Source organism: Pseudomonas sp. GW821-FHT01E10 (assembly GCF_059422365.1).
This window is the reverse complement of record NZ_JBWKWT010000007.1, coordinates 1-113,344: the sequence shown is the minus strand read 5'-3', so window position 1 is coordinate 113,344 and position 113,344 is coordinate 1. Positions and strand designations below refer to the sequence as shown.

At 59.9% G+C, this 113,344-nt stretch carries 104 protein-coding genes and 2 tRNA genes (1 of these 106 cut by a window edge); 63 read left to right on the top strand and 43 right to left on the bottom strand.

Annotated elements, in window-relative coordinates; all coding sequences use genetic code 11:
* The 4 genes from AC07V0_RS15065 to AC07V0_RS15050 form a co-directional block, all read left to right on the top strand.
* Positions 1-1,470 carry the 3' portion of a hybrid sensor histidine kinase/response regulator gene (locus AC07V0_RS15065; RefSeq protein ID WP_086945933.1) on the top strand. The gene continues 912 nt to the left of window position 1, outside the view, so the window shows 1,470 of its 2,382 coding nt (coding positions 913-2,382); the start codon falls outside the window, past its left edge; its stop codon occupies positions 1,468-1,470.
* Between the two features lie 73 nt (positions 1,471-1,543).
* Positions 1,544-3,193 (top strand): acyl-CoA dehydrogenase family protein, encoded by a 1,650-nt coding sequence (locus AC07V0_RS15060; protein WP_086945932.1) that lies wholly within the window; start codon positions 1,544-1,546, stop codon positions 3,191-3,193.
* 118 nt (positions 3,194-3,311) lie between these two features.
* Positions 3,312-4,811: an AMP nucleosidase gene (gene amn, locus AC07V0_RS15055; RefSeq protein WP_168206186.1), complete on the top strand. Its 1,500-nt coding sequence runs from the start codon at positions 3,312-3,314 to the stop codon at positions 4,809-4,811.
* Positions 4,812-4,957: 146 nt separating this feature from the next.
* Entirely contained in the window at positions 4,958-5,524 is a 567-nt protein-coding gene (locus tag AC07V0_RS15050) for a pseudouridine synthase (RefSeq protein ID WP_173861150.1), read from the top strand.
* Here the strand turns inward: AC07V0_RS15050 and AC07V0_RS15045 are convergent.
* Both AC07V0_RS15045 and AC07V0_RS15040 read right to left on the bottom strand, forming a co-directional pair.
* A complete protein-coding gene (locus tag AC07V0_RS15045) occupies positions 5,519-5,728 on the bottom strand; it encodes a DUF2788 domain-containing protein (RefSeq protein ID WP_007937369.1) in 210 nt (69 codons plus the stop codon). The two genes, AC07V0_RS15050 and AC07V0_RS15045, sit on opposite strands and share 6 nt — an antisense overlap.
* Before the next feature lie 226 nt (positions 5,729-5,954).
* Complete coding sequence (locus AC07V0_RS15040; RefSeq protein WP_007937367.1) at positions 5,955-6,434, bottom strand: Lrp/AsnC family transcriptional regulator; 480 nt, start codon at positions 6,432-6,434, stop codon at positions 5,955-5,957.
* 448 nt (positions 6,435-6,882) lie between these two features.
* On the opposite strand from AC07V0_RS15040, the gene AC07V0_RS15035 reads away from it, so the two are divergent.
* Entirely contained in the window at positions 6,883-7,980 is a 1,098-nt protein-coding gene (locus AC07V0_RS15035; RefSeq protein ID WP_086945931.1) for a DUF6515 family protein, read from the top strand.
* Here AC07V0_RS15035 and AC07V0_RS15030 read toward each other — a convergent pair.
* Positions 7,974-8,870 (bottom strand): cation diffusion facilitator family transporter, encoded by an 897-nt coding sequence (locus AC07V0_RS15030; protein ID WP_018925777.1) that lies wholly within the window; start codon positions 8,868-8,870, stop codon positions 7,974-7,976. The two genes, AC07V0_RS15035 and AC07V0_RS15030, sit on opposite strands and share 7 nt — an antisense overlap.
* Positions 8,871-8,899: 29 nt before the next feature.
* Positions 8,900-9,319 (bottom strand): periplasmic Zn2+ metallochaperone PmcY, encoded by a 420-nt coding sequence (gene pmcY / locus AC07V0_RS15025; protein WP_018925778.1) that lies wholly within the window; start codon positions 9,317-9,319, stop codon positions 8,900-8,902.
* 97 nt (positions 9,320-9,416) lie between these two features.
* On the opposite strand from pmcY, the gene hrpB reads away from it, so the two are divergent.
* A complete protein-coding gene (gene hrpB / locus AC07V0_RS15020; RefSeq protein WP_086945930.1) occupies positions 9,417-11,933 on the top strand; it encodes an ATP-dependent helicase HrpB in 2,517 nt (838 codons plus the stop codon).
* A 149-nt stretch (positions 11,934-12,082) separates the two neighbouring features.
* Here hrpB and AC07V0_RS15015 read toward each other — a convergent pair whose 3' ends face one another.
* Together AC07V0_RS15015 and AC07V0_RS15010 are read right to left on the bottom strand one after the other, a co-directional pair.
* Positions 12,083-13,162 carry an endonuclease/exonuclease/phosphatase family protein gene (locus tag AC07V0_RS15015; RefSeq protein ID WP_086945929.1) on the bottom strand — a complete coding sequence of 360 codons (1,080 nt, stop codon included), beginning with the start codon at positions 13,160-13,162 and terminating at the stop codon, positions 12,083-12,085.
* Between the two features lie 74 nt (positions 13,163-13,236).
* Complete coding sequence (locus tag AC07V0_RS15010) at positions 13,237-13,911, bottom strand: YciC family protein (RefSeq protein WP_064620561.1); 675 nt, start codon at positions 13,909-13,911, stop codon at positions 13,237-13,239.
* Positions 13,912-14,088: 177 nt separating this feature from the next.
* On the opposite strand from AC07V0_RS15010, the gene AC07V0_RS15005 reads away from it, so the two are divergent.
* The 3 genes from AC07V0_RS15005 to AC07V0_RS14995 all read left to right on the top strand — a co-directional run bounded on the left by AC07V0_RS15005 (position 14,089) and on the right by AC07V0_RS14995 (position 16,228).
* On the top strand, positions 14,089-14,862 hold the full coding sequence (locus tag AC07V0_RS15005; protein WP_028938848.1) for a DUF2076 domain-containing protein: 774 nt from the start codon (positions 14,089-14,091) through the stop codon (positions 14,860-14,862).
* 252 nt (positions 14,863-15,114) lie between these two features.
* Positions 15,115-15,594, top strand: coding sequence for a LabA-like NYN domain-containing protein (locus AC07V0_RS15000; RefSeq protein ID WP_018925783.1), 480 nt, complete (start codon positions 15,115-15,117; stop codon positions 15,592-15,594).
* Between the two features lie 22 nt (positions 15,595-15,616).
* Entirely contained in the window at positions 15,617-16,228 is a 612-nt protein-coding gene (locus tag AC07V0_RS14995; RefSeq protein ID WP_018925784.1) for a 3'-5' exonuclease, read from the top strand.
* Between the two features lie 131 nt (positions 16,229-16,359).
* On the opposite strand, the gene AC07V0_RS14990 is transcribed toward AC07V0_RS14995, so the two are convergent.
* Positions 16,360-16,806: an Lrp/AsnC family transcriptional regulator gene (locus AC07V0_RS14990; protein WP_018925785.1), complete on the bottom strand. Its 447-nt coding sequence runs from the start codon at positions 16,804-16,806 to the stop codon at positions 16,360-16,362.
* A gap of 164 nt (positions 16,807-16,970) precedes the next feature.
* Here AC07V0_RS14990 and yedA point away from each other — a divergent pair, with 164 nt between their 5' ends.
* Both yedA and rhlE1 read left to right on the top strand, forming a co-directional pair.
* Complete coding sequence (yedA, locus tag AC07V0_RS14985; RefSeq protein ID WP_086945928.1) at positions 16,971-17,903, top strand: drug/metabolite exporter YedA; 933 nt, start codon at positions 16,971-16,973, stop codon at positions 17,901-17,903.
* A 65-nt stretch (positions 17,904-17,968) separates the two neighbouring features.
* Positions 17,969-19,303, top strand: a complete 1,335-nt coding sequence (gene rhlE1, locus AC07V0_RS14980; RefSeq protein WP_086945927.1) for an RNA helicase RhlE1 — start codon at positions 17,969-17,971, stop codon at positions 19,301-19,303.
* A 36-nt stretch (positions 19,304-19,339) separates the two neighbouring features.
* On the opposite strand, the gene AC07V0_RS14975 is transcribed toward rhlE1, so the two are convergent.
* Complete coding sequence (locus tag AC07V0_RS14975; protein ID WP_176393362.1) at positions 19,340-20,581, bottom strand: TIGR03862 family flavoprotein; 1,242 nt, start codon at positions 20,579-20,581, stop codon at positions 19,340-19,342.
* Between the two features lie 185 nt (positions 20,582-20,766).
* The gene (locus tag AC07V0_RS14970; RefSeq protein WP_018925789.1) at positions 20,767-21,687 is read right to left on the bottom strand and encodes a histone deacetylase family protein; all 921 of its coding nucleotides are present in this window, start codon (positions 21,685-21,687) and stop codon (positions 20,767-20,769) included.
* A 90-nt stretch (positions 21,688-21,777) separates the two neighbouring features.
* On the opposite strand from AC07V0_RS14970, the gene AC07V0_RS14965 reads away from it, so the two are divergent.
* From AC07V0_RS14965 to AC07V0_RS14955, 3 genes are all read left to right on the top strand, one after another.
* Entirely contained in the window at positions 21,778-22,347 is a 570-nt protein-coding gene (locus AC07V0_RS14965) for a GNAT family N-acetyltransferase (protein WP_019581317.1), read from the top strand.
* A gap of 109 nt (positions 22,348-22,456) precedes the next feature.
* Entirely contained in the window at positions 22,457-23,326 is an 870-nt protein-coding gene (gene tesB, locus AC07V0_RS14960; RefSeq protein ID WP_086945925.1) for an acyl-CoA thioesterase II, read from the top strand.
* Positions 23,323-23,916 carry an HAD family hydrolase gene (locus AC07V0_RS14955; protein ID WP_086945924.1) on the top strand — a complete coding sequence of 198 codons (594 nt, stop codon included), beginning with the start codon at positions 23,323-23,325 and terminating at the stop codon, positions 23,914-23,916. Before tesB ends, AC07V0_RS14955 begins: the two co-directional genes overlap by 4 nt.
* Before the next feature lie 32 nt (positions 23,917-23,948).
* On the opposite strand, the gene AC07V0_RS14950 is transcribed toward AC07V0_RS14955, so the two are convergent.
* The 3 genes from AC07V0_RS14950 to AC07V0_RS14940 all read right to left on the bottom strand — a co-directional run bounded on the left by AC07V0_RS14950 (position 23,949) and on the right by AC07V0_RS14940 (position 27,712).
* Entirely contained in the window at positions 23,949-24,911 is a 963-nt protein-coding gene (locus AC07V0_RS14950; protein ID WP_086945923.1) for an alpha/beta fold hydrolase, read from the bottom strand.
* On the bottom strand, positions 24,911-25,804 hold the full coding sequence (gene ypfJ, locus AC07V0_RS14945; RefSeq protein WP_018925794.1) for a KPN_02809 family neutral zinc metallopeptidase: 894 nt from the start codon (positions 25,802-25,804) through the stop codon (positions 24,911-24,913). The genes AC07V0_RS14950 and ypfJ overlap by 1 nt, the downstream gene beginning before the upstream one ends.
* A gap of 195 nt (positions 25,805-25,999) precedes the next feature.
* A complete protein-coding gene (locus tag AC07V0_RS14940; RefSeq protein WP_086945922.1) occupies positions 26,000-27,712 on the bottom strand; it encodes an FAD-dependent oxidoreductase in 1,713 nt (570 codons plus the stop codon).
* Positions 27,713-27,884: 172 nt separating this feature from the next.
* On the opposite strand from AC07V0_RS14940, the gene AC07V0_RS14935 reads away from it, so the two are divergent.
* The 4 genes from AC07V0_RS14935 (at position 27,885) to AC07V0_RS14920 (ending at position 31,733) form a co-directional block, all read left to right on the top strand.
* A complete protein-coding gene (locus AC07V0_RS14935) occupies positions 27,885-28,661 on the top strand; it encodes an IclR family transcriptional regulator (protein WP_018925796.1) in 777 nt (258 codons plus the stop codon).
* A 145-nt stretch (positions 28,662-28,806) separates the two neighbouring features.
* On the top strand, positions 28,807-29,862 hold the full coding sequence (locus tag AC07V0_RS14930; protein ID WP_064620539.1) for a Gfo/Idh/MocA family protein: 1,056 nt from the start codon (positions 28,807-28,809) through the stop codon (positions 29,860-29,862).
* Positions 29,863-29,864: 2 nt separating this feature from the next.
* Complete coding sequence (locus AC07V0_RS14925; protein ID WP_064620536.1) at positions 29,865-30,680, top strand: sugar phosphate isomerase/epimerase family protein; 816 nt, start codon at positions 29,865-29,867, stop codon at positions 30,678-30,680.
* Positions 30,681-30,854: 174 nt separating this feature from the next.
* Positions 30,855-31,733: a DMT family transporter gene (locus AC07V0_RS14920; RefSeq protein WP_018925799.1), complete on the top strand. Its 879-nt coding sequence runs from the start codon at positions 30,855-30,857 to the stop codon at positions 31,731-31,733.
* Between the two features lie 6 nt (positions 31,734-31,739).
* Here AC07V0_RS14920 and AC07V0_RS14915 read toward each other — a convergent pair whose 3' ends face one another.
* Positions 31,740-33,362, bottom strand: coding sequence for a methyl-accepting chemotaxis protein (locus tag AC07V0_RS14915; RefSeq protein WP_086945921.1), 1,623 nt, complete (start codon positions 33,360-33,362; stop codon positions 31,740-31,742).
* Positions 33,363-33,459: 97 nt separating this feature from the next.
* The gene (locus AC07V0_RS14910) at positions 33,460-34,797 is read right to left on the bottom strand and encodes an MFS transporter (RefSeq protein WP_018925801.1); all 1,338 of its coding nucleotides are present in this window, start codon (positions 34,795-34,797) and stop codon (positions 33,460-33,462) included.
* A gap of 490 nt (positions 34,798-35,287) precedes the next feature.
* On the opposite strand from AC07V0_RS14910, the gene quiC reads away from it, so the two are divergent.
* On the top strand, positions 35,288-37,189 hold the full coding sequence (gene quiC / locus AC07V0_RS14905) for a 3-dehydroshikimate dehydratase QuiC (protein WP_064620527.1): 1,902 nt from the start codon (positions 35,288-35,290) through the stop codon (positions 37,187-37,189).
* A 103-nt stretch (positions 37,190-37,292) separates the two neighbouring features.
* Positions 37,293-37,970: a TetR/AcrR family transcriptional regulator gene (locus AC07V0_RS14900; RefSeq protein ID WP_018925803.1), complete on the top strand. Its 678-nt coding sequence runs from the start codon at positions 37,293-37,295 to the stop codon at positions 37,968-37,970.
* A gap of 109 nt (positions 37,971-38,079) precedes the next feature.
* On the opposite strand, the gene AC07V0_RS14895 is transcribed toward AC07V0_RS14900, so the two are convergent.
* From AC07V0_RS14895 to AC07V0_RS14885, 3 genes are all read right to left on the bottom strand, one after another.
* Entirely contained in the window at positions 38,080-38,934 is an 855-nt protein-coding gene (locus AC07V0_RS14895) for a shikimate dehydrogenase (RefSeq protein WP_019581304.1), read from the bottom strand.
* A 5-nt stretch (positions 38,935-38,939) separates the two neighbouring features.
* Entirely contained in the window at positions 38,940-39,380 is a 441-nt protein-coding gene (gene aroQ / locus AC07V0_RS14890; RefSeq protein WP_086945920.1) for a type II 3-dehydroquinate dehydratase, read from the bottom strand.
* A gap of 130 nt (positions 39,381-39,510) precedes the next feature.
* A complete protein-coding gene (locus tag AC07V0_RS14885) occupies positions 39,511-40,422 on the bottom strand; it encodes a LysR family transcriptional regulator (RefSeq protein WP_018925805.1) in 912 nt (303 codons plus the stop codon).
* 285 nt (positions 40,423-40,707) lie between these two features.
* On the opposite strand from AC07V0_RS14885, the gene AC07V0_RS14880 reads away from it, so the two are divergent.
* Both AC07V0_RS14880 and AC07V0_RS14875 read left to right on the top strand, forming a co-directional pair.
* Positions 40,708-41,136 carry a hypothetical protein gene (locus tag AC07V0_RS14880; RefSeq protein WP_026346000.1) on the top strand — a complete coding sequence of 143 codons (429 nt, stop codon included), beginning with the start codon at positions 40,708-40,710 and terminating at the stop codon, positions 41,134-41,136.
* Positions 41,133-41,579, top strand: a complete 447-nt coding sequence (locus tag AC07V0_RS14875) for a DUF2442 domain-containing protein (protein ID WP_086945919.1) — start codon at positions 41,133-41,135, stop codon at positions 41,577-41,579. Before AC07V0_RS14880 ends, AC07V0_RS14875 begins: the two co-directional genes overlap by 4 nt.
* Before the next feature lie 51 nt (positions 41,580-41,630).
* On the opposite strand, the gene trmA is transcribed toward AC07V0_RS14875, so the two are convergent.
* Positions 41,631-42,710: a tRNA (uridine(54)-C5)-methyltransferase TrmA gene (trmA, locus tag AC07V0_RS14870; protein WP_064620515.1), complete on the bottom strand. Its 1,080-nt coding sequence runs from the start codon at positions 42,708-42,710 to the stop codon at positions 41,631-41,633.
* On the bottom strand, positions 42,707-44,002 hold the full coding sequence (locus AC07V0_RS14865) for an NCS2 family permease (RefSeq protein ID WP_018925809.1): 1,296 nt from the start codon (positions 44,000-44,002) through the stop codon (positions 42,707-42,709). The genes trmA and AC07V0_RS14865 overlap by 4 nt, the downstream gene beginning before the upstream one ends.
* Positions 44,003-44,228: 226 nt before the next feature.
* On the opposite strand from AC07V0_RS14865, the gene AC07V0_RS14860 reads away from it, so the two are divergent.
* Positions 44,229-44,684, top strand: a complete 456-nt coding sequence (locus tag AC07V0_RS14860) for a DUF4879 domain-containing protein (protein WP_086945918.1) — start codon at positions 44,229-44,231, stop codon at positions 44,682-44,684.
* A 67-nt stretch (positions 44,685-44,751) separates the two neighbouring features.
* Positions 44,752-45,303 carry a DJ-1 family glyoxalase III gene (locus AC07V0_RS14855; protein ID WP_086945917.1) on the top strand — a complete coding sequence of 184 codons (552 nt, stop codon included), beginning with the start codon at positions 44,752-44,754 and terminating at the stop codon, positions 45,301-45,303.
* A gap of 9 nt (positions 45,304-45,312) precedes the next feature.
* Here AC07V0_RS14855 and AC07V0_RS14850 read toward each other — a convergent pair whose 3' ends face one another.
* Positions 45,313-46,551, bottom strand: coding sequence for an MFS transporter (locus AC07V0_RS14850; protein WP_019650936.1), 1,239 nt, complete (start codon positions 46,549-46,551; stop codon positions 45,313-45,315).
* Between the two features lie 526 nt (positions 46,552-47,077).
* On the opposite strand from AC07V0_RS14850, the gene AC07V0_RS14845 reads away from it, so the two are divergent.
* Genes AC07V0_RS14845 through AC07V0_RS14835 form a run of 3 tightly spaced genes read left to right on the top strand, consistent with a single transcriptional unit; the run spans position 47,078 to position 49,753 of the window.
* Positions 47,078-48,517, top strand: coding sequence for a cytochrome ubiquinol oxidase subunit I (locus AC07V0_RS14845; protein ID WP_018925813.1), 1,440 nt, complete (start codon positions 47,078-47,080; stop codon positions 48,515-48,517).
* Positions 48,518-48,520: 3 nt separating this feature from the next.
* Positions 48,521-49,528: a cytochrome d ubiquinol oxidase subunit II gene (cydB, locus tag AC07V0_RS14840; protein WP_018925814.1), complete on the top strand. Its 1,008-nt coding sequence runs from the start codon at positions 48,521-48,523 to the stop codon at positions 49,526-49,528.
* Between the two features lie 57 nt (positions 49,529-49,585).
* Positions 49,586-49,753: a DUF2474 domain-containing protein gene (locus AC07V0_RS14835; protein ID WP_081625770.1), complete on the top strand. Its 168-nt coding sequence runs from the start codon at positions 49,586-49,588 to the stop codon at positions 49,751-49,753.
* Positions 49,754-49,823: 70 nt separating this feature from the next.
* Here AC07V0_RS14835 and AC07V0_RS14830 read toward each other — a convergent pair whose 3' ends face one another.
* Complete coding sequence (locus AC07V0_RS14830; RefSeq protein WP_086945916.1) at positions 49,824-50,948, bottom strand: methyltransferase; 1,125 nt, start codon at positions 50,946-50,948, stop codon at positions 49,824-49,826.
* 184 nt (positions 50,949-51,132) lie between these two features.
* A complete protein-coding gene (locus tag AC07V0_RS14825) occupies positions 51,133-51,843 on the bottom strand; it encodes an autoinducer binding domain-containing protein (protein ID WP_064620506.1) in 711 nt (236 codons plus the stop codon).
* A gap of 291 nt (positions 51,844-52,134) precedes the next feature.
* Here AC07V0_RS14825 and AC07V0_RS14820 point away from each other — a divergent pair, with 291 nt between their 5' ends.
* On the top strand, positions 52,135-52,911 hold the full coding sequence (locus AC07V0_RS14820) for a ferredoxin--NADP reductase (RefSeq protein ID WP_086945915.1): 777 nt from the start codon (positions 52,135-52,137) through the stop codon (positions 52,909-52,911).
* Between the two features lie 44 nt (positions 52,912-52,955).
* On the opposite strand, the gene mscL is transcribed toward AC07V0_RS14820, so the two are convergent.
* Complete coding sequence (gene mscL / locus AC07V0_RS14815; RefSeq protein WP_018925819.1) at positions 52,956-53,369, bottom strand: large-conductance mechanosensitive channel protein MscL; 414 nt, start codon at positions 53,367-53,369, stop codon at positions 52,956-52,958.
* A gap of 285 nt (positions 53,370-53,654) precedes the next feature.
* On the opposite strand from mscL, the gene katB reads away from it, so the two are divergent.
* Genes katB through radA form a run of 3 tightly spaced genes read left to right on the top strand, consistent with a single transcriptional unit; the run spans position 53,655 to position 57,221 of the window.
* Entirely contained in the window at positions 53,655-55,196 is a 1,542-nt protein-coding gene (gene katB / locus AC07V0_RS14810; RefSeq protein WP_018925820.1) for a catalase KatB, read from the top strand.
* Between the two features lie 57 nt (positions 55,197-55,253).
* Entirely contained in the window at positions 55,254-55,808 is a 555-nt protein-coding gene (locus tag AC07V0_RS14805; protein ID WP_018925821.1) for an ankyrin repeat domain-containing protein, read from the top strand.
* 45 nt (positions 55,809-55,853) lie between these two features.
* Positions 55,854-57,221 (top strand): DNA repair protein RadA, encoded by a 1,368-nt coding sequence (radA, locus tag AC07V0_RS14800; protein WP_019581287.1) that lies wholly within the window; start codon positions 55,854-55,856, stop codon positions 57,219-57,221.
* Positions 57,222-57,284: 63 nt separating this feature from the next.
* On the opposite strand, the gene AC07V0_RS14795 is transcribed toward radA, so the two are convergent.
* On the bottom strand, positions 57,285-57,653 hold the full coding sequence (locus AC07V0_RS14795; protein ID WP_064620492.1) for a PilZ domain-containing protein: 369 nt from the start codon (positions 57,651-57,653) through the stop codon (positions 57,285-57,287).
* A 160-nt stretch (positions 57,654-57,813) separates the two neighbouring features.
* On the opposite strand from AC07V0_RS14795, the gene AC07V0_RS14790 reads away from it, so the two are divergent.
* The 3 genes from AC07V0_RS14790 (at position 57,814) to yjiA (ending at position 61,186) form a co-directional block, all read left to right on the top strand.
* A complete protein-coding gene (locus AC07V0_RS14790) occupies positions 57,814-59,880 on the top strand; it encodes a carbon starvation CstA family protein (RefSeq protein WP_086945914.1) in 2,067 nt (688 codons plus the stop codon).
* A 15-nt stretch (positions 59,881-59,895) separates the two neighbouring features.
* Positions 59,896-60,093, top strand: a complete 198-nt coding sequence (locus AC07V0_RS14785; protein WP_007937254.1) for a YbdD/YjiX family protein — start codon at positions 59,896-59,898, stop codon at positions 60,091-60,093.
* 121 nt (positions 60,094-60,214) lie between these two features.
* The gene (gene yjiA, locus AC07V0_RS14780; RefSeq protein WP_026286390.1) at positions 60,215-61,186 is read left to right on the top strand and encodes a GTPase; all 972 of its coding nucleotides are present in this window, start codon (positions 60,215-60,217) and stop codon (positions 61,184-61,186) included.
* 118 nt (positions 61,187-61,304) lie between these two features.
* Here the strand turns inward: yjiA and AC07V0_RS14775 are convergent, their stop codons facing one another.
* The 5 genes from AC07V0_RS14775 to AC07V0_RS14755 form a co-directional block, all read right to left on the bottom strand.
* On the bottom strand, positions 61,305-61,994 hold the full coding sequence (locus AC07V0_RS14775) for a GntR family transcriptional regulator (protein WP_086945913.1): 690 nt from the start codon (positions 61,992-61,994) through the stop codon (positions 61,305-61,307).
* Between the two features lie 26 nt (positions 61,995-62,020).
* Entirely contained in the window at positions 62,021-62,725 is a 705-nt protein-coding gene (locus AC07V0_RS14770; protein WP_018925864.1) for a FadR/GntR family transcriptional regulator, read from the bottom strand.
* 53 nt (positions 62,726-62,778) lie between these two features.
* Positions 62,779-64,092: a C4-dicarboxylate transporter DctA gene (locus AC07V0_RS14765; protein ID WP_018925865.1), complete on the bottom strand. Its 1,314-nt coding sequence runs from the start codon at positions 64,090-64,092 to the stop codon at positions 62,779-62,781.
* A gap of 255 nt (positions 64,093-64,347) precedes the next feature.
* Entirely contained in the window at positions 64,348-65,601 is a 1,254-nt protein-coding gene (glyA, locus tag AC07V0_RS14760; RefSeq protein WP_018925867.1) for a serine hydroxymethyltransferase, read from the bottom strand.
* A gap of 265 nt (positions 65,602-65,866) precedes the next feature.
* Positions 65,867-69,715: a sensor domain-containing protein gene (locus AC07V0_RS14755; protein ID WP_064620477.1), complete on the bottom strand. Its 3,849-nt coding sequence runs from the start codon at positions 69,713-69,715 to the stop codon at positions 65,867-65,869.
* Positions 69,716-70,001: 286 nt separating this feature from the next.
* Here AC07V0_RS14755 and ettA point away from each other — a divergent pair, with 286 nt between their 5' ends.
* Positions 70,002-71,666: an energy-dependent translational throttle protein EttA gene (gene ettA, locus AC07V0_RS14750; RefSeq protein WP_018925869.1), complete on the top strand. Its 1,665-nt coding sequence runs from the start codon at positions 70,002-70,004 to the stop codon at positions 71,664-71,666.
* Positions 71,667-71,795: 129 nt separating this feature from the next.
* Here ettA and AC07V0_RS14745 read toward each other — a convergent pair whose 3' ends face one another.
* From AC07V0_RS14745 to AC07V0_RS14730, 4 genes are all read right to left on the bottom strand, one after another.
* Complete coding sequence (locus AC07V0_RS14745) at positions 71,796-72,290, bottom strand: GreA/GreB family elongation factor (protein ID WP_018925870.1); 495 nt, start codon at positions 72,288-72,290, stop codon at positions 71,796-71,798.
* Positions 72,291-72,360: 70 nt separating this feature from the next.
* A complete protein-coding gene (locus AC07V0_RS14740; RefSeq protein ID WP_018925871.1) occupies positions 72,361-72,717 on the bottom strand; it encodes a hypothetical protein in 357 nt (118 codons plus the stop codon).
* Positions 72,718-72,801: 84 nt separating this feature from the next.
* Positions 72,802-74,655, bottom strand: a complete 1,854-nt coding sequence (locus AC07V0_RS14735) for an Lnb N-terminal periplasmic domain-containing protein (RefSeq protein WP_086945912.1) — start codon at positions 74,653-74,655, stop codon at positions 72,802-72,804.
* Positions 74,656-74,760: 105 nt separating this feature from the next.
* Positions 74,761-75,249, bottom strand: a complete 489-nt coding sequence (locus AC07V0_RS14730) for a DUF3015 domain-containing protein (RefSeq protein ID WP_018925873.1) — start codon at positions 75,247-75,249, stop codon at positions 74,761-74,763.
* 275 nt (positions 75,250-75,524) lie between these two features.
* Here AC07V0_RS14730 and AC07V0_RS14725 point away from each other — a divergent pair, with 275 nt between their 5' ends.
* Together AC07V0_RS14725 and AC07V0_RS14720 are read left to right on the top strand one after the other, a co-directional pair.
* Positions 75,525-77,963: a Lon protease family protein gene (locus AC07V0_RS14725; RefSeq protein ID WP_018925874.1), complete on the top strand. Its 2,439-nt coding sequence runs from the start codon at positions 75,525-75,527 to the stop codon at positions 77,961-77,963.
* 328 nt (positions 77,964-78,291) lie between these two features.
* Complete coding sequence (locus tag AC07V0_RS14720) at positions 78,292-78,633, top strand: PA4575 family protein (protein ID WP_019581273.1); 342 nt, start codon at positions 78,292-78,294, stop codon at positions 78,631-78,633.
* A gap of 6 nt (positions 78,634-78,639) precedes the next feature.
* Here the strand turns inward: AC07V0_RS14720 and AC07V0_RS14715 are convergent, their stop codons facing one another.
* Positions 78,640-80,469 (bottom strand): hypothetical protein, encoded by a 1,830-nt coding sequence (locus tag AC07V0_RS14715; protein ID WP_086945911.1) that lies wholly within the window; start codon positions 80,467-80,469, stop codon positions 78,640-78,642.
* 160 nt (positions 80,470-80,629) lie between these two features.
* Between AC07V0_RS14715 and AC07V0_RS14710 the strand changes: the two genes are divergently transcribed.
* The 3 genes from AC07V0_RS14710 to bamJ all read left to right on the top strand — a co-directional run bounded on the left by AC07V0_RS14710 (position 80,630) and on the right by bamJ (position 82,294).
* Positions 80,630-81,118: a TIGR00645 family protein gene (locus AC07V0_RS14710; protein WP_007938436.1), complete on the top strand. Its 489-nt coding sequence runs from the start codon at positions 80,630-80,632 to the stop codon at positions 81,116-81,118.
* A gap of 134 nt (positions 81,119-81,252) precedes the next feature.
* On the top strand, positions 81,253-81,546 hold the full coding sequence (locus tag AC07V0_RS14705; protein WP_018925878.1) for a DUF6482 family protein: 294 nt from the start codon (positions 81,253-81,255) through the stop codon (positions 81,544-81,546).
* A 130-nt stretch (positions 81,547-81,676) separates the two neighbouring features.
* Entirely contained in the window at positions 81,677-82,294 is a 618-nt protein-coding gene (bamJ, locus tag AC07V0_RS14700) for a BamJ family beta-barrel-assembly machinery protein (RefSeq protein ID WP_007938433.1), read from the top strand.
* Between the two features lie 61 nt (positions 82,295-82,355).
* Here bamJ and AC07V0_RS14695 read toward each other — a convergent pair whose 3' ends face one another.
* From AC07V0_RS14695 to AC07V0_RS14685, 3 genes are all read right to left on the bottom strand, one after another.
* Positions 82,356-82,613: a PA4570 family protein gene (locus tag AC07V0_RS14695; protein ID WP_018925879.1), complete on the bottom strand. Its 258-nt coding sequence runs from the start codon at positions 82,611-82,613 to the stop codon at positions 82,356-82,358.
* A gap of 204 nt (positions 82,614-82,817) precedes the next feature.
* Positions 82,818-83,159, bottom strand: a complete 342-nt coding sequence (locus tag AC07V0_RS14690) for a zinc ribbon domain-containing protein YjdM (protein ID WP_018925880.1) — start codon at positions 83,157-83,159, stop codon at positions 82,818-82,820.
* A 157-nt stretch (positions 83,160-83,316) separates the two neighbouring features.
* Positions 83,317-84,285, bottom strand: coding sequence for a polyprenyl synthetase family protein (locus tag AC07V0_RS14685; protein ID WP_018925881.1), 969 nt, complete (start codon positions 84,283-84,285; stop codon positions 83,317-83,319).
* A 240-nt stretch (positions 84,286-84,525) separates the two neighbouring features.
* Here AC07V0_RS14685 and rplU point away from each other — a divergent pair, with 240 nt between their 5' ends.
* The 5 genes from rplU to AC07V0_RS14660 all read left to right on the top strand — a co-directional run bounded on the left by rplU (position 84,526) and on the right by AC07V0_RS14660 (position 88,283).
* Positions 84,526-84,840, top strand: a complete 315-nt coding sequence (gene rplU, locus AC07V0_RS14680) for a 50S ribosomal protein L21 (RefSeq protein ID WP_007901869.1) — start codon at positions 84,526-84,528, stop codon at positions 84,838-84,840.
* A gap of 33 nt (positions 84,841-84,873) precedes the next feature.
* The gene (gene rpmA / locus AC07V0_RS14675) at positions 84,874-85,131 is read left to right on the top strand and encodes a 50S ribosomal protein L27 (protein ID WP_003228360.1); all 258 of its coding nucleotides are present in this window, start codon (positions 84,874-84,876) and stop codon (positions 85,129-85,131) included.
* A 195-nt stretch (positions 85,132-85,326) separates the two neighbouring features.
* Entirely contained in the window at positions 85,327-86,550 is a 1,224-nt protein-coding gene (gene cgtA / locus AC07V0_RS14670; RefSeq protein WP_018925882.1) for an Obg family GTPase CgtA, read from the top strand.
* Between the two features lie 137 nt (positions 86,551-86,687).
* Complete coding sequence (gene proB / locus AC07V0_RS14665) at positions 86,688-87,806, top strand: glutamate 5-kinase (RefSeq protein WP_007938428.1); 1,119 nt, start codon at positions 86,688-86,690, stop codon at positions 87,804-87,806.
* 12 nt (positions 87,807-87,818) lie between these two features.
* Positions 87,819-88,283 (top strand): CreA family protein, encoded by a 465-nt coding sequence (locus AC07V0_RS14660; protein WP_018925883.1) that lies wholly within the window; start codon positions 87,819-87,821, stop codon positions 88,281-88,283.
* A 123-nt stretch (positions 88,284-88,406) separates the two neighbouring features.
* Here the strand turns inward: AC07V0_RS14660 and rpsT are convergent, their stop codons facing one another.
* The gene (gene rpsT, locus AC07V0_RS14655; RefSeq protein WP_007901883.1) at positions 88,407-88,685 is read right to left on the bottom strand and encodes a 30S ribosomal protein S20; all 279 of its coding nucleotides are present in this window, start codon (positions 88,683-88,685) and stop codon (positions 88,407-88,409) included.
* A 387-nt stretch (positions 88,686-89,072) separates the two neighbouring features.
* Between rpsT and murJ the strand changes: the two genes are divergently transcribed.
* From murJ to ispH, 6 genes are all read left to right on the top strand, one after another.
* Positions 89,073-90,611: a murein biosynthesis integral membrane protein MurJ gene (gene murJ, locus AC07V0_RS14650; RefSeq protein WP_086945910.1), complete on the top strand. Its 1,539-nt coding sequence runs from the start codon at positions 89,073-89,075 to the stop codon at positions 90,609-90,611.
* Positions 90,612-90,740: 129 nt separating this feature from the next.
* Positions 90,741-91,691 (top strand): bifunctional riboflavin kinase/FAD synthetase, encoded by a 951-nt coding sequence (gene ribF / locus AC07V0_RS14645; RefSeq protein ID WP_018925885.1) that lies wholly within the window; start codon positions 90,741-90,743, stop codon positions 91,689-91,691.
* Positions 91,692-94,523, top strand: coding sequence for an isoleucine--tRNA ligase (ileS, locus tag AC07V0_RS14640; protein ID WP_086945908.1), 2,832 nt, complete (start codon positions 91,692-91,694; stop codon positions 94,521-94,523).
* Positions 94,516-95,028: a signal peptidase II gene (gene lspA / locus AC07V0_RS14635; RefSeq protein WP_019581266.1), complete on the top strand. Its 513-nt coding sequence runs from the start codon at positions 94,516-94,518 to the stop codon at positions 95,026-95,028. Before ileS ends, lspA begins: the two co-directional genes overlap by 8 nt.
* Before the next feature lie 7 nt (positions 95,029-95,035).
* A complete protein-coding gene (gene fkpB, locus AC07V0_RS14630; RefSeq protein WP_173861149.1) occupies positions 95,036-95,473 on the top strand; it encodes an FKBP-type peptidyl-prolyl cis-trans isomerase in 438 nt (145 codons plus the stop codon).
* Between the two features lie 149 nt (positions 95,474-95,622).
* Complete coding sequence (ispH, locus tag AC07V0_RS14625; protein WP_064620456.1) at positions 95,623-96,570, top strand: 4-hydroxy-3-methylbut-2-enyl diphosphate reductase; 948 nt, start codon at positions 95,623-95,625, stop codon at positions 96,568-96,570.
* Here the strand turns inward: ispH and AC07V0_RS14620 are convergent.
* Positions 96,539-97,096 (bottom strand): GspH/FimT family pseudopilin, encoded by a 558-nt coding sequence (locus AC07V0_RS14620; protein ID WP_064620453.1) that lies wholly within the window; start codon positions 97,094-97,096, stop codon positions 96,539-96,541. The two genes, ispH and AC07V0_RS14620, sit on opposite strands and share 32 nt — an antisense overlap.
* Before the next feature lie 131 nt (positions 97,097-97,227).
* Here AC07V0_RS14620 and AC07V0_RS14615 point away from each other — a divergent pair, with 131 nt between their 5' ends.
* Genes AC07V0_RS14615 through thiO form a run of 7 tightly spaced genes read left to right on the top strand, consistent with a single transcriptional unit; the run spans position 97,228 to position 104,029 of the window.
* Positions 97,228-97,701: a GspH/FimT family pseudopilin gene (locus tag AC07V0_RS14615; RefSeq protein WP_064620450.1), complete on the top strand. Its 474-nt coding sequence runs from the start codon at positions 97,228-97,230 to the stop codon at positions 97,699-97,701.
* Positions 97,698-98,147, top strand: a complete 450-nt coding sequence (gene pilV / locus AC07V0_RS14610) for a type IV pilus modification protein PilV (protein WP_086945906.1) — start codon at positions 97,698-97,700, stop codon at positions 98,145-98,147. The genes AC07V0_RS14615 and pilV overlap by 4 nt, the downstream gene beginning before the upstream one ends.
* Positions 98,144-98,857 carry a PilW family protein gene (locus tag AC07V0_RS14605; protein ID WP_019650968.1) on the top strand — a complete coding sequence of 238 codons (714 nt, stop codon included), beginning with the start codon at positions 98,144-98,146 and terminating at the stop codon, positions 98,855-98,857. The genes pilV and AC07V0_RS14605 overlap by 4 nt, the downstream gene beginning before the upstream one ends.
* A gap of 11 nt (positions 98,858-98,868) precedes the next feature.
* Positions 98,869-99,348 carry a pilus assembly PilX family protein gene (locus tag AC07V0_RS14600; RefSeq protein ID WP_086945905.1) on the top strand — a complete coding sequence of 160 codons (480 nt, stop codon included), beginning with the start codon at positions 98,869-98,871 and terminating at the stop codon, positions 99,346-99,348.
* Positions 99,335-102,457 (top strand): pilus assembly protein, encoded by a 3,123-nt coding sequence (locus AC07V0_RS14595; RefSeq protein ID WP_086945904.1) that lies wholly within the window; start codon positions 99,335-99,337, stop codon positions 102,455-102,457. Before AC07V0_RS14600 ends, AC07V0_RS14595 begins: the two co-directional genes overlap by 14 nt.
* 13 nt (positions 102,458-102,470) lie before the next feature.
* Entirely contained in the window at positions 102,471-102,872 is a 402-nt protein-coding gene (locus AC07V0_RS14590; RefSeq protein WP_018925895.1) for a type IV pilin protein, read from the top strand.
* Between the two features lie 56 nt (positions 102,873-102,928).
* Complete coding sequence (thiO, locus tag AC07V0_RS14585) at positions 102,929-104,029, top strand: glycine oxidase ThiO (protein ID WP_064620442.1); 1,101 nt, start codon at positions 102,929-102,931, stop codon at positions 104,027-104,029.
* A gap of 19 nt (positions 104,030-104,048) precedes the next feature.
* On the opposite strand, the gene AC07V0_RS14580 is transcribed toward thiO, so the two are convergent.
* From AC07V0_RS14580 to AC07V0_RS14565, 4 genes are all read right to left on the bottom strand, one after another.
* A complete protein-coding gene (locus tag AC07V0_RS14580) occupies positions 104,049-105,395 on the bottom strand; it encodes a sigma-54-dependent transcriptional regulator (RefSeq protein WP_018925897.1) in 1,347 nt (448 codons plus the stop codon).
* A complete protein-coding gene (locus AC07V0_RS14575) occupies positions 105,392-106,981 on the bottom strand; it encodes a sensor histidine kinase (protein WP_064620435.1) in 1,590 nt (529 codons plus the stop codon). Before AC07V0_RS14575 ends, AC07V0_RS14580 begins: the two co-directional genes overlap by 4 nt.
* Positions 106,971-107,204: a PP0621 family protein gene (locus AC07V0_RS14570; protein ID WP_064620433.1), complete on the bottom strand. Its 234-nt coding sequence runs from the start codon at positions 107,202-107,204 to the stop codon at positions 106,971-106,973. The genes AC07V0_RS14575 and AC07V0_RS14570 overlap by 11 nt, the downstream gene beginning before the upstream one ends.
* A 136-nt stretch (positions 107,205-107,340) precedes the next feature.
* Positions 107,341-108,357 carry an outer membrane protein assembly factor BamD gene (locus AC07V0_RS14565; protein WP_086945903.1) on the bottom strand — a complete coding sequence of 339 codons (1,017 nt, stop codon included), beginning with the start codon at positions 108,355-108,357 and terminating at the stop codon, positions 107,341-107,343.
* Between the two features lie 151 nt (positions 108,358-108,508).
* Between AC07V0_RS14565 and rluD the strand changes: the two genes are divergently transcribed.
* The 5 genes from rluD to AC07V0_RS14540 all read left to right on the top strand — a co-directional run bounded on the left by rluD (position 108,509) and on the right by AC07V0_RS14540 (position 113,343).
* Positions 108,509-109,471 carry a 23S rRNA pseudouridine(1911/1915/1917) synthase RluD gene (gene rluD / locus AC07V0_RS14560; protein WP_007901932.1) on the top strand — a complete coding sequence of 321 codons (963 nt, stop codon included), beginning with the start codon at positions 108,509-108,511 and terminating at the stop codon, positions 109,469-109,471.
* Positions 109,468-110,190: a peptidoglycan editing factor PgeF gene (pgeF, locus tag AC07V0_RS14555; RefSeq protein WP_086945902.1), complete on the top strand. Its 723-nt coding sequence runs from the start codon at positions 109,468-109,470 to the stop codon at positions 110,188-110,190. The genes rluD and pgeF overlap by 4 nt, the downstream gene beginning before the upstream one ends.
* 130 nt (positions 110,191-110,320) lie before the next feature.
* A complete protein-coding gene (gene clpB, locus AC07V0_RS14550; RefSeq protein ID WP_086945901.1) occupies positions 110,321-112,885 on the top strand; it encodes an ATP-dependent chaperone ClpB in 2,565 nt (854 codons plus the stop codon).
* Between the two features lie 299 nt (positions 112,886-113,184).
* Positions 113,185-113,260: transfer RNA gene (locus tag AC07V0_RS14545), tRNA-Asn, on the top strand.
* 9 nt (positions 113,261-113,269) lie between these two features.
* A tRNA-Pro gene (locus AC07V0_RS14540) sits at positions 113,270-113,343 on the top strand.
* Position 113,344 lies beyond the last annotated feature (1 nt).

The following is a 113,344-nucleotide window of genomic DNA, read 5'->3' as shown; positions in this document are numbered from 1 at the left end:
CTGGCGACGGCGTTGGCACTGGTCTTTACCGTAGCGATTTTCGCTGCCGGGGTTTTCGCCTGGTGGCGTGGCTTGAGGGTGGCGCGCTACTTCATCATTGCCTGGTCGGCATTTTTGCTCGGTGGCGTCGTCAACACGATGATGGTGTTGGGGTATTTGCCCAACGTGTTCCTCACCATGTACGCCAGCCAGATCGGCTCGGCGCTTGAAGTGGCGTTGCTGTCCCTGGCCCTGGCTGATCGTATCAACGCCATGCGCGAGCATCAGGCACAGACGTTGTTCGACGCCGGCCAGAAGCTTGAGGTGCTGAACCAGCAACTGGCTCACAGCAATAGGCTCAAGGACGAATTCCTCGCCACGTTGACCCACGAACTGCGCACGCCCATGAACGGTGTGATCGGTTCGCTGGAGCTGATGCAGACCGTCGAGATGAACCCAGAGCTGGAGCAGTATCAGCAAACGGCGGCAGGTTCGGCGCGGGACATGATGCGCATGGTCAACGGCATCCTCACCCTGACCGAATTGCAGGCCGGCAAGCTCAAGGTCTATCCGGACACGTTCAGCTTGCGCAGTATGGTCGAGTCTTTGCGCGGGCAGTTCGATGGCAATGCGTCGAGCAAGTCGCTGGACTTCAAGGTCGAGGTAGCACCCGGGTTGCCGGATCGTTTGTTCGGCGACAGCGGCAAGCTGGTGCAATGCCTGGAATGCTTGCTGGACAACGCAATCAAATTCACCCGAGTCGGTGGTCTGGCGCTGCGGGTGACGGGTAAACCGGCGGCGGAGCCCGGTCGGCTGGCGCTGTCTTTTGCGGTGATCGACACCGGCATCGGTTTTACCGATCTGGGGGAGGCGACGCTGTACCAGCGCTTCTTCCAGCTCGACGGCTCGATGACCCGTGAATATGGCGGTCTTGGCGTTGGCCTGGCGATCTGTCGGCAGTTGGTCGAATTGCTCGGGGGGCGCCTGAGCCACCGTTCCGAACCAGGCCGTGGAAGCCGCTTCCAGCTGGACGTCGAATTCGAGCTGTCGTTGGTGGAGCCTGCTCCCTCGATCACCCGGCAGACCACCGGCCTGCGCTTGCCCCAGGAGTGCACGGTATTGCTGGTCGATGACAACAGCATCAATCAATTGGTGATGCGCGGCATGTTGCTCAAGCTCGGGTTCCGGGTACGCACCGCTGACAATGGCCTTGCTGCGCTCGATCAATTGCAATGTGAAGCCGTTGACGCTGTATTGCTCGATTGCCAGTTGCCGCCAGTGGACAGCGCCTCCATCTGCCGCCGGATCCGTGCGTTGCCGGGTTGCGCCGAATTACCCGTGTTCATGATTGCCCTGAGTGCGGACCGAGTGCACTGCCCGAGCGACACCGTGGTCGACTACCTGAACAAACCGGTGAAATTCGAGGACTTGCAGGCCGCGCTCTATCGACGGGTGCTCTGTTCTGGACAAGGCGAAAGCGCCGACATTTAGGCAGATATGCCACTTTGTTCAGCCTCGGGGCGGTGCTTAACTGAAGCCCTTGGCTGACCAAAGGAGTCCCGTCATGAACCTGCATCAGTTCGCCGAAACCCACGAAGTCACCAACCAGCCACCGTCGCTGGATGGCATCAACCTCTATCGCATCGACCTGCCTTTGCAGGAATGGTCGCGACGGTTCGATGCCGGTTGGGCCGAGTCGCGGATCGACGCTTACGGCGCATTGGCCGGCGGGCCGCTGATGGAGGCCGGGTTTGCGGCCAATCAAAACAAACCCGTGTTCGTCAGCCATGACCGTTACGGCCATCGCATCGACCTGGTGGAGTTTCACCCGGCTTATCACCAGTTGATGCACACGGCGGTGGAGCATGGCCTGACAGGGTTGCCCTGGACCGATCCGCAACCGGGCGCTCATGTGGCTCGCGCGTCCATGACGTATTTGCACAGTCAGGCAGAGGCCGGTAGCGGTTGCCCGTTGACCATGACTTTCGCCAGCGTCCCGGCGATGCGCCTGCAACCGGATCTGGCCCGGCAATGGCTGCCGAAAATCCTCGCCACCGAGTACGACCCGCGCAATGTCGGTATGGCCCATAAGGCCGGAGTCACCATCGGCATGGCGATGACCGAGAAACAGGGCGGCACCGATGTGCGGGCCAACACCACCAAGGCGTTTCCGGTGGGGGGCGGTGGGCCGGGCCAGGCGTATGAACTGGTGGGCCACAAGTGGTTCTGCTCGGCGCCAATGTGTGACGCCTTCCTGACCCTGGCCCAGACCGACAAAGGGCTGACCTGTTTCCTGCTGCCGCGTCATCGTCCGGATGACACGCGCAATCAGTTCTACATACAGCGGCTGAAAAACAAACTCGGCAACTGGTCCAACGCCTCCAGCGAGGTGGAGTTCCGTGGCGCCCTGGCCTGGATGGTCGGCGAAGAGGGCCGGGGCGTTCCGACCATTATCGAAATGGTCGCCATGACCCGTTTCGATTGCATGGTCGGCTCCAGCGCGCTGATGCGCCAGGCCCTGACCCAGGCCAGCCATCACTGCGCCCACCGCCAGGTCGGTGGCAAGTTGCTCAGCGAACAACCCTTGATGCAAAACGTGCTGGCCGACCTGGCCCTGGAAAGCGAAGCCGCCCTGGCGTTGAGCCTGCGCATGGGGCGAGCGCTGGATCATCTGGATGACGACCACGAAGCGAAATTCGCTCGATTGGTGACGGCAGTGGGCAAGTACTGGATCTGCAAACGCGCGCCCGCGATGATCAACGAAGCGGCCGAATGCATGGGCGGCGCCGGTTACGTCGAAGAAAGCATCTTGCCGCGACTGTACCGTGAGGCACCGGTCAACTCGACGTGGGAAGGTTCCGGCAACGTGCAATGTCTCGACGTGTTGCGCGCGTTGTCGAAAGAACCGGGCGTGCTCGATGTGCTGTTCAACGAGTTGGGCGATGGCCATGGCGACAAACGCCTGGCCACACACATCGGCCAGTTGCAGAAGGCGTTCAAGGACACCGACGACATTCAATACCGCGCCCGCCAGCTCACCGAAGACATCGCCTTGGGGCTTCAGGCCAGGCTGTTGCTGGAGGCGGGTAATGCGGCGGTCAGTGATGCGTTCATCGCCAGCCGCCTCGGTTCGGCCGGTCGGGTGTATGGAACGTTGCCGCGAGGGCTGGATGTGGAAGCGATTGTGGCCCGCTCGACACCGCAGGGCTTCTGAAGGGCGAAAAGATCGCAGCCTTCGGCAGCCTCTTACAGGTGTACGACGACCCTCTGTAGGAGTTGCCGAAGGCTACGATCTTTTTTCACTGTTCCCGTGAAGCGATGATGCAGGCAAGATGAAGGTCTGCAAGCCAGAACACAGGAAGCTGATCGTGACCGAAGCGTTTATTGTCGTTCAAACCGCCGAGCAAGCCGTTGATCGGCTTGCTGTCTTGCACGAGCGTGCAACCACAGCGCTGAATCAAGCGCTCAAGCGTTATCTCAAGGATCGCGTCGAGCCGGACGCTGAACAGCGTGCCCTGTTTCGTTATCCCGAGTTGCGTCTGACCTACCTCTGCCAGGGCGAAGTCCCACAGACCACTCGCGCCTATGCCAAGGTTCAATTGCCGGGGACCTACAGCGTCACCGTCACTCATCCGGCAGCCTTTCGCAAATACCTGCTGGAGCAACTCGTTCCGTTGATGCACGACTTCACCGTGACCGTGGAAGTCGGCGTCAGCCAGCAAAACATTCCTTATCCGTATGTGGTCGAGCAGGGCGATGAACTGGCCGGCTCTGGCGTTACGGCGGCGGTACTGGCGCGGGTGTTCCCGAGTACGGATCTGTCGGCCGCCACCGATGGCATCGCTGATGGCTTGTACGATTGGGAAAACACCGATCCGCTGCCATTGGCCCTGTTCGATGCCGCGCGGGTGGACTTCTCCCTGCGCCGACTGGTGCACTACACCGGCAGCGACTGGCGGCATGTGCAGCCGTGGATTCTGCTGACCAACTACCACCGTTACGTCGACCAGTTCATCGTTCATGGCCTGGAACAACTGCGCAAAGACCCGCGTTTTGTACGCATGGTGTTGCCGGGCAACGTGATCATCGAAAAGGGCATGGACCACGGCGAAGCCTCGGCGATTGCCGCTGGCGTGGTCTGGCATCGTTACCAGATGCCGGCCTATCACCTGATCGCCAGCGACGGCCATGGCGTGACCTTGGTGAACATCGGCGTCGGCCCGTCCAACGCCAAGAACATCACCGACCATTTGGCCGTGCTGCGTCCGCATTGCTGGCTGATGATCGGCCACTGCGGCGGCTTGCGTCAGTCGCAGACCATTGGCGATTACGTGCTGGCACACGCTTACATGCGTCGCGACGGGATTCTCGACCGGGTGGTGCCACCGAACATTCCGATTCCGGCCTTGGCCGAAGTGCAGTTGGCGTTGCAGCAAGCGGCGGCCAACATCACCGGTGAGAAGGGCGACGAACTGAAGAAACGCCTGCGTACCGGCACCGTGTTGACCTACGACGACCGTAACTGGGAGCTGCGCTGGGCGCAGGAGCGTCCGCTGATCAACCTGTCCCGCGCCGTGGCGGTGGACATGGAAAGCGGCACGATTGCGGCCCAGGGTTATCGCTTGCGGGTGCCCTATGGCACGTTGCTCTGTGTGTCGGATAAACCGCTGCACAGCGAAATTAAACTGCCGGGGTCGGCCAACGCGTTCTATGAGCGCGCGGTCAGCCAGCACTTGAAGATCGGCATCGAGGCGGTGGATCTGTTGCGCACCGAGCTCAACTCGCTGCACTCACGCAAACTGCGCAGCTTCGACGAGCCGCCGTTCCGCTGATTGTTCTCATGGTCATTTGACGGTTGGGGCACTAGCATTAGCAGCCCTGACCGTTAGATGTTCTTCTCGCCATGTCCCGTCCTCAACGTCCCGTTTCCCGCCGCCCTGGCGTGAAGCCTGTGTCATCTTCTTCCGCCCCGCGCCGTATCGCCAAAGCGCCCCCGGCCGAGCCGAAGCTGATTCTGTTCAACAAACCTTTCGATGTGCTGACGCAATTCAGCGACGGCGAAGGGCGGGCGACGCTCAAGGACTTTATCGAGATTCCGGGGATTTACCCGGCAGGACGGCTGGACCGCGACAGCGAAGGCTTGTTGCTGCTGACCAACGACGGCCAGCTGCAGGCGCGGATTGCCGACCCGAAACACAAATTGGCCAAGACTTACTGGGTGCAAGTGGAAGGCGAGCCAACCGCCGAGCAGTTGCAGCGCTTGCGCGAGGGCGTCGAGCTGAACGATGGTATGACCTTGCCGGCCGAAGCGCGACAACTGGATGAGCCGCAACTGTGGCCACGCAACCCGCCGGTGCGCTTTCGCAAAAGCGTGCCGACGAGTTGGCTGGAATTGGTGATTCGCGAGGGGCGCAACCGTCAGGTGCGGCGCATGACCGCGGCGGTCGGCTTGCCGACGTTGCGCCTGGTGCGGGTCAAAATCGGTGACTGGTCGATCGAAGGGCTCGATCAGGGACAGTGGAAGGAAGTGCCGGCGCGTTTATAGCGTGCCGGATTCGATCAGGCCGATGACCACGCTTTTGATCACGAATGCGGCCACACCCAACCCCAGCACAAAGAACAGAATGAACGAGCCGAAGCGTCCGGCTTTGGATTTTTTTGCCAGATCCCAGACGATGAAACCCATGAAAATGATCAGGATGCTGACCAGGCCAGTCATCATCCACTCTTCGAAAACAGCAGGATCCATTGAACATCTCCAGCGCGGGCGGGGCTAAAAAGGCGGGAGGAGTATACGCCAAGGGGGATTGGCGGGGTATTGACCTGCGTCGGATTGTGGCGAGGGAGCTTGCTCCCGCTGGGGCGCGAAGCGGCTCCAAAATCAGCGACCGGGTTTAATCTGGCACACTGCGTTCACTGGTTTTGCGACTGCTTCGCAGCCGAGCGGGAGCAAGCTCCCTCGCCACAAAGCATTCTCAGCTGCGCAAATGAGTTAAAGGCAACTCCGTGCTGTTAAGCACCTGGTTCAACACGAAACTCGACCGTACACTCGTCACCCCTTCAATCCGGGTCAGATGCCCCAGCAGCAGCTTCTGATAGTGATCCATGTCCGGCACCACCACCTTGAGCTGATAATCCGCATCCATCCCGGTCACCAGGCTGCATTCCAGCACTTGCGGTAATGTGCGAATGGCGGCTTCGAAGTTCTCGAAACGCTCGGGTGTATGGCGGTCCATGCCGATCAGCACGTAGGCGGTCAGGCTCAGGCCGAGCATCTTGCGGTCCAGCAAGGCGACCTGGCGGGAGATGTAGCCGTCGTCTTCCAGTTGCTTGACCCGTCGCGAGCAAGGCGAAGGCGACAGGCCGATGCGTTCGGCCAGCTCCTGATTGGAGATGCGCGCGTCGCGCTGTAATTCCGCCAAAATACTCAGGTCGTATCGGTCGAGTTTGCTCATCAATCAGGCCTTTGTCATAACTATTGCGGCAGATTATCTATCCTGAGTTAAAAATTGCGCAAGTGATGTTTATTTGAGCAATCTTCGCAATCCTCTGTCGGTGCTCCGGGCCTATTCTTATCACCAGAATCACTGCTCGGACAAACAGTCCAGTGCGGCTCGCCCAATCAGGCCAGCTGCGGTCGCCACCCCCACCGGGGATGCGTCGGCCCCCGAGCTACACACTGTCCAGAAGACGGCGTGAGGTGAGCCGACGTCATAAGCGTCGAGCACGGACGAAGTTCTCAAAGGGAGGCCGACGGGTCTCCCTTTTTTCTTGCCCGCAATTTGGCATGCCCTTAATAAAAAGCCGCTCAATAAAAAAGTTACGTGACTGATAACCTGTTGCAGAACCGGCCTGCGCTTTCCCAGTCTTACGTACAGGCCCTAACCCGCCGTGAGGAAAAGCATGAAATCGCGCATCTGGCGTTTGGCCGGTGTTGGTTTGCTGTGTGTAAGTGTCACTGCACAATCGCTTGCCGATGAACCACAGAACCGCGGCCCCGATGGCGGGCAGCGTGGGCCTGATCATCGGGGCAATGAACAGGGCCAGGGCCGTGGCGGCAGCAATCAGCCACACCCGCAGAACACCGAAATCATTCGTGGCGACAACAGCCGCCAATTTGAGCGCCACGACCAGAATCAGGGTGGCCAGTGGCAGAACCGGGCGCCGCACGAGTCCAACAATCAGGGCGGCCAGTGGCAGAACCGTACGCCGCACGACTCCAGCGTTCAGGGTGGCCAGTGGCAGAACCGTCCGCTACACGATCCAAACGTTCAGGAGCGAGCGCCGCAACAACCGAGTAATAATCTGCCAATCCAGAGTCGGCCCGATACCGTGCGCCAGACCCAGGAACCGCGGCGTGGCTACTATCAGGACGAACCGTGGCGTAACAATCACAACCAGCCATGGCAGACCGGGGGGCGGGAGCCGCGTCACGATGACCGTCGCTGGCCCGGTCGTCCGGAGGGGCACGGCACAGGCTGGGGCCCCGGCCCGCAGTATCGTCCTGGGTACGTGATCGACCGCTTCCCGGAGGAGCGTCACTTCCGCGTGCCGTATCGTGGCCAGGATTATTTCTATTCCGGTGGCTACTGGTATCGCCCGCAAGGCCCGCGTTATGTGGTGGTTCAGCCGCCTCGCGGGATTCGCGTCAGCTACTTGCCCGATTACGCCCGTGAAGTGTGGATCGGCGGCACGCTGTTGTTCCTGGCGGCCGGCGCATATTACGCCTATCAGGAGAACACTCAGGATTACGTCGTGGTCGACCCTCCTGTGCAGCCGCCACCGGTGAGCAATGGTTATGACGTGGTGGCGTATCCGGCCAACGGCCAGTCGCCGGAGGAAGTCAGCCGGGACGCTTATGAATGTTATCGCTGGGCCGTGCAACAGAGCGGTTTCGATCCACGTACTGCCACCTACCGACCGGATCCGTCGGTGGTGCAAGTTTACCGACAGGCCCAGGGCAACTGCCTGAGCAGTCGCGGTTATCAGGTGAGTTACTGAGCCTTGGCGGTCTTTACCACTTCCTGCGGGTCGGCGTGCACCAGCACTTCGGCTCGCGGGTAGACGGCATGAATCGCATCGGCGGCTTGATCGCTGATGCCGTGGGCGACTGACAGGGTCAAGTCCCCCGGCAATTCCAGATGCAATTGCACGAACCACTGGTTGCCGGAAATCCGCGTGCGCAAGTCGTGGGCACCCAGAACGCCGGGTACGCTGCAGGCCAGTTCGAGCATGTGCTGGCTGACATCGGTCGGCAATTCTTCATCCATCAGCACTGCAAAACTATCCCGGGCGATTTGAATCGCGCTCCAGAGGATGTAAGCAGCGATCCCCAGGCCGAACCACGGGTCGACTTGCTGCCAGCCAAACCCTGCCAGCACCAGCGCTACGAGAATGCCGCCGTTGAGCAGCAGGTCCGAGCGGTAATGCAAGGAGTCGGCGCTCACCGCGTTGGAGCCGGTAGCCTTGATTACCCGGTGCTGCAACATCAGCAGGGCCACGGTCAGGACGAGGGAGAACACAATCACCCCGATACTGAGCCACGCTGCGCCTATCGGTTCCGGATGTTTCAACCGTTCGATCGCCTGCAGGGAAATCAGCACGGCACTGCCACCAATGAACAGCGCCTGAGCCATGCCCGCCAGTGATTCGGCCTTGCCGTGCCCATATCGATGATCATCGTCGGCCGGGCGCAAGGCGTAATGCACGGCCATCAGGTTGAGCAGCGAGCTAATGCCGTCGAGTGCCGAGTCGGTTAACCCGGCGAGCATGCTCACCGAGCCGCTCAGCCACCAGGCGATGGCTTTGGCGATGATCAATATGCACGCGACCGCCACCGAGGCGCGCGTCGCCAGCCGCAGCAGGCGGGCGTGGTCGGTAGGGGTCGTCATCAGTGCTGTGGTTCCTTCAAATGCACGAATTATGCAGCCGGTTGCAGGCCGAACATAGCCAGTTGCTGGGCGCTGCCCTTGTGCTGGATCAGACGCGGATCGTCCAGCGGGAAGCTGCGGCCCAGTTCACTTTCGAGAATAGTCTGCAACTTGTGGTTATCGACCTTGCCGTCGGCGCCGATGGCTTCCTTGAGTTTTTCCGGCGCCACCTGGGCGGTCCGGCCGGGCTCGAAGTAAATGGCACCCGTGGTGAAGTCCACTGCAAAGGCGATCAGGCCGGGGATGATATAGAACAGCAGGCCCACTGCATCCAGCGCGGCAATGGCCGGGTCAATCTTGCCGTCAATCTGGCCGCGACGATCCGGGTAGAAAATCGAACCGCAGGCGGTCATTTGGGTCAGCAAGGACGCGATCAATACACCGCCGATCAAGCGAAAGGGAGCACGCATTTGAAATCTCCTGGGTTATCTGGAAACGAAGCATCGTCGATATGAATTAGGACCGCGCTGAACGCCGTTATACTCGGCCCTCTGTTTGGGAGCCAGCATGATTTCTTTGCCAATTGATGAAGTTTTACCCGCCCTGCGTGAAGCCCTCGCTACACGCCACGAAGCCGTGCTCGAAGCACCGCCCGGTGCCGGTAAAACCACCCGGGTGCCGTTGGCCTTGCTCGATGAGCCGTGGCTGGCCGGGCAGACCATTCTAATGCTCGAACCGCGCCGGTTGGCAGCGCGGGCGGCGGCGGAGCGCTTGGCCAGTGAATTGGGCGAGAAGGTCGGCGAAACCGTGGGTTATCGCATTCGTCTTGACAGCAAGGTCGGCCCCAATACCCGCATCGAAGTGGTCACCGAAGGCATCCTCACCCGGCGCCTGCAGGATGACCCGGCGCTGGAAGGCGTGGGGTTGCTGATTTTCGATGAATTCCACGAGCGCAGCCTCGATGCCGACCTGGCGCTGGCCCTGAGCCTGAATGGCCGGGAGCTGTTCCGCGACGATCAACCGCTGAAGATCCTCTTGATGTCGGCAACCCTGGAAGGCGAACGCCTGGCCGGGTTACTGGATGACGCGCCAATCCTGCGCAGCGAAGGTCGCATGTACCCGGTGGCGATGCGCTGGGGCCGGCCGTTTCAGCCCGGTGAGTTCATCGAGCCAAAGGTGGTGCAGACCATCCTCGACGCGCTGAACGATGAAGCCGGCAGCCTGCTGGTGTTCCTGCCGGGGCAGGCGGAAATTCGGCGGGTGCATCAACAATTGGCCGATGCCTTGGGCGAGGGCACGCCGGTATTGCTGTGCCCGCTGCACGGCGAACTGGACCTGGCGGCGCAGCGGGCGGCGATTGACCCGGCGCCTGCGGGCAAGCGCAAAGTGGTGCTGGCCACCAACATCGCCGAAACCAGCCTGACCATCAATGGCGTGCGCGTGGTGATCGATGCCGGGTTGGCGCGCGTGCCGCGCTTCGACCCCGGCAGCGGCATGACTCGCCTGGATACCCAACGGATTTCCAAAGCCAGTGCCACGCAGCGCGCAGGCCGGGCCGGGCGTTTGGAGCCCGGCGTGTGTTATCGCTTGTGGTCGCAGGATCAACACGAGCAACTGGCGGCTTACGCCAGTGCGGAAATCCTCTCGGCGGACCTTGCCGGGCTGGCCTTGCAACTCGGTCGTTGGGGCGTGACGCCGGGGCAGTTGGTCTGGCTGGATGTTCCTCCGGCGGCGGCTTATGCACAGGCCCAGGATCTGCTTGAGCGCTTGGGCGCGCTGGAGGGCGAAGCGCTGACCCGTCACGGTCAGGCCATGGCCGAACTGCCGGCCCATCCACGAATCGCCCATTTGCTGTTGCGTGGCCAGGCGCTCGGCCTGGCCGACATGGCCTGCGATGTCGCGGCGCTGCTTGGTGAGCGCGATATCTTGCGTGGTGCTGGCGCGGACCTGCACAGCCGACTGGTGCTGTTATCCGGTGAAGAACGGGCCGCTCGCGGTGCGCAGGGCGGTGTTCAACGAGCTCGGCAGCTGGCGCGACAGTATCGCGGTTATTTGCGCGGCAAAGCGTCGGAGCCGGTCAGCGACCCCGAACATCCGCGTTGGCTCGGTGCGCTGCTGGCATTGGCTTATCCCGATCGGGTCGCCCAACAGCGGCGGGCCGGTGGCGCGGAGTATCGCCTGGCCAACGGTCGTGCGGCGCTATTTGCCGAGGCGGACAGCCTGATGAAGCAACCGTGGCTGGTGATCGCCGATCTGGGCAGTCGTCAGGGCCAGCGTGAAGAACGGATTTATCTGGCGACGGATTTTGATCCGGCGCTGTTTGATTCGGTGCTGGCCGAACAGGTGCGGTGTGTCGATCAATTGGATTGGGATGAGCGCGAAGGTGTGCTGCGGGCCGAGCGTCAGCGCAAGGTCGGCGAGTTGATCCTCAGCCGCGAACCGCTGACCGGGCTCGATGAAAGTGCTCGCAGTCAGGCGTTGGTGAATCTGGTGCGGCGCAAAGGTCTGGAGCTGTTGCCCTGGACGCCAGAGCTGCGTCAGTGGCAGGCGCGGGTGGCGTTGTTGCGGCAGTTGGATCTCGCGGGTAAAGGCGAGAGCGAATGGCCGGATGTCAGCGACGCAACATTGCTCAAAAGCCTCGAACACTGGCTGATGCCCTATCTGGGGAAAGTCTCGCGGCTCAGTCACTTCGCCAATCTGGACCTGTCGAGCATCGTTCACAACCTGCTGCCGTGGCCGTTGCCGCAACGGCTGGATGAGCTGGCGCCGCATCATTTGAGTGTGCCGTCGGGTTCATCGATTCGTCTGGATTACAGTGAACAGCCACCGATTCTGGCGGTGCGGTTGCAGGAGTTGTTCGGCTTGGCCGAGACTCCGCGGATTGCCGGCGGCCGGCAAGTGGTGAAACTGCATCTGTTGTCCCCGGCGCGGCGGCCAGTGCAGGTGACGCAGGACCTGGCGAACTTCTGGCGCAGCACCTATGCCGAGGTGAAGAAGGATTTGAAGGGGCGGTATCCGAAGCACTACTGGCCGGATGATCCGCTGGTGGCCGAGGCGACGGCGCGGGTTAAGCCTCGTAAGTAGGGCACGGATTTTTGTGGCGAGGGAGCTTGCTCCCGTTGGGCTGCAAAGCAGCCCCAAATTCTGTCACATCATTTTTCAGGTGAGTGGTGTCAATCGGTTTACGACTGCTGCGCAGTCGAGCGGGAGCAAGCTCCCTCGCCACAGGTGTTTTATGGCACGGCCGGCAACAGAAACCGCGCAATCACCGGCAAATGATCGGAAATGCGCAACGTATCGTCCTGCCGCACCCGCGCTTCGACCCGTTTGATGCGAGGGCTGTAAAACAGGTAGTCGACGGTCCGGTCCGGCCCGTTCAAGCCGGGATCATTCGGGTAATGGGTCAACCATTGTGCCCGGTCGATACCGCTGGCTTCGTTGTTGGTGGGGATCATCGGGTATTTGTCCCACAGCACATGCAGCGCGCTGTCGGCAGAGTAGGGCGTGCGTTGCTCGGCGGGCAGGCGTTGATACTGGCCCAGCGGCAACAGGTTGAAATCTCCACCGATCAACCACGGCGTGCCTTGGCTTTCGAACTTGTCGAGCACCTTGGCCACGGCGGTCACCTGGGATTGCAAGGTATCGTCGAGCTGGCTGGTGCGGTCCAGATGGGTGTTGAGCACGGCCATCTGGCCACCGTCGTTCAATGCCAGGTACGTGACCAGCAAGGCGTCTTTCGGCTTGAACTGACGGCTGATGACATTGGCCGGCGCGACCGGCAATTGCAGGCGTTCGGCGTGTTCGATCCGGTAGCGGCTCAGGGTTGCCAATTGCCGGCCAACGCTGCCGAAGATGTGGGGTTCAGGTACGAAGTCGGCTTTCCAGTCGAAGGCCTGAGTGGTGCACGGATACAGGTCGGTGACCCGATCCTGAAGTAATTTGAACTGGTTCTGGTAGTCGCTGGCCTTGGCACCGTCATCGAGTTCCTGCAACAGCACGATGTCCGGTTGCTCGTCGCGAATCACCCGCGCCACTTCGTCGAGGCTGAAGGCCATGTCTTCAGGTGTAGGGGATTCGTCGTCTCCTGCGGCCAGGTCGTTCCAGAACACGTAGCGCTTGCCGGCCAGATACTGGACGTTCCAGGTCATCACCTTCAACGCCTGACCGGGCACCAGCGTCGGCGCCTGGGCGTTGCAACTGACCGGCAGCGCTTCCTTGGCGTCGGGGCGCCAGGTCAGGCTGTAGATCAGCATTGCAATCAGGCTGATGGCGATCAGCAGGCCCAGCAGGGTGTAGCGCAGTAGACGGGGCATAGCTCGGCTTATCGCGTTACAAGATTGACCCCGAGCATAACCGAGAGCAGCGCCAAAGCCCAAGGGTAGAGCGGTCAGAGCCGCTCATCAGATTTCTCGGGTGCATCGGCGATCAGCATGAACAAACGGAACAGCACCACGCTGGTGAACAGCTGCAGGAAGCTGTGGGCGCTGTCGATCAGCAGCGAGATCACCGGGTTCTGCGGGTCAGGGTAAACCGCCAGCGTCGCTCCCTTGAGCACCCACAGCGGGCCCATCACGCACAGAATGCACACCAGAATGCGTATGAAATGCCCGCGGGTCATGCGCAGGCTTTCCTTCATCGCCGCCAGCGGTGCCAGGCCGCGCAGCACCAACAGGTACTCGCCGAACGCCAGCGTCACCATCAGCCAGATGCCCGGCAGGAAATACAGCGACAGGCCGATCAGGATCAGCAGGGTATTAAGGGCGGTCAGCACGGCGAAGCGCGGCCACAGGGTCGCCGCGGCTGCCAACAGGTCGCGGGTACGCGGCGATTCTCCTCGGCTGCGGGCATCGAGAAACAGGATCAGCGCGGCGGTGTACAGCGGATACACCAGCAAGCCGACAATTACACTGATGCCGGCGAAACTGTCCGGCCCGGTGGAGCGGTCGACCACTTGTTGCAGCAGCGCCTCGACAATCACCAGCGGCAGGCATAGCTGCACGATCTGGCCCAGATTGCGCTTGAAAAAATACAGAGAGTCACGCAGTACATCGAACGAATTCATCAGTCGGTATCGCAGGTTGAAAGCAGTGCCTCACTTTAACCGATCAACCCCTTCGGGGCACAAACGTAAACGTTCGGTAAAGGTCATTGAAACATCCTGTATCAGCCCCATTACTGGTGAGCACCTTATCCACTGTGGGTGAGGGCACTGATATTCCCGGCAATCTACGAGGTCGCCATGAACAGCGAAGAACAAACCCTGATCGATGGACTGTTTTCCCGGCTGCAACAGGCCGAAACGGACTCAGCCCCGCGCGACGCCCAGGCCGAGACGCGGATCAAGGAACACCTGACTCGCCAGCCAGCGGCGGGCTATTTCATGACCCAGGCGATTCTGGTGCAAGAGGCAGCCATCAAGAGCCTCGACGAACAGAACAAGCAACTCACCCAGCAAGTGCAGCAATTGCAGGCCGAACTGCAACAGGCCAAGGCGCAGACAGCGGCGCCGGCGCCAAGCGGCGGCTTTTTGTCGAGCATTTTCGGCGGCGCTTCCCGTGATCCGCAGCCTGCGCCGACTCAAAGCGCAGCCCCCTCGAATGGCGGCTGGCGTGAACCAGGACGGCCGTCGTTCAACTCGCAGCCGCAGCAAAACTTCGGTGCACCGCCTGCTCAGCAGAGTTTCGGAGCGCCGCCTCAGCAGAATTACGCACCGCAACAGCCTGTCGGCAGCGGTTTCCTCGGCGGTGCATTGAAAACGGCAGCGGGTGTGGCCGGTGGCGTGATGCTGGCGCAAGGCATCAGCAGCCTGTTCCATCACAATCAGCAGCCGGAAGTGGTTGAAGTCATCAAGGAAGAACCGGCCAAGGTCAACGATCAGAGCGATAGCAGCGGTTGGGGCAATGATCAGCGCGTGGCTGACAACTCCAGCGATCAGGGCGGTTTCACCGACGCGGATTACGATGATGACAGTTCATCGTTCTTCGGCGGCGATGACGACGACTCCTTCATCTGACACATCTGTGGCGAGGGAGCTTGCTCCCGCTGGACTGCGTAGCAGGCCCCTTGGGTTTCAAAGCAAGGGGGCCGCTTCGCACCCTAGCGGGACGCTGCGGCGTTCCGACAAGCTCCCTCGCCACACGGCCGATTATTCGCGGAACAATCCTTCTGGCTGGCATACTGGGCGACTTTTCGGGCCTGGAGCCTGATCCAGCCCGCGCGCCTGTGCGCCACGACCCCGCGCGCCAACGCGCAGAGAGGATGTACGGTGAAAAAAATCGCAGTGTTCGCCGATGTCCAGAACCTCTACTACACCGTGCGTCAGGCCTATGGTTGCCACTTCAACTACGCCGCTTTGTGGGCTGACGTCAGCAAGCAGGGGCAGATCGTCGAGGCCTATGCCTATGCGATCGATCGTGGCGACAGCAAACAGCAGCAGTTCCAGCAGATCCTGCGCAACCTCGGCTTCGTCGTGAAGCTCAAGCCCTACATCCAGCGCAGCGACGGTTCGGCCAAAGGCGACTGGGACGTGGGCATCACCCTCGACATCATGGACGCCGCCGATCATGTCGACGAAGTGGTGCTGGCCTCTGGCGACGGTGATTTCGACATGCTGCTGGAGCGCATCATCGCCAAGCACGGTGTGCAGGCGGTGGCCTACGGCGTGCCGGGCCTGACGGCCAACTCGCTGATCCGCGCCGCCAGTCGTTACGTACCGATCGAAGGCGCGTTGCTGCTCAAGAATTGATTTTTACGGAGTTGAAACAGGTTTGGAACGCATAGCAGTCATCGACTTTGAAACCACCGGGATCTCCCCGAGCAGCAGCTGCCGGGCCACGGAAATTGCCGTGGTGATTCTTGAACAGGGGCGCATCGTCGAGCGTTACCAAAGCCTGATGAATGCCGGCGTGCGGGTGCCGGCGTTCATCGAACAACTGACCGGCATCAGCAACGCCATGCTGCGCACCGCCCCCTCGGCCGAGCAGGTGATGAACGAGGTCAACGAATTCGTCGGCATCACGCCGCTGCTGGCGCACAACGCTGCGTTCGACCAGAAGTTCTGGGACTACGAGCTTGGGCGAATCAAACGTACACGCTTGCAGAACTTTGCCTGCTCGCTGTTACTCGCCCGCCGCCTGATGCCCGCTGCGCCGAACCACAAACTCGGCACCCTCACCACCTTCGCCAGCCTGCCCAATACCGGCAAGGCTCACCGGGCCATGGCCGATGCGGAAATGGCCGCCAACCTGACGGCGCATCTGGCGCAAGAGCTGCGGCAAAAGCATGGATTGCGCGAGTTGTCCCATGATCTGTTGTGCAGCCTGCAGAAAGTACCGGCGGCGAAGATCAATGAGCATTTGAAGCGGTATCGCGGGTTTTAAGGTCTTGTAGTGTTTCTACTGGCCTCTTCGCGGGCAAGCCTCGCTCCTACGGATTTATGGGCGCCCCGACATTGGGGTCGCCTCAAAAACCGTAGGAGCGAGGCTTGCCCGCGAAGGCGTCAGTCGCCTCACTATTTCCCCTCCAGTTGACCCAACGGCACGCGCTTTTCGATGGCACTCGACAACACAATCGAGGTCTTGCTGAACCCGAACGTGGCGATCCGGTTGATCAACTCTTCCAGCTCCGGCATCGAGCCCACCGCCGCTTGCATGATCACGCACGGATCGCCGGTGACGCGATGGCATTCGGTGAGCTGTGGGATTTTGATCAGTTCGTCGTAGGTTTTCTGATTACCGTGCTGGTTCAGGCGCAGTTCGATGACGCACTGGATCGGCAGGCCGATTTTGGACAGGTCGACTTTCGCCTGGTAACCAGTGATCACCCCGCAGGCTTCAAGTTTGGCAACGCGTTCGGCCACCGCCGGAGCGGACAGGTTCACCTTGCGCGCCAGATCGGCGTAGGACGCACGACCGTTTTCCAACAGGGCGCTGAGGAGCATGCGGTCGTATTTGTCCATCGTGGCCTACCTGAAAAATGACTGACTTTCGAAAGCACGGTTTATAGCGTCGAACTCCGTGTTTTGAAAAGTGTACCGGCGCTATAAACAGGTTTTGTAGCTTATTTTCCGCTGTTGGCCTTTCTAGAATAGCGGCTCTCCTTGTCTTGTTCATCGAGCTGCCCATGTCTGGTCTACGCCGTTTTTCCTTACCGCTGATCGCTGCTTTTTTCGCGTTGTACGTGATTTGGGGGTCGACCTACCTGGTGATTCGCATTGGCGTGCAGTACTGGCCGCCGTTGTTGCTCGCCGGTATCCGCTTCGTGCTCGCCGGGACGTTGATGTACGCGTACCTGCGCTGGCGCGGGGCGCCGGCGCCGACCTGGGCACAGTGGAAAGCGGCGGGGATCATCGGGATTTTGCTGCTGACATGCGGTAACGGTGCGGTGAGCGTCGCCGAACACACGGGCGTGGCCTCTGGCGTGGCCGCGTTGGCGGTGGCGACGGTGCCGCTGTTTACCTTGTTGTGCGGATATTTCTGGGGCGCGCGTAATACCCGTCTCGAATGGGCCGGGATTGTGCTTGGGCTGATCGGTATTGCCATGCTCAACCTCGGCTCCAACCTGCAATCGAGCCCGTTGGGCGCAGCGTTGCTGGTGTTCGCGGCGGCGTCCTGGGCCTTCGGCTCGGTGTGGAGCAAACACTTGCCGTTGCCTCAGGGCGCGATGGCCAGTGCCGTGGAAATGCTGGTGGGCGGCGTGGTGTTGCTGATCGGCAGTGCGGTGAGTGGCGAGCGTCTGGAAAGTCTGCCGCCGATCGAAGGCTGGGCGGCGCTGGCGTACCTGACCCTCTTCGGTTCGATCATCGCCTTCAACGCCTACATGTACCTGTTGAAACACGTGCGGCCGGCCGCAGCCACCAGTTATGCCTACGTCAACCCGGCGGTGGCGGTGTTGCTGGGGATCGTATTCGTTGGCGAGACCATCGGTGTCGAGGAAGCGCTGGCCATGGCGGTGATCATCAGTGCCGTGGTGTTGATCGGGATGCCGCAGTGGCGCCGTGGCACGGATCGGTCGGCCCCTGCCGTAGTGGTGCCGACAGAATCCCGAGCGAATTAGGGTAAACTGCGCGCCATTGCACACTTGTTTCGCACAATCGCGCTGAATTTTCCTACGGTACTCCCATGACTTTCGCCACCCTTGGCCTGATCGAACCCTTGCTGCGCGCCCTCGAGACGCTCGGCTACCAGACCCCGACGCCGGTTCAGGCGCAAGCGATTCCGGCGGTGCTGGCCGGTCGCGACCTGATGGCCGCGGCCCAGACCGGCACCGGCAAAACCGCCGGTTTCGCCTTGCCGCTGCTGCAATTGCTGGCCATGGAAGGGCCGAAAGTCAGCGCCAACTCCGTGCGCGCGCTGATTCTGGTGCCGACCCGCGAACTGGCCGAACAGGTTCACGAAGCCGTGCGCCAGTATGCCGAGAACCTGCCGTTGAGCACCTACGCGGTGTACGGCGGCGTCAGCATCAACCCGCAAATGATGAAACTGCGCAAAGGCGTCGACCTGTTGGTGGCGACCCCGGGCCGTTTGCTCGACCTGTTCCGTCAGAACGCGCTCAAGTTCAACCAGCTGCAAACCCTGGTGCTGGACGAAGCCGATCGCATGCTCGATCTGGGCTTTTCCGAGGAGCTGGGGAATATCTATAAAGCCCTGCCCTCGAGACGTCAGACGCTGCTGTTCTCCGCGACCTTCTCCGATGCGATCCGCATGCTGGCCGGGCAAATGCTCAACGACCCGCTGAGCATCGAAGTCAGCCCGCGTAACGTGGCCGCCAACACCGTCAAGCAATGGGTGGTGACGGTGGATAAAAAGCGCAAGCCGGAGCTGTTCATTCACTTGATGCGCAAGGGCAAGTGGAAGCAGGTGCTGGTGTTCGCCAAGACCCGTAACGGCGTAGACGCGTTGGTGGAAAAACTCCAGGGCCTGGGCGTCAATGCCGACGGCATCCACGGCGACAAACCCCAGGCAACTCGCCAGCGGGCGCTGGATCGCTTCAAGGCCAGCGAAGTGCAGATCCTCGTGGCCACCGACGTGGCTGCCCGTGGCCTGGATATCGAAGATTTGCCATTGGTGGTCAACTTTGACCTGCCGATCGTGGCAGAAGACTACATCCACCGCATCGGTCGTACCGGCCGTGCGGGCGCAACCGGGCAGGCTATTTCGCTGGTCTGCGCTGATGAAGTGAATCAACTGTCAGCCATCGAGATGCTGACCCGTCAGACGTTGACTCGCCAGATGGAGCCGGACTTCGAACCTGAACACCGCGTGCCGGATACCGATGCCAGCGGTCAGGTGATCAAGAAGCCGAAAAAACCGAAGAAGCCCAAAACCTCTGGTGGCGGCAAGCGCAACCTGGGTAAATGGGTCGAGAGCGGTGAGGCGTCGGCGCCGGAGCCTTCGATCAAGCCGGTGCGTAAAGTGCCGGTGTTCAATACCGGGCCGCGTAAGCGTAAGCCTTGATCCTCTGAAGATTGTTCCCACGCAGTGTGGGAACGATCAGTGTCGGTGCTTCAACCACTCCACCATCCCCAACCCCGCCGCTCGCCCACTGGCGAAACACGCGGTCAGTAGATAGCCGCCGGTCGGCGCTTCCCAATCGAGCATTTCCCCTGCGCAGAACACGCCGGGTAGTTGCTTGAGCATCAAACGTTCATCCATCGCCTCGAACATCACGCCACCGGCACTGCTGATGGCTTCGTCCAATGGCCGGGTTTTCACCAGCGTCAGCGGCAATGCCTTGATTGCTTTGGCCAGCAGGGCCGGATCGGCAAAACAGTCAGCCGGTGTCAATTCCCGCAACAATGCTGCTTTCACGCCATCTAGCCCAAGCTGACTGTGCAGGTGTTTGGCCATGGAGCGTGAGCCGCGCGGTTTGCTCAGCGCCGCCTGGATTTTATCCACAGGCTTGCCCGGCAACAGATCGAGGTGAACGGTTGCCGAGCCATGTTGATTGATCGCTTCGCGGATCGCTGCCGACAGGGCGTAGATCAAGCTGCCCTCAATTCCCGTGGCAGTGATCACACACTCGCCGAGTCGCGGTACGTCGTCATTGAGGCCGATGGCGATGTTTTTCAGCGGGCTGCCGGCGAATTTGCTGACCATCAATTCGCTCCAGGCCTGCACCTCGAAGCCGCAATTGCTCGGTTGCAATGGCGCCAGCCCTACACCGCGCTGTTCCAGCGGCAGCATCCAGGCACCGTCCGAGCCGAGACGCGACCAGCTTCCACCGCCGAGTGCCAGCAGGCTCGCATCCGCGTGAACGGTTTTTTCGCCTTCGGGGCTGTCGATTAGCAAATCACCGTTGTTATCCCAACCGAGCCAGCGATGGCGGGTGTGGATAACTACGCCGGCATCGCGCAGGCGTTTGAGCCAGGCACGCAACAGGGGCGCGGCTTTCATGTCGGTGGGAAACACCCGGCCGGAGCTGCCGACAAAAGTTTCGATGCCCAGGTCATGAATCCATTGGCACAAGGCTTCGGCGCCGAACGAGCGTAACAGCGGGGCGATCCGCGGCGCCCGTTCGGCATAGCGTGAGAGAAATGCCGGGTAGGCCTCGGAGTGGGTGATGTTCATGCCGCCGACCCCGGCGAGCAGGAATTTTCGCCCCACTGAAGGCATGCCGTCGTACAGGTCGACCTTGATCCCGGCCTGGCTCAACACTTCAGCCGCCATCAAGCCGGCGGGGCCGCCGCCGATGATGGCGACGTGAGGGGGGAGGGAAGTGGAGGGCTGGGTCATGGCGAGAGCTGCGGCGTGGCGGAATAAGCCGCGCATTCTACCAGCCCTGCTCCCTGTGGGAGGATTCGAGGGCTGGTTAAAAAACAACCACCGCTCTGTAACCTATACCCCGCATGGGCTGCAGGCCCTTTCACTCAGGTTATCCACAGGCGGTTCCACAGGCATTGTGGGTAAAGACTCACACATCAATGACAACCTGATGACTGCCACACCCGTTGGGCGCTGTGATGGAGGATGCCATGACGGCGCGCCAGAGCCTTGCGGTCCTTGCTGTAGCCGCCGCCGATCACGCCGACCACCGGAATATCCCGGCCCAGGCAATGGCGCATCACGCTTTCATCACGAGCGGCGACGCCTTCGTCGGTCAGCTTCAGATAACCCAGGGCGTCGTCCTTGTGCACATCGACACCGGCGTCGTACAGCACCAGATCCGGTTGATAGAGCGGCAGCAAATAGTTGAGCGCATCGTCCACCACCTTCAGGTAATCGGCGTCGCCCATGCCCATCGGCAACGGGATGTCCCAGTCGCTTTCGGCTTTGCGTGCAGGAAAATTCTTTTCGCAGTGTAGGGAAACGGTCACCGCTTCCGGGGTGTTGTGCAGGATTCGTGCAGTCCCGTCGCCCTGATGCACATCGCAATCGAAGATCAACACCCGATTCACCCGGCCACTTTCCAGCAGGTAATGGCTGATCACCGCCAGGTCATTGAAGATGCAGAACCCGGCAGGGTGATCGTAATGCGCGTGGTGCGTGCCGCCGGCCAGGTGACAAGCCAAGCCATGTTCCAGCGCCTGTTCGGCCGCCAGCAGCGAACCGCCGACCGCCCGCACGGTGCGCCGGGCCAGTGCTTCGCTCCAGGGCAGGCCGAGGCGCCGCTGGTCTTCGCGGGACAACTCGCCACCCATGTAGCGTTCGATGTACGCAGGGTCATGAGCGAGGGCGAGAATATCCGCCGGGCACAGGTCCGGGCGCAGCAGATCGGCGTCGCGGGTCAGGCCACTGTCCACCAGGTGATCGCGCAGCAGGCGAAACTTGTCCATGGGGAAGCGGTGATCCGCCGGGAACTCGGGACTGTAGTCTTCGTGGTAGATCAGGGGCAGGGGCATGGCTGATTTATCGGGGAAGCATGTAGGAATGAGTGAACGATCCTACCAGCGATGTAGACTTGCGGCATGGAAACCGAGGGGAGGGGCACGATGGAGCCGATACTGGAACTCGAAAGCGCGCGACTGTCATTACGGCAGTGGCGCGATGAGGATTTGCCGGCGTTTGCGGCGATGTGCGCCGATCCACAGGTGATGCGTTATTTTCCGGCGCCCTTGAGTCGGCTGGAAAGTGCCTCGCTGATAGGGCGGGTTCGCGGGCATTTTGCCGAGTATGGCTTCGGCCTCTGGGCACTGGAGCGCAAGGACACCGGAGCGTTCATCGGGTTTACCGGGCTGAGTGTGGTCGGCTTTGACGCACCGTTCACGCCAGCCATCGAAATCGGCTGGCGCCTGGCGCGCGAGCACTGGGGCCTGGGTTATGCCAGCGAGGCGGCATGGACCGCTCTGCGTTGCGGGTTTGATCGCTTGGCGCTGCAAGAGGTCGTGGCGTTCACCACCGAAACCAACCTGCCTTCGCAAAAAGTCATGCAGGCGATCGGCATGCACCATGCCCCCGCCGATGACTTCGAGCACCCGCGGCTTGCAGAGGATCATCCGCTGCGCCCGCACGTGTTGTATCGCATCACCCGTGAGCAATGGCTGCAAACCTTGCATGGATAAGCAGGCACGGACGTTTACAATGGCCCTCATGTTGAGCCGGGCCATAAACTGAATCGACCGCCGCAGCCAAGACTGCGCGGCATTATTGCTCTGTGTGAGGAGAGTCTGAATGAGCCAAGTGTTGGAAGATCTGGTAGACCTGCTGACCCTGGAACCGATTGAAGAAAACCTGTTCCGTGGCCGCAGCCAGGACCTGGGTTTCCGTCAGTTGTTCGGCGGCCAGGTGCTCGGCCAGTCCCTGTCGGCGGCCAGTCAGACAGTCGAAGAGACACGCCATGTGCACTCGATGCACGGTTACTTCCTGCGTCCGGGCGATGCGAAGTTGCCGGTGGTGTATCAGGTCGATCGGGTGCGCGATGGCGGCAGTTTCAGCACGCGCCGGGTGACGGCGATCCAGAAGGGCAACCCGATTTTCACCTGCAGCGCCTCGTTCCAGTACGACGAAGAGGGCTTCCAGCATCAGAGCCAAATGCCGCAAGTGGTCGGCCCGGAGAACCTGCCGTCGGAGCTGGAACTCACTCAGCAGCGCGCACACCTGATCCCGGAGCACATGCGCGAAAAACTGCTGTGCCCGAAACCGATCGAATTCCGGCCGGTGACCGAAAAAGACCCCTACAACCCGCAGCCTGCCGATCCGGTCAAATACGTCTGGTTCCGCGCCGATGGTGCGTTGGCTGACACTCCAGCGCTGCACAAATACCTGCTGGCCTATGCGTCGGACTTCGGCCTGTTGACCACCTCGATGCTGCCCCATGGCAAATCGGTCTGGCAGAAAGACATGCAGGTCGCCAGCCTTGATCATGCGTTGTGGTTCCACGCCGACCTGCGCGCCGATGACTGGTTGCTGTACGCCATGGACAGCCCGTGGGCCGGTAACTCGCGTGGATTCTCCCGTGGCAGCGTGTTCAACCGTGCCGGGCAACTGGTGGCCTCGGTCACTCAGGAAGGCCTGATTCGTCATCGCAAGGACTGGATATGAGCCTGGCCGAAGTGCGGCACTGGGTGTTCGACATGGACGGCACCCTGACCGTGGCCGTGCATGACTTCGCGGCGATCCGCGTGGCGTTGGCGATTCCTGCAGAGCACGACATCCTGACCCACCTCGCGGCGTTGCCGGCCGAAGAAGCGGCGGCCAAACATGCGTGGCTGCTGGAGCATGAGCGGGATCTGGCGCGGGGTTCGAAACCGGCGCCGGGTGCGGTGGAACTGGTGCGTGAGTTGGCCGGGCGTGGCTATCGCCTGGGCATTCTCACGCGCAATGCCCGTGAGCTGGCCCATGTCACGCTGGAGGCGATTGGCCTGGCCGATTGCTTTGCGGTGGAGGATGTATTGGGCCGCGATGAAGCGCCGCCCAAACCGCATCCCGGTGGTTTACTGAAACTGGCCGAGGCCTGGAAGGTGCCGGCGAGTGAAATGGTGATGGTCGGTGATTACCGCTTCGACCTGGATTGCGGCCGGGCGGCGGGGACGCGGACGGTGTTGGTGAACCTGCCGGATAATCCGTGGCCGGAATTGACTGATTGGCATGCGCGCGATTGCGTGGAATTGCGGCAGCTGCTTTCGGCTTGAGAGATTGGGCGTCCGATCAGACGCCCCAAAACTCACTGCCCGAACAACGCCTTCTGCCCCTCGGGCGAGGTAAACATCCCGTCCCCATTGTGCCCGACGCCGGGCACTTCGATCAGCTGCTGACTCAACCCTTGAGGATGGCGCCGTTTCAGATAATTGAAATAATTGCGCCCGCGAATCAAACGAGAAGCGCCCTGGGCTTTGGCTTCGCAACTTTTATCCAGCGCCGGGTGATTCGGGTCGATGTCCTGCTGCCCGAGCAAATAAACGATGTCGCGTTTGACGTAGTTTTCTTCCATCTGCGCAGGCGTTTGCCCATTGGCATAGGCGGGCAAGTCCGCCAGCCCATACTTCCAGCGATTGAAGTTCGGACACCCCGCGTGACTGAACGCCACTGGTCGTTGCTCATTGAAATAGGCATACGACGAAGGATTGGCGATCACATAACGCACCTTTACCCCTGCTGTGTCGAGGGCTGGCTGAGGGTGGCTCAACATGGCGTAACGCTGAACTACCTGGGCGCCGCCCGAGTGACCGGCAATGACGATTTGCTTCACGTCCGGAAACTGTCGCCGATCACCCAGGCGAGCGATGATTTCGTCGAGCGCCGCGTAGGAGCTCAGCGTAAACGGCGCGGTGGATAACCCGCCAGCCATCCAGTCATTGCCGTGCCAGCGTAAAACGCTGTCAGGCACCGGGTGGCTCGCGATGTCGGTTTCATTGAGAAACTGTGGGGCGAGCACCAGGGTGTTATCGCTTTGCCCGGCTTGCTGGGCCGCGTGCTCGGCGCTCTGGCGGTAGGTTTCAGCGTTGCGCAAACGACCATGAATGATGATCAGCACTCGTTCGATATTCTTCGCCGGTGTCGGGCCGATGCCCACCGCGATTTCGCCGGCGCTCAACAGCAGGCGCCCGGAACTGATCTCCTTGACCCCCTGCTCGGCAGCCTGGGCGCTTGTGCAGGTGATCAACAGAGCTAACAACCACTTGTGCATTACAGATTCTTCGCGGCAAAGGTATCGCACTGGCCAACCTGGCCTTGTGCAAATCCGGCTTTGAACCAGCGCACCCTTTGCGCTGACGTACCATGAGTGAACGAGTCCGGTACCACGCGGCCCTGACCTTGCTGCTGCAAGCGGTCATCGCCGATGGCGTTGGCGGCGTTCAAGGCTTCTTCGATGTCACCGGGTTCCAGCCAGTTCAGGCGCTTCTGCGCAATGTTGGCCCAGACCCCGGCCAGGCAATCGGCCTGCAGTTCCTGACGCACCAGCAAACCACCGTCGCCCTCCATTTGCCGGCCCTGCTGCCGGGCGGTCTGAATCTTCGCCGAAACGCCGAGCAAGGTCTGCACGTGGTGTCCGACTTCGTGAGCGATCACGTAGGCCTGGGCGAAATCACCTGCGGCGGAAAAACGCTGGGACATTTCCTGGAAGAAACCCATGTCCAGGTAGACCTTCTGGTCTGCCGGGCAATAGAACGGACCAGTCGCCGATGTCGCCAATCCGCACGCCGAGTTCACCTGATTGCTGAACAGCACCAGGGTCGGGTCTTTATATTGCCGACCGGCCTGCTGGAAAATCTGGCCCCAGGTGTCTTCGGTGTCGCCGAGGATCGAGCGCACGAATTCGGCGTTTTCATCATTGGCCGGCGGTGCCTTGCGGGTGTGGGTGGTGGCCGGAGCCGATTGCTCGCTCATTTGTCCGGTCAATTGACCGAGGATCTGCATCGGGTCCTGGCCGGTGATCCAGCCGATCCCGACGATCAACAGGATCGCGGTCAGGCTCAGGCCCTTGCCCCCGCCGAAGCGCATCCCGCCACCCCCACCGCCGACATCATCGCCACGGGCATCGACCACGTTGTCGCTGCGTCGGCCTTTTTTCCATAGCATGGGGGTGAGTCCTCGTTGGAATATGGTGATGAGTGTTGCTGGTCAGAGAGAGCGGCGCCAGTCCGGTCGTCTGTCTTTTACTGCGCACGGAACATTTCAGACTTGTATTGAACACGGATAGCCCAGCGAATTCCTTCAGGGCGACAGGTTTTTACCGAGTGGGCGAATGCTTGTCTCGAGAATCACTGATCAAACTCACTCTATATCGGCGATATGCCGGGCAGCGATGTAGCCGAAGGTCAGCGCCGGGCCGAGATTGATACCGCCGGCGGGATAGTGCCCGCCCATGATGCTGGCCATGTCGCCGCCCGCTGCATACAACCCGGCGATGGCCTGCCCCGACTCGCCAAGAACCTGGGCATGTTCATTGACCTTGAGCCCGGCGAAGGTGCCAAAGCAGCCAGGCTGGACCTTCACGGCGTAGAACGGGCCTTGTTCAATCGGCGCGACGCACGGGTTGGGTTGCTGCAACGCATCGCCCTGTTTGCGGTTGTAGGGCGTCGAGCCACGACCGAACAACGGATCTTCGCCGTTGCGCGCACACCGGTTGTATTCATCCACCGTGCTGCGCAATCCGTTTGGGTCGATGCCGCAGGCCAGGGCCAATTCCTCGACAGTGTTGCCGGTTTTCAGATAACCGCTGCGGATAAAGGATGACAGCGGCACCGGAAACGGCCGAGAAATTCCCAGGCCATAACGCCGTTGAAAACCATGAGTGCAGATCAGCCAGGAGGCGACTTCTTCGCCCAGCGGTGCGGCGGCGACCATGGCCGTCACGTAGTCGTAGTAGCCGTCGGCTTCGTTGACGAAGCGCCGGCCGTTGCTCAGCACACCGATGATCCCCGGTTTGCCGCGTTCGATGATGTGCGGGAAGTGGCCGATGCTGCCGTCACTGTGCGGCACTTGCGAAACCGGCGCCCAGGCCACGGGCGATGCCATGTCGGTGTTGACCCGCGCACCGGCGCTTTCGCCCAATCGCAAACCATCACCGGCGACGCCGAGAGGCGGCAGCGCCAGGTGTTCGTTGCCGGTTGGTGTGCGGGGGAACAATGCCTTGCGTCGCTCGATATCATTGGCGAAACCTCCGGTCGCGAGCACCACGGCCTTGCGTGCATGGATGCGGATATTGCCTTTGGCGGTACTGACGATCGCGCCTTGCACCTGATCGCCTTCGCGAAGCAACTCGGTCACCGGTGCCGATTCCCAGAGCAAGACGCCCAGGTCTTCGGCGGACTTTGCCAACCGCGCAACCAGCGCCACGCCGTTGACCAGTTGCATCGCCCGACCATGAACAACGAGGTCGAACAAGTGCCGGGTGAAGCGCCGGGTCACGTGCCATGCCGCGGGCAAAGAGCGCGTCAGGTTGAGAAATGCGCTCAGGTCCGCCCCCGCCATGATCGGCATGCCCATGAACGAAGTTTCCCGCATGGTTTTGCGAAGGCGCTTCAGTAGCTTGCCGACTTTTCGTCCGTCATAAGGCGCAGCGATCACCGACCGTCCGCCGGTGCCGGCGCCCGGCGTGTCGCCATGAATGTCGGCGATGGCGTTGCCATCGGCGAATTGCAGGGCAGTGTGTTGCTCGAAGAACGCGACCATTCGCGGGCCAGCCTCAAGGAACGCGTCGATCATCGCCGGATCGTAACGCTCACCCAATTCGTGCTTCAGGTAAGTGCGCGGTTGCTCGACGTCTTCAACGATGCCGGCACGACGCGCCAGAGGATTGCACGGCACCCAGGCCCATCCGCCGGACCACGCCGTGGCGCCGCCGAACACCGGGTCTTTCTCGACCACGATCACTTTCAAGCCATGCCAGGCTGCGGTTACAGCTGCGGACAATCCGGCCGCACCGGAGCCGACGATCAGCACATCGCATTCGATGTCCGCAAGGAGGGGAGAGTCGGCAGGCATCGTTTAAAAGCTCCAGGTTATTTTTGGAATTTGATTCCAGAAAATATAAAGGCTTGATTGATCCCGGCAACCATTCACTGCGTAAAGAGGGCGGTTATCGGACAGCGGGTTCCAGATTTCGCATTACGTGGTTTGTCTTTTAGAATCGGCAAAATTTCGAGTGGAACCCCCCATGGCCGGCAGTCAGATCGAACGTGTTTTCAGCGTGCTGGAAAGCCTCACCAGTGACCCTCGCGGCCTGCCGATGCAGACGTTGGCGGAGCAACTGGACATCCCCAAAAGCGCGACCCACCGTCTGCTCACCGAGCTGATTCGGCTGGGTTACGTGCGACAGAATCCGGAGAACCTGCGCTATCACCTGTCAACCAAACTGGTGGCGATGGGTTTCCGTTACCTGTCGAGCAGCGGCGCCGATATCGTGCAACCGGTGCTCGATCGCCTGGCCGAGGAAACCGGCGAGCTGGTGCGCCTTGGCGTTATTGAAGGCGAGCGCCAGGTCTGGATCGCCAAGTCTCAGGGTGCCCGCTCGGGCCTGCGCTACGACCCGGACATGGGCCGTGATGCGCCCTTGTTCTACACCGCGTCGGGCCATGCATGGCTGGCGTGCATGAGCGATGCCGAAGCGTTGTCGCTGGTGGAGCGTCAGGGGAGCGAACGGCCGAAAGACCTGGGGCCGAACGCGCCGCGTTCCAACATTGAGTTACTGGAGCGCCTGCGTCTGGCGCGAGAGCAGGGCTACGCCTGGGTCGAAGAGAGTTCGGCAGTGGGCACCTCGGCGATTGCGGCGGTGGTGCGCCACCCAGGCGACGGTCGAGTGATCGGTGTGCTGAGCATTGCCGGGCCAAGCGCGCGGATGCCGGGGGCACGGTTGCATGAACTGGCGCCGCTGTTGTTGAAGTTCACTGAGGAGCTGTCTGCCGCAAGCCTGGCTTCGGAGTTGTTCGTCTAATTCTGCCCGCACAAACCCATATGTGGGCTATGCGAATCTGTGCGTTGTTCGAACACAAGTTGCCGTTACTCCTGTAAGAATCTGGAACCAGGTTCTAAATTATTGGAATTCATCCCTCCGACAATAATCACAAGAGGACCGCAGCATGACTTCGCCCCTTCGCATCGCCCTGATCGGTGCCGGCAACATGGGCCAGCAGCATTACCGGCATCTGCAAACCCTGACGCAAGCGACGTTGTGTGCGGTAGCCGATCCCGGGCCACAAGCGGCAGGCCTCGCGGGCGAATGGGGCGTGGGGTATTTCGCGGATCACCGTCAGATGCTGGAGCAGGCGAAGCCAGACGCGGTGATCGTCGCCAACCCGAACACGCTCCACGTCAGCACGGCGCTCGATTGCCTCGCCGCCGGCGTGCCGGTGCTACTGGAAAAACCGGTGGGTGTGCACCTGGATGAAGCGCGCGAACTGGTGGCCGCGTCAAAAGCCACCGGAGTTCCCGTGCTGGTCGGCCACCATCGCCGGCATAATCCGTTGATCGTCCGCGCCCATGAACTGGTGCAGGGTGGCGCTTTGGGGCAGCTGACGACGGTGACGGCGCTCTGGCAGTTGCGCAAACCCGACAGCTATTTCGAAACGTCGTGGCGCCGCGAGCCCGGTGCGGGGATGTTGTTGACCAACCTGATTCACGACCTCGACCTGCTGCGGCATCTGTGCGGCGAAGTGCGCCAGGTGCAGGCAATCACCAGCAATGCGGTGCGCGGGTTTGCCAACGAAGATTGCGCGGCGGTGTTGCTGCAGTTCGACAACGGTGCGCTGGGCAGCCTGACCGGTTCCGACGCGGTGGCGGCGCCCTGGAGTTGGGAGCTGGGTTCCGGGGAGAATCCGGCCTATCCGCGCCAGGCCGATCAGCCCTGTTACTTGCTGGCCGGGACGGGCGGTGCATTGAGCATTCCGCAGCTCAAGCGCTGGCACTACGCCGACGTCGATGGCGGATGGCATCAACCGTTGCTGGCGGAACAGGAACGCTTCAGCGTCGATGAAGCATTGCGTTTGCAGTTGCAGCACTTCGTGCGCGTGGCGCGTCGGGAAGTCGAACCCTTGGTGAGCGCGGCCGATGCTGCGCGCACCCTGGCGCTGGTTGAGGCGATTCGCGAGGCCGCCGAAACCGGTCGTGCCTGCACCCCGATGTCAATCGAGGGATGAGCATGAGTGAGCGAATCTTTTCCCTGGCCAGCCTGACGGTGCTGGAGTTGTCTCCGCCGGAGATGGTCGAAGTCGCAGCACGGGCAGGATACAGCCATGTCGGACTACGCCTTGAACCGGCGACAGCCGAAGAACATCACTTTGCGCTGGTAGCCGATGTCGGTTTACGGCGTGAGACGCTGGCGCGGCTGCACGACACCGGCATTCGTGTGCTGGATGTTGAAATCCTGCGTCTTAAACCGCAAACCGTCGTCGCCGACTTCGAGAAGATTCTGGCGGTCGGGGCGCAATTGGGTGCCAGTGAATTGCTGGTGGCCGGTAACGATCCCGACGAACAACGACTCACCGAGAACTTCGCCCGGCTGTGTGATCTGGCGGCACCTTACGGGCTGCATCCGCATCTGGAGTTCATGCCATGGACCGATGCACGCAATCTCGAACAAGCGGTGCGCGTCGTCGAAAACGCTGACCGTGAAAACGGCGCGGTGTTGGTGGACGCGTTCCATTTCGACCGATCGGGTTCGCGGTTGGAAGATCTGGCCAAAGTTGCCCCGTCACGGTTACGGTACACGCAGTTATGCGATGTCGCGGGGCCACGGCCAACGGACATGGCGGAGATTTTGCGTCAGGCGCGTAACGAGCGGCGTTTTCCGGGCGATGGTGATTGTGATCTGGCGGGGTTGTTGCAGTGTTTGCCGGCCGATATCCCGTTAAGCCTGGAGATTCCCACCGTGAAGTTGCTGGAGCAGGGCGTGAGCGGGTTGCAGCGGGCGCAGATGGCGTTGGATAAGACTCGGGAATTGTTGGCGCGCCTTTGAACCTGTGGCAAGGGAGCTTGTCGGACCGCCGCACCGTCCCGTTCGGCAGCGAAGCGGTCGTCAACGACCTGTTATATGCAGTGACGGAACACCTTTGCTGATTTGGGGACTGCTGCGCAGTCCAGCGGGAGCAAGCTCCCTCGCCACATTCTGATTTGATTACAGAGGCCTTGCATGACCATCAGCACCCCGCTCTCTGGTGTAAACCAACCCTTCAAAGGGATTCTGCTGATCGTTGTCGCGACCTTTCTGTTTTCCAGTCACGACGCCTTGTCGAAATATCTATCGGGGTTTTATCCGATCGTCATGGTGGTCTGGGCCCGTTATGTGGTTCACACTTTGCTGATGGCCGGGATTTTCCTGCCGCAATCGGGGTTGCGAGTCCTGCGCACCAAACGGCCGTTGCTGCAGCTATTCAGGGCGTTGTGCCTGTTGGGCACCAGTTTGTTTTTCACCACTGGTTTGCAGTACATCCCGTTGGCCGAAGCCACGGCGGTCAACTTTCTCGCTCCGGTTCTGGTCACCGCGCTGTCGGTGCCACTGCTGCGTGAGCGGGTCACTCGTGGCCAATGGATCGCAGTGATTTGCGGATTTGTCGGCGTATTGATCATCGTCCATCCCGGCGGTGATCTGTTCACGCCAGCAGTCTTGCTGCCGCTCTGCTCGGCACTGTTTTTCTGCTTCTATCAATTGCTCACCCGCAAGCTCAGTGAAGTCGACAGCCCGACCACCAGTAACTTCTTCGCCGGCCTGTGCAACACCCTGGTGATGAGCGCATTGGTGCCGTTTTTCTGGAAAGTGCCAAGCCTTGGGCATGGATTGATGATGGTTGCACTGGGCGCCTGCGGGATGACGGCGCACCTGTTTCTGACCCAGGCGTTCCGCCATGCCGCCCCCGCGCTGCTGGCACCGTTCGGCTATTGCCAGATTGTCTTTGCCGGTTTGCTCGGCTGGTTGCTGTTTTCTCACACGCCGACCCTGACCACGGTGGTCGGGATCGCGGTGATTTGCTGCAGCGGGTTGGCGGCGGCGTGGCAACAAAGCCGCCGCTGAACCCGGTCAAAATTTGAAACGCACCACCAGGTTTTGCAGGCCTGCCGCCAGTCGCGACAACTCCTGGCTGGTGGCGCTGGTCCGGGTCGCGGCGTCGGCGCTTTCCAGCGACAGGTCGCGGATGTTCAGCAGATTACGATCCACCTCACGGGCCACCTGCGCCTGTTCTTCCGAGGCGCTGGCGATCACCAGGTTACGTTCATGGATCTGCTCCATCGCCCGGGTGATTTCTGCCAGTGCCAGTCCGGCCTGTTCAGCAATCGACAAGGTTTCGGCGACACGCTGACTGTTGTCGTGCATCGACATCACCACACCGTTGGTATCGCCCTGAACCCGGCCAATGATCTGTTCGATCTCCCGGGTTGATTGCTGAGTGCGATGCGCCAGCGCCCGAACTTCATCGGCCACCACCGCGAAGCCACGTCCGGCTTCACCGGCTCGCGCAGCCTCGATGGCGGCATTGAGCGCGAGCAGGTTGGTCTGTTCGGCGATGGCGCGGATCACGTCCAGCACCTTGCCGATTTCCCGGGACTGCTCGGCCAGGGTCTGAACCTGTTGCAGCGCGATGCCCGCATTGCCGCTCATCGCCTGAATCGAATCCAGGGTTTCAATCACCCGGGCCTGGCCCTGATTGGCTTGCTGTGTGGACTGTCTGGTGCTGTCGGAAGTCGACACCGCGTTGCGTGCCACTTCTTCCACCGCGACGGTCATTTCGTTGACGGCCGTGGCGGCCTGTTCGATTTCATTGTGCTGCTGTTGCAGCCGACTGGAATCCTGCTGAGTGCTCTGATTCATCTGCTGGGCGGCGGCCGCCAGTTGGGTCGACGTGCCGCTGATCAGTTGCAGGGTTTCCCGCAGGCTGGTCTGCATGGCCGACAGTGCCTTAAGCAAGCGTGCGGTTTCATCGGCGCCGTGGCTGCGGATCGGTTGACTCAGGTCACCGGCGGCCACTTGCTCGGCCACGTCGACCGCCTGACGGATCGGCAGGACGATGCTGCGAATCAACAGCCAGGCCAGGCACAGGGTCAGGAGTGCGACCGCTATCAGCGCACCGATCACGGTGATTTTTACCTGGTTGTAGAGCGAGTCAGCCTGGTTGGCTGACAGGCTGACTTCGTTGGCGGAAAGCGCCATCAATTCGGCGAACTGGTCACCGGTCTGGGTCGAGTAGTCCTGGATTTTTCCATTGAGCAACGCGGTCATTTCTTCGCTGCGGTTCTCCCGCGACAGCGCTTCGTATTGCGCCAGCGCCTGGCGGTAGCTGGTGACGGTGGCGACGAACTTTTCGTACGGCCCCCGGTTGTAATCACCGACCAGCGGAGTGAATTTTTCCAGCGTCTCTGCAAGCCAACCCTGCACTTGGTGCAGGCGTGTGACGGTGGCATCGAGCACCTTTGGATCGCGGTTGAGCGCCATGCGCAGGCTGAGCACGCGAATACTCAGGATGTAGTCGCGGATTTCACCCAGGTGGCGAATGCTGGGCAGGGAGACGTTTTCAGTGTGCTGGCCGGTGGCGCGAACCTGCGCGACCTGTTTAAGGGCGAACAGCCCCTGCAACAGGACCAGCAGGGCGATGACGCCGAAGCTGATCACGGCACGTTTGGCGATGCTCAAGTTACCTGGCGACATGGTGTGCCTCTGTGGCTGTGAGAAAAAAAGGGTGAAATGGATAAATCGCGGCCATAAAAAAACGCAGGCCCGGGATCAGGCCTGCGTTTGTGGTGTATCAATCTTTTACGGTCGGAATCTTGCGCGGTGCCATGAAGTACATCCAGGTCAGCGCGATGAAGTACATCGCCGGAATGATGGTGAACAACACGGTGTAGTTGTTGTTGGTGATGGTCAGAATGTGGCCGACCAACTGGGTCATGAACATCCCGCCGATCGCCGCGCACATGCCACCGAAGCCGAACACCGTACTCATCATGTGTTTAGGCGTGTAGTCCATCACCAGGCTCCAGATGTTCGCGGTCCAGGCCTGGTGCGCGCCAATGGCTAGGGAGATGGCGAAGACTGCGAGCCACAGGCTGCTCGAACCGGCGGCCATGACCACGCCGATGATGCAGCAGGCGAACAGGAACATGGACATCAGTCGGGCCTTGATCGGGTTGATCCCGCGACCGATCAGGAACGAAGACAGGATCCCGCCGCCGACGCTGCCGAAGTCAGCCGTGAGGTAGATGATGATCAGCGGAATACCCATCTGGGTCACGTTGATCCCCAGGTTGTATTGCTGATTGAGGAACGGCGGCAGCCAGTACAGGTAGAACCAGAACACCGGCGCGGTGATCGAGTAGGCGAGGGCGAAGGCCCAGGTGCCACGCATGCGCAGGATTCGCGAGAACGGTACGCGGGATTGTTCTGGTTCGACTTCCTTCTGGATGTAGTCCAGTTCCGATTGTTTAACGCTCGGGTGATCTTCCGGGTTGAAGTACTTCAGGCCCCAGAACAGCAACCAGATGCCGCCCAGCGCCGCCATGCACAGGAACGCGGCTTGCCAGCCCCAAGCGTGAAGAATCAGTGGCAGCAGCATCGGTGTGAACATCGCACCGACGTTGGTCCCGGCGTTGAAAATACCGGTGGCCACGGCGCGCTCGCCAGCCGGGAACCACAACCGTGTGGTTTTTACGCAGGCCGGATAGTTGGCGGCTTCGGTCAGACCGAGAATGAACCGGCAGACCATGAAACCCGCCGCCGAAGTGGCCAGGCCATGAGCGCCGGTGGCCAGGCTCCAGAGCAGTACCGCGAAGAAGAACACGCGCTTCACGCCGACCCGGTCGATCAACCGGCCTTGCAGCACGAAACCGACGGCGTAGCCGACCTGGAACCAGAAGTTGATGTTGGCGTAGTCCATCGCCGTCCAGCTCAGTTCCTTGGCCAGGATCGGCTGCATGACGCCCAGGGCGGCGCGGTCGATGTAGTTCAGGGTGGTGGCGAAAAATACCAGCGCCAGCATTCCCCAGCGGGTTTTGCCGACGGCCATGGCGCCGCGGATTTTGTCGCCGATGCCGCCAGTGGCGACGCTTTGGGCCGAAGCCACGCGAGAGCTTTGAGAAGGAAACATGTGTGTGCCATCCGTTCAATGACTGACAAGCGAGGCTTGTCGGGACTTCAAGGGCGCGTGATCAATCGATGGCGACGGGCGCGGGTGAGATTGATCGGCTGAGGTGTTTTCGTCAGGCGACGACAACGTTTTATTCAGCGAGCGGCGCAGTTCGGCCGAGTGGGCGCAAGGTTCGGATGGACACCAGGTCTGGCGTGAGATCGGTGGAGCAAGCAAACAAGGCGTTGAATGAGCGCATGAGCGTGTACCCGTTTTTTGAAATTTTTATGTGGTGTTCAGGGTCTTTGGTAACCGAGTCCATGGGGTCGTGACCGGACTCAATGTGGTGTCGATGGTGCGCAGTGGACGAAAAATCGTCAATTCGCCAACCGCCATTGTGTTCGATAATCGCCCGCAAAACTAACCGGGTAGTACACTTTGAATTGCTGTGCGGATTCGTCAAGCCAATAATTTGCCCAACAAGAATGTCCCCACCACCGGGAGTCGACACATGCAGCGTTCCATTGCCACCGTTTCCTTGAGCGGTACCCTGCCGGAAAAACTAGAAGCCATCGCCGCCGCCGGTTTTGACGGGGTGGAAATTTTCGAGAACGACCTTCTCTACTACGACGGCAGCCCTCGGGAAATCAGGCAGATGTGCGCTGATCTCGGGATTGCGATCACACTGTTCCAACCCTTTCGGGATTTCGAAGGTTGCCGCCGCGATCGCCTGCCGCGCAATCTGGAGCGGGCCGAGCGCAAGTTCGATTTGATGCAAGAGCTGGGCACCGACCTGGTGCTGGTGTGCAGCAACGCCTCGGCCGACTCCATCGGCGATGAGCAGATCCTGGTCGACGACTTGCGCCTGCTCGCCGAACGGGCCGGCGCTCGTGGTTTGCGGATCGGTTACGAAGCGCTGGCCTGGGGCCGCCACGTGAACACGTATCAACAGGTGTGGAACATCGTTCGCCAGGCCGATCATCCGAACCTCGGCGTGTTGCTGGACAGTTTCCATACGCTGTCGCTCAAGGGCGACCCGACGGCGATCGCCGAGATTCCCGGTGACAAGATCTTCTTCGTGCAAATGGCCGATGCACCGATCCTGGCCATGGACGTGCTGGAGTGGAGCCGGCATTTCCGTTGTTTCCCCGGCCAGGGCGAGTTCGATCTGCCGGGGTTCCTCGCGCCGATCATCAAGAGCGGCTATACAGGCCCGCTGTCGCTGGAGATCTTCAACGACGGTTTCCGCGCCGCGCCACCCCGGGCCAACGCCGCCGACGGCTTGCGTTCGTTGCTGTACCTGGAAGAGAAAACCCGCGAGCGTCTGGAGCAGGAAGCCACGCCTGTGGCCAATCGCGACATTCTGTTCGATACCCCAGGCGCCAGCGAATACAACGGCATCGAGTTTCTTGAGTTCGCCGTGGACGAAAGCCTCGGCGCGAAGTTGTCCCATTGGCTGGAGCGACTGGGTTTCGTCAAGGCTGGGCAACACCGTTCCAAGAGTGTCAGCCTGTTGCGTCAGGGCGATATCAACCTGATCCTCAACTCCGAACCTTATTCCTTCGCCCACAGTTTTTTCGAGGCCCATGGGCCATCGCTGTGCGCCACCGCCGTGCGGGTCAAGGACAGCGCCAGTGCGTTGGCCCGAGCCGTGGCTTACAAAGGCCAGCCGTATCGCGGGCTGGTAGGCCCCAATGAGCTGGAACTCGCCGCCGTGCGTGCGCCGGACGGCAGTCTGATTTACCTGGTAGACCAGGACGCCGACGTCTATGGCACCGACTTCAATCTGCAACCGGCGGCCGTGGCCAGCGGTGGCCTCAAGCGCATCGACCACATGGCCATGGCACTGCCCGCCGACAGCCTCGACAGCTGGGTGTTGTTCTATAAAAGCCTGCTGGATTTCGAAGCCGACGATGAAGTGGTGCTGCCCGACCCGTATGGTCTGGTGAAGAGCCGTGCCTTGCGCAGCCGTTGCAGTTCGATCCGCCTGCCGCTGAACATTTCCGAGAATCGCAACACCGCGATCTCACACGCACTGTCGAGTTATCGCGGTTCCGGTGTGCATCACATCGCTTTCGATTGCGACGACATCTTTGCCGAAGTCAGCCGTGCCAAGGAGGCGGGCGTGCCGCTGCTGGATATCCCGCTCAACTACTACGATGACCTCGCCGCGCGCTTCGATTTCGACGACGAGTTCCTCAGCGAGCTGGCGTATTTCAACGTGCTCTACGACCGTGATGCCCAGGGTGGCGAGCTGTTTCACGTGTACACCGAGCCGTTCGAAGGGCGGTTTTTCTTTGAAATCATCCAGCGCAAAAACGGCTATGCGGGGTACGGCGCGGCCAACGTAGCCGTGCGACTGGCGGCCATGGCCAAATCCCGAAGTGGTGGCGTACGTCAGACAAAGTTGTAGGAAAATCGTAAACACGGGTACAAAACCGCTGCCGCGTGGCTTCCTTCACTGTGCGCAGCGGCCCATAATCGCCTACTTGTGCAGTGATGGCCGTGAGCCCGCAATGACAATAATTTCAAAACTCTCCGTAGCGCCCGAAAAGCCAATTGCCGAGCCTCGCAAGAGTCGCAAGAACAACCCGGAAAAAACCCGCGAGAACATCCTTCAAGAGGCCATTGTCGAGTTCGTCCAGCAGGGGCTTTCCGGTGCGCGCGTCGATGCGATCGCCGAGCGCATCCACACCTCCAAACGCATGATCTATTACTACTTCGGCAGTAAGGAACAGCTCTACGTCGAGGTGCTGGAAAAACTCTACGGAGATATCCGCAGCACCGAAAGTCGCTTGCACCTGGCCGAGCTGGCGCCGGTGGAGGCGATTCGGCGGTTGGTGGAATTCACCTTCGACCACCATGATCGCAACGTTGATTTCGTGCGTATCGTCTGCATCGAGAACATTCACAACGCTGAGTATGTGAAGCGCTCCGATGCGATCAAGGCGATGAACAACACCATCCTCGATTCACTGGGCGAGATTTTGCGTCGCGGGGCCGCAGAGGGTGTATTCCGCGCCGGCCTCGATCCGCTGGATGTGCACCTGCTGATCAGTTCGTTTTGCTTCTATCGCGTGTCGAACCGTCATACCTTTGGTGAGATCTTTCAGATCGACTTGCCGGACGAAAGTATCAAGCAGCGTCATCGGGAAATGATCTGCGAGTCGGTGTTGCGGTATCTGCAGGCCTGATTTGCAGGGCCCTTAAAAGATCGCAGCCTCGTTTCACTCGACAGCTCCTACAAGTACCCATACCCCTGTAGGAGCTGTCGAGTGAAACGAGGCTGCGATCTTTTGCATTTCAACCATTCATGCTTTGAAAATGCGCCAGCATCCGCTGGGCATCCGGCACCACGCCGCTGAATAATTCAAACGCCTTCACCGCCTGAAACACCGCCATGTTGCCGCCGTCCAGGGTTCGGCAACCCAGCGCGCGAGCGTTGCGCAGCAGTTCGGTTTCCAGCGGGAAGTAAACGATCTCCGCCACCCACAACTGCGGCCGAAGTAGCTCTACCGGCACTGGCATGCCCGGCAGCTTTTTCATGCCCATGGGCGTGGTATTTACCAGCCCGTCAGCCTGACCCAGCGTGCCTGGCAAGTCGTGACCGGCCACGGCGCGGCCAAAACCGAAATGCTGATTGAGGTTGTCCGCCAAAGACTGAGCCCGGCTGTGATCCACATCGAAAATGCTCAGCAGTTGTACGCCTTCGCTCAATAACGCGTGGGCCACCGCTGCGCCTGCGCCACCGGCGCCCATTTGCACCACTCGTTCACGGGCAACGTCCTGCAGGCCGCGACGAAACCCTTCGGCGAAGCCCAGGCAATCGGTGTTGTGGCCGATGCGTTTCCCGTCCTTCAACACCACCGTGTTCACCGCGCCAATGCCGCGGGCTTCCGGAGACAATTCGTCGAGCAACGGGATGATTGTCTGCTTGCACGGAAAGGTGATGTTCAGCCCGGTGAAATTCATCCGCTCGGCGGCCATCAGCAGGTCGGGCAGGGCGCCGCTGTCGAGTTTCAGCTGATCCAGATCGATCAGTCGATACAGGTAGCGCAGACCCTGCGCATCGCCTTCGTGCTCGTGCAGCGCCGGAGTGCGGGAAGCCTGAATGCCGGCGCCGATCAGCCCGGCCAATACCACGGTGTTCTGTGTCATCACGCTTAACCTTTCAAACGTTGGCTGAAATGCTCCAGCGCCAAACGATAGCCGTGGCTGCCGAAACCGCACATCACCGCCGTGGCGATGGACGAGACAAAGGAGTGATGCCGGAAGGGTTCGCGGGCATGGACGTTGGACAGGTGCACTTCGATCACGGGCAGTTCGCTGGCGACCAGCGCATCGCGAATGGCGACCGAGGTGTGGGTCCAGGCAGCCGGATTGATGACGATCCCGGCGCAGCGGCCACGGGCGGCATGAATCCAGTCGAGCAGTTCGCCTTCATGGTTGGTCTGGCGAAACTCCACCTTCAGGCCGAACTCTTCGGCGGCGCGACCGCACAGCGCTGAAATATCCGCCAGGGTTTCGTGGCCATAAGTCTCCGGTTCACGGGTACCGAGCAGGTTCAGGTTCGGGCCGTTGAGCACCAGAACGATAGGGGACATCGGGTCTCTCCACTTATTATTGTTGGCATTGGCCGAGGGTCTCAGCCTGTGGAGATAAATTGTACTAACTGGTTAATAAGGTCAATTGAAGAGGCGCCGGCCCTGGATTATCTGTGCGGTGATCGAACATTCAGCGCGGAAGACGCTCAACCAGAAAATCGATAAACGCCCTGAGCCGCAACGGCACATGGCGGCTTTGCGGATACAGCAAAGTGAAGGGGCGGGAGCGCCCGCCATAGGGCTTGAGCACTTCCACCAGCGAGCCATCCGCCAGTTCGTTTTCGACGATGAAGCGATAGGTTTGAAACAGCCCGGCGCCGTGTTTCGCCAGCGTCACGCCGCCCAATACATCATCGGAACAGCAGTAATTACCTTCGGCCAAAATCTCCAGCGGCACGCCGTTATCGTTGAACAGCCAGGCAATCCGCCGCCCGCTGCTGGGTAGCTCGAACTGGATGCATTCGTGGTGCGCCAGGTCGTCCAGGGTTTGTGGCATGCCGGCACGCTTCAGATAGTCAGGGCTGGCGATCATCACCAGCGCGGCGTCTTCCAGTGGCCGGGCAATCAGTCCGGAGTCGGGAATCGCCCGCACACGGATGGCCATGTCATAGCCTTCGCCGACGAAATCGATGTTGCGATTGCTGATGTGCACCTCGACTTTCACGGCGGGAAAACGCGCCCGGAACGCCGGCAGCAGCGGCAGGATGCGGTGGTGGGCATAGGTGGTGGGAATGCTGATACGCAAGGTGCCGGAGGGTTCCTGCTGTTGACCCATGACTTCGCGCTGAGCCTCGACCAGTTGCGCAAGGGCCAGGCGACACTCCTCAAAATAGCGCCGGCCACTGTCGGTCAGCTTGACGCTGCGGGTGGTACGCGCGAACAGCCGCACACCCAGACGTTCTTCCATCCGCGACACCGAGCGGCTGACCGCGGCCGGGGTCACACCCGCCACCAGGGCCGCGGCGGTAAAGCTGCCCGCTTCGGCGGCCAGGCAAAACAGTTCGATGCTGCCGAGCTGAAGATCGTCGAAATGTCGCTGCATGATTGATTACACCAAGAATCAAATGGGATGCCTGAGGTGGTATTTATCAAATGCAGGCGTACAAATACAGGATTCGTTTCAACCACCAGCGCCGTTGAGTTCATCACCGGCCAGATATTGGCAGTGAAAGGATTGCTTACTCTTTTTTGCCCTGATTGGCAGGGGACGGTCGACCTGAAACGCTAGGCTCAAACGTGGTCAGCTGATCGAACGGTTAGCGCCAGTTATCGGGTTTTTCAAGGAATGGCGAATCTTCGGATTCTATAACCTAACGGATGGGTTAGCATGAATGTATGCCGCTACAAGGGATTGTCACTGGTAGTCATGTTGCGTGACGAGCATTGCCCACCACACGTTCACGTCGATGGAGGCACATGGAGCGCACGCTTTCGGTTCAGCTTCTGGCACAACGGCGTAGAGCTCTGGGATGTCATTCCTCATTCGCATCGACCTCCTCTGGCCATGCTGGAGGGGTTACGCCAGGCGCTCAGGCAACCTGCCCATTTGCGGCGAGCCCGTGGCATCTGGTGGAGCAAATTGCAGACGGCCTGCCTCGACAATCAGTTATGGGATTGGCAGGGCAATGAAGTGGTCGTGATGAAGAGGGTTGCCAGCACGACTTACATGATTGGTTCGGCTCGCTATGAGCCTGAAGGAAACAAGACCTTATTGACGCTGATGGGAGCACCGGAGGGCGTGGAGATCGAATTATGAAAACGATAAGTGCAAAAATGCAGGTAGATCACCCTGTGACCGAAGGCGTTTTGGACGAAGCGATCGAGAGTGGCGAGTTACGCCGTCGCAGTGGATTGAATGCAACGACGGTGATCTTTCTCGATCCATGTCTCGCCGTCGGTTTCGAGGATGGCAGCGGTGTGTTGTTGCCAGTGAAAAACTATCCAGAGTTCGATGGTTTTGAGACCGAGGATTTCGCCGGTTTGAAAATCGGTTTCGCCGGAGCCGCGCTTTGCCATGAAGGCAAGGACCTGCAGGTGTCCATCGCCGGTTTGATTTCGGCGAGCAAACCGCTGATGGATATGGCGGCCTCGGTGATCGCCTCGCGCAATGGTCGTCAGAGCAGCGCCGCCAAAGCCGAGGCAGCTCGGGCCAACGGCAAGAAGGGCGGTCGCCCACGCAAGGTCGATACGGCTCTTTGATCGCCCACAAAAAAGCCGTCCCAGGGACGGCTGATTTGTAGGGGGAAGCAATCAACGACGGGTCAACAACACTCCGGATTCCATGTGATGGGTCCACGGGAACTGGTCGAACATCGCGCATTGAGTAATGCGGTGAGTGTCGTTCAGTTGGGCGATGTTGGCCGCGAGGGTTTCCGGGTTGCAGGAAATGTAGAGGATGTTGTCGAAGCGCCGGGTCAGTTCGCAAGTATCCGGGTCCATGCCGGCGCGGGGCGGATCGACGAACACGCTACCGAACTCGTAGCTCTTGAGGTCGATGCCGTGCAGGCGACGGAACGGGCGAACTTCGTTCAGGGCTTCGGTCAATTCTTCGGCAGACAAACGCACCAGCGTGACGTTATCCACCGCGTTTTCGCTCAGGTTGCTGAGCGCTGCGTTGACCGAGGTCTTGCTGATTTCGGTGGCCAGCACTTTGCGCACGCGCGTAGCGAGCGGCAAAGTGAAGTTGCCGTTGCCGCAATACAGCTCCAGCAAGTCGTCGGAACGATCGCCAAGGGCGTCATACGCCCAGTTGAGCATCTTCTGGTTCACCGTGCCGTTGGGTTGGGTGAACGCGCCTTCCGGCTGGCGATAGCTGAAGGTGCGGCCGCCGACTTCAAGTTGCTCGACCACGTAATCGTGACCGATCACTTCGCGTTTGCCCTTCGAGCGACCGATGATGCTGACGTTCAGGTCGGCTGCCAGCTTCGACGCCGCCGCGTGCCAGTGCTCGTCCAGCGGGCGGTGGTAGCACAGGGTGATCATCGCATCGCCGGCCAGCGTGGTCAGGAACTCCACTTGGAACAGTTTGTGGCTCAGGGCTGCACTCGCTTGCCACGCCGCCTTGAGCTGCGGCATCAACTGGTTGATGCGCAGGCTTGCGATCGGGAACTCTTCGATCAGGATCGGCGTGCGTTTGTCTTCCTGGGAAAACATTGCGTAGTGGCGCTCGCCGGCTTCACGCCACAGGCGGAATTCGGCACGCAGGCGGAAGTTTTTCAGCGGCGAATCGAACACCGCAGGCTCGGGCGCACCGAACGGGGCCAGCAGATCACGCAGGCGCGTGACCTTTTCTTCGAGCTGAACGGCGTAGGCCTGGGAATCAAAAGTCATGCGTTGAACCAACCTAACTTGATCACGAACAGAATCGACAAAACCACCAACGCCGAGTTCAGCTCACGGCCACGGCCGGACAGCAACTTGATGGCGGTCCAGGAAATGAATCCGAACGCGATGCCGTTGGCGATGGAGTAAGTGAATGGCATAGCCAGCGCGGTGACTACCACTGGCGCGGCAACGGTGATGTCGTCCCAGTCTATTTCCGCCAGCCCCGAGGTCATCAATACGGCGACGAACAGCAAGGCAGGTGCGGTGGCGAAGGCCGGTACGCTGGCGGCCAGTGGTGCGAAGAACAGCGCCAGCAGGAACAGAATCGCCACCACGACGGCGGTCAGGCCGGTGCGGCCACCGGCACTCACGCCGGCTGCGGATTCGATATAGCTGGTGGTAGTCGAGGTGCCCAGCAACGAGCCGGCCATGGCCGCGGTGCTGTCGGCGATCAGGGCACGACCCATTTTCGGCATGTGGCCGTCCTTGCCCATCAGGCCGGCGCGCTTGGCGACGCCGATCAGGGTGCCGGAGTTGTCGAACAGATCGACAAAGAGGAACGCGAAGATCACGCTGACCAGACCGATGTCCAGTGCGCCTTTGATGTCCAGTTGCAGGAAGGTCGGTGCCAGCGACGGTGGCATCGACATCACGCCGCCGAACGGGCTGAAGCCCAGCAGGATGGAAACGATGGTCACCGACAGAATGCCGATCAGCACCGCACCGCGCACTTTCAGGGCCTCCAGGGCAACGATCAGGGCAAAGCCCAGGGTTGCGAGGATCGGCGCCGGTTGCTTCAGGTCGCCGAGGCCGACCATGGTCGCCGGGTTGCTGACGACGATGCCAGCGTTGTGCAGGGCGATCAGTGCCAGGAACAGGCCGATGCCGGCGGCAATCGCCGAACGTAGCGCCAACGGGATGCTGTTGATGATCCATTCACGGATGCGGAAAATCGACAGCAGGAAAAACATCACCGCCGAGAGGAATACCGCACCCAGCGCCACTTGCCAGGTGTGGCCCATGTGCAGGACCACGGTGTAGGTGAAGAAGGCGTTCAGGCCCATGCCCGGTGCCAGGGCGATCGGGTAGTTGGCGATCAGGCCCATGGTCGTCGAGCCGATGGCGGCTGCCAGGCAGGTGGCGACAAACACCGCGCCTTTGTCCATGCCGGTCTCGCCGAGGATGCTCGGGTTGACGAACAGAATGTAGGCCATGGCCAAAAAGGTCGTGACGCCCGCCAGAATCTCGGTCCGCACGTTGGTGTTGTGTGCCTTGAGTTGAAACAGCCTTTCCAGCATGTCTGCTCCCCGTGGCGCGCCCGGCGCCGTGAATGTATCGACCTCAACAGCAAAGCACAGACCGCCGTAGGCGCCTGGGAATTTTCTGTGGGTCGGAAAAAGCCGCGCATCATACCAGCAGCGTGGAGCCATGGCTGCTTATGGCTGCGATCGTCGTCGATGTTTTGCCAAAAAGGGAAGTGCGCCATACTGCGCGCTGTTTTTTTAGGGCAGGGAAGGGCGGAATATGAAGTACATGAGCACGCGCGTGGTTGCCGCATTCACGATGTTGATCGCGTTGTTCCTGGGTGCCCAAACCGCCTCGGCAGCGACGGCCCCACCACTGAGTCAGGTCAAGGTGCTCAAGGTCGAGTCGCCCAATTGTGGCTTTGAAGATATTGCGGACAAGCAGGAGCAGACCCGTTGCGATCATCAGGGGCCGAACATCAAGGTGTACGTACTGGAAGTCGGTTACGGTCGCGAAGCCCATGTTGCCCTGGACGGTTTCGAAGTGGATGGCACCCGGACCCCTGTCTGTGCTTTTGATACCGGCAACCTGACCGAGTGCTCAGCCGGGAAAAAAACTGTCGGCTATCTGTACATCTTTAACCTGGCAGGCAAGCAGGACGGCATCTTCACATTCAGCAACACCTCCATCAACGCGCCGGGCAACACGATGTCGACGCAGCTTTACATCAAGTAACGGCCAGGCTCGAACAAGGGGCAGGAAAGCTGACTACGCTTTAAAGATCATTCTCTGGACTGCGCCCATGACCTTTAGAGCCCTGATTACCCTCGCCGAGGGCATCGACGATCTGCAAACCGTGACCCTGATCGATGTTCTGCGCCGCGCCAAGGTTGAAGTGGTGGTGGCCAGTATCGAGTCGCGGCGCATGCTGACCTGCGCTCGCGGCACCCGCCTGACCGCTGATGCGATGCTGGTCGATTTGCTGGCCCAACCCTTCGACTTGATCGTTTTGCCCGGCGGCGCCGTGGGGGCGCAGCATTTGGCGGCCCACCAACCCCTGCAACAATTGATCAAGGACCAGGTCGCCGCCGGGCGCTTGTTCGCCGGCATTGCCGAAGCGCCGGCGCTGGCGCTGCAGACTTTTGGCGTGCTGCGTCAGCGGCGCATGACGTGCCTGCCTTCCGTCAGCCATCAATTGTCGGGCTGCAACTTCGTCGATCAACCGGTGGTGGTCGATGGCAACTGCATCACCGCCCAGGGTTCGGGCGCCGCGCTGGAGTTTGCGCTGACGCTGGTGGAGCAACTCTGCGGCAAAACCACGCGGTCGGCGGTGGCGGGGGAATTGCTGGTGTAGAAGACTGCTTCAGGCCCTGACCTCTTCCACCGGCACATGCATGCGGTCGCGGTTGGCCAGGGTCGGGAACAGTTTGACCCAGACCCCGGTCACCATCAGTGTGCCGATGCCGCCCATCACCACGGCCGGTACGGTGCCGAACCAGTGGGCCGTCAAGCCAGACTCGAATTCGCCGAGCTGATTCGAAGCACCGATGAACAAGCCATTCACGGCACTGACCCGGCCGCGCATCTCGTCCGGAGTTTCCAGCTGCACGAACGAGGCGCGGATCACCATGCTGATCATGTCTGCCGCGCCTAAAACCACCAACACAGCGAGAGAGAACCAGAACGAAGTCGACAGGCCGAAAGCGATGGTTGCCACGCCGAATACACCCACGGCGGTAAACATCACCCGTCCGACGTTGCGTTCCACGGCAAATCGCGCCAGAAACAGCGACATCAGCAGTGCGCCCACCGCCGGGGCCGAACGCAGCAGGCCCAGACCCCAAGGACCGGTCAGCAGAATATCTTTGGCGAACACCGGCAGCAGCGCAGTCGCGCCACCCAGCAAGACGGCAAACAGATCCAGGGAAATCGCCCCGAGAATATCCGGACGGCTGCGAATGAAGCGGATGCCTGCGAGCAGCGAATCCAGGGTTGCCTTGCCCTTGTTCAACGGTGTCTGCCGAGCCGGTAGGTTAAGCATCAGCGCACAGGCGATGAGGTAGAGGATCACCGTCGGGCCATACACCCAGACGCTGCCGAAGGCGTAAAGCAAACCGCCCAGCGCCGGGGCAACGATGGTGGCCGACTGCTGCGCAGATTGCGCGGCAGCAACCGCGCGCGGGAATAAGGCACTGGGCACGATGCTCGGCAGCAAGGCCTGGGTGGTTGGCATCTCGAAGGAGCGGGCGGCGCCGAGCAGGAATGCGAGGATGAAGATCATCTCCCGGGTGACATGGTCAGTCGCGCTGCCGATGGCCAGCGACAGGGCGATCAGCGCTTGCACGGACTGACAGATCGCCGCGACCTTGCGCCGGTCATAGCGATCCGCCACATGCCCGGTGTGCAGCATGAACAACACCCGCGGGGCAAATTCCACCAGACCCACCAGACCCAGATCGAGCACGTTGCCGGTCAGTTGATACAGATTCCAGCCGATGGCCACGGTCAGCATTTGAAAACCGCTGGCGGTAAATACCCGAGCCAGCCAGAACGCAATAAAAGGGCGGTGATGACGTAACAGCAGGGGCGCTTGGCTGGGCATCTGAAGGCAAGTCTGGGTGAGGGGAAGGGCGAGATTATCACCAACCTGTAACCAGGAGTTGCGAGCACGGAAAATTTAGTTAGCTAGACACCGATCTCTCAGAACATACAAATTCCCTGTGGCGAAGGAGCTTGCTCCCGCTGGGATGCGAAGCAGCCCCGAACCTGCTACCCCACACCACAGGCACATCGCGTTACCCGATTTTACGACTGCTGCGCAGCCGAGCGGGAGCAAGCTCCCTCGCCACAGGGAATGCATTGCAACGCATGACCAAACCCGTGAGGCAACCTGTCACGCGGCAATAGACCACACCGTCCATCGGTAAAAATGCGACTACTCTTTCAACGTTGCTTGATCCAGATCAAGACCCTTCGTGGAAATGATCCGGAGGCCAGATGGCCAGATTCCCTACGTTGTGATGATGGTAGAAAAAGAACGAGTTCAAATTCGCCACACTCCATAACCGTGGGGGCAGTGGGTGCAGGCCGCGAGCCTTCAGCCAGTATTACCTGACAGAGGAAGACTTATGTTCGGTTTGGAGGCGCTTGATCTCGCCCGGATTCAGTTCGCGTTCACCATTTCGTTCCACATCCTGTTCCCGGCCATCACCATTGGCCTGGCGAGTTACCTGGCGGTACTCGAAGGCCTGTGGCTGAAGACGCACAACGACACCTACCGCGATCTGTACCATTTCTGGTCGAAGATCTTTGCCGTCAACTTCGGCATGGGCGTGGTGTCCGGCCTGGTCATGGCCTATCAGTTCGGCACCAACTGGAGCCGCTTCTCGGATTTCGCCGGTTCCGTGACCGGGCCGTTGCTGACCTACGAGGTACTCACTGCGTTCTTCCTCGAAGCCGGCTTCCTCGGCGTCATGCTGTTCGGCTGGAACAGGGTCGGGCGCAAGCTGCACTTCTTCGCCACCGTCATGGTCGCCATCGGTACCCTGATCTCGACCTTCTGGATTCTCGCCTCCAACAGCTGGATGCAGACCCCGCAGGGCTACGAAATCGTCAACGGCCAAGTCATTCCAGTGGACTGGCTGGCGATCATTTTCAACCCGTCGTTCCCTTACCGCCTGATGCACATGGCCACGGCGGCGTTCGTCGCTACCGCCTTCTTCGTCGGTTCGTCGGCGGCCTGGCATTTGCTGCGCGGCAAGGACAACCCGGCCATCCGCACCATGCTCTCGATGGCCATGTGGATGGCACTGATCGTGGCGCCGATTCAAGCCGTCATCGGTGACTTCCACGGCCTCAATACCCTCGAGCACCAGCCGGCGAAAATCGCTGCGATTGAAGGTCACTGGGAAAATGTCGGCGATGAGCCGACCCCGTTGATCCTGTTCGGCTGGCCGGACATGAAAGCCGAAAAGACCAAATTCGCGGTCGAGATTCCGTACCTGGGCAGCTTGATCCTGACCCACACCCTGGACAAACAGGTGCCGGCGCTCAAGGAGTTCCCGCCTGAAGACCGGCCGAATTCGACCATCGTGTTCTGGTCGTTCCGGGTCATGGTCGGCCTGGGTTTCCTGATGATCTTCACCGGTTTGTGGAGCCTGTGGCTGCGCAAGCGCGACACGCTGTATACCTCGCGTCCGTTCCTGTATCTGGCACTGTGGATGGGCCCATCCGGCCTGATCGCGATTCTCGCTGGCTGGTTCACCACTGAAATCGGCCGTCAGCCGTGGGTGGTCTACGGCTTGATGCGCACGGCGGATGCGTCCTCCGGGCACAGCTTCGTGCAGATGAGCATCACCTTGATCATGTTCGTCGTGGTGTATTTCGCGCTGTTTGGTGCCGGTCTTGGCTACATGATGCGCCTGGTGCGCAAAGGGCCGAAGATCGACGAAGGCAAGGAAACCAACGAAGGCGGTCCTGGCCAGAAGCGCACGCCGGCCCGTCCGCTGTCCGCCGCCGACGACAACGGTGACGGCGATCACAACCACAGCCTGACCAAGGAGATTTGAATCATGGGTATTGATCTTCCGCTGATCTGGGCCGTGATCATCATCTTCGGCATCATGATGTACGTGGTCATGGACGGCTTCGACCTGGGGATCGGGATTCTTTTTCCGTTCATCAAGGGCAAGACCGACCGTGACGTGATGATGAACACCGTCGCCCCGGTCTGGGACGGCAACGAAACCTGGTTGGTATTGGGCGGCGCGGCATTGTTCGGCGCCTTCCCGCTGGCCTATTCGGTGGTGCTCTCGGCGTTATACCTGCCGCTGATTTTCATGCTGATCGGGCTGATTTTCCGTGGCGTGGCCTTCGAGTTTCGCTTCAAGGCCAAGGACGCCAAGCGCCACTTGTGGGACAAGGCATTCATCGGTGGTTCGATCGCCGCGACCTTCTTCCAGGGCGTGGCATTGGGTGCGTTCATCGATGGGCTGCCGGTGGTCAATCGTCAGTTTGCCGGTGGTTCACTCGACTGGCTGACGCCGTTCACGATGTTCTGTGGCGCGGCGCTGGTCGTGGCTTATGCGCTGCTCGGTTGCACCTGGCTGATCATGAAGACCGAAGGCAAGCTGCAGGAGCAGATGCATGACCTGGCGCGACCATTGGCCTTCGTGTTGCTGGCGGTGATTGGCATCGTCAGCGTCTGGACGCCGTTGGCCCACGCCGAGATCGCCGCACGCTGGTTCACCCTGCCTAATCTGTTCTGGTTCCTGCCGGTGCCGATTCTGGTGCTGGTAACCCTGTACGGTCTGATTCGCGCGGTGGCTCGCAATGCGCATTACACGCCATTCCTGTTGACCCTGGTGCTGATCTTCCTCGGCTACAGCGGTCTGGGTATCAGCCTGTGGCCGAACATCGTGCCGCCGTCGATCTCGATCTGGGACGCTGCCGCACCGCCGCAGAGCCAGGGCTTCATGCTGGTGGGCACGCTGTTCATCATCCCGTTCATCCTGGGTTACACCTTCTGGAGCTACTACGTGTTCCGCGGCAAGGTCACCCATGAAGACGGTTACCACTAGCCCATACGAATACGGCGCAAGGTTGATACCTGCGCCGTTGCAGAGGAGAACGCGATGATGGCTGGCAAACCTGATTTGCAGGAAATCGAAGCCGCAGAGAAAAAGCCGCTTTGGCAACGACTCGGCTGGCTGGCGTTGATCTGGGCCGGCAGCGTTGGGGCACTGTTCATCGTGGCCACGCTGATGCGCATGTTCATGAATGCCGCGGGCCTGAGCACCCACTGAAATTCCCATCCCGTTGCCTTGCGGCACGGATTTTTAACCCTCCTGCGACGGAGGGTTTTTTTGCCTGCTTTTATTTGCGTGCCTTGAGAATCACGAACTTGGGAGTAGCGGCTACTTGTTCGACGCCGCGGAACAGCCGCGCAAGCTTGCTGTGATAGCCCAGATGACGGTTGCCGACGATGTACAGCGCGCCGCCCACCACCAGCGCTTCGCGCGCCTGCTGGAACATCCGCCAGGCCAGGAAATCGCCGACCACTTGTTGTTGGTGGAATGGCGGATTGCACAGCACCACGTCGAGGGATTGGGGTTCCTGCCCCGCCAACCCATCGCCGGCACGCACGATCACGTCACGGTCACCCAGCGCCGCGCGCCAGTTTTCAGCGGCCGATTGCACGGCCATGAATGACTCGTCCACCAATGTGTAATGGGCCTCGGGGTTTTGCAGGGCGCTGGCGATCGCCAGCACGCCGTTGCCACACCCCAGATCGGCGACCCGCGCTGTGCCGAGGTTGTTCGGCAAGTGCGGCAGAAAGGCTCGTGTGCCGATATCCAGCCCTTCGCGACAGAACACGTTGGCGTGATTGAGCAGTTCGATTGCAGGCGTGTCGAGTCGATAGCGCGTCGGGTATGGAGAGACAGCGGGGGCTTTGGCTTCGGGCGTGGCGATCAGCAGCCGAGCCTTCTTCACGGCCAGCGAGGCTTGCACCGGGCCGATGTAGCGCTCCAGCAGATCGCCCGCGGCACGTGGCAGGTGCTTGACCATCGCGGCGGCAATCACTTGAGCACCGGGAGCCAATTGACCCTGTAGCCGGATCAGTTGCTCTTCCAGCAAGGCCAGGGTTTTCGGTACCCGGATCAATACTCGGTCAAACGGCCCGACGAACGCTTCGCTGGCTGGTACGCTCGGCACCGCATCAAACGCCTGGCCATTGCGCATGAGGTTTTTTTCGAGCCCCTGAAAGGCCAGAAATGAATCGCCGCTGCTGGTCACTCGGACCTTGCCCGCAAGGCTAACGGCCAATGCGCCGAAGCTGTCGTTGAGCACCAGTACGCGAGTATCTGCCATCGGTTGTTGCCCGGCCAGATGATTGAGCAGGTATTCGTCTGCGGCATCAAACGCTTGCAGTGGTTCGTTCTGCTGTTCTGGCTGGCGGATCAGGTCGAGTTGGGCGAAAGAAGTTTCGAGCAGAGGCATGAGGCGGAGGGCTCTGGGTAGTCAGCGGAGATAATCAACGAGTGGCCGCCGGACGTTGTAGCGGGCGGAGCCATCCGAGCGGACTGCGTCGTGGACGCTTCACACGACATCACTCGGGATGGAGCGCAGATGGTACGTTTTTTTGGTCTGGATTACTTGCAGGGATTACCTGATTCGAACAGTTTCAGATGACGCCAGCTTTCGCTGCCCTGATCACCGCCGCGATCTTGTTATTGACGCCAAGTTTGTGGATGGCGTTCTTTATATGGAAACGCACAGTGCTTTCGCTCACGCAGAGGATGATTGCGATCTCGCAGGCCGTCTTGCCGACGGCTGAGTATTTCAGCACCTCGATTTCTCTGCATGACAAACTCGTTGTGGGCGGCTTTAGCGAGGAGGCCGGCAGGTCTTTCGCGATAATCCCGTGCAGGTGACGGTTGATAAACATCGCGTAGCCCAGATTTTTGTACAGTTCATACGCGGTAATCGGGCAATGGGTTCTGGCCACGCTCAGGATGCTGCAAAGCCCATTCTTATCATGAACGGATTGGGACCAACCGTAGTGCAACCCCTGGTTTTTTTGCGCTTGCCACAGCCGTGGTGTTTTTGAATAGCACTCTTCTTGCCAGAGAATCGGTACTTCGGAGCCGCAGCAGTGGGCTAGTATTGGATCAACCGTATCGTAATGCTCGTTTTGATATTTCGTGTTCCATTCGCTAGGGTAATTATTCAGGATTATCTTATGGCGGTGTGTCCCTGTTGTTGGGGATGTTATTGAAAATGCACAAAAATTAAAGCCCATATTTTTAACGAGGTTAAGCGATATCTCGTACGCGGTCTCTATTTTTTGAGCGCAAGAAAGCTGTGTTAGCTGTGACTCCTTCCACACTTTCATTTGGTAACTCCATGCGGAATTTCTTGGGGGGGTGCCGATTGGATCCAAGATCCGGCACGTCCCAGAGTGTAGGAGAATTCTTACAAGCATGCTGAACTATTTTGCTCTTGAAAAATCCTGTAGCTGCATAACTAGTTCTTAGCGTTGTTTTAGGGTTATACAAAATTAACACTCCGGTACTAGTTCTTTATTGCACTGCCCAAGTCTCTGCACGAATAACACTACAAACCATCGGTGTTTACGTCGTCTGCTTTGGGGGACACTGGTGTCATCTGTTGATCGGAGCGGCCCATGACTGCCAGTGTTGAAAAATTCACTCGTCAGACCTTGCTTGAGGTCCGGCCGTTGACTCCGAACCTGTTCACCCTGCGTACCACCAGGGATGCGGGCTTTCGTTTCCGAGCGGGGCAGTTCGCCCGGCTGGGTGTCACCAAGACAGACGGCAGCACGGTATGGCGGGCTTATTCCATGGTCTCTTCGCCCTATGACGAGTTCCTTGAGTTCTTCTCTATTGTTGTGCCGGGAGGGGAATTCACCAGTGAGCTGAGTCGGCTGGAAGCTGGCGATACGCTGCTGGTCGACCGTCAGGCCTTCGGTTATCTGACGCTGGATCGCTTCGTCGATGGCCGTGATCTCTGGTTGTTATCCACAGGCACGGGCGTGGCGCCGTTTCTGTCGATCCTGCAGGACTTCGAAGTTTGGGAGAAATTCGAACGAATCATCCTGGTCTACAGCGTGCGCGAAGCGCGGGAGCTGGCGTACCAGGCATTGATTGCGGAGCTGGCGCAGCGTGACTACCTGGCCGAGTACGCGCACAAACTGCAATTCATTCCCACCGTCACCCGCGAACAGCATCCGGGTGCCTTGAACGGGCGGATCACCAGCCTCATCGAGAATGGCGAACTGGAACAGACGGCCGGTGTAGCGCTGACAGCCGAGCATTCGCGGGTGATGCTCTGCGGTAACCCACAGATGATCGATGAGACGCGCAAGCTGCTGAAACAACGGGACATGCACTTGAGCCTCAGTCGCCGACCTGGCCAAGTGGCGGTGGAAACCTACTGGTAAACGAACGGCGCCCCGAAGGCGCCGTTTCTCTGGGCAATCAGCGATCAGGGCCGATTGTTCTGAGCCTTGAGCAGATCGCGGATCTCGCTCAGCAATTCTTCTTCCTTGGTCGGAACCGGCGGCAGGGTTGGCGCAACGGCCTCTTCGCGCTTCAGGCGGTTGATGGCCTTGACGCCCATGAAGATCGCGAAGGCGACAATGATGAAGTCGATCATGCTCTGGATGAACTTGCCATACGCCAGCACCACTGCCGGGACATTACCGTTAGCGGCCTTGAGCGTGATGGCCAGATCACTGAAGTCCACCCCACCGATCAGCAAGCCGATTGGCGGCATCACCACGTCGCCGACAAATGACGTAACGATTTTGCCGAAGGCAGCGCCGATGATGATACCGACGGCCATGTCGACCACATTACCTTTGACCGCGAAGGCCTTGAACTCACTTATCACGCCCATAGGTTATTTCCTTGTTACAGATGAGGTTGGTGAACGCAGTGTAAATCAGCAAAGCGCCCCTTGCTTGAAACGCCTTCTTACAATGCCCGTGTCTATCGACACAACTTCCGGTTATTAGTTTACAAAATTCCACTCTTCGCGCGCGTCTACCCGCTCTAGACCGGGCTTTCCAGAACCTTTTCGCTATCGGCCCGGTACGGGATTTCTATTTATGTTTTGGCCTTTGAGTCACTAGCCTCTGCGGTGCGCACCAGGATGCGCTTAATAAAACCAGAGGAAACTTCCATGACAACTCCCCTTGGCCTCGGGGCTTTTCCCCTCCGTCGTACCTTCGGCGTTCTGAGCGTCAGCCTGCTGTCCTTCTCCATCAACGCTGCGACGTTGACCCGTGATAATGGTGCCGCTGTCGGCGATAACCAGAATTCGCAAACCGCCGGCGCGACCGGGCCGGTGCTGTTGCAAGACGTACAGTTGATTCAGAAGCTCCAGCGTTTCGACCGTGAACGCATTCCTGAGCGTGTGGTGCATGCCCGTGGCACTGGCGCCCATGGCACGTTCACCGTGACTGACGACCTCAGTGACTTGACCAAGGCCAAGGTATTCGCCGGCGGCCAGAGCACGCCGGTATTTGTGCGTTTCTCCGCGGTGGTCCATGGCAACCACTCCCCGGAAACCCTGCGTGACCCGCGGGGGTTCGCCACCAAGTTCTACACCGCCGACGGTAACTGGGACCTGGTCGGCAACAATTTCCCGACCTTCTTCATTCGGGACGCCATCAAGTTTCCGGACATGGTCCATGCCTTCAAGCCGGACCCGCGCACCAATCTTGACGATGACTCCCGTCGTTTCGATTTCTTCTCTCATGTTCCGGAAGCCACTCGCACCTTGACCGAGTTGTATTCCAACTCCGGCACCCCGGCCAGTTATCGGGAGATGGACGGCAACAGTGTGCATGCCTACAAGTTGGTTAACGCCCAGGGCGAAGTTCACTATGTAAAGTTTCACTGGAAAAGTTTGCAGGGAATAAAAAATCTCACTCCTAAAGAAGTCGCCAATGTTCAAGGTCAAGATTACAGTCATATGACCAACGACTTGGTTGCTCATATCAACAAGGGGGACTTTCCGAAGTGGGACTTGTACGTCCAGGTTCTAAATCCTCAAGATTTGTCCAAGTTTGATTTCGATCCATTGGACGCCACCAAGATCTGGCCCGGTGTTCCTGAGCGAAAAGTTGGACAGATGGTATTGAACCGTAATCCGGCGAATGTATTCCAGGAAACCGAACAAGTGGCGATGGCACCGGCCAACTTGGTTCCGGGTATCGAGCCTTCGGAAGATCGCTTATTGCAGGGGCGAGTGTTCTCGTATGCCGATACCCAACTGTATCGCCTGGGGGCCAATGCACTGCAGTTGCCGATCAACGCACCGAAAGTCGCCGTGAACAACGGTAATCAGGATGGTGCGATGAACATCGGCGCCAGCAGCACGGGGGTGAATTACCAGCCGAGCCGTCTGCTGTCCCGTGAGGAGCCGCAAACCGCGCGTTACAGCCAGTCGACCCTGTCGGGCAGCACGCAGCAGGCGAAGATTCAACGTGAGCAGAACTTCAAGCAGGCCGGTGATCTGTATCGCTCGTTCAACCAGAAGGAACGTCAGGACCTGATCGACAGCTTCGGCGGCTCCCTGGCCACCACCGATGACGAGAGCAAGCACATCATTCTGTCCTTCCTGTACAAGGCCGACCCGGAATACGGGACAGGCGTAACCAAAGTGGCCAAGGGTGATCTGGCCCGGGTCAAGGCGTTGGCGGCCAAACTGGTCGACTGATCTATCTGCCTGAAGCGGGGCCTCGTACGAGGTCCCGTCTGACCAAGGAGTCCCGTCATGCGTGTTTATCTGTCTGTGTTTTTGGCGTGCGTGTCGTTCGGTGTATTCGCCGGTCCTGACGCGCAAGTCTCGAAGGACCCCGAGGCGCTGAAAGCGCAATTACAGGATTACTATTTCGATGCCGCCCGAAGGGGGGATGTGCCGATGCTCGAGACTTTCATCGAGGCCGGCTATTCCCTCGACACCCGCGACAGCAAGGGTTACACCGCGTTGATACTGGCCGCCTATCACGGTCAGGGGGCTGCCGTGGAGCGCTTGTTGGCGGCCGGGGCGGACGCCTGCGCTCAGGACCAACGCGGCAATACCGCGCTGATGGGCGCGATTTTCAAAGGCGAAGTGCAGATCGCTCGAACCCTGCTGGCCGCCAATTGCAGCCCCGACCAACGCAACGGCGCCGGGCAGACTGCCGCAATGTATGCCGGGTTGTTCAAGCGCGTCGAGTTGCTTGACGCGCTCAAGGCCAAAGGGGCGGACCTGAACGCCGAGGATCCGTTGGGCAACAGTGCCGCGCGTCTGGCCAGCGGTGAAATCCGTACGGCGGCGCCGCGCTGATCCGCGTCAGCTGAGCTATCATCGCGGTTTTTGCCGGGAGTTCAGATGGCCAAGGCCAAGCGCATGTACGGCTGCACCGAGTGTGGCTCAACCTTCCCCAAGTGGGCCGGCCAGTGCGGCGAATGCGGGGCCTGGAACACGCTGACCGAAACCATGGTGGAGAGTGGCGGCGCCGCGGCCCCCAGCGGTCGCACCGGTTGGACCGGCCAGCAGGCACAGATCAAGACCCTGGCCGAAGTCAGCGTCGAAGAAATTCCGCGTTTTTCCACGGCGTCCAGTGAGCTCGATCGAGTTTTGGGTGGGGGCCTGGTGGATGGCTCGGTGGTGTTGATCGGTGGTGACCCCGGCATCGGCAAGTCGACGATTCTGTTGCAAACCTTGTGCAACCTCGCCAAGAGCATGCCGGCGCTGTATGTCACCGGCGAAGAGTCCCAGCAACAAGTGGCCATGCGTGCCCGGCGGCTGGGCTTGCCTCAGGATCAACTGCGGGTGATGACTGAAACCTGTATTGAAACCATCATTGCCACCGCCCGGCAGGAAAAGCCCAAGGTGATGGTGATCGACTCGATTCAGACGATCTTCACCGAGCAACTGCAGTCGGCACCGGGGGGCGTCTCCCAGGTGCGCGAAAGTGCGGCATTGCTGGTGCGTTACGCCAAGCAAAGCGGCACGGCGATTTTCCTCGTGGGCCATGTCACTAAAGAAGGTGCGCTGGCCGGCCCCCGAGTGCTGGAGCACATGGTCGACACCGTTCTGTATTTTGAAGGCGAATCCGATGGGCGCCTGCGTTTGCTGCGGGCGGTGAAAAACCGGTTCGGCGCGGTGAATGAACTGGGCGTGTTCGGCATGACCGACAAAGGACTGAAAGAAGTCTCCAACCCTTCGGCGATTTTCCTGACACGCGCTCAGGAAGAAGTCCCGGGCAGTGTGGTCATGGCCACCTGGGAAGGCACCCGGCCGATGCTGGTGGAAGTCCAGGCGCTGGTAGATGACAGCCACCTGGCCAACCCGCGCCGGGTGACGCTCGGTCTGGATCAGAATCGCCTGGCCATGTTGTTGGCGGTTTTGCACCGCCACGGCGGCATCCCGACCCACGATCAGGACGTGTTCCTCAACGTGGTCGGTGGTGTGAAGGTCCTGGAAACCGCTTCTGATCTGGCGCTGATGGCGGCGGTCATGTCCAGTTTGCGCAACCGGCCGCTGCCGCACGATCTGCTGGTGTTTGGCGAAGTCGGGTTGTCGGGTGAAGTACGCCCGGTACCGAGTGGCCAGGAGCGCTTGAAAGAGGCGGCCAAGCACGGCTTCAAACGCGCCATCGTACCCAAGGGCAACGCGCCGAAAGAGCCGCCGCCGGGGTTGCAGATTATCGCCGTGACGCGCCTGGAACAGGCCCTCGACGCACTGTTCGAATAAACCGTAAACGGGACACAAACCCTGTGGGAGCGAGCAGGCTCCCACAATGGAAGGGGGAGGCCTTCAGGCTTCGATCAGGGCACCCAATTCGCGCTCTAGTTCCCGGGGATCGCCCAGGTTGAACTCAATCAACCGCCGCAGGCGCTCGATGGATTCCAGGCTGATGTGTTTGCAGACGAACCCGAGCTGGCCATGGTCATCGTGGGTCAGTTGCACATCCATCTTGATGGCGAGGTCATCGTTGAGATGAATGTCGACCAGGAAATGCCATTCCCGATTACCCAGCCATGGCTCGGGCTTCTCGACCAGCAGTCCCTTGAGCGATAGGTCAATCAGCCGCACCGGCCAGGTGAATTCCCCTTGGCTCAGCTCGGTTCGGGCATCGAACGCAATACGTCTGAAGCGGCGGCGATCGGCAGGTTGTTCGCTCATGGCGCAATCCTCGTAAAGGTTCGCTGACTATAGACCTGCATTGCCGGAGGCTGCCAGCACAGTGATGGCTCTAGACTGATGTCGAACTATGGTCTTTGCCGCCAGTAGCGCTAAACTCGAGATGGCTGTCTTTCTTGTCCACTCTGGCTGGAATCATAAAATGAAAAATAATAATAGCCCGCTACGCCACTTACCCTGGCTGCTGCTGGCAGTCGTAGGAGCGTGCGCCCTGGGCGTAGTGGCATTGCGTCGAGGCGAGGCGATCAACGCCTTGTGGATCGTTGTCGCAGCCGTCGCTATCTATCTTGTCGCATACCGCTACTACAGCCTGTTCATCGCTAACAATGTGATGCAACTCGATTCGCGTCGGGCTACACCTGCCGTAATCAACAATGACGGTCTGGACTACGTGCCGACCAATAAACACATTCTTTTCGGCCACCACTTCGCGGCCATCGCCGGCGCGGGACCGCTGGTCGGTCCGGTGTTGGCGGCGCAGATGGGTTACCTGCCCGGTACGCTGTGGCTGATTGCCGGCGTGGTGCTGGCCGGTGCGGTTCAGGACTTCATGGTCCTGTTCATGTCTACCCGCCGCAACGGCCGTTCCCTGGGCGACATGGTCCGTGAAGAAATGGGCCGTATCCCCGGGACCATCGCGCTGTTCGGCTGCTTCCTGATCATGATCATCATCCTCGCGGTGCTGGCGCTGATCGTGGTCAAGGCCCTGGCCGAGAGCCCGTGGGGCATTTTCACGGTAATGGCGACCATCCCGATCGCGATGTTCATGGGTGTCTACATGCGCTACATCCGCCCGGGCCGCATCGGTGAAATCTCGGTGATCGGCGTGGCGTTGCTGCTGGGTTCGATCTGGCTGGGCGGGCAGATCGCCGCTGACCCGGTGTGGGCCAAGGCGTTCAGCTTTACCGGGGTCCAGATCACCTGGATGCTGATCGGCTACGGTTTTGTCGCGGCCGTGTTGCCGGTGTGGCTGATTCTGGCGCCTCGCGATTACCTGTCCACGTTCCTCAAGATCGGCACCATCGTCGCCCTGGCGATCGGCATTCTGATCACCATGCCCGTGCTGAAAATGCCGGCATTGACCCAGTTCATTGACGGCACCGGGCCGGTGTGGAAGGGCGGGCTGTTCCCGTTCCTGTTCATCACCATTGCCTGTGGCGCAGTGTCGGGTTTCCATGCGCTGATTGCTTCCGGCACCACGCCGAAGCTGCTGGATAACGAAGTCAACGCTCGCTACATCGGTTACGGCGGCATGTTGATGGAATCCTTCGTGGCGATCATGGCGATGGTGGCCGCTTCGGTGATCGAACCGGGCGTGTACTTCGCCATGAACAGCCCGGCCGCGGTTGTCGGCGGTGATGTGGTGGCGGTAGCGACAGCGGTCAGCAATTGGGGCTTTGCCATCACGCCGGAAGCGTTGCAGGCGGTGGCCAAGGACATCGGTGAAACCACCGTCCTGGCCCGTGCCGGCGGTGCGCCGACCCTGGCGGTCGGTATCGCGCAGATCCTGCACAGCGTGCTGCCGGGCGAAAACACCATGGCGTTCTGGTACCACTTCGCGATCCTGTTCGAAGCACTGTTCATCCTGACCGCGGTCGACGCCGGTACCCGTGCCGGGCGTTTCATGCTGCAGGACTTGCTCGGCTCCTTTGTACCGGCGCTGAGACGCACCGAATCCTGGACCGCCAACCTGATCGCCACCGCCGGTTGCGTGGCGATGTGGGGCTACCTGCTGTACCAAGGCGTGATCGATCCGCTGGGTGGCATCAACACCTTGTGGCCATTGTTCGGTATCTCCAACCAGATGCTGGCCGGTATCGCGCTGATGCTGGCAACCGTTGTGCTGATCAAAATGAAACGCCAACGCTATATCTGGGTCACCATGCTGCCAGCCGTTTGGTTGCTGATCTGCACCACCACTGCAGGCTTCATCAAGCTGTTCGACGCCAACCCGGCGATCGGCTTCCTGTCGCTGGCCAAGAAGTACAGCGATGCCCTGGCCAACGGTCAGATCCTCGCTCCGGCCAAGAGCATCGAGCAGATGCAGCACGTGATCTACAACGCCTACACTAACGCAACGCTGACCGCGCTGTTCCTGTTCGTGGTGTTCAGCATCCTGTTCTATGCGCTCAAGGTCGGTATTGCCGCCTGGGGCACCAAAGAACGCACGGATAAAGAATCGCCATTCCAGGCTCTGCCGGATGCGTAACCTGAGGATTGCAGCATGTTCAATGACCTGAGTCGCCTCGGTAAATACCTCGGTCAGGCCGCGCGCCTGATGGTCGGCATGCCCGACTACGACAACTACGTCGAGCATATGCAAACCAAACACCCGGACAAACCGGTGATGAGTTACGAGGCGTTCTTTCGGGAGCGCCAAGAGGCTCGTTACGGCGGCAAGGGTGGACCGAAGTGCTGTTGATGTACGCGGTTTAGGTAACACACCACTGTAGGAGCAGGGCTTGTCGGCGAAGGCGATCTTCAAGATGCTTTCGCCGGCAAACCTGGCTCCTACAGTTTTTTTGCGTCCGGGAGATCTTATTTTGTTAGCGCCAATCCCTGTCACGATCCTCAGCGGCTTTCTCGGCGCTGGCAAAACCACCTTGTTGCGCCACCTGCTCAAAGCCGAGCACGGCCTGAAAATCGCCGTGATCGAAAACGAGTTCAGTGACGCCGGCATCGACACCCAACTGTTGGGCGACGAGCCAGTGCAAGTGATGACGCTGTCCAACGGCTGCGTCTGCTGCACCATCCACACCGATTTGACCAAAGCGCTGTACCTGCTACTGGAGCGCCTGGACAGTGGCGAAATCGCCTTTGACCGCCTGGTGATCGAATGCACCGGTCTGGCCGACCCGGCCCCGGTGGCACAAACCTTTTTTATCGATGAAGAGCTGCGCGAGCGCTACATCCTCGACGGCATCATCACCCTGGTGGACGCGGCTCATGCCGAACTGCACCTGACCCAGACCATTGCCCAGGCGCAGATCGGTTTTGCCGACCGCTTGCTGGTGAGCAAGCGCGATCTGGTGGATGAGCCGACCTTCACCGCCCTCAGCGAGCGCCTGACCCGGATCAACCGTCGCGCGCCGATTCGTGTGGTCGACCACGGTAAGATTGATCTGGCCGAATTGCTCGATGTGCGTGGCTTCAACCTCAATGCCGACCTCGGTGGTGGCGTGAGTTTGCGCCCGGTGAGCAAGGCGCCCTCCATCGATCGCATTTCCAGCCTGGTGCTGCGTACCGACAAACCGCTGGATATCGACAAGCTCAGCGAGTTCATGAACGAACTGCTGGAAGACCATGGCAAGCAATTGCTGCGCTACAAAGGCGTTTTGAACATTCTTGGTGAGCCGCGGCGCATGGTGTTCCAGGGCGTGCTGAAACTGTACGGCTTCGATTGGGATACCGAGTGGGCGGACGATGACACGCGCGAAAGCGTGATCGTGTTTATTGCCGATGAGTTGCCGGAGGAGAAGATTCGCGAGGGGTTTGCGCGGGTTGCGGCGCAGTAAGCCCCGACATTTTCAGCGGGCCCGATGCCGTCGTCGCAAGCAGGTCGAATCGTCGCACCGTCGCTCCCACAAGGGGATGCATTTCCAGTGTGGGATCGAGCCTGCTCGCGATGGCAATCTACCCGGCAACACGATTCTGGCTGAGTACTGATCCGGAGTGCAGCAGTACCTTCTCAAGATGATCCAGATGCCGGTGCATCAACATTTCGGCCATCACCACATTCCCACGTTCCACCGCATCGACAATCCCCATGTGCTCCTGCCATCCGCAATAATCACCGGTCTGAGCGTCATACTGCGCAATCGCCAATGAAGTCAGCGGCACCAGACTGCCAAGAAAATGCGCCAGCGGTGCATTTCCCGCCATTTCGGCCAGTTGCAAGTGAAACTCCCCCGATAACCGGATCGCTGGACCACGCTCCTTGCATTGGCGTTCGCTTTCGATCAAGGCTCGCAGGCGCTTCAGGTTTTGCGCACGAGGTTGCTGGCAGGCAAGTTTCACTAGCGTGACTTCGGTCAGACGGCGAGCATGTAGCGTCTGACGGGTCTGTTCGGCATCGGGATCGGCGACCCGGGGGCGATGATTGGTCCGCAGGATGATGATCTGCTGATGGGACAGCTGCGTCAGTACTCCACGAATGTCACTGCGCCTGGCACCGAACATCTGCGCCAGGCTTTCTTCGGTAAAGCGACTGGCCGCATTGATGCGCTGTTCGAGAATGGCGTCGAAGATTCGCGAATAGAGATCATCCACCGGCGGGCGAAAGGGCAGGGCAACAAGAGTTTGTGGTGAGGCGAAGCTGTTCATGGCCTGTCTCCAGTTCGAAGAGGGGGTCAACTGCCGAGGTGGTCGTCCGGGATATTCAATTCGATGCCCATCCGTTGACCTTCCCGAAGGATGTGCCGACGCATTTCGGCGCTGGCCTGGGCGCTGTTTTTGCTGCGGATCGCTCGTACCATGGCTTCGCTTTCTTCAAGGCGCTCAGCCAAGTGCTCCGGAGAATTGCGCAGCACGTCGGCGCTTTGCTTGAGGGCATTGCTGGTCTGCTGCACCACGCTCTGGAAAATCGGGTTCGAGGTCAGGGTGAACAACTCTTCGTGGAACGCGATGTAGGCGTTCACACCGGCCTCGCTGTCATTGGCTTCCAGGGCTTCGCGCATGTCCATCAGGGTCAGGCGCAGTTGCCCGACTTCCTTGCTGCTGATGGACTGCGCCACCAGGCCGACGATGAACGGTTCGAGGGTGTAGCGCAGTTGCAGCACGTCTTCCAGGCTGGCCCCGGCGACTGCGCTGTCGTGGCTTTGGCTGTCGCTGAGATTGGCCTCCAGCACCACCACGCCTTTGCCCGGCATCGAGCGCACCAGCCCGAGGGTTTCCAGCACGATCACCGCTTCGCGCAGGCTTGGGCGGCTGATGCCCAGTTGTTCGGCCAGTTCACGCTGGCCCGGCAGCATGTCGCCGGAACGCCACTGACCGCGGGCCAGCGCGGCCCGAAGTTTTTCTACCACTGAATTTACGACGGTTGACGAGGTAATCACTGTTCGCTCCAAATCGCGATAAATGTGCCTGCCCGTGGGCGGGCACACGCTGTTTAAAATTCCTGCTGATGTGCCGGGACCACCGGTTTTCTCGGCTGGAAGGTATAACCCACCTGGCCGGACAACACTTTGTTTGCCCGTTGGATATCGATGTCCTTTTCCCAGCGAGCAATGGCCACCGTGGCGACGCAGTTACCAATCAGATTGGTCAGCGCCCGACCGATGCCCATGAACCAGTCCACCGCCAGCACCAGCACCAGGCCCACCACCGGAATTGCCGGGATCGCCGTCAGGGTGGCGGCGAGAATCACCAGCGCCGAGCCGGGAATCCCGTGGGCGCCTTTGGAGGTGATCAGCGACACCAGCAGAATCGTCAGCAGGTCAGTCATGGCCAGCGGCGTGCCGGTGGCATTGGCGATGAACACGATGGCCAGGGTCAGGTAGATCGAAAAACCGTCAAGGTTGAATGAGTACCCGGTCGGAATCACCAGGCCGACCGTGGAGCTGCCGATGCCCAGATGCTCAAGCTTGCGCATGATTTGTGGCAGCACGGCGTCGGAAGAAGCGGTGCCCATGACGATCAGCAGTTCTTCACGCAGGTACTTGAGCAGTGGCCACATCCGCAGGCCCGAGAGGCGCATCACCAGGCCGAGAATCAGCGCCACGAATGCCGCGCAGGTCAGGTAAAACAGGCCGACCAGGCTGCCCAGGTGTTGCAGCGAGTCCAGGCCATATTTGCTGGTGGTGAAGGCGATGGCGCCGAAGACGCCGATCGGCGCCAGGCGCACGATCATGCCCATGATGCGGAAGATTACATGGCTCAGCTCGTTGATCAGCCGGGAAATACCCGACGCCGCTTCACCCACCAGATTCAGCGCGCTGCCGAACAGCACCGAAAACAGCAGGACTTGCAGGATGTTGTTGTCGGCGAAGGCGCCGATCACCGAGGTCGGAATCAGGTCCATCAGGAACTGCGTGGTGGTGTGCATGTGCTGACCGCGCTGGGCGATGTCGCCCATGTCGGCGGCGGAGAGCTGCTCCAGATGAATGTTCGCGCCGCTGCCGATGCCGGTTGTGAAGGCGAACACCAGGCCGATCACCAGGGCGATGGTGGTCAGTATTTCGAAGTAGATGACCGATTTGAGGCCGATGCGTCCGACCTTCTTCAGGTCACCGGCACCGCTGATGCCGCTAACCACCACGCAAAACACGATCAGGCCAATAAGCATCTTGATCAGTTTGATGAAGCCGTCGCCAAGGGGTTTGAGTTGGGCGGAGTATTCGGGAAGGGTCAGCCCGCAGACGATGCCGAGCACCAGTCCGAGAACCACTTGAAGGAAGATTGAACGCGAGCACCATCTGAGCATGGGAGGAATCCTGGTCGGTGTCCTGGCTGCCGTGCGCCAAGCGCATCAGATTCAGGACTTAATTATTGTGGTCTTACCGGTATGTCCAGTGCAGGCGCAGTCTACGCTGGATTTTTTCAGGATTACAAGGGGATGCAGCAAAATTGGCATGACCGGTCTGACCAGTGGTGCCAACCCCAATTGATCTTTATGGCGGACGAAAAAAAACCGGCCATCACTGGCCGGTTTTTTCATTGCTGCGGTTTAGCGGGGCAATTAAGCGCCGTACACCGGCAGTTTCTTGCAGATGGCCTTGACCTTCTCACGAACGGCGTCGATCACCGCTTCGTTGTTCAGGTCAGCCAGGATGTCGCAGATCCAGCCGGCCAGCTCTTTGCACTCGGCTTCCTTGAAGCCGCGAGTGGTCACAGCCGGGGTACCGAAACGCAGGCCGGAGGTGACGAACGGGGAGCGTGGATCGTTCGGTACCGAGTTCTTGTTCACGGTGATGAACGCTTTGCCCAGTGCAGCGTCGGCGTCTTTACCGGAGATTTCCTGCTTGATCAGCGACAGCAGGAACAGGTGGTTCTGAGTACCGCCCGACACCACGTCGAAACCGCGCTCGATGAACACGCCGGCCATGGCCTGGGCGTTTTTCACTACTTGTTGCTGGTAGGCCTTGAACTCAGGCTGCAGCGCTTCCTTGAAGCAGATCGCCTTGGCAGCGATCACGTGCTCCAGCGGGCCGCCCTGGGCGCCCGGGAATACTGCGGAGTTCAGCTTCTTCTCGATGTCGGCGTTGGCGCGAGCCAGGATCAGGCCGCCACGTGGACCGCGCAGGGTTTTGTGGGTGGTGGTGGTCACCACGTCAGCGAAAGGCACCGGGTTCGGGTAGACGCCAGCGGCGACCAGACCGGCCACGTGGGCCATGTCGACGAACAGGTAAGCACCAACCTTGTCAGCGATAGCGCGGAAGCGTGGGAAGTCCAGAACCTGCGAGTAGGCAGAGAAACCGGCCACGATCATTTTCGGCTTGTGCTCAACGGCCAGACGCTCGACTTCGTCGTAGTCGATCAGGCCATTGGCATCGATGCCGTACTGAACGGCGTTGTACAGCTTGCCGGAGGAAGAAACGCTGGCACCGTGGGTCAGGTGACCACCGTGAGCCAGGCTCATGCCCAGAATGGTGTCGCCCGCTTGCAGCAGGGCCAGGTAAACGGCGCTGTTGGCTTGCGAACCGGCGTGCGGCTGAACGTTGGCGTAATCGGCGCCGAACAGCTCTTTGGCGCGGTCGATGGCCAGTTGTTCGACGATATCGACGAACTCGCAACCACCGTAGTAGCGCTTGCCCGGGTAGCCTTCGGCGTACTTGTTGGTCAGTACCGAGCCTTGAGCTTCCATCACCGCAGGGCTGGTGTAGTTTTCCGAAGCGATCAGCTCAATGTGTTCTTCCTGGCGCTGAGCTTCTTGCTCCATGGCGGCAAAAAGATCGGCGTCGAACTTGGCAATAGTCAAATCACGGCTGAACATGGCGGTCCTCAAGGATCGGGGCAGAAAAGGGAGGCATTCTAACCCAACCGCTTTTAGATGGCATATGAAAGGACATCATGTCGCAGACAAGTGGTGTTCATGCGCAGGATTTGTAGCGTCTGTGGCGAGGGGGCTTGCCCCCGTTCGGCTGCGAAGCAGTCGTAATTTGCGCGAACACGGTTTGTCTGAAGAAATGTCATCGCGGGTTTTGGGGCCGCTTCGCGACCCAACGGGGGGCAAGCCCCCGCGCCACAGAAGTTCCTCTTCAGTCGAACATGAACAACGCATCATTGCTGAACTGCGCTTCGAACCGGCCGGCCGGCATCGGGCGGCCGAACAGGTAGCCCTGAACCTCATCGCAGCCATGCTCGCGCAGGAAGTCGAGCTGTTCGTGGGTTTCCACACCCTCGGCGATTACCGCCAGATTGAGGCTGTGGGCCATGGCGATGATCGCCCGGGCAATCTGCGCATCCTGCTCGCCCGACGGCAGGCCATCAACGAAGGTGCGGTCGATTTTCAGCACATCGATCGGGAATTGCTTGAGGTAGTTGAGCGATGAATAACCGGTGCCGAAGTCGTCGACCGCAATGCTCAGGCCGAGGTTTTTCAGTCCGGCGAGGATCTGCATCGCCTCGCTGACTTCACGCATCAGGATACTTTCGGTCAGCTCCAGCTCCAGGCACGCCGGCGGCAGGCCGGTTTCCCTGAGGATGGTGGCGATCCGCGTGCCGAGCTGCCCGTCGGAGAACTGCCGGGCCGAAATATTCACCGAGACCTTCGGCACCCGCACCTTGGCCTGGTGCCAGGTCTTGAGTTGACGACAGGCCTCACCGATCACCCAGTCGCCGACATCCACCACCAGCCCGAGCTCTTCGAGCACCGGAATGAAGTCCCCTGGCGGCACCAGGCCGCGGCGCGGATGGCGCCAGCGCAGCAGGGCTTCGGCGCCGGTCAGGCGTTTGCCGTCGCCGCTGAATTGCGGCTGGTAGTACAGCACGAATTCGTTTTGTTCCAGAGCGTGGCGCAAGTCGCTTTCCAGCTCCAGACGCTCCAGGGCGCTGGCGTTCATGTCGGCCTGATAGAACTGGAAGTTGTTCTTGCCGCGTTCCTTGGCGTGGTACATCGCGGTGTCGGCGTTCTTCATCAGCTGACTGAGTTCGCTACCGTCCTGAGGACTCAGGGCGATGCCGATACTGGCGGTGACGAAGAACTCGCGGCCTTCGAGCACGAACGGCTTCACCAGGCTGGCGAGGATCTGTTCGGCCACGTGAATGGCTCGGTTCAGCGCGATCTCGCGGTTGACCCGGGGTTGCAGCAGCAATGTGAACTCATCACCGCCCATACGCGCCACGGTGTCGTCATCGTCGACGCAGCCGAGCAGGCGCGTGGCCATTTCCTTGAGCATGCGGTCGCCGGCGGCATGACCCAGGGAGTCGTTGATCGGCTTGAAGCGGTCCAGGTCGAGGAACATCAGCACCACCCAGGACTTCTGCCGTTCGGCCGATTGCAGCGCAGTGTGCAGGCGATCCTGGAACAGCGTGCGGTTGGGCAGGTGGGTCAGGGCGTCGTAATAGGCGAGGCGGTGAATCCGTTGCTCACTGGCCTTGCGTTCGCTGATGTCGCTGAAGAAACACACATAACTGGCCAGATCGCCTTCGTCGTCGAGCACCGCCGTAATCCCGACCCAGGCCGGATAGTGCTCGCCGTTGCGACGCTTGAGCCAGACTTCGCCTTCCCAGGTGCTGTGCTGATGCAATTGCTTGAGCACGTAGCGCAGATGAGTTTCCTGCTGCTCGTCGACGGTGAGCATGTTCGGCAACTGATCGAGCACCTGGGACACCGCATAGCCGCTGACGCGACTGAAGGCCTCGTTGGCCTGGACGATATAGCCGGCCGGGTCAGTGATCAGAATCGCCGAGGTGGAGTGCTCGAATACCGTGGCCGCCATGCGCAGGTCCTTCTCGGCCCGGCGTTGCTGGCTGATGTCGCGACCGACCCCGAGCACACCTTCGAAGGCGCCGTGTTCGTCCCAGACCAACACCAGACGCAACTCGATAGGGATCTTGCGTCCGTCGGCCCGCAGGCAGTCGAACAAAAACAGTTGGGTCTGCACCTGACTGCGCAGCAGTGTCAGTTGATCGGGTTTATCCAGCGCTTTGCTGACCCGGTCCATCAGGCTGTAGATGCCGCTCAGTTGTTGCGGGTTGGCGATGGTCGATTGCCAGCCGTTCTGGAATATCCAGTCGGCGTCGAAGCCCAGCACCGCTTGCACCGAAGGGCTGACGTAATTGAGCGCCATCTTGCTGTCAGTGGAGAAAATCACGTCGCTGATACTTTCGGCGAGCATCCGGTAGCGCTGCTCGCTGTCGCGCAGGGATTCACTGGCTTCGATCTGCTCGGTGATGTCCTTGGCCACACCGATGATGCGCGTGACCTGATCGTGCTTGTCCCGCGCCAGGGCCTGTTCGCGAATATCGAAACGCCGCCATTTGCCATCGCGATGACGGAAGCGCAGCTGGCACTGCAGCAATTGGGTGTAACCCGCCTGACGCTGAGATTGGCGAGAGCGGTGGTAGTAGTCGGCATCTTCCGGGTGCAAGAGGATTTCCCAGAAGTACTCGCCCATCTGGTGCAGCTCGGTGCGGTTGTAACCCAGCGTCTGCCCCAGGTGATGGTTGCTGAAGATCATCCGCTGGCTGATCACGTCTTGCACATACAGGTGATCCGGCACGGTGCGCACCACATCGGACCAGAATCCTTCGCGCTCCAGCAGCGAAAGCTCAATGAGTTTGCGGCTGGTGATGTCGCTGATGCTCAGGATCACCGCTCTATGGTCGGGCTGATCTTCCGGCAGGCGCAGCACGAGCCACAAGTGCTGGTCGCGGCCATTGGCGTCCTGAAGCTTGATTTCCAGCTCAAGCTGTTTCTGCTGGTGGAGCACCGCTTCGAGCACTTGATTGCCGATGGCCGTGCAGTCCAGTGGGCAGCCGTTGATCAGTAGTTTCCAGGCCTGATCGCAGGAATTGACGTTGAGCAGTTGCAGGGCGACCTGGTTGACCTCGGTGATGCGCAGTTCCTGCAACAGTTGCTGGCGTTGCTCCGGTATCCCGAGCCAGGTTCTCAGCTGCTCGCTGCTGGTGAGTTGCGCCTTGTCGAAAAAGCTTTTGAGCCCGGACAGGTCCAGCACGCACAGGGCAACACCGGTGCCTTCGAAGATGTCCTGATAGCGTCGGCGGCCTTCATGCAGTTGGCGTTGGCGGCGACGAATGTTCAGCAAAGCGATGAACGGTAACAGTGAGAAGGCCAGGCCCAGCAGGCATTTGCCGATGAATGCCGGCAGCAGTTGTTCGATCACCCGTTGCCGGTCGAACAGCCCGCGCAGTTGCCAGTCGCTGCTGCTCAGGGGGACGATCAATACGCTGTTGGTCAGTTCGTCGGGTGTCAGCGCTGCGGGTTTGGCTGAAGGCAGGGCGTCATCGCGACTGATGATCTGATGATTGATGCGGTTTTCCACCAGCCACAGGGGGCGAAGGCCGGCGTCGCCCTGTTTGGTCAATGAAGAAAAAAATGTCGGTGTCAGGCGCAGGGCCCAGTAGCCGCGAGTGCTGCCGCTGGCCTGATGCAGGAGCAGGTGCACCACCGAGCCGTCATCGGCATTGCTGAAATAGTGGGCCTGGGCGCGACTGCGCTGGACCAGTTCGCTCAGGTAGTTGGCGTCCTGGCTGTCGACGGCGCTGTCACTCAGGACTTTCCCGGAGGGGCTGAGCAGCGCCAGGCTGCGCAGGTCGGGCAGCGACTGTTGCAGTTTGCGCAGCAATGTCTGCTGTTCGTCGGCGCTTTGCGGTTGTTCGACGATCGGTAGCAGATTAAGGGCGATCTGGGCGTTGAGCGCCATGTTGAGGCTGACTTGCGAAGCCAGGTCGGCGGTGTAGTTGATGGTGTACTGGCGCTGGTTTTTCTGGGTTTCGCGCAGTTGATCCAGCAACTGCCAGAACAGCAGTGCGAGCAGCAACAGCACGAGAGTCGCCAGCGCGCCCTTCAAGCTTCCGCGCAGGGGCGAGCCGAGCCCAGGGTTGAGCACGCTCGCGGACGGTGGCGGAGTGACATTGGACAAACTGTAATCCTGCGGTTTGGCTGGACTGGCGCGGCGTGCACTATAAGCCGGACGCCCGAAGGGCGGCTAGCATGCCTTGAGTTGTGGCGAAGTGCCAGCCCCGCTCGGCTGGACTGCCTTCTGTCAATGAGGTAGCTTTGCCGGTTACGCGGGAGCGTTCCAGCTCCTAGACTCAGGTTTTTTTCAGCGCGCACGCCTTGATACCCATCAAACGAACGACGCGCATGGCCTGGCCGGGCATCGCCTGCGCTCCAATCATTCATCAGTCACTGACCCTAGGTTCTCCATGGCTCAATACGTCTTCACCATGCATCGGCTGGGCAAAGTTGTTCCGCCGAAGCGGGAAATCCTGAAAAACATTTCGCTGTCGTTCTTCCCCGGCGCCAAAATCGGCGTCCTCGGTCTCAACGGTTCGGGTAAGTCCACGCTGCTGAAAATCATGGCAGGCGTCGACACCGAGTTCGACGGTGAAGCCCGTCCGATGCCGGACCTGAACATCGGCTACCTGCCGCAAGAACCGATCCTGGACCCGACCAAGACCGTGCGTGAAGTGGTCGAGGAAGCGGTCAGCGTGATCAAGGACGCCCAGGCGCGTCTGGACGAGGTCTACGCGGCCTACGCCGATCCGGATGCCGACTTCGACAAGCTGGCTGCAGAGCAAGCCAAACTTGAAGCCATCCTGCAGGCCAGCGATGGCCACAACCTGGATCGCCAACTGGAAGTCGCTGCCGATGCGCTGCGTCTGCCGGCCTGGGATGCCAGGGTTGAACATCTTTCCGGTGGTGAAAAGCGTCGTGTGGCCCTGTGCCGCCTGCTGCTGTCCGCCCCGGACATGCTGCTGCTCGACGAACCAACCAACCACCTGGACGCCGACTCCGTCGCCTGGCTGGAGCACTTCCTGCACGATTTCCCGGGCACCGTGGTTGCGATCACGCACGACCGTTACTTCCTGGACAACGTTGCCGGCTGGATCCTCGAACTCGACCGCGGCGCCGGTATCCCGTACGAGGGCAACTATTCGGGTTGGCTCGAAGCCAAGTCCGATCGTCTGGCTGCCGAATCCAAGCAGCAATCGGCTCACGAAAAGGCCATGAAGGAAGAGCTGGAGTGGGTGCGCAAAGGCGCCAAGGCCCGCCAGTCCAAGTCCAAGGCTCGTCTGCAACGCTTCGAAGAAATGCAATCGCAGGAATTCCAGAAGCGCAGCGAAACCAACGAGATCTACATCCCGGCCGGTCCACGCCTGGGCGACAAGGTCATCGAGTTCAAGAACGTCACCAAGGGCTACGGCGATCGCGTGCTGATCGACAACCTGTCGTTCTCCATGCCTAAAGGCGCCATCGTTGGCGTGATCGGTGGTAACGGTGCCGGTAAATCGACCCTGTTCCGCATGCTGATGGGCAAGGAAACGCCGGATTCGGGCAGCATCGAAGTCGGCGAAACCGTGCAACTGGCGTGCGTCGACCAGAGCCGTGAAGACCTGGATGGCAGTAAGACTGTGTTCCAGCAGATCTCCGACGGTTCCGACCAGATTCGCATCGGCAACTACGAGATCCCGTCGCGTACCTACGTCGGTCGTTTCAACTTCAAGGGTGGCGATCAGCAGAAGTTCGTCAAGGACCTGTCCGGTGGTGAGCGTGGTCGCTTGCACCTGGCCCTGACCCTGAAAGAGGGCGGCAACGTCCTGCTGCTCGACGAACCGTCCAACGACCTCGACGTTGAAACCCTGCGTTCCCTGGAAGAAGCCTTGCTGGACTTCCCGGGCGCCGCCATTGTGATCTCTCACGATCGGTGGTTCCTTGACCGCGTCGCGACTCACATCCTGGCGTACGAAGACGACTCGCAAGCGGTGTTCTTCGAAGGCAACTACACCGAGTACGAAGCCGATCGCAAGAAGCGCCTCGGCGAAGCGGCCTCCCAGCCGCACCGGGTACGGCACAAAAAACTGGCCTGATTTCAGGTTGGCTGCATAAAAAAAACGGAGCCTTCGTTCGGGGGCTCCGTTTTTTTATGGGTTTTCAGTGGCACCGCGGTGTGGCCTTCGCGAGCAAGCCTCGCTCCTACAGCGAAGGCGCCATCGGACTCACCCGATCTCTATAGCCAGCACCTCAATCACCATATCCCCCACCGGCCGCTTCCACGACACTTCATCGCCTACGTGCGCACCCAGTAATGCCCGTCCCAGCGGTGAACTCCAATTGATCAGTCCATGGGCGGCATCCGCCTGGTCTTCTCCGACCAATTGCACGCGCTGTTCATGATCGTGCTCGTCGGCAAAGGTCACCCAATTGCCAATCTGCACTTTGTCGGTCGAGGAGGCTTGTGCGACCACCTGTGCGCTTTGCAGGCGCTGCTTGAAGTAGCGCCAGTCGCGATCGAGGTCGGCCTGGCGCTGCTTGTCGGCCAGGTCACCTTTGGCGCTTTCCTCGTCGAGCAGGCTTTGCAGCACGGCGACTTTCGCCTGAAGCTGCATGAGCCCGGCGGGTGTGACGTAATTGGGCTGCGCGCTGACCTGTCGTTCGACTGGCAGGTCGGCTTGCGCGGCAGCGTTATCTTCATTGACGAAGGCGCGACTCATGTTGTTCTCCCGTTATAGGGTTTGGGCCATGGTCGCGTGCTTTAAGTTTCGACGAATGTCTGTAAACGACTTATTGCGAGCGATAGGCTCGCGCGGCGTCCCGGTCTTTCTCTCGTTGCCAGGCCCTTTCGCGCTCATCCCAATGGCGTTCCCTGTACTCGTTGCGATCCTCGCTTTCCCGCATGGCCTGGCATTGACGCAAGCCATCGGTCCAGCCTTCTGCGTATTGCTTGTCCTTGAGGTAGCGTGGGACATTTTTGCGAAATTCACCGGTGATTGCCCCGGCGGCTTGCCGGCCACTGCTGCAACCGTCATCGAAGCCATCGGCGAACGCCGGCGGATACCCTTTGGCGATCAGATCCTCGTGAGTCGACTGGCACCCTGTAACCAATAGCAACAACCCCAACACACCCACGCAACGCCACATCTCGGACTCCAGGGCCGTTCAACGGCCTATAGGGGAAGTCTAGAAGCGGATTTGTCGGATGGGAGTGAAAGAAGGGTCAAAAGATCAATAGTGATACCACTTCACTTCAAGCATCACTTCGTTTTCAGGTGATGCCAGGTGGCTGAATTCGCGTTGGGCACTCAGGCGCAGCCCGAGGTTGCGCGACAACTCCCACTGCTGATTCAGGCTCATGCTCCGGCGCACTTCGCCGTTGGTGAAGTAATCGCCCTTGGCTTCCAGGCTGAAATTCCCCAGCGGGTTTTTCCACAGCAAACCGCTGTTGAAGCCCGCTGCCGGGGCAATGAAGCCCGCGAAGTCGTTGTTGTGCTCCACGCGCACGGTGCCCAAGGCGAACCCGAGCATGTCGTCGCTCAGTTGCCAGGTCCCGCCACCACCACCGTTGACATGACTGACCAGGGTTTCGTCATCATGCTTGCCCGGCACACGCTCCAGGCCGCCGGTGACTTGCCACGACAGCGGCTGCAACAGCGCGTTGCGCGGGGTCAGGGAGCGGATGGTCGCCAGGTCCAGTTGCTGCAACTGCCAGTGATTGCCTTCGTATTGGCGCAGCTTCATCTGCAGGATTTCGATCTGCGCGCCAAGGGGGAAGCTTTCGGCGTTGTCGTTGAGGTCGTGGTAGGCCATGCGCAGGCCATATTCGCCGAAGGCTTGGTCACCCCGGGTGCCGATGCCGGCCTGCCAGGTGCGGGACTCGTGGCCATCCTCGGGCAAGCCAGGTCGCGCAATGTCCAGTTCAGGAGGCGGGTTCTGATTGATCGCGCGCAGCAATTCGAAACTGCGCTGAGCCCGTTGCGGGTCACGTTCCTGGCCGTTGGCGCGATAACGCTCCAGACGATAGGCCGCGTCGATGATCAACGCCTGACGCTCGCGCGGTTGCGCCTTGAACGCCGGTTCCTGCAATTGCTTCTGATCGGCGCTGATTTTCAGCACCCACTGCTGCTCTTCATCGGTCAACGGCTGCGCGCGGCTCAGCAGTTCACGCTCGCGGGACGGGCGATATTCGATCGACTCCACCAGCCCGGCCTGTTTCACCGCTTTGACGGTGTCGGTGGGAATGGCGGTCAACGGGAACTGATCGGTCAGCTTCAGGCCCGGCCGCGCCACCTGCAGCAGCTCAAGCAGGCGATAGGAGCAGTTTTCATCGAAGAAGAAGTAGTCGAACTGGATCTGCTTGAGCTCCCAGACATGCTCGACCATGCGCTCGGTTTCCTGCTGGGTCAGGTTCAGGCGGTATTCCCACAGGTCGCGGTTTTCGAGGTTACGGTATTCCGAGAGTTTTTCCTGATAGGGCACCAGTGCAAACAGCCCTGGATAACCACCCATCAGGCCTTTCCACGCATACAAAATGCTGTTGTCCGACCCTTCGATGTAGGCGCCGAAGTTGATCGCGTAACTGAGCAGCGAGGTCTTGTCGCGCTGCACATCGGCCTGATCGATGCGCAGCAAGGTATGGCCGAACATCGACGACGGGCTGTTCAGGTAAGCGGCCGGGAAAATCATCACCGCACTGTGGGGCGAAACGTCCTTGAACCATTGCTTGAATTCAGCACAGTCCAGCGACGGCAGATCCGTCAGGTCAAGTTGCGCCTTGAGCCAGCGAGTACGGGCCGGATAGACGCATTGCGCATGCTGCTCGCCGGCACTGGCCGGGGCATACAGCGCCTGTACGGTCGCCGCCAGTTCGCGGTCGGGGTGTTCGTTGCCATCGGAGGCGAGAAAGAATTTCTTGTCGCTGACATAGCTGCGCCAGCCACCGAGCTTGGCGGTTTCGTAATGACCCAGGGAAATCCAGAAGGGGTCGTTGGCCAGTTGCTGCAAACGTTGATTGTCGATGTGGGGCGCGGCGGACAGCGGGGCGCAGACACAGAGCGCCAGCCAGGCAAGGCGTTTGAGCATAGTGAGCAACTTAAGTCGAAAGTAACAAAGACCCAAAGGGGCAGGCCAAAAGGGCCGGGGTCAAAAATAAAACCCGCTCCCCAAAGAGAGCGGGACGGGTCGAGCTTAAGCTTGAGTGGCGTACTTGGCCAGACGAGGATCGTTCTTCAATACGGCCAGGGTATTGGTATGCACGTCTTCAGCGGTCACGTCAGCCTTGCTGAAAATTTGCTGGAAGTGTTGATGAGTCACGGCGGCGAAGTGCGCACGGTCTTCCGGCGCCACGCCCAGTACCACGGCGTAAGTGGTCAGCGCTTCGCCCTGACCTTTAGCCATGTCTTCGGACAGCTCGTTCATCATGCCATTCATGGCAATCCAGGATTTGCCGCCATAGGTCAGCGCCGCATTGGTCGAGCAACCGTTGGTGCCGGAGGTCATGCCGAAAGTTGCATTACCGGAGGTGCCGTTGGTGGTGGATGCCAGGAAGTGTGCCGGGGTGCCACGCTGACCTTCGAACAGCATGTTGCCCCAACCGCAGTCCGGACCGCCTGGCGCCTGAGCCATGGCGTTGATGGATACAACGGTGAAGAGAGTACCAAGAAGAATCCGTTTCATAGCTATGTTCTCTTTGTGTGCATACCAATGGACAGGGTGCTGGCCCCTAATGGTGCCAGTGGGCCGGTTATTCGTTCCAGCCGCGCAGTTTGGAGTTTAGGCAGGTTCCAGGGGTTCCGTGATTTTTTGCGAAACATTCCCTGAAAACCTTGATTTTGACCCGCGCGGCCCGTGGATGGGGGCTTGTCTAAGCTTTGGCTTGAGGTGCGCCTTGCCAGTGGGTACGGGCAGCGCCAGAATGCCGTTATCTGCCCCGCCTGATGTAAGGAAGCCCGATGCCTGATCCTGTTGCTGCCAGCTTGCGTCTAGCGCCTGAAGCGCTGACCCGTCCGTTTTCCGCTGAACAGTTCAGCTTCTCTACCACCAATGATCTGGAGCCCTTCCGCGGTGTGCTTGGCCAGGAACGTGCGGTCGAAGCCTTGCAGTTCGGTGTGGCCATGCCGCGCCCCGGTTACAACGTGTTCGTCATGGGCGAGCCCGGCACCGGCCGGTTTTCGTTCGTCAAACGCTACCTCAAGGCCGAAGGCAAACGCCTGCAGACCCCGGCCGACTGGGTCTACGTCAATAATTTCGATGAGCCTCGCGAGCCTCGCGCCCTGGAATTGCCGTCGGGCACCGCCGGCGCTTTTATCGGTGACATCAACGGCTTGATCGACAACCTGCTGGCGACCTTTCCGGCAGTATTCGAGCACCCGTCCTACCAGCAGAAGAAAAGCGCCATCGACCGTGCGTTCAACCAGCGTTATGACCGTGCGCTGGATGTGATCGAGCGTCTGGCGCTGGAGAAAGACGTCGCGCTCTACCGCGACAGCAGCAACATTGCCTTCACCCCGATGAGCGAAGGCAAGGCCCTGGATGAGGCGGAATTCGCCCAGTTGCCGGAAGCCGAGCGCGAGCGCTTTCACGATGACATTTCCGGGCTCGAAGAGCGGTTGAACGAAGAGCTCGCCAGCCTGCCGCAATGGAAGCGCGAGTCGAGCAATCAGCTGCGCCAGCTCAACGAAGAAACCATCACCCTGGCCTTGCAGCCCTTGCTGGCGCCGCTGTCGGAAAAGTATGCGGAAAACGCAGGGGTTTGCGGTTACTTGCAAGCGATGCAGGTGTACCTGCTCAAAACGGTGGTCGAGCAACTGGTGGATGACAGCAAGACCGACGCCATCGCCCGCAAATTGCTTGAAGAGCAATACGCCCCGAGCCTGGTGGTCGGGCATCCGCACAGCGGCGGTGCGCCGGTGGTGTTCGAGCCGCACCCGACCTACGACAACCTGTTCGGCCGCATCGAATACAGCACCGATCAGGGCGCGCTCTACACCACCTATCGGCAGTTGCGACCGGGTGCATTGCACCGGGCCAACGGCGGTTTCCTGATCCTTGAAGCGGAAAAAATGCTCAGCGAGCCATTCGTGTGGGATGCGCTCAAGCGTGCCTTGCAATCGCGCAAGCTGAAAATGGAATCCCCGCTGGGTGAGCTGGGCCGTCTGGCCACCGTGACGCTGACGCCGCAACACATTCCGTTGCAGGTCAAAGTCGTGATCATCGGCGCCCGGCAGCTCTACTACACGCTGCAAGACCTCGATCCGGACTTCCAGGAGATGTTCCGCGTCCTGGTGGATTTCGACGAAGACATTCCGATGGTCGACGAAAGCCTGGAGCAGTTCGCCCAGTTGCTCAAAACCCGTACCTCGGAAGAAGGCATGGCGCCGCTGACCGCGGATGCGGTGGCGCGTCTGGCGACTTACAGCGCACGTCTGGCCGAGCACCAGGGACGTTTGTCGGCGCGAATCGGCGATCTGTTCCAACTGGTCAGCGAGGCGGATTTCATCCGCGACCTGGCGGGTGACGAGATGACTGACGCCGGGCACATCGAGCGTGCGCTCAAGGCCAAGGCTACCCGTACCGGACGAGTTTCGGCGCGGATTCTCGATGACATGCTGGCCGGGATCATTCTGATCGACACCGATGGCGCGGCGGTCGGCAAGTGCAACGGGCTGACGGTACTGGAAGTCGGCGATTCGGCCTTCGGGATACCGGCGCGGATTTCCGCCACGGTGTATCCGGGCGGCAGCGGCATCGTCGACATCGAGCGCGAGGTCAACCTCGGCCAGCCGATTCACTCCAAAGGCGTGATGATCCTCACCGGGTACCTGGGCAGCCGCTATGCCCAGGAATTCCCGTTGGCGATTTCCGCAAGCATCGCCCTGGAGCAGTCCTACGGTTACGTCGACGGCGACAGCGCATCGTTGGGCGAGGCCTGCACGCTGATCTCGGCCTTGTCGAAAACTCCACTCAAGCAGTGCTTTGCGATTACCGGTTCGATCAACCAGTTCGGTGAAGTGCAGGCGGTAGGCGGGGTCAACGAGAAGATCGAAGGCTTCTTCCGGCTCTGCGAGGCTCGCGGCCTGACGGGCGAGCAGGGAGCGATCATTCCTCAGGCCAACGTCGCCACGCTGATGCTTGACGAGAAGGTGCTGGCGGCGGTGCGCGCGGGGCAGTTCCATGTCTACGCGGTGCGCCAGGCCGACGAAGCCCTGAGCCTGCTGGTCGGCGAGCCGGCCGGTACGCCGGATGAGAATGGCGACTTTCCCGAGGGCAGCGTCAACGCGCGGGTGGTGGAACGCTTGCGGGTGATCGCGGAAATGGTCAGCGACGAAGACCTCAAGGAGGCCGAAAAAGAGTTGGCGCAGGAAGCCTTGCTGGAAGTCAAACCGGCCTGAGTCAATCTCGAAACTGAGGAGGCTCCCTGTGGCGAGGGAGCTTGTCGGACCGCCGCACCGCCCCGTTCGGCTGCGTAGCAGTCGTCAAATCGGCGATGAGGTCTGTCTGATTAATTTCGGGGCCGCTTCGCAGCCCAACGGGGCAAGCCCCCTCGTCACATCTCTGGCGTCAATATTTGCACGGCGACCACTCGGCGCCTTCTGGCTGCGGGCCGCGTGCGAGCTGAACTTTTCTTCTATTCTCTGCTCAAGGATATCGACAGTTATCACTGGATCGAGACAGCCTTCCCGTGGAGGCTGAATACCGGATCTACCGAGGGTCGCCGCCATGTCGCGCAACCTCTGCCTCACCCGTCAATGCCTGGGCCTTGTGACCCGTATCGAATGTGCTATCCGCCCGCTGGCGGGAGATACGGGCATGTGGACCTTGCTTTTTGCCGCCGGAATGGCCGGCGAGCAACCTTCAGCCATCAAGGCTCAAGGCCCGTTCCGTGGGCCGGTCGTGGCTGAATCGATCCTCGACACCATCGTCGAAAGTCTGACCCTGCATGGCTACGAGCTGGCCGATGACCCGCAAATCTGGTGCCTGCACCTGCAAGCCCAGTTGCGAGAGATCAACGGTGGCCGTTTCCACAACCTTGCCGGTCCCGGGTTTCGACCTGAAGGCTGATCCAGGCTATTGATCCAGGTTACCTGGCTCGGTCTTGTCGAGTTTGACCTCGAAACCGTATTGCACGGTGGTGAGGTTGGTTCGCTGATAAGTTTCCAGACGTGTGGGCTGGCCGTAGAAGTAATGCACTGCGAATAACCCCGGACCTTGCGCGTTCGCGTCGTGACTGACCGAAAGAATCTCCTTCAGATAGTTGCCACTGTCGTCCTTGGCGAAAAAGCGCCAATCCTGGTCGGGGAACAGCTTCAGATCAACCACCAACTCATTCCCTTTGAGCGTCAGGCCCTTGGGCAGTTGGGGGGCGTCGTAGGTTTGCTTGTCGACAGTCGCCAGGAACAGCGGCATGGAGCCCACCGCGTAGGCCGGAGTTTCTGCAAACAGATTCAGATCGTAGGTGATGCTGCCGCGTAGCGGGTCGACCTGATACGCCTCCGGTGGCAGCTCGATCGGCCCATCGCGCCGGCCATTGCTGTCTTGGGTAAAGAACGTCACGGGACTTTCGCCGGGATTGAACGAGGTGCCGAGCAGTTCATCATTGAAACTTCTGGGGTGATCGAAATCGATGCGCGCGGCGCTCGGGTCGTCGATCGACTGGCTGATACTGATGCTTTTTTTCAGTTGGTTCTCGTCCAGCGTCGCACCCTTGAGCCAGGTCGCAGCCTGGTCGTCGTATACCACCACGGGCAAGGTCAGTGGCTGGATGGTTTTTTCCGTCGTGTGCGGGTCGAAGCGGCGTACTGGCAGGTCCAGGTTCTTGCGGGTCACCGTGACCGCCGAGAAATCCAGCAGGCTGACTTCGAGCGTGTCGATCGGTCCATTGAAGTACACCTTGGCATACTGTCGGGTTTGTTGTTTTTCAAAGGCACGCTGGTCGTCCTCGAGCTGTTTTTCGAACGCTTCGCTCCAGGCTTTCTGCTGTTGCATTTGCGCCAGTTGTTTTTGATAGAACGCAATTTGCGTGGCGGTTTCATTGATCGCGCCCGAGCGCGAGAGGAATTGCCCGGTGCTGTCCCTGGCCTGAACGATCAGCGAGTTGGGCGGTGTATCGCGAACCTCGGGGGCCGGTGGTGCGCTGTTACTGAATTCGATTTCGGCATGGTTTTTTTCAAGTTTCAGCAGCGTGACACTGAGGTTGTCATTGGTGCGCGTCTGGCCGACGTCCTTTTTTGTCAGGTCGAAGCTGTAGATTCGGCGTGGGGCGATGACCTCCACCTTGCCTTGCAGGCTCACTGGTTGTGGCAGGTGCTTTTTGTCCACACCCAGGCCTTCGATGAAGGGGTAGGTCACCGTCAAGTCATCGGGGTTGGTCAGGTTGGAGCTCGACGGGCTCAGCTGAATGCCGGGATCGGTTTCCGACCATTCCGGCTGAAACGCGATGACGCGCTTGTTGCTGAGGGTCACCGATTGCCATTCCAGGTCATGAGGGAAAAGGAATGCGCCAGGGGCGTTGAAGTGGAGGGGGAATACTGGTTGCAGATCGGTCAGGTAATCCGAGCTGGACTCCTTGTGCAGCACGAACAGCCCGTTTATGTAAGTGTCGACCAGCGCCTGGGGCGTGGGGTAGTGCTTGAATACGGCGAGGGCATCTTCGCCGTATTCGGTGACCACCGGTTTACTGTCGAGCTTGAGTTGCGCTCGCTCGAGCAGCAGCAGTGAACCGCCGAGTTCGGTCACGACGTCCTTGAGTTTCGGATCCTTGATCGCCTCCAGAGACTTTTCGAACTGCGCGGTCTTTTCTTCGAGGCTGACCTGGCGTTTCTCATCGCTGGGTGAACAACCACCGAGCAGCAATGCGAGGCAAAGTCCTGCACTCGTTAAGGGCAATCGCACATCCATTTCCAGTTTTCCTGTCCGATGTCGCTGACCTGTCATTGATCTGGACACTAGCAGAAAAACTTTGTCACACACACGCAGGTTGCGGATTTTCCGGCGGTTTCTGGGTGTAACAGGCGGCTGTTATACTCGCCGCCATTTCCAGCCCCTTGTGTGAGATTCAATGGAACGCTTTATCGAAAATACAATGTACGCCTCCCGCTGGTTGCTGGCGCCGATCTATTTCGGTTTGTCGCTGGGCTTGCTGGCGTTGGCACTGAAATTCTTCCAGGAAGTCATCCACGTCATCCCTAACGTGTTCTCGATGGCCGAGTCGGATCTGATTCTGGTGTTGTTGTCGCTGATCGACATGGCGCTGGTAGGCGGCTTGCTGGTGATGGTGATGATCTCCGGTTACGAGAACTTCGTTTCCGAACTGGATATCGACGACAGCAAGGAGAAGCTCAACTGGTTGGGCACCATGGATTCGTCTTCGTTGAAGATGAAGGTCGCGGCTTCCATCGTGGCAATTTCGTCGATCCACTTGCTGCGGATTTTCATGGACGCCAAGAACGTCGATCCTGAGCATTTGCAGTGGTACGTGATCATCCACATGACCTTCGTGGTGTCGGCGTTTGCCATGGGTTATCTGGACAAGCTGACCAAGCACTGATCCGTCCTTACTCGGTCCACCGCACCGCCCGTCTGTTGCGAAACAGACGGGCGGTGTCGTTTGTGGCTTGTACTTTGGCGCGTCGAGGCATATCCCTGTAAGAACCCTGGCTCTCCACTGCGTGAGGTGCGCTCATGAACCTGCAAGAGTTGAATGCGTTTGCCATCGCCGGAAAGATCGATGAGTTGAACCTGATCTCGATGGAAGGCGTGTTCTACGTGCTGGAGGCTCGGATGCATGGTGCGGCGCATCCAGTGCTCGATGCTCATGGCGAGACATTGCAGCTGCGGTCGGTCGAGCATGCGCGTGAAGTGCTTCACGACTGTCCCAAGCCATTCAACGTTGTATGTACCTCGGCCCATGATGAAATGTGCGGTACCAGCGCCGAGGAAAGTCCGAAATTACCGAGCACCTTCCGTTCTGCGTAACAGGGCTGACGCCGCTCATCAACGTGGCGGCATCTGTGCTAGTCTGCTCGCCCTTTTGATTCCGGGCGATCCGGGATGCGCTGTGCACGCACGGCAAGTTCCAGGGCCGTCCGCACAGCGGAGCAGTGTCATGTCCGAAGTAAATCTGTCCACCGATGAAACCCGCGTCAGCTACGGCATTGGCCGTCAGTTGGGCGACCAGCTGCGTGACAATCCGCCACCGGGCGTGAGCCTGGACGCAATCCTGGCTGGTCTGACCGACGCGTTCGCCGGCAAGCCAAGCCGTGTGGGTCAGGAAGAAATGTCCGCCAGCTTCAAAGTGATCCGCGAGATCATGCAAGCTGAAGCGGCTGCCAAGGCTGAAGCTGCTGCTGGCGAAGGCCTGGCTTTCCTGGCTGAAAACGCCAAGCGTGAAGGCATCACTACTCTGGCTTCGGGCCTGCAATTTGAAGTGCTGACTCAAGGTGAAGGCGCCAAGCCAACCCGTGAAGATCAAGTGCGCACGCACTACCACGGCACTCTGATCGACGGCACTGTGTTCGACAGCTCCTACGAGCGCGGCCAGCCTGCAGAATTCCCGGTAGGCGGCGTTATCGCTGGCTGGACCGAAGCCCTGCAACTGATGAACGCGGGCAGCAAATGGCGTCTGTACGTGCCGAGCGAACTGGCTTACGGCGCTCAAGGCGTTGGCAGCATTCCGCCGCACAGCGTACTGGTATTCGACGTCGAACTGCTCGACGTTCTGTAATCCCGGTGTTGGAGCTGGCCCGCTCCTGCAGGGCCAGCTCCGGCATTTTTACAAATGATCTTCATACCTCGAACTTGGTATTCAGATCATGACTCGGGCGCAACGCCCGGGCATAGCAAAACAGAAACAGATTGCGCACCAGTTCCTTGAGCACCACCGGCTCGCTGGAACTCAGGCCGTTGACGTCCAGATCACCCTGATCCTGCAGCTCGTTCAAGGCTTCTTCTTCAAGCACCGCACAGACTTCCCCGGTTTCCCGATGCAGGATTCTGAGGTAGGGATGTGGGCGGTCCAGCCAGGCATCGATCAAATAAGTCATGGGTCTCATCTCCATTGATTGGGTTCAATGAGAATAATTCCTATTCATTAAATAGCAAGGGCCTATTGGCGGTTTGCGTTTTTTATCGGGTAAGGATTGCGTAAGGTCAAAACGGCTGGCGTTTGGCTATTGCGAGGAGTGCTGGGTGAGGCGGGAAGGGCAAAGCACCATCCCACGCAGGGCGCGGGATGGAATACAGCGGGCTCAGACTTTTCTGACGAACTCGGATTTGAGTTTCATCGGGCCGATGCCGTCGATCTTGCAGTCGATGTCGTGGTCGCCATCGCACAGGCGGATGTTCTTGACCTTGGTGCCGACCTTGACCACCAGGGAAGTGCCTTTGACCTTGAGGTCCTTGATCACGGTGATGGTATCGCCGTCCTGCAGCACATTGCCGACCGAGTCCTTTTTCACGGTATCGTCGGACGCTACTTCGGCTTCGCCAGTGGCGGACCACTCATGGGCGCACTCCGGGCAGATCAGCTGTGCGCCGTCTTCGTAGGTGTATTCGGAATTGCATTTCGGGCAGGGTGGCAACGTGCTCACTAAAGCTCCTTGGATTCAGGATGGCTAAAAAGCGCACATTATATAGGGATTTATCGCAGGAGGGAGCGAACAGCAAAAGATCGCAGCCTTCGGCAGCTCCTTGGTGTACCCATGTGGAGCTGCCGAGGGCTGCGATCTTTTGAATTTGCTATGAATATCAGTGCGTGCGAGCGACCGCAAATTCACTCAATTCCACCAGCGCATCGCGGTATTCGCTGGCGGGCAGGGCGCCGAGGCACTTGATCGCACGGGCCACGTAGTCGCGGGCCAGTTGCGCGGTGTAATCCAGTGAGCCGGAAGCTTCGACCGCTTCGCGAATGCTTTCCAGGTCTTCGATGCCACCTTTCTGGATCGCCTGACGAACCAGTGCGGCCTGCTCCGGAGTGCCTTCGCGCATGGTGTAGATCAGCGGCAGCGTCGGCTTGCCCTCGGCCAGATCGTCACCGACGTTCTTGCCCAGGGTCTCGGCGTCGCCACGGTAGTCCAGCAGGTCATCGACCAGTTGGAAGGCCACGCCCAGGTGATCGCCGAAGGTGCGTAGCGCTTCGCTCTGTTCCAGCGAGGCGCCGGCCAGGGCCGCGGCACTGTGGGTCGAAGCCTCGAAGAGCATCGCGGTTTTGCCGCGAATGACTTCCATGTAGGTTTCTTCGGTGGTGCTGGCGTCGCGGACCTTCGACAGCTGTAGCACCTCGCCTTCAGCGATGATGCGCGTGGCTTGCGAAAGGATCTTCATTACCGGCATGGAGCCCAGTTCGACCATCATTTCGAAAGAACGCGAATACAGGAAGTCGCCCACCAGCACGCTCGGCGCGTTGCCCCACATGGCATTGGCGGTCGAACGGCCACGGCGCATGCCGGACATGTCGACGACGTCGTCGTGCAGCAGGGTGGCGGTGTGCAGAAACTCGATGGTCGCGGCCAGCAGGCGCAGGTCATCGCCTTCGCGGCCCAGTGCCTTGCCGCACAGCAACACGAGCAAGGGACGCAGGCGTTTGCCGCCAGCCGAGGTAATGTAGTCGCCGATTTTCGATACCAGCGGCACTCGGGAAGTCAGCTGCTTCTTGATGATGCCGTCGACGGCGCTAAAATCGTCCGCCACCGCGCGGTAGAAAGCTTGGGGTTGCATCAGCGACAGTTGCTCCAGAAGGGTTGCGCGGCATGCTAGGACCCACGTCCGGGCCTGTCAAGGCGCGATGGACGGCCACTTGCAACGCCAGAGTAGCTTGCGTACAATCGCGCACCCTGAACTTCCTGGGCAGCACCTGCCTTACGCAATTGCAAACAGGCCTTCCAGCCTTATGCAGCCATGCCAGCCAATACCTCTTCTTATAAAGAGCTGGGTGAGCAGGATTATCGGAGAAATACCATGTCTTATGCAGTAATCGTTACTGGTGGCAAGCAGTACAAAGTTGCTCCAGGTGAATACCTGAAGATCGAAAAACTGGAAATCGCTACCGGCGAATCCGTAACTTTTGATCGCGTTCTGTTGGTTGCCAATGGCGACGACGTGAATATCGGCGCTCCAGTTGTTCCTGGCGCTACCGTTGTGGCTGAAGTGATCTCCCAAGGTCGTCACGATAAAGTCCGCATCATCAAGTTCCGTCGCCGTAAGCACCACATGAAGCGTATGGGCCACCGCCAGTGGTACACCGAGATCAAAATCACCGGTATTCAGGCTTAATCAGCCTAATTCCTCACTAGGAGAATTGAACTCATGGCACACAAAAAAGCTGGTGGTAGTACCCGTAACGGTCGCGACTCAGAAGCCAAACGCCTTGGCGTCAAGATGTATGGCGGCCAGGTCATCAAGGCCGGTAACATCATCGTGCGTCAGCGCGGCACCCAATTCCACGCTGGCTACGGCGTTGGTATGGGTAAAGATCACACCCTCTTCGCGAAAATCGAAGGCGTGATCAAGTTTGAAGTAAAAGGCGCCTTCGGTCGTCGTTACGTGAGCGTCGTCGCAGCTTAATTGCGCGATCGCTGGAAAAGCCCTGTCTTGCGACGGGGCTTTTTCGTTTGTGGGGTGAGTCTCTTGCAAAGCTGTTTGTGATGGGCTCCAGCGCTGTATTGGCGGTCGTTGATTGAGGTCGCTGCGCTCATTTTTGCAAGAGTCTTATGTCTTGGTTGTTTTTCGGCTCGTCCGTATGGCGAGAGGCGTTTTGTTATGAAGTTTGTTGATGAAGTATCGATTCGAGTAAAGGCCGGCGACGGTGGCAACGGTTGCATGAGTTTCCGTCGAGAAAAATTCATCGAAAACGGCGGCCCGAACGGCGGCGACGGTGGTGATGGTGGTTCCATCTACATGATGGCCGACGAAAACCTGAACACCCTGGTCGACTACCGTTACACCCGCCACTTCGATGCCGAGCGCGGTTCCAACGGTGGTAGTACCGACTGCACCGGCAAAAAAGGTGAGGATCTGATCCTGCGGGTGCCGGTAGGTACCACAGTGATCGACTCTGCCACCCAGGAAGTCATTGGCGACCTGACCAAGGCCGGCCAGAAGCTGATGGTGGTTCAGGGCGGCTGGCACGGTCTGGGTAACACTCGTTTCAAATCCAGTACCAACCGTGCGCCGCGCCAGACTACGCCGGGCAAGCCGGGTGAGCAGCGCGACCTGAAACTGGAAATGAAGGTGTTGGCGGACGTCGGTCTGCTCGGTTTGCCGAACGCCGGCAAAAGTACCTTCATTCGCTCGGTGTCGGCCGCCAAGCCGAAAGTCGCCGACTACCCGTTCACCACATTGGTGCCGAACCTGGGTGTGGTCAGTGTCGATCGCTGGAAGAGCTTCGTGGTCGCGGATATTCCGGGCTTGATCGAAGGTGCTTCCGACGGCGCGGGCCTGGGGATTCGCTTCCTCAAGCACTTGTCGCGTACGCGTCTGCTGCTGCACCTCGTCGACATGGCGCCGCTGGATGACACCAGTGCGCCGGATGCCGCTGAAGTGATCGTCAGCGAGCTGACCAAGTTCAGCCCGTCCCTGGCCGAGCGTGATCGCTGGCTGGTGCTGAACAAGTGTGACCAGATCCTTGAGGAAGAGCACGATGCTCGCGTCAAGGAGATCGTTGATCGTCTGGAGTGGACTGGTCCGGTCTATGTGATCTCGGCGATCGCCAAGCAAGGCACCGAGCGTCTGTGCCACGACATCATGCGTTACCTGGAAGATCGCGCCGATCGCCTGGCTAACGACCCGGCCTACAAGGAAGAGCTGGCTGAGCTCGATCAGCGCATCGAAGATGAAGCGCGCGCCCAGTTGCAGGCGCTGGACGATCAGCGTGCTCTGCGCCGCAGCGGCGTGAAGTCGGTCCATGACATCGGTGACGACGATTGGGACGAAGAAGATGTGGATGACGAAGACGGTCCGGAAATCATTTACGTGCGTGACTGATTCGTTGCGATAAACTTAAGCGCCGCTCACTGGAGCGGCGTTTTAGTATCTGGAAATCGACTGTTGGTCACGAAGAACCACGAATAACGTCACGGGCAGTGCCAGGTCGCGCTGCCCTCAAGCTAAGGTTGAAGATGATGCGGAGCAAGGTGACAGGTGCGCAGCGTTGGGTCGTGAAGATCGGCAGCGCTTTGCTGACGGCGGACGGCAAAGGCCTGGATCGCGCAGCAATGGGTGTCTGGGTCGAGCAGATGGTTGCCCTGCATGAGGCGGGCGTTGAACTGGTGCTGGTGTCCTCCGGGGCAGTGGCGGCGGGCATGAGCCGTCTGGGCTGGACCTCACGACCCAGTGCGATGCACGAGTTGCAGGCGGCTGCCGCCATCGGTCAGATGGGGTTGGTGCAGGCCTGGGAGTCGAGCTTCGCCGAACATGGTCGGCATACCGCACAGATTCTCCTGACTCACGACGATTTGTCCGACCGCAAGCGCTACCTGAATGCTCGTAGCACCCTGCGTGCGCTGGTCGAGTTGAAGGTGATCCCGGTGATCAACGAAAACGACACCGTGGTCACTGACGAAATCCGTTTCGGCGACAACGACACGTTGGCGGCGCTGGTGGCGAATCTGGTCGAAGCCGATTTGCTGGTGATCCTCACCGATCGCGATGGCATGTTCGATGCTGATCCACGCAACAATCCCGACGCCAAGCTGATTTATGAGGCGCGGGCCGACGATCCGGCGCTCGATGCGGTAGCCGGTGGTACTGGTGGTGCGCTGGGGCGTGGCGGCATGCAGACCAAGCTGCGCGCTGCGCGTCTGGCGGCGCGCTCTGGTGCGCACACCATCATCGTTGGTGGGCGTATTGAGCGAGTGCTGGATCGCCTCAAGGCTGGCGAGCGCATCGGCACTTTGCTGTCGCCTGAGCGCGGCATGCTGGCGGCCCGCAAACAGTGGCTGGCCGGGCATCTGCAGACTCGCGGCACGCTGGTGCTGGACGCGGGTGCGGTGACCGCGCTGTCTCAGGGCAACAAAAGTTTACTGCCGGTAGGTGTAAAGCTGGTCCAGGGCAGCTTCCGTCGCGGCGAAATGGTGGTCTGTGTGGCGCCGGACGGTCGTGAAATCGCTCGTGGCCTGGCTAACTACAGTGCTCTGGAAGCACAAAAAATCATCGGTCAGTCGTCTGAGGCGATTATCGGTCTGTTGGGTTACATGGCGGAGCCGGAGCTGGTTCACCGGGATAACCTGATTCTGGTCTGAAGGAATACCTGAATGCGTGTGGCAAAAGGATTATTGGGCTTGTTGTTGGCGATGCCGTTGCTGGCCTCGGCCGAGGAAATTGGCCAGGTGTCGACGGTGTTCAAATTCGTTGGCCCGAACGACCGTATTGTTGTCGAGGCGTTTGATGATCCGAAAGTGGAGGGCGTGACCTGTTACTTGTCGCGTGCCAAGACGGGTGGCGTGAAAGGTGGTCTGGGATTGGCCGAGGATCGCGCCGAGGCGTCTATTGCATGTCGCCAGGTCGGGCCGATCAGCTTCAAGGGTGAGCTCAAGGATGGCGAGGAGGTATTCAAGGAGCGCACCTCGCTGGTATTCAAGACTATGCAGGTAGTGCGATTCCTCGACAAGAAGCGCAATACCCTGGTGTATCTGGTCTACAGCGATCGCTTGATCGAGGGCAGTCCGCAGAATGCAGTGACGGCAATTCCGATTCTGCCGTGGACGCACGCTCAGTAAGATAACGAAGGTCCAGGTGTGGGGGTGAGTCTGCTTGCTCCCACATTTTTTTTGCATTGTATTTAATAAATCGCAGGCAATAAAAAACCGACCCTGAGGTCGGTTTTTTAACGAGCGCGTCGCTTAGGCAGCAGCGGCAACGTTCAGGGCCTTGACGTGGCCATTCAGGCGGCTCTTATGGCGAGCAGCTTTGTTCTTGTGGATGATGCCTTTATCGGCCATACGGTCGATAACTGGCACGGCCAGAACGTAAGCAGCTTGAGCTTTAGCAGCGTCTTTTGCGTCGATGGCTTTAACTACATTCTTGATGTAGGTACGAACCATGGAACGCAGGCTGGCGTTGTGGCTGCGACGCTTCTCAGCCTGTTTTGCACGTTTTTTGGCGGAAGGTGTGTTGGCCACCGTCGAGCTCCTCGAAAGACTTTTTAGGAAATAGCAAACAAAATAGGCCGCGAATCATGCCGATGAGTTGATGTCTTGTCAAGGGCGGAAGAGACGTTCCGCTAAGTGGCCGGTTCCGGCCCCATGAAAACTACTGCGCTCGGCAATACAGCGTTGAAAGCAGACTCGAAATGCTCATTGACTAAAGTCAACTCCGCTTTCTCGCCTGCTTTCGCCTTGTCTTGCCTTCGCTCGCTACGTTTTCAAGGGGACGGTGCGCTGGATATTTCTTTCCGGCGCGCGACCTGTAAACTCGCGAGCTTTGGCTCTGTGCTGTTGCGGCGCGGAGTATCGCATAAGTGGGCGCGTTGTTCGCCTGCTGTTTATCGACAGGCACAAACTCTTTCAATGAATCTGCTCAAATCGTTGGCCGCTGTCAGCTCTATCACGATGCTTTCCCGGGTGTTGGGGTTTGTTCGTGACACTCTAATCGCCCGTGCATTTGGTGCCGGAATGGCGACTGACGCCTTCTTTATCGCCTTCAAGCTGCCCAATCTGCTGCGGCGGATCTTCGCCGAAGGGGCATTTTCCCAGGCGTTTGTGCCGATTCTTGCCGAATACAAAAGCCAAAAGGGCGAGGAGGCGGCGCGAACCTTCATTGCCTACGTCTCAGGCCTGCTGACACTGGTACTGGCGCTGGTCACTGCGTTGGGCATGCTCGCCGCCCCCTGGGTTATCTGGGCCACGGCACCGGGTTTCGTCGATTCTCCTGAAAAATTCCGGCTGACAACCGATCTGCTGCGGGTCACTTTCCCTTATATATTGCTGATCTCCCTGTCGTCGCTGGCCGGGGCGATCCTCAACACCTGGAACCGCTTCTCGGTGCCGGCCTTCGTGCCGACCCTGCTCAATGTCAGCATGATCATCTTTGCGGTATTCCTGACGCCGTATTTCGATCCGCCGGTGATGGCGCTGGGCTGGGCCGTTCTGGTGGGTGGGCTGGCGCAGCTGCTCTATCAACTGCCGCACCTGAAAAAAATCGGCATGCTGGTACTGCCGCGTTTGAACCTGCGCGATAGCGGTGTCTGGCGGGTCATGAAACAGATGCTGCCCGCGATCATCGGCGTTTCGGTGAGTCAGATTTCGCTGATCATCAATACTATTTTTGCCTCGTTTCTGGTGGCCGGCTCCGTGTCCTGGATGTATTACGCCGACCGCCTGATGGAATTGCCATCCGGCGTGCTGGGTGTGGCGCTGGGCACGATTTTGTTGCCGACCCTGGCCAAGACCTATGCCAGCCAGGATCGCCACGAATACTCGCGAATCCTCGATTGGGGGCTGCGCCTGTGCTTCATGCTGGTGTTGCCGTGTTCCCTGGCGCTGGGGATTCTGTCTGAACCACTGACGGCTTCACTGTTCCAGTATGGCCAGTTCAGTGCTTTCGATGCGGCCATGACTCAACGCGCGTTGATCGCTTATTCCGTCGGCTTGCTGGGGATTATCGTGATCAAAGTGCTGGCGCCGGGCTTCTATGCGCAACAAAACATCCGCACTCCGGTGAAAATCGCGATTTTCACCCTGATCGTCACTCAGCTGTTCAACCTGGTGCTGATCGGTCCGCTGGCGCACGCCGGCCTGGCCCTTGCCATCAGCGCGGGTGCCTGCATCAACGCCGGTTTGCTGTTTTATCAATTGCGCAAGCAGCAGATGTATCAGCCGCAACCGGGCTGGGCGAAGTTCGGGCTCAAATTGCTGGTGGCGGTAGCGGTGATGTCTGCAGTATTGCTGGGTGCGATGCACTTTATGCCGGCCTGGGGGCAGGGGCCTATGCTTGAGCGACTGCTGCGTCTGGGTGCATTGGTGATCGCAGGCGTCGTGGCGTATTTCGGCATGTTGCTGTTGATGGGCTTCCGTTTGCGCGACTTCAATCGCAAGGCCTTGAGCTGAAGACGTTATCTCGATAATCATGGGCGAACCGGCAGTTTTGTCGGCTCGATTACTTTGGGTTACGGTGTTGCCTGTCGTCGGCCGCCGGGTGTGGTTATAATCGACCACTTTATGAGCAAGAAGCGCGTTATGCAGCTGGTTCGAGGTCTCCACAACCTGCGCCCCCAGCATCGGGGCTGTGTCGCCACTATTGGCAACTTTGACGGTGTTCACCGTGGCCACCAGGCTATCCTGGTCCGGCTGCGAGAGCGTGCGCTCGAGTTGGGCGTGCCCAGCTGCGTGGTGATTTTCGAGCCGCAGCCGCGGGAGTTCTTCGCTCCGGACACCGCCCCGGCCCGTCTGGCCCGTTTGCGGGACAAACTGCAGCTGCTGGCCGAAGAGGGTGTCGACCGGGTGTTGTGCCTGGCTTTCAACCATCGCCTGAGCAAACTCAGCGCCAGAGAGTTCGTCGATACCATTCTGGTGGACGGCCTCGGGGTGCAGCATCTGGAAGTCGGTGACGATTTCCGATTTGGCTGCGACCGGTTGGGGGATTTCGACTACTTGCAACAGGCCGGCGTCCTTCAGGGCTTTACCGTCGAAGCGGCGCAGACCGTCGAGCTGGACGGCATTCGTGTCAGCAGCACTCAGGTCCGCAATGCCCTGGCCGCTGCCGATTTCGCCTTGGCCGAGCAACTGCTCGGTCGCCCGTACCGGATTGCCGGTCGGGTCCTGCATGGCCAGAAGCTGGCGCGCCAGTTGGGTACGCCCACGGCCAACGTACAACTCAAGCGTCGTCGTGTGCCGTTGAGCGGGGTTTACCTGGTCAGCGTCGACATCGATGGCAAGACCTGGCCAGGCGTCGCCAATATTGGTGTGCGGCCAACGGTCGAAGGGGATGGCAAAGCTCACCTCGAAGTGCACCTTTTAGATTTTGCCGGCGATCTGTATGACCGGCGTTTGACGGTGGTTTTCCACCACAAGCTGCGTGAAGAGCAGCGTTTCGCCTCTCTGGAGGCGCTTAAGACGGCGATCAATGCGGATATCGCCGCCGCCCGTGCCCTGTCGCACCTAGCGCCAATCGCTAATGAAGAGCCTTAAATGACCGACTATAAAGCCACGCTAAACCTTCCGGACACCGCCTTCCCAATGAAGGCCGGCCTGCCTCAGCGCGAACCGCAGATTCTGCAGCGCTGGGACAGCATTGGCCTGTACGGTAAGTTGCGCGAGATTGGCAAGGATCGTCCGAAGTTCGTACTGCACGACGGTCCTCCGTACGCCAACGGCACGATTCACATCGGTCATGCGCTGAACAAGATTCTCAAGGACATGATCATCCGCTCGAAAACCCTGTCGGGTTTCGACGCACCTTATGTTCCGGGCTGGGACTGCCACGGCCTGCCGATCGAGCACAAAGTCGAAGTGACCCATGGCAAGAACCTGGGCGCCGACAAGACCCGCGAACTGTGCCGTGCCTACGCCACCGAGCAGATCGAAGGCCAGAAGTCCGAATTCATCCGTCTGGGCGTGTTGGGCGACTTCGCCAACCCGTACAAGACCATGGACTTCAAAAACGAGGCCGGTGAAATCCGCGCCCTGGCGGAAATCGTCAAGGCTGGCTTCGTGTTCAAGGGCCTGAAGCCTGTGAACTGGTGCTTTGACTGCGGTTCGGCCCTGGCTGAAGCGGAAGTCGAGTACGAGAACAAAAAGTCCGCGACCATCGACGTGGCCTTCCCGATCGCCGACGAAGCCAAGCTGGCTGCCGCGTTCGGTCTGCCGTCGTTGGGCAAACCTGCTTCGATCGTGATCTGGACCACCACTCCGTGGACTATCCCGGCCAACCAGGCGCTGAACGTTCACCCGGAGTTCAACTACGCCCTGGTCGACGTCGGCGACAAGCTGCTGGTACTGGCTGAAGAATTGGTCGAGTCCTGCCTGGCCCGCTACAGCCTGGAAGGTTCAGTGATCGCCACCACCACCGGTAAAGCGCTGGAACTGATCAACTTCCGTCACCCGTTCTACGATCGCCTGTCGCCGGTTTACCTGGCCGACTACGTTGAGCTGGGCGCGGGCACCGGCGTGGTTCACTCCTCGCCAGCCTACGGCGTAGACGACTTCGTGACCTGCAAGAAGTACGGCATGGTCAACGATGACATCATCAATCCGGTGCAAAGCAATGGCGTGTATGTGCCATCGCTGGAGTTCTTCGGCGGCCAGTTCATCTGGAAGGCCAACCCCGCCATCGTCGATAAACTGACCGAAGTCGGCGCGCTGCTGCACACCACCACCATCGAACACAGCTACATGCATTGCTGGCGTCACAAGACCCCGCTGATCTATCGCGCCACCGCGCAGTGGTTCATCGGCATGGACAAAGAGCCAGCAGCGGGCGACACCCTGCGCAAACGCGCGATCAAAGCCATCGAAGACACCAAATTCGTCCCGGCCTGGGGCCAGGCGCGCCTGCACTCGATGATCGCCAACCGTCCGGACTGGTGCATCTCCCGTCAGCGCAACTGGGGCGTGCCGATCCCGTTCTTCCTGAACAAGGAAAGCGGCGAACTGCACCCACGCACCGTCGAACTGATGGAAATCGTCGCCCAGCGCGTCGAAGTCGAAGGCATCGAAGCCTGGTTCAAGATGGACGCCGCTGAGTTGCTCGGTGACGAAGCGCCGCTGTACGACAAGATCAGCGACACCCTGGACGTCTGGTTCGACTCGGGCACCACGCACTGGCACGTCCTGCGCGGTTCGCACCCGATGGGCCACGAGACCGGCCCTCGCGCCGACCTGTACCTGGAAGGCTCGGACCAGCACCGCGGCTGGTTCCACTCGTCGTTGCTGACCGGTTGCGCCATCGACGACCACGCACCGTACCGCGAGCTGCTGACCCACGGTTTCACCGTCGACGAATCCGGTCGCAAAATGTCCAAGTCCCTGGGCAACGTGATCGCGCCGCAGAAGGTCAACGACACCCTGGGCGCCGACATCATGCGTCTGTGGGTAGCGTCTACCGACTACTCGGGTGAGATGGCGGTTTCCGAGCAGATCCTGCAACGCAGTGCGGACGCCTACCGGCGCATCCGTAACACCGCGCGTTTCCTGCTTTCCAACCTGACCGGTTTCAACCCGGCCACCGACCTCCTGCCGGCCGAAGAAATGCTCGCCCTGGACCGTTGGGCCGTGGATCGCACGCTGTTGCTGCAACGCGAGCTGCAGGAACACTACGGCGAATACCGTTTCTGGAACGTTTACTCCAAGATCCACAACTTCTGCGTGCAGGAGTTGGGCGGTTTCTACCTGGACATCATCAAGGACCGCCAGTACACCACTGGCGCCGACAGCAAGGCCCGTCGTTCGTGCCAGACTGCGCTGTTCCACATCTCCGAAGCGCTGGTGCGCTGGATCGCGCCGATCCTGGCGTTCACCGCCGACGAGCTGTGGCAATACCTGCCGGGCGAGCGTAACGAGTCTGTGATGCTCAACACCTGGTACGAAGGCCTGAGCGAACTGCCGGAAGGCTTCGAGCTGGATCGCGCTTACTGGGACCGGATCATGGCGGTCAAGGTTGCGGTCAACAAGGAAATGGAAATCCAGCGTGCAGCCAAGGCCGTCGGTGGCAACCTGCAAGCCGAAGTGACGCTGTTCGCCGAAGACGCGCTGAGCGCCGACCTGGCCAAGCTGAGCAACGAACTGCGTTTCGTGCTGATCACTTCGACCGCCAGTGTTGCGCCATTGGTGCAGGCACCGGCCGATGCCGTGGTCACCGAAGTCAGCGGCCTGAAGCTCAAGATCGTCAAGTCGGCTCACGTCAAGTGCGCCCGCTGCTGGCACTGCCGTGAAGACGTCGGTGTGAACCCGGAACATCCGGAAATCTGCGGTCGTTGTGTCGACAACATCAGCGGCGCGGGCGAGGTTCGTCACTATGCCTAATGCGGCTGGCCGTTTCGGACGGCTGAGCTGGCTCTGGTTGAGTTTGCTGGTCCTGGTCATTGACCAGGCCAGCAAGTTCTACTTCGAAGGCAAGCTCGAGATGTACCAGCAAATCGTGGTGATCCCCGATTTGTTCAGCTGGACCCTGGCCTACAACACCGGTGCGGCGTTCAGCTTCCTGGCTGACAGCTCCGGCTGGCAGCGCTGGTTGTTTGCCTTGATCGCGGTGGTGGTCAGTGCGGTGCTGGTGATTTGGCTCAAGCGCCTGGGGCGCAACGACACCTGGCTGGCGATTGCGCTTGCCTTGGTGCTGGGTGGCGCGCTGGGCAATCTGTACGACCGCATTGCCTTGGGCCATGTGATCGATTTCATTCTGGTGCACTGGCAGAACCGCTGGTATTTCCCGGCGTTCAACTTTGCTGACAGCGCCATTTCTGTCGGTGCCGTAATGCTCGCGCTGGATATGTTCAAAAGTAAGAAGACCGGAGAGACCGTTCATGACTGAACAGGTATTGGCTGAACAACGTATCGGCCAGAACACGGAAGTCACCTTGCACTTTGCATTGCGCCTGGAGAACGGCGACACCGTCGACAGCACTTTCGACAAAGCCCCGGCGACCTTCAAGGTCGGTGACGGCAACCTGTTGCCAGGCTTCGAGGCCGCGCTTTTCGGCTTCAAGGCCGGCGACAAGCGCAGCCTGTCCATCGAGCCGGAAAGCGCCTTTGGCCAGCCTAACCCGCAAAACGTGCAGATCATCCCGCGCTCGCAGTTCCAGGACATGGAACTGTCGCCAGGATTGCTGGTGATCTTCAATGATGCGGCCAATACCGAGCTGCCAGGCGTGGTGAAGGAATTCGATGACGCGCAAGTGACCATCGACTTCAACCACCCGCTCGCCGGTAAGACCTTGACCTTTGACGTCGAGATCATCAACGTCAAAGCGTTGTAACTGACCGAATACGGTCACCTGTAGGAGCAGAGCTTGCTCGCGAAGGCGTCATCACATTCAGCATCAATGTTGACTGACACACCGCTTTCGCGAGCAAGCTCTGCTCCTACAATGATCTAACTTCTTGCGCGCAAGACACGAGGCACAGCATGCAAATCAAACTCGCCAACCCCCGTGGCTTCTGCGCCGGCGTGGACCGGGCGATCGAAATCGTCAACCGCGCCCTGGAAGTCTTCGGGCCGCCAATCTACGTGCGCCACGAAGTGGTCCACAACAAATTCGTGGTCGAAGACCTGCGTGCCCGTGGGGCGATCTTCGTCGAGGAACTGGATCAGGTACCGGATGACGTGATCGTGATCTTCAGCGCCCACGGCGTTTCCCAGGCCGTGCGTACCGAAGCCACAGGTCGTGGCCTGAAGGTGTTCGACGCGACCTGCCCGCTGGTGACCAAGGTGCACATCGAAGTCGCGCGTTACAGCCGCGACGGCCGTGAATGCATCCTTATCGGTCATGCCGGCCATCCGGAAGTCGAAGGCACCATGGGCCAGTACGATGGCAGCAATGGTGGCGCGATCTATCTGGTCGAAGACGAGAAAGATGTCGCCGAATTGCAGGTGAACAACCCTGAAAAGCTGGCTTTCGTTACCCAGACCACCCTGTCCATGGACGACACCAGTCGCGTGATCGACGCCCTGCGTGCGCGTTTTCCGGCGATCGGCGGTCCGCGCAAGGACGATATCTGTTATGCCACGCAAAACCGTCAGGACGCCGTCAAGCAACTGGCGGACGAATGCGACGTGGTGCTGGTGGTTGGCAGCCCGAACAGCTCCAACTCCAATCGTCTGCGTGAACTGGCCGAACGCATGGCCACCCCGGCCTATCTGATCGACGGTGCCGAAGACTTGCAAAAGAGCTGGTTCGACGGTGTCGAGCGTATTGGCATCACGGCCGGTGCCTCCGCTCCGGAAGTGCTGGTACGTGGCGTGATCCAGCAATTGCAGGCCTGGGGTGCCACGGGTGCCGATGAACTGGCCGGTCGCGAGGAGAACATCACCTTCTCCATGCCTAAAGAGCTGCGCGTGCGTTCGCTGCTGTAATACTTTTCGCCTTTCGACACAGCGCCTGCTCAGCCTTACGGTTGGCCAGGCGCACTCGACCGCTCGCCGCCAGCACCACCTGGAGCTGGCTGACCGGCTCGCGAGCCGAGCAAATATGTAGCGTCCCTGCCTGAAATGCCCGCCCGGGCATCAGCGGTTGGCCCAGACTGCTGAACCGCACGAAACGCCTGACCCACCAATTGCCGACAATCGGCGTCCGCGCATCACCTGCGCGCTCGACCAGTAGCGGATTGCTGCTGTCCTCTGGCCCTTTGCCGCTGATGTCCAGAATGATCCGCCAGCCCTGGCTCCAATCGCCGTTGATGCCATGAATGACCACGTTCTGGTTGCGGGTTATGGCCAGGGTTCTGGCCTGGCGAATCCCACTGATCAGCGACTCGGCCGCCTGCTCCCGATGATTCGATTCCGTCAGTGCAGCGAACGCCGGACTGACCAAGTGCAGAACAATCCCGACAATCGTCAGTCCCATGAGCAGTCCGATCAGGCTGAAACCTTGCTGATGCATGTCATCTCCCTCCATGGAGTGCTGCGGCCCGCGCGATCCTTGCGCGAGTAATGGCAAAACAACCGTACATCTGTCGGTCGAATGTTCTAGCGTGTAGAAGCAGGTATAGCCGACGGCAACGGAGGGCACTGATGGATCATCGTACAAAAGGTTTCACGCTGATCGAGCTGCTGGTCACGCTCGCGGTGTTTCTGATCCTGATTACACTGGCCGTTCCGGCGTTCACCCGCTCGGTGCAAAGCAACAAGGCCGACACCGAGGTCGGCGACTTGCAACGGGCACTCAATTACGCACGGCTTGAAGCGATTGATCGGGGCCTCACCACTCGGGTTCGCCCGACGGCCGGCGGCAGTGTCTGGACCGGCGAGCTGAGCGTTTATGACGGTACTGGCAATCCGGCCAATGTATTGCGGGTTGTTCCAGCGATGAGCAGCGGAGCGACTCTGACGCTAACCTCAGGAGTGACCGCGATTGATTTCAACAATCTCGGCGGCTTGGCAGCGCCGTCCACGGCGGTGGTGATCAGTTATGTGCTGGGGGCGCAAAGCAGGACGCTGAATGTGTGTTTGAACGGACGAATTCTATTGGGTGGAAGTTGCGGATGAGGGGTTGGAGCAAGCGTGCACAGGAGGGCATGACGCTGATCGAGGTATTGGTCGCGTTGTTGGTGCTGGCTGTGGGTCTGTTGGGCGCGGCGGCGATTCAGCTCAATGCGCTGAAGTACACCGACAGCTCACGGATGACCAGCCAGGCGAGTTTTATCGCCTACGACATGATGGACCGCATTCGCGCCAATTCCGGCGCCGATTACACCGTCACGCCGCCGACCTCGGGCAACTTGAGCGTGGCCCGGGATCAGGACCTCTACGACTTCACCACCAATATCGTCAATTTCGGCGGCGCCACGGCCACCGGCAGCATCGTCCGCAACCAGCGGGTATACACCATCACCATTACCTGGGACGACTCCCGGGCCGCCAATATCGCCGATTCGCGCCGCAGTTTCGTCCTCACCAGCCGCGCCACCGTTGATCCGGCGACGACACCATGAACAGAACCAGCAGAGGTTTCGGCCTGATCGAATTGCTGATCGCCCTGGCATTGAGCCTGATCGTGATCCTGGGCGTGGCGCAGATTTTCATCGCGGCCAAAAACACCTACGTCAGCCAGAGCACTGCCGCCGGCATGCAGGAAGATGCACGGTTCGTCCTGAGCAAGATGATTCAGGAAATTCGCATGGTCGGCATGTTCGGTTGTCTGGGTACGATTACCGACGCCAGCTCGGCGGGGGATTTCAATGCAAGCCTGCTCACGCCGATCAGTTGGGACAATGCCAACCTCAAATTGACGCTGGTCACCGCAGATGTCGGCGGCAGTGGCGGAGTGCCGACCTGGACGGTGGTTTCCGACTGTCGAAATACCGCGACGGCCTACACCGGTTTACGCACGCCGGCATCGGGGCAGTTGGCGTTTCCGATCAGGCGGCTGATCTACAGCTTCAGCAACAACCAACTGCTGATGGGCACCGGCACCGGCACGCCGACTCAGGCGGTGCTCATCAATAACGTCAGTGCTTTTGGCGTGAGCTTCGGGCTCGCCAGCTCAGCTACGGATACAGCCGCCTCCAGCTATAGCAGCAATCCGTCCGATCCGGCGCGAATCCGCAGTGTGCGGCTGACGCTGACCCTCACCGACCCGAACAACCGGGTCCGCAATCAAACCTTCAACGTAGTTGCCGCCTTGCGCAACCGGTTGCAATGAGGGGAGGGCCGATGAGTCGTGCACCCATGACATCTCACGCCCAGCGCGGCATGGCGCTGTTGGTCAGCCTGGTGTTTCTCCTGGTGCTGACATTGATCGGTCTCTCGTCGATGCAGAGCGCCACGTTGCAGGAGAAAATGACCAGCAGCGTGATCCTGCGCAACCAGTCGTTCCAGGGCGCGGAAGCGGCGTTGCGGGTCGGTGAAAGCGCGGTGCAACTGAACTCCTACTCGTTGCCGGTCTGCAGTGGCACCAGCCAGTGCGCACCGCCGGCCGAGGCGTCGGTCATTACCGCCGCCGGGTTCAACTCCACCTCGGGGGTGAACTGGATCGCCTCCGGTAGCGGCTTTTATGGAGTGCAGAACATCGGCACTACCCTGACTGCCGTGAATGTGCCGAGCAACACATCGGCAACCCTTTATCGGGTGACCGCCGTGGGTATCGCGGGCAGCTCGCGCAGTGTGGTGGAGAGTATTTATGCGAAGTACTGAGACCCGCACAGGCTGGCGCCGTTGGTTACAGCAGCTGCTCTGCGGCGCGGCCTTGAGCCTTTACCTGGCCGCGCCGACCTACGCTTTCACGCCCTCGGACTCTCCGCTGTTGAGCGCCGCCGCCGTGCCTCCCAATGTGATGCTGCTGCTCGATGACTCGGGGAGTATGAACAACATTATCTGGGCGGCCGGCTTCGACCCGACGGTCGTACGCACCCCAGTGACGATTTGCCTCTCCAATGGTTCGTGCAACAAAGGCCGCGACCTGGACATGACCGATAACAATATCGCCTTGTCGAGTTTGAATCATGGAACATGCTCGAAGGCCGGATGGTACGGTTTTTATAAAAACAGCCTTCTCGGTCTGGATTCGCTTTGCCTGAAGCTTCCCGATCCGGTGGGAAGCGAGGACACGCGGTATACGGCGAATTATTTGTCCTACCTGATCAGCCTGGCCAACAATACTGACCGGGACTTCACCGACGGCTCGATCCCCAACGATTACCGGATGAACGTGGCGCGCAACGTTTCCAAGACGTTGGTGGCCAACAACCGTTCGCTACGCATCGGCCTGTCGACATTCAACCTGGCGGTCGGCAACCATAAGAATGACGGTGGTTACATCGCCCGCTCGATCAGCGATTTGTCGGCGGTCAGCGGCACTGTGACTCAGGCTCAAGCCGATACCAATTACACCTCACTGATCGCCGGGATCGACGAGCTGAGTGCGCAAGCCAATACGCCGCTGGCGGAAGCCTATTACGAGATCACTCGTTATTTCCGTGGCATGGCGCCGTACAACAACTCGACGCCCGACACCTATACCAGTCCGATTCAGTACCGTTGCCAGAAGAATTACGGGGTGGTGATCACCGATGGTCTGCCGACCTACGATCGAACCTTTCCGACCGACGATCCGCTGGGTGGCAGCCGGTTACCGAACTGGGACGGGATCAGCAGTAACGATGGTACCGACCCCTCAGGCGATGATGAGGGCGACACCCTGTACCTGGATGACATTGCCAAGTTCGCCTTCGACATCGACATGCGCTCCACGGGAACCGATGCCACGGGCAAAAGCTGGAACGCCCCGGATTTTCCCAGGCAGTACATGAACACCTATACCGTGGGGTTCACCGCGGCAAACCAGATGTTGGCGGATGCCGCGACCTATGGGCAGGGCAAGTACTATCAGGTAAACGACAGCGCGGGACTTGGCAACGCACTGTCTGCAGCCCTGAGCGACATCACTTCCAAGGCCGGCTCAGGTGGCAGTGGCGTAGCCAGCGGCACGACCCTGACCAGCGACTCGAGATATTTCCAGACCAGTTACGATCCCAAGGACTGGCGGGGTACGATCAAGTCCTTCGGCTTCACGTCGGCGGGCGCGGTTAACACCGCCGCCGTGCTGTGGACGACCGACACCACCATCGTGCCCGGCGCCACCGCGCCGACCTACCAGTCCTGGAACACGCAAACCAACGCGGCGGTCACCCTGGCTTACAGCAATTTCTCTACGGCGCAGCAGACCACCCTCAACCAGGGGCTGCCTACTGGCATCAACGGCAACGATCTGGTGGAGTGGAGCAAGGGCATCAACAAAACCGGGCTGAAAGTTCGCAGTGTATTGCTCGGCGACATCATCAATTCGCCACTCGTGCTGGCCTCACCCACGGACAAAACCGCGTCCGATCTGGTGGCAGACACCAGCTACAGCACTTACCTGACCACCAAAGCCGCCAACATGAATGCCAGCCTGGTGGTGAATGCCAACGACGGTTTTGTAAACATCATCAACTCGGCCAATGGTGTCAGGCGTTATGCCTACATGCCCTCCAGCGTGCTGCCATCGCTGAACGACATCGCTGATCCCACTTACATCAACGGTGTGAGCCACAAGTTTCTGGTCGATGGCCAGGTCGGCGTGTTCGATGCTCAGCTCAACAGCGCCTGGAAAACCCTGGCGATTGGCGGAACGGGGGCGGGCGGCAAAACCTTCTATGCGCTGCAATTGTTCGACGCATCGGCTGGTAATGAAACTAAAGCACTGTGGGAAGTCAGTGCGCCGGCCACGGCCAATACAGCGAACGTTTTCAATGATCTGGGTTATGCCTATGCGCGCCCCGAAGTGGCACGCTTGGCCGATGGTCGCTGGGCCGCGTTTATCTCCAACGGCTATGGCAGCAACTCCGGGGTTGCAGCGTTGTATGTGGTGGATATTCGCGACGGCTCGCTGATCAAGAAAATCGTGGTCGACAGTACCGAAACCACCAACGGCCTGTCGTCGGTGAAGCTCAGGGTCAACTCGCAGAATGTGGTGCAGGCTGCCTACGGGGGCGATCTGAAAGGGCGGTTGTGGAAGTTCGATTTGAGTGGCACCACCCCTGACACCTGGGGCGTGGCGTTTTCCGGCAAGCCGTTGTTCACCACTGCAGGTGGCGCGACCCAGCCGATTACCGCGCAACCGTTGCTGGCGGATCACGTGTTGGGCGGCAAGGAGGTGTTTTTCGGCACCGGCAAATTCAATGAGGTTGCCGACAAGACCAATAAGGATCTACAGGCGTTCTACGCGGTATGGGATGCCGAGGGGGGCGCAGGACAAATCACTGTTTCCAGTTTGCAGGCGCAGGCGGTGACCGGCGTGTTTTCGGGCAGTACCGGGCAATTCATCACCACCAGCCAGAACGAGGTGACCTACCCGGCCAAGAAAGGCTGGTACTTGCCCCTGGTATACAACAACGTGCTGACGGGGGAGCGGGTGATCTATCAGGCCAGTCTGGTATCGGGGCGAATTGTTTTTACCACGCTCAGTGTGGATACCGTGGACCCCTGTGCCAGCTTCGGTAGCGGCAAACTGGTCGAACTCGATGCGTTCAGCGGTAAGATGCTCAATTACGCGGTACTCGACACCAATGCCGACGGGGTGGTCGATGGCAACGACACGATTTCCAGTGGGGTGATCTTCACCGGTGGTATCCCGACCCTGAACGCGGTCGTCAATGACGCAACCCGCAAGATTGTGAACGACTCCGGTGGTGGCGTGACCACTCTGGTGGAAAAATCCGGTGGCGGCAGCGGCCGTCGCATCATGTGGCGACAAATACAGTAAGTGAGAGTGAGGCATGCGCAGATCCAACCGAGGTTTTACCCTGATCGAAATCATGATCGTGATTGCGATCATCGGGATCGTCATCACCATTGGCTATCCGAGCCTCACCGAGTACATAAAAAAGGGCCGCCGTACTGAAGTCGCCGGGTTGCTTTCCGAGCAGGCGCAGATCCTCGAGCGTTTCTATTCGAAGAATAATGTCTACACCAATGCCACTGGCCTCAGCGCTGGCAATGATTTCTACACCATCACCCCGACCCTGACCGATCAGACCTTCCTGCTGACGGCAACACGCAAGGCCGGTTCGACCATGGCCAGCGACAAGTGCGGTGATTTCACTCTCACCAATACCGGCGTCAGGAGTATGGTCAATGCCGCGTCCGGCTTGGCCACCAAGGATTGCTGGGGTCGCTGAGTTCCTTTTTCGGGCGCCTTTTGCGCCCTCTGTCTATAGAACGGTTGGATCAGAACATGAGCAGTCAACAGCAAGTGGTGATTGTCGGTGGCGGGGTGATTGGCCTGCTGACGGCGTTCAATCTCGCGTCCGAAGTGCAGAGCGTGGTGCTGCTGGACCGCTCGAACGTCGGTCAGGAGTCTTCCTGGGCCGGTGGCGGGATCGTTTCGCCGCTCTACCCATGGCGCTACAGCCCGGCGGTCACTGCACTGGCTCATTGGTCCCAGGATTTTTATCCACAACTGGCCCAGCGTTTGTTCGCTGCCACCGGTGTCGATCCTGAAGTGCACACCACCGGGTTGTATTGGCTGGACCTGGATGACGAGGCCGAAGCACTCGCCTGGGCCAAACGGGAGAACCGTCCGCTGCGGGCTGTGGATATCTCTGCGGCCCACGATGCAGTGCCGGTATTGGGCGCCGGTTTTTCGCGGGCGATCTACATGGCCGATGTGGCCAATGTGCGTAATCCACGGCTGGTGAAGTCCCTCAAGGCCGCCTTGCTGGCGTTGCCGAACGTGACGATCCATGAACAATGCGAGGTCAGCGAATTTATCCGGGAAGGTTCTGTGGTGGTCGGGGTACAGACCTCGATGGGGGCCATTCGGGGTGATGAGGTGGTTTTGACAGCGGGGGCCTGGAGCGGTGACTTGCTGAAAAAGCTGGGCCTGGAACTGCCGGTCGAACCGGTCAAGGGACAGATGATTCTCTACAAGTGCGCAGCGGACTTCCTGCCGAGCATGGTCCTGGCCAAGGGGCGTTATGCCATTCCCCGGCGCGACGGGCACATCCTGATCGGCAGTACGCTGGAGCATGAGGGCTTCGACAAGACGCCAACCGACACGGCGCTGGAAAGCCTGAAGGCATCGGCGGTGGAATTGATTCCGGCATTGGCGGATGCCGAGGTGGTGGGGCATTGGGCGGGGTTGCGGCCCGGGTCGCCTGAAGGAATCCCCTATATCGGTCGGGTGCCGGGATATGACGGGCTCTGGCTCAACTGCGGGCATTACCGTAACGGGCTGGTGCTGGCGCCGGCGTCATGTCAGTTGTTTGCCGATGTGATGCTGGGGCGGGCGCCGATTATCGACCCTGCGCCGTATGCGCCAGCCGGACGAATCTGACAGAAGAGCTGTTAACGGTTCAATCCAGCCCCAATTTCTTCAGCCTGTAACGCATCGACCGAAATGACAGATTCAATCGCTGGGCCGCCGCCGTGCGGTTCCAGCGGGTTTCTTCCAGGGCCTGGAGGATGAGTTTGCGTTCGACGTTTTCCAGATAGGCTTCCAGATTATCGATCTGTGTCAGGTCTGGCACGCCGCCGTCCGGGTTGCAGTTGCCTTCCGCCAGACGCAGGTCGCTGGCTTCGATCTGTTTGTTCTCGCACAAGGTGTGAGCCCGTTCGAGCATGTTCTCCAATTCCCGCACGTTTCCAGGAAAGCGATAGTTTTTCAGCGCTTCGAGGGCTTGTGGGTGGAGTTTTGCGGGGGGCTGGCCAGTGCTGGCCGCCAGTCGCTTGAGCATATTGTTGGTCAGAAGCTCAATGTCGTCGCGGCGTTCGCGCAAGGACGGTACTCGCAGCTCGATCACGTTCAGGCGGTAGTACAAGTCCTGGCGAAAGCGTTCGGCGGCGACTTCGGCATCGAGGTCTTTGTGAGTGGCGCAGAGGATGCGCACATCGACCACGGTTTCCTGCTGGCCACCGATGCTGCGAACGGCTTTCTCCTGTATGGCCCGCAGCAGTTTGACCTGCATTGCCAGCGGCAGGTCAGCCACTTCGTCGAGGAACAACGTACCGCCATGGGCTGCCTGGAACAGCCCAGGCTTGTCTTCGATGGCGCCGCTGAAACTGCCTTTGCGATGGCCGAAAAACTCGCTTTCCATCAATTCCGACGGGATTGCCCCACAGTTCACCGGGACGAACGGTCGGCTGGCGCGCGGGCCTTGGTCGTGGATAAGTCGAGCGACCAGTTCCTTGCCGCTGCCGGACTCGCCACTGATGTAGACCGGGGCTTGGCTGCGGGCCAGTTTGTCGATTTGTTTGCGCAGGTTGCGCATTGGCAGCGAGTCTCCCAGCAGCCGACGGTCGATGCCGCTGCTGGTGCCGCCTGGCGCTGGCAAGCTCAGGGCGCTGATGACCAGTTCGCGCAGACGGGTGAGGTCGACCGGTTTGGTCAGGAAGTCGAAGGCGCCGGCCTTGAGGGCGTTTATTGCTGTTTCCAGGCTGCCGTAGGCGGTGATCATCGCCACCGGCACTTGTGCATAGCGCTGCTGGATGTGCTGCACCAGCGCCAGACCGGTGCCGTCAGGCAGGCGCATGTCGGTCAGGCACAGGTCGAACGTATCCCGAGCCAGTAGCGCCTGCGCTTCTGCGAGGTTGCGTGCGCTGAAGGTGTCGAGTTTCATCCGTCCCAGGGTGATTTCCAGGAGTTCGCGGATATCCGGCTCGTCGTCGACGATGAGGATTTTTTGCCGTGGGCTCGTGTTCAACTTTGTTTCCGTCCGTGAGCAAAGGTGATGCGAAAGCAGCCGCCGCCTTGGCGTGATTTGAAGTCTAGGCGGGCTTGATTGCTTTCGCACAGCTCACGGGACAGATAAAGCCCCAGGCCAGTACCCTGGCTGCTGGTGGTGAAGAACGGTTCGAACAAGTGAGTACGTTGGTCCGGTGCAACGCCAGGGCCATCGTCCAGGACTTCCAGGGTCGGCAACTGGCTGTCCGGGTCGATAAACAACTCAAGCCAGGCCTGCGCCCGATCATGCTTGAGGGCGCTATGGCGCCAGGCATTGCGCAACAGGTTATCGAGAATCTGGGTCAGCTGATCCGGATCCATCAGGGTTTTGAAGTCTCCCAAGCCGATGCGCAGGTGAATCTGCTGATGTTCTTTCGAGCCTTCGCGGGTTTCGGCGACGAAATGCTCCAGCCACGGCTTCAAATCGAGCCGTTGCGGCACGGTTTGCTGGCGACGGGACAATTGCAGGACGTTTTCGATTACCCGATTCATGCGCTGAGATTGGTCTTGAATAATCTGGGTCAGACGCCGGTCCGCACCGTTCAGTTCCTCGGATTCCTGCAGTAACTGCGCGGCATGACTAATGGCGCCCAGTGGATTGCGGATCTCATGGGCAATCCCGGCGGTCAGGCGACCGAGGGCGGCGAGTTTCAGTTGTTGGGCCTGTTGGGCGATTTGGGCGAGGTCTTCGAGAAAAACCAGCGTCTGGTGGTGCGGGCTTTGGTCCAGGGCAATGAAGCTTGGTTGCAGCTCGAGGCCGTTGCTGGCGATCTGCAGGCTTTGCGGGCGCAACGTTGGATTGTTGAGCCACAGTTGGAGTCGCTCGACCAACGGTATCGAGTAATCGTCGATCAACTGGCCGTCCAGTTTTTCCTGCCCCAGCAAGGTCAAGGCGCTGTGATTGGCCAGTTGCACCCGCCGTTGGTTGTCGAGCACCAGAATGCCCGTGCGCATGCGTTGCAGGATCAGTGCGTTGAGGGCTTCGAGACCGAGCACTTCACTGGCCCGCTGTTCGGCCAGGGTTTCGCTGACCTCCAATCGTCGGGTCAATCCCTGCACCAGCAGCGCCGCGGCAAAACACAGGGCGCCGAGGGTGCCGATTTGCAGGTAATCACTGGGGCTGGCGGGGTGGTTGAAGCTCAGGATGAAGCTCAAACCCACGATGCCAAGGGCACCGACCGCTGCGATCAGCAGACCGACACGCCCGCGCAGCAAGGTATTGCTGATGGCTACTGAGACGATCAGCAAATTGCCGATGGCACTGGCCATGCCGCCCGCGGCATAGAACAGGCCGCACAGCAGCAGGACATCGACCAGCGCCAGGCCGAACAGCTGCGCGGGGCGTCGGGTGTTCCCCAAAAAGACCACCAGCAGGATATTCAGCACCAGGTACAACCAGCTGCCGTTGCGCAGCAGGTCGTCATTGGCGAACTTCAGCAACTGGTTGTCCATGTTGCTGGAGATCAACAGCACCAGGGTGATGCCGACGCTTAAGCGGTAGAGGTGATAGAGGCGCAGCAGTCGCTGGGCCTGTTTGTTGCCTGGGCTGGGCGTCTCAGCGATCACTTGAGCCCGGGCCTTGCTCAAGGTGAGCCTGGCTGCAATACCACTGTTGTTCGAGTTTCAACGCGCGGTCGCGGGGCAGGTGTACGCCGCAATGAGCACAGCGAACCATGGGCGGAGCATCTTGCTCGCGCGGCATATTGGCGACCGACGTCGGGCCCTTGAACTTGCGCCAGAACCATATGGCAGCGGCAATCAGGGCGATCCAGAACAATAGACGAAGCATGGTGAGCTGCTTTTTGATTAATGAGTTGGCAGTTTAGCCAAGGACGGGTCAAGCGCACAGCGCAATACGTTCACCCAAAAATTCGGCAATAAAAAAGGCGCCTCGAAAGGCGCCTTCCCGGTACAACATCTCTATGTCAGTCGAACAGGCCGAAGGTCATGTGGCTGAACCAGGAACGGTCGGTGTTGCTGGACTCGGGTTCCGGTTCTTCGATCACATCGCCGTTTTCATCTTTAGGCTTGAGCTCGTTCGGAATCGCGTCCTTGGCATCCTGGAACTGCTTCTGCACATCCTGGTTGGCGCGGGTTTCGCCCGGCGGCAGTGGCGGACGGGATTCGATCAGGCCCAGGGTGGCCTTGCTCAGCCACGAACGGTTGTCGGCTTCGGCTACCGATGGCACGAACTGACCGTTCACCAGGCTCGGGTGGTTCGGGTAGTTGAGTTTCAGGGTTTCGAGACTGGTCGCAGCCAGTTCGTCCAGGTGCAGGCGCTGGTAGGCTTCGGTCATCACCGCCAGGCCGTCACCGACCGATGGGGTTTCCTGGAAGTTTTCCACTACATAACGGCCACGGTTGGCGGCGGCAACGTAGGCCTGACGGGTCAGGTAGTAGTCGGCAACGTGGATTTCATAGGCCGCCAGCAGGTTGCGCAGGTAAATCATGCGCTGCTTGGCGTCCGGCGCGTAGCGGCTGTTCGGGTAGCGGCTGGTCAGCTGGGCGAACTCGTTGTAGGAGTCGCGGGCAGCGCCCGGGTCACGCTTGGTCATGTCCAGTGGCAGGAAGCGCGCCAGCATGCCGACGTCCTGGTCAAAAGAGGTCAGACCCTTGAGGTAGTAGGCGTAATCGACGTTCGGGTGCTGCGGGTGCAGACGAATGAATCGCTCGGCGGCGGACTTCGCAGCCTCAGGCTCGGAGTTCTTGTAGTTGGCGTAGATGAGCTCGAGTTGAGCCTGATCGGCATAGCGACCGAACGGATAACGCGACTCCAGGGCCTTCAGCTTGGCTGTGGCGGCGGTGTAGCTATTGTTGTCCAGATCGTGCTGAGCCTGCTGGTACAGCTCGACTTCGCTCAGGTTTTCGTCTACGACTTCCTTCGATGAGCAAGCAGCGGTCAATGCGAGGATGGCGATCAGCAGCAGGTGTTTCACTTGCATGGCGGCTTGCGTCCCTATGACGGCCGCTGTCTTGGGCGGGGCCGTCCTGTTATGATGAGTGCCCCGTTGAAAAGCCTCGGGGCAAAAGACGCCGTATTTAACCACAAGCGCGCAGCCGAAACCAAAGGCTGTGCCGACGCCTAGTCTGAGCATGTCCGATAAAATTGAACTTCGCGCAGAGGTGCCGTCCGAATTGGGCGGCCAACGCCTCGATCAAGTCGCCGCACAATTATTCGCTGAGCACTCGCGCTCGCGCCTTTCCGCCTGGATCAAAGACGGCCGCCTGACTGTGGATGGGGCGGTTATCCGCCCGCGAGACATCGTTCACGGTGGCGCCATTCTTGAATTGACTGCCGAGCAGGAAGCTCAGGGCGAATGGATCGCTCAAGACATCGAGCTGGACATCGTCTATGAAGACGACGACATCCTCGTGATCAACAAGCCTGCGGGCCTGGTGGTGCATCCGGCCGCCGGTCACGCCGACGGCACCTTGCTCAACGCCTTGCTGCACCACGTGCCGGACATCATCAATGTGCCCCGCGCCGGTATCGTGCATCGCCTGGACAAGGACACCACCGGTCTGATGGTGGTGGCCAAGACCATTCAGGCGCAGACACAGCTGGTCACTCAATTGCAGAGCCGCAGTGTCAGCCGGATCTATGAGTGCATCGTAATCGGTGTGGTGACGGCCGGCGGCAAGATCAACGCACCGATCGGTCGTCACGGCCAGCAGCGCCAGCGCATGGCGGTGATGGAAGGTGGCAAGCAAGCCGTCAGTCACTACCGCGTGCTCGAGCGTTTCCGCTCCCACACTCATGTGCGAGTGAAGCTGGAAACCGGTCGTACGCACCAGATTCGCGTGCACATGGCGCACATCAACTACCCGTTGGTCGGAGATCCTGCCTACGGCGGTCGTTTCCGTATTCCACCGGCCGCCAGCGTGACCATGGTCGAATCCCTGAAGAATTTCCCGCGTCAGGCGCTGCATGCGCGGTTCCTGGAGCTGGATCATCCGACCACCGGTAAACGCATGAGCTGGGAATCGCCACTGCCGGATGACTTCGTCTGGTTGCTGTCGCTGCTCAAGCAAGACCGCGAGGCGTTCATCGGATGACCTGGCTGACGCCTGACTGGCCCGCGCCGGCCAGCGTCAAAGCCTGCGTTACCACCCGTGAGGGCGGCGTCAGTCTGGCGCCGTTCGACAGCCTCAACCTCGGCGATCACGTTGACGACAGCCCTGAAGCCGTCGCCGAAAACCGCCGTCGTCTCACCGATCGTTTCTCGATTCAGCCGGCCTGGCTGCAACAGGTTCACGGCATTGTCGTGACCCAAGCGGACCCAAACCTGGTAGCCACTGCCGACGCCAGCTGGACGGCAACACCCGGTATCGCTTGCACAGCGATGACCGCCGACTGCCTTCCTGCGCTGTTTTGCGACCGTGCCGGCACCCGCGTCGCTGCCGCCCATGCCGGTTGGCGCGGGCTGGCGGCGGGTGTGCTGGAAGCGACCCTCGACAGTCTGGCTGTACCGCCCGAAGACGTACTGGTCTGGCTCGGCCCGGCCATTGGCCCTCAAGCCTTTGAAGTCGGCCCGGAAGTGCGCGAAACCTTCGTCCAGCAATTGCCTGAAGCCGACAAAGCCTTCGTGCCGAGCCAGAATGCCGGCAAGTTCATGGCCGACATCTATGAACTGGCGCGTTTGCGTCTGGCCGCTCGCGGTGTCACCGCTGTTTATGGCGGTGGTTTCTGCACAGTGACCGATCCACGTTTCTTTTCTTACCGCCGCAGTCCTCGCACCGGCCGGTTTGCCTCCCTGATCTGGCTCGAACGCTAGACTTCTCTGATCTACATCAACTGCACGACGCTTGAATCTCCCAGAATCGACCACATCTATAGCGGTATCTGGCAGGTTTCTTTATTCGGGATGTTTATAGGTCCGGCCTGCTCAAAAGGAAGGTGAACCCATGCGTATAGACCGTTTAACCAGCAAGCTGCAGTTAGCCTTGTCCGACGCCCAGTCCCTGGCTGTCGGCCTCGATCATCCGGCCATTGAACCGGCGCATTTGATGCAGGCCATGCTTGAACAGCAGGGTGGTTCGATCAAACCCCTGCTGATGCAGGTGGGTTTCGACGTCAACAGCCTGCGTAAAGAGCTGACCAAAGCGCTCGATCAGCTGCCGAAAATCCAGAACCCGACCGGTGACGTGAACATGTCGCAGGATCTGGCACGCCTGCTCAATCAGGCCGATCGCCTGGCCCAGCAGAAGGGTGACCAATTCATCTCCAGCGAACTGGCGCTGCTCGCCGCGATGGACGAGAACAGCAAGCTCGGCAAATTGCTGCTCGGCCAGGGCGTGAGCAAAAAGGCGCTGGAAAACGCGATCAACAATCTGCGCGGCGGTGAGGCAGTTAATGACGCCAACCAGGAAGAGTCTCGGCAGGCGCTGGATAAATACACCATCGACCTGACCAAGCGCGCCGAAGAGGGCAAGCTCGATCCGGTGATCGGCCGTGACGATGAAATTCGCCGCACCATTCAGGTTCTGCAACGCCGCACCAAGAACAACCCGGTGCTGATCGGTGAGCCTGGCGTGGGTAAAACCGCCATCGCCGAAGGCTTGGCTCAGCGCATCATCAACGGTGAAGTGCCGGACGGTCTCAAAGGCAGGCGCCTTTTGTCCCTGGATATGGGGGCATTGATTGCCGGTGCCAAATACCGCGGCGAGTTCGAAGAGCGCCTCAAGTCCCTGCTCAACGAACTGTCGAAGCAGGAAGGGCAGATCATTCTGTTCATCGACGAGTTGCACACCATGGTCGGCGCGGGCAAGGGCGAAGGCTCGATGGACGCGGGCAACATGCTCAAACCGGCATTGGCTCGCGGTGAGCTGCATTGCGTCGGCGCGACCACGCTCAACGAGTACCGTCAATATATAGAGAAGGATGCGGCCCTCGAGCGGCGCTTCCAGAAGGTCTTGGTGGACGAGCCGAGCGAAGAAGACACCATCGCCATCCTGCGTGGTCTGAAAGAGCGCTACGAAGTTCACCACAAGGTGGCAATCACCGACGGTGCAATCATCGCCGCGGCCAAGCTCAGTCATCGCTACATCACGGACCGCCAGTTGCCGGACAAGGCCATCGACCTGATCGACGAAGCCGCCAGCCGCATCCGCATGGAAATCGATTCCAAGCCGGAAGTGCTGGACCGTCTGGAGCGTCGCCTGATTCAGCTGAAGGTGGAATCCCAGGCGCTGAAGAAAGAAAGCGACGACGCGGCGAAGAAACGTCTGGAAAAATTGCAGGAAGAAATCGCCCGTCACGAGCGTGAGTATTCGGATCTCGAAGAGATCTGGAACTCGGAAAAAGCCGAGGTCCAGGGTTCGGCACAGATCCAGCAGAAAATCGAACAGTCCCGTCAGGAACTGGAAGCCGCGCGCCGTAAAGGCGATCTGAACCGCATGGCCGAGCTGCAATACGGGGTGATCCCGGACCTGGAGCGCAGCCTGCAAATGGTCGACCAGCACGGCAAAAGCGAAAACCAGTTGTTGCGCAGCAAGGTGACTGAAGAAGAGATCGCTGAAGTCGTGTCGAAATGGACCGGCATCCCCGTGGCGAAAATGCTCGAGGGCGAGCGCGAAAAACTGATGAAGATGGAAAGCCTGTTGCACCAACGTGTGATCGGTCAGGACGAAGCAGTGATCGCCGTCTCCAACGCAGTGCGGCGTTCCCGTGCCGGGTTGTCCGATCCGAATCGCCCGAGCGGTTCGTTCATGTTCCTCGGCCCGACCGGTGTCGGTAAAACCGAGTTGTGCAAGGCGCTGGCCGAGTTCCTCTTTGATACTGAAGAGGCGATGGTACGGATCGACATGTCCGAGTTCATGGAGAAGCATTCCGTGGCTCGTCTGATCGGCGCGCCACCGGGCTACGTGGGCTATGAGGAGGGCGGTTACCTGACCGAGGCGGTGCGTCGCAAGCCTTATTCAGTGATCCTGCTGGATGAGGTCGAGAAGGCCCACCCGGATGTGTTCAACATCTTGCTGCAAGTGCTCGAAGATGGCCGTTTGACCGACAGCCATGGCCGCACGGTGGATTTCAAAAATACCGTGATCGTCATGACCTCCAACCTGGGCTCGGTACAGATCCAGGAACTGATAGGGGATCGCGAAGCGCAGCGTGCAGCGGTGATGGATGCGATTTCCACGCACTTCCGGCCGGAGTTCATCAACCGGGTCGACGAAGTGGTGATCTTCGAGCCACTGGCTCGGGATCAGATCGCGGGCATTACCGAGATCCAGTTGGGTCGCCTGCGTAGCCGTCTGACCGAGCGCGAGCTGAAGCTTGAGCTGAGTCCGGAAGCGATGGATAAGCTGATTGCTGTCGGTTACGACCCGGTCTATGGCGCACGGCCGCTCAAACGGGCGATCCAGCGCTGGATCGAGAACCCGCTGGCCCAGCTGATTCTATCGGGTCGTTTCATGCCCGGAGAGACCGCCAAAGGTGTGGTGGAGCACGACGAAATCGTCTTTGTCTGATCCCCAGTGGCAACAAAATGAAAGAGGCCTCGCATTGCGAGGCCTTTTTTTCGATAGGCTGTTGAACTCAAAGGAAAATGCTTGTAAAGTGCGCCCCGCAGTAAGTCACCCCGAGAGGGTTTCTGCTCCCCAAGCAGGAATCTGAAATAAGTTGCAAATCATTAACTTGAAAGCAATTTAGGGGGTTGACAGAGGTGCTTAAGATTGTAGAATAGCGCGCCTCAGACACACGAACGCAGCGATGCGAACGGGTCGAAGAGGTGAAGCAAGCTTCACAGTTGTAAATTGAAATATGTAGTTCCGTGATAGCTCAGTCGGTAGAGCAAATGACTGTTAATCATTGGGTCCCAGGTTCGAGTCCTGGTCACGGAGCCAATTTCAAACCGGGGTATAGCGCAGTCCGGTAGCGCGCCTGCTTTGGGAGCAGGATGTCAGGAGTTCGAATCCCCTTACCCCGAC

What these genes read in the sequence shown, in the direction of transcription:
- lspA (WP_019581266.1), top strand. Translation starts at nt 94,516, where the DNA reads ATGCCTAATGCGGCTGGCCGTTTCGGACGGCTGAGCTGGCTCTGGTTG.
- AC07V0_RS14970 (WP_018925789.1), bottom strand. Translation starts at nt 21,687, where the DNA reads ATGCCCCTGCCCCTGATCTACCACGAAGACTACAGTCCCGAGTTCCCG.
- AC07V0_RS14955 (WP_086945924.1), top strand. Translation starts at nt 23,323, where the DNA reads ATGAGCCTGGCCGAAGTGCGGCACTGGGTGTTCGACATGGACGGCACC.
- AC07V0_RS14765 (WP_018925865.1), bottom strand. Translation starts at nt 64,092, where the DNA reads ATGCTCAGATGGTGCTCGCGTTCAATCTTCCTTCAAGTGGTTCTCGGA.
- AC07V0_RS14850 (WP_019650936.1), bottom strand. Translation starts at nt 46,551, where the DNA reads ATGCCCAGCCAAGCGCCCCTGCTGTTACGTCATCACCGCCCTTTTATT.
- AC07V0_RS15060 (WP_086945932.1), top strand. Translation starts at nt 1,544, where the DNA reads ATGAACCTGCATCAGTTCGCCGAAACCCACGAAGTCACCAACCAGCCA.
- murJ (WP_086945910.1), top strand. Translation starts at nt 89,073, where the DNA reads ATGAATCTGCTCAAATCGTTGGCCGCTGTCAGCTCTATCACGATGCTT.
- ettA (WP_018925869.1), top strand. Translation starts at nt 70,002, where the DNA reads ATGGCTCAATACGTCTTCACCATGCATCGGCTGGGCAAAGTTGTTCCG.
- pmcY (WP_018925778.1), bottom strand. Translation starts at nt 9,319, where the DNA reads ATGCGTGCTCCCTTTCGCTTGATCGGCGGTGTATTGATCGCGTCCTTG.
- ypfJ (WP_018925794.1), bottom strand. Translation starts at nt 25,804, where the DNA reads ATGCTATGGAAAAAAGGCCGACGCAGCGACAACGTGGTCGATGCCCGT.
- rluD (WP_007901932.1), top strand. Translation starts at nt 108,509, where the DNA reads ATGTCCGATAAAATTGAACTTCGCGCAGAGGTGCCGTCCGAATTGGGC.
- AC07V0_RS14880 (WP_026346000.1), top strand. Translation starts at nt 40,708, where the DNA reads ATGAATGTATGCCGCTACAAGGGATTGTCACTGGTAGTCATGTTGCGT.
- rhlE1 (WP_086945927.1), top strand. Translation starts at nt 17,969, where the DNA reads ATGACTTTCGCCACCCTTGGCCTGATCGAACCCTTGCTGCGCGCCCTC.
- AC07V0_RS14965 (WP_019581317.1), top strand. Translation starts at nt 21,778, where the DNA reads ATGGAGCCGATACTGGAACTCGAAAGCGCGCGACTGTCATTACGGCAG.
- trmA (WP_064620515.1), bottom strand. Translation starts at nt 42,710, where the DNA reads ATGACTTTTGATTCCCAGGCCTACGCCGTTCAGCTCGAAGAAAAGGTC.
- AC07V0_RS14705 (WP_018925878.1), top strand. Translation starts at nt 81,253, where the DNA reads ATGAACCTGCAAGAGTTGAATGCGTTTGCCATCGCCGGAAAGATCGAT.
- AC07V0_RS14565 (WP_086945903.1), bottom strand. Translation starts at nt 108,357, where the DNA reads ATGCAAGTGAAACACCTGCTGCTGATCGCCATCCTCGCATTGACCGCT.
- AC07V0_RS14920 (WP_018925799.1), top strand. Translation starts at nt 30,855, where the DNA reads ATGACCATCAGCACCCCGCTCTCTGGTGTAAACCAACCCTTCAAAGGG.
- AC07V0_RS14620 (WP_064620453.1), bottom strand. Translation starts at nt 97,096, where the DNA reads ATGCATCAGCAAGGTTTCAGCCTGATCGGACTGCTCATGGGACTGACG.
- AC07V0_RS14795 (WP_064620492.1), bottom strand. Translation starts at nt 57,653, where the DNA reads ATGAGCGAACAACCTGCCGATCGCCGCCGCTTCAGACGTATTGCGTTC.
- AC07V0_RS14835 (WP_081625770.1), top strand. Translation starts at nt 49,586, where the DNA reads ATGGCTGGCAAACCTGATTTGCAGGAAATCGAAGCCGCAGAGAAAAAG.
- AC07V0_RS14950 (WP_086945923.1), bottom strand. Translation starts at nt 24,911, where the DNA reads ATGCACAAGTGGTTGTTAGCTCTGTTGATCACCTGCACAAGCGCCCAG.
- AC07V0_RS14730 (WP_018925873.1), bottom strand. Translation starts at nt 75,249, where the DNA reads ATGAAACGGATTCTTCTTGGTACTCTCTTCACCGTTGTATCCATCAAC.
- AC07V0_RS14570 (WP_064620433.1), bottom strand. Translation starts at nt 107,204, where the DNA reads ATGCTTCGTCTATTGTTCTGGATCGCCCTGATTGCCGCTGCCATATGG.
- aroQ (WP_086945920.1), bottom strand. Translation starts at nt 39,380, where the DNA reads ATGTCCCCTATCGTTCTGGTGCTCAACGGCCCGAACCTGAACCTGCTC.
- glyA (WP_018925867.1), bottom strand. Translation starts at nt 65,601, where the DNA reads ATGTTCAGCCGTGATTTGACTATTGCCAAGTTCGACGCCGATCTTTTT.
- pgeF (WP_086945902.1), top strand. Translation starts at nt 109,468, where the DNA reads ATGACCTGGCTGACGCCTGACTGGCCCGCGCCGGCCAGCGTCAAAGCC.
- AC07V0_RS14590 (WP_018925895.1), top strand. Translation starts at nt 102,471, where the DNA reads ATGCGCAGATCCAACCGAGGTTTTACCCTGATCGAAATCATGATCGTG.
- AC07V0_RS14600 (WP_086945905.1), top strand. Translation starts at nt 98,869, where the DNA reads ATGAGTCGTGCACCCATGACATCTCACGCCCAGCGCGGCATGGCGCTG.
- tesB (WP_086945925.1), top strand. Translation starts at nt 22,457, where the DNA reads ATGAGCCAAGTGTTGGAAGATCTGGTAGACCTGCTGACCCTGGAACCG.
- AC07V0_RS15035 (WP_086945931.1), top strand. Translation starts at nt 6,883, where the DNA reads ATGAAATCGCGCATCTGGCGTTTGGCCGGTGTTGGTTTGCTGTGTGTA.
- AC07V0_RS14605 (WP_019650968.1), top strand. Translation starts at nt 98,144, where the DNA reads ATGAACAGAACCAGCAGAGGTTTCGGCCTGATCGAATTGCTGATCGCC.
- AC07V0_RS14910 (WP_018925801.1), bottom strand. Translation starts at nt 34,797, where the DNA reads ATGTTTCCTTCTCAAAGCTCTCGCGTGGCTTCGGCCCAAAGCGTCGCC.
- AC07V0_RS14595 (WP_086945904.1), top strand. Translation starts at nt 99,335, where the DNA reads ATGCGAAGTACTGAGACCCGCACAGGCTGGCGCCGTTGGTTACAGCAG.
- AC07V0_RS14865 (WP_018925809.1), bottom strand. Translation starts at nt 44,002, where the DNA reads ATGCTGGAAAGGCTGTTTCAACTCAAGGCACACAACACCAACGTGCGG.
- AC07V0_RS14615 (WP_064620450.1), top strand. Translation starts at nt 97,228, where the DNA reads ATGGATCATCGTACAAAAGGTTTCACGCTGATCGAGCTGCTGGTCACG.
- AC07V0_RS14975 (WP_176393362.1), bottom strand. Translation starts at nt 20,581, where the DNA reads ATGACCCAGCCCTCCACTTCCCTCCCCCCTCACGTCGCCATCATCGGC.
- rpmA (WP_003228360.1), top strand. Translation starts at nt 84,874, where the DNA reads ATGGCACACAAAAAAGCTGGTGGTAGTACCCGTAACGGTCGCGACTCA.
- AC07V0_RS14925 (WP_064620536.1), top strand. Translation starts at nt 29,865, where the DNA reads ATGAGTGAGCGAATCTTTTCCCTGGCCAGCCTGACGGTGCTGGAGTTG.
- AC07V0_RS14720 (WP_019581273.1), top strand. Translation starts at nt 78,292, where the DNA reads ATGTCGCGCAACCTCTGCCTCACCCGTCAATGCCTGGGCCTTGTGACC.
- AC07V0_RS14685 (WP_018925881.1), bottom strand. Translation starts at nt 84,285, where the DNA reads ATGCAACCCCAAGCTTTCTACCGCGCGGTGGCGGACGATTTTAGCGCC.
- proB (WP_007938428.1), top strand. Translation starts at nt 86,688, where the DNA reads ATGCGGAGCAAGGTGACAGGTGCGCAGCGTTGGGTCGTGAAGATCGGC.
- ribF (WP_018925885.1), top strand. Translation starts at nt 90,741, where the DNA reads ATGCAGCTGGTTCGAGGTCTCCACAACCTGCGCCCCCAGCATCGGGGC.
- ileS (WP_086945908.1), top strand. Translation starts at nt 91,692, where the DNA reads ATGACCGACTATAAAGCCACGCTAAACCTTCCGGACACCGCCTTCCCA.
- AC07V0_RS14940 (WP_086945922.1), bottom strand. Translation starts at nt 27,712, where the DNA reads ATGCCTGCCGACTCTCCCCTCCTTGCGGACATCGAATGCGATGTGCTG.
- cydB (WP_018925814.1), top strand. Translation starts at nt 48,521, where the DNA reads ATGGGTATTGATCTTCCGCTGATCTGGGCCGTGATCATCATCTTCGGC.
- AC07V0_RS14885 (WP_018925805.1), bottom strand. Translation starts at nt 40,422, where the DNA reads ATGCAGCGACATTTCGACGATCTTCAGCTCGGCAGCATCGAACTGTTT.
- AC07V0_RS14825 (WP_064620506.1), bottom strand. Translation starts at nt 51,843, where the DNA reads ATGAAAGTGTGGAAGGAGTCACAGCTAACACAGCTTTCTTGCGCTCAA.
- AC07V0_RS14745 (WP_018925870.1), bottom strand. Translation starts at nt 72,290, where the DNA reads ATGAGTCGCGCCTTCGTCAATGAAGATAACGCTGCCGCGCAAGCCGAC.
- AC07V0_RS14660 (WP_018925883.1), top strand. Translation starts at nt 87,819, where the DNA reads ATGCGTGTGGCAAAAGGATTATTGGGCTTGTTGTTGGCGATGCCGTTG.
- AC07V0_RS14900 (WP_018925803.1), top strand. Translation starts at nt 37,293, where the DNA reads ATGACAATAATTTCAAAACTCTCCGTAGCGCCCGAAAAGCCAATTGCC.
- katB (WP_018925820.1), top strand. Translation starts at nt 53,655, where the DNA reads ATGACAACTCCCCTTGGCCTCGGGGCTTTTCCCCTCCGTCGTACCTTC.
- mscL (WP_018925819.1), bottom strand. Translation starts at nt 53,369, where the DNA reads ATGGGCGTGATAAGTGAGTTCAAGGCCTTCGCGGTCAAAGGTAATGTG.
- AC07V0_RS15015 (WP_086945929.1), bottom strand. Translation starts at nt 13,162, where the DNA reads ATGCCCCGTCTACTGCGCTACACCCTGCTGGGCCTGCTGATCGCCATC.
- AC07V0_RS14790 (WP_086945914.1), top strand. Translation starts at nt 57,814, where the DNA reads ATGAAAAATAATAATAGCCCGCTACGCCACTTACCCTGGCTGCTGCTG.
- AC07V0_RS14710 (WP_007938436.1), top strand. Translation starts at nt 80,630, where the DNA reads ATGGAACGCTTTATCGAAAATACAATGTACGCCTCCCGCTGGTTGCTG.
- AC07V0_RS14990 (WP_018925785.1), bottom strand. Translation starts at nt 16,806, where the DNA reads ATGGACAAATACGACCGCATGCTCCTCAGCGCCCTGTTGGAAAACGGT.
- pilV (WP_086945906.1), top strand. Translation starts at nt 97,698, where the DNA reads ATGAGGGGTTGGAGCAAGCGTGCACAGGAGGGCATGACGCTGATCGAG.
- yedA (WP_086945928.1), top strand. Translation starts at nt 16,971, where the DNA reads ATGTCTGGTCTACGCCGTTTTTCCTTACCGCTGATCGCTGCTTTTTTC.
- AC07V0_RS14740 (WP_018925871.1), bottom strand. Translation starts at nt 72,717, where the DNA reads ATGTGGCGTTGCGTGGGTGTGTTGGGGTTGTTGCTATTGGTTACAGGG.
- rplU (WP_007901869.1), top strand. Translation starts at nt 84,526, where the DNA reads ATGTCTTATGCAGTAATCGTTACTGGTGGCAAGCAGTACAAAGTTGCT.
- clpB (WP_086945901.1), top strand. Translation starts at nt 110,321, where the DNA reads ATGCGTATAGACCGTTTAACCAGCAAGCTGCAGTTAGCCTTGTCCGAC.
- AC07V0_RS14830 (WP_086945916.1), bottom strand. Translation starts at nt 50,948, where the DNA reads ATGCCTCTGCTCGAAACTTCTTTCGCCCAACTCGACCTGATCCGCCAG.
- AC07V0_RS14860 (WP_086945918.1), top strand. Translation starts at nt 44,229, where the DNA reads ATGAAGTACATGAGCACGCGCGTGGTTGCCGCATTCACGATGTTGATC.
- hrpB (WP_086945930.1), top strand. Translation starts at nt 9,417, where the DNA reads ATGATTTCTTTGCCAATTGATGAAGTTTTACCCGCCCTGCGTGAAGCC.
- thiO (WP_064620442.1), top strand. Translation starts at nt 102,929, where the DNA reads ATGAGCAGTCAACAGCAAGTGGTGATTGTCGGTGGCGGGGTGATTGGC.
- radA (WP_019581287.1), top strand. Translation starts at nt 55,854, where the DNA reads ATGGCCAAGGCCAAGCGCATGTACGGCTGCACCGAGTGTGGCTCAACC.
- AC07V0_RS14715 (WP_086945911.1), bottom strand. Translation starts at nt 80,469, where the DNA reads ATGGATGTGCGATTGCCCTTAACGAGTGCAGGACTTTGCCTCGCATTG.
- amn (WP_168206186.1), top strand. Translation starts at nt 3,312, where the DNA reads ATGAAGGTCTGCAAGCCAGAACACAGGAAGCTGATCGTGACCGAAGCG.
- AC07V0_RS14805 (WP_018925821.1), top strand. Translation starts at nt 55,254, where the DNA reads ATGCGTGTTTATCTGTCTGTGTTTTTGGCGTGCGTGTCGTTCGGTGTA.
- AC07V0_RS15005 (WP_028938848.1), top strand. Translation starts at nt 14,089, where the DNA reads ATGAACAGCGAAGAACAAACCCTGATCGATGGACTGTTTTCCCGGCTG.
- AC07V0_RS14845 (WP_018925813.1), top strand. Translation starts at nt 47,078, where the DNA reads ATGTTCGGTTTGGAGGCGCTTGATCTCGCCCGGATTCAGTTCGCGTTC.
- quiC (WP_064620527.1), top strand. Translation starts at nt 35,288, where the DNA reads ATGCAGCGTTCCATTGCCACCGTTTCCTTGAGCGGTACCCTGCCGGAA.
- AC07V0_RS15030 (WP_018925777.1), bottom strand. Translation starts at nt 8,870, where the DNA reads ATGACGACCCCTACCGACCACGCCCGCCTGCTGCGGCTGGCGACGCGC.
- AC07V0_RS15045 (WP_007937369.1), bottom strand. Translation starts at nt 5,728, where the DNA reads ATGGATCCTGCTGTTTTCGAAGAGTGGATGATGACTGGCCTGGTCAGC.
- AC07V0_RS14915 (WP_086945921.1), bottom strand. Translation starts at nt 33,362, where the DNA reads ATGTCGCCAGGTAACTTGAGCATCGCCAAACGTGCCGTGATCAGCTTC.
- AC07V0_RS14775 (WP_086945913.1), bottom strand. Translation starts at nt 61,994, where the DNA reads ATGAACAGCTTCGCCTCACCACAAACTCTTGTTGCCCTGCCCTTTCGC.
- AC07V0_RS14895 (WP_019581304.1), bottom strand. Translation starts at nt 38,934, where the DNA reads ATGACACAGAACACCGTGGTATTGGCCGGGCTGATCGGCGCCGGCATT.
- AC07V0_RS14935 (WP_018925796.1), top strand. Translation starts at nt 27,885, where the DNA reads ATGGCCGGCAGTCAGATCGAACGTGTTTTCAGCGTGCTGGAAAGCCTC.
- AC07V0_RS14875 (WP_086945919.1), top strand. Translation starts at nt 41,133, where the DNA reads ATGAAAACGATAAGTGCAAAAATGCAGGTAGATCACCCTGTGACCGAA.
- AC07V0_RS14820 (WP_086945915.1), top strand. Translation starts at nt 52,135, where the DNA reads ATGACTGCCAGTGTTGAAAAATTCACTCGTCAGACCTTGCTTGAGGTC.
- AC07V0_RS14695 (WP_018925879.1), bottom strand. Translation starts at nt 82,613, where the DNA reads ATGACTTATTTGATCGATGCCTGGCTGGACCGCCCACATCCCTACCTC.
- AC07V0_RS14735 (WP_086945912.1), bottom strand. Translation starts at nt 74,655, where the DNA reads ATGCTCAAACGCCTTGCCTGGCTGGCGCTCTGTGTCTGCGCCCCGCTG.
- bamJ (WP_007938433.1), top strand. Translation starts at nt 81,677, where the DNA reads ATGTCCGAAGTAAATCTGTCCACCGATGAAACCCGCGTCAGCTACGGC.
- AC07V0_RS15010 (WP_064620561.1), bottom strand. Translation starts at nt 13,911, where the DNA reads ATGAATTCGTTCGATGTACTGCGTGACTCTCTGTATTTTTTCAAGCGC.
- ispH (WP_064620456.1), top strand. Translation starts at nt 95,623, where the DNA reads ATGCAAATCAAACTCGCCAACCCCCGTGGCTTCTGCGCCGGCGTGGAC.
- AC07V0_RS14855 (WP_086945917.1), top strand. Translation starts at nt 44,752, where the DNA reads ATGACCTTTAGAGCCCTGATTACCCTCGCCGAGGGCATCGACGATCTG.
- AC07V0_RS15040 (WP_007937367.1), bottom strand. Translation starts at nt 6,434, where the DNA reads ATGAGCAAACTCGACCGATACGACCTGAGTATTTTGGCGGAATTACAG.
- cgtA (WP_018925882.1), top strand. Translation starts at nt 85,327, where the DNA reads ATGAAGTTTGTTGATGAAGTATCGATTCGAGTAAAGGCCGGCGACGGT.
- AC07V0_RS14785 (WP_007937254.1), top strand. Translation starts at nt 59,896, where the DNA reads ATGTTCAATGACCTGAGTCGCCTCGGTAAATACCTCGGTCAGGCCGCG.
- AC07V0_RS14725 (WP_018925874.1), top strand. Translation starts at nt 75,525, where the DNA reads ATGCCTGATCCTGTTGCTGCCAGCTTGCGTCTAGCGCCTGAAGCGCTG.
- AC07V0_RS14930 (WP_064620539.1), top strand. Translation starts at nt 28,807, where the DNA reads ATGACTTCGCCCCTTCGCATCGCCCTGATCGGTGCCGGCAACATGGGC.